At 50.8% G+C, this 115343-nt stretch carries 100 protein-coding genes, 1 tRNA gene and 1 pseudogene (2 of these 102 running past the window's edge); 51 read left to right on the forward strand and 51 right to left on the reverse strand.

Annotated features, from left to right (window positions below; translation table 11 throughout):
* The 3 genes from AC286M_RS18050 to AC286M_RS18060 form a co-directional block, all read left to right on the forward strand.
* A protein-coding gene (locus AC286M_RS18050; RefSeq protein WP_488205710.1) for a chemotaxis protein CheW crosses the window boundary here: on the forward strand, positions 1-2178 show its 3' portion. It extends 1140 nt beyond the left edge of the window; only the last 2178 of its 3318 coding nucleotides appear in the window; the start codon falls outside the window, past its left edge; the stop codon is at positions 2176-2178.
* 101 nt (positions 2179-2279) lie between these two features.
* Positions 2280-3044: an amino acid ABC transporter ATP-binding protein gene (locus AC286M_RS18055; RefSeq protein WP_488205711.1), complete on the forward strand. Its 765-nt coding sequence runs from the start codon at positions 2280-2282 to the stop codon at positions 3042-3044.
* A 361-nt stretch (positions 3045-3405) separates the two neighbouring features.
* The gene (locus tag AC286M_RS18060) at positions 3406-4422 is read left to right on the forward strand and encodes an IS110 family RNA-guided transposase (protein WP_488203685.1); all 1017 of its coding nucleotides are present in this window, start codon (positions 3406-3408) and stop codon (positions 4420-4422) included.
* 37 nt (positions 4423-4459) lie between these two features.
* On the opposite strand, the pseudogene AC286M_RS18065 reads toward AC286M_RS18060, so the two are convergent.
* The 6 genes and pseudogenes from AC286M_RS18065 to AC286M_RS18090 form a co-directional block, all read right to left on the reverse strand.
* Positions 4460-5537, reverse strand: a pseudogene (locus AC286M_RS18065) (ISAs1 family transposase).
* Positions 5538-5669: 132 nt separating this feature from the next.
* Entirely contained in the window at positions 5670-5846 is a 177-nt protein-coding gene (locus tag AC286M_RS18070) for a hypothetical protein (protein ID WP_488205712.1), read from the reverse strand.
* A gap of 24 nt (positions 5847-5870) precedes the next feature.
* A complete protein-coding gene (locus AC286M_RS18075; RefSeq protein WP_488205713.1) occupies positions 5871-7994 on the reverse strand; it encodes a DNA methyltransferase in 2124 nt (707 codons plus the stop codon).
* A gap of 165 nt (positions 7995-8159) precedes the next feature.
* A complete protein-coding gene (locus AC286M_RS18080; RefSeq protein WP_488205714.1) occupies positions 8160-9917 on the reverse strand; it encodes a diflavin flavoprotein in 1758 nt (585 codons plus the stop codon).
* A 276-nt stretch (positions 9918-10193) separates the two neighbouring features.
* Entirely contained in the window at positions 10194-11915 is a 1722-nt protein-coding gene (locus AC286M_RS18085) for a diflavin flavoprotein (RefSeq protein ID WP_488205715.1), read from the reverse strand.
* A gap of 272 nt (positions 11916-12187) precedes the next feature.
* On the reverse strand, positions 12188-13300 hold the full coding sequence (locus tag AC286M_RS18090; RefSeq protein WP_488205716.1) for a mechanosensitive ion channel family protein: 1113 nt from the start codon (positions 13298-13300) through the stop codon (positions 12188-12190).
* 455 nt (positions 13301-13755) lie between these two features.
* Between AC286M_RS18090 and pyrG the strand changes: the two genes are divergently transcribed.
* Positions 13756-15402 carry a CTP synthase gene (pyrG, locus tag AC286M_RS18095; RefSeq protein WP_488205717.1) on the forward strand — a complete coding sequence of 549 codons (1647 nt, stop codon included), beginning with the start codon at positions 13756-13758 and terminating at the stop codon, positions 15400-15402.
* A 305-nt stretch (positions 15403-15707) separates the two neighbouring features.
* Positions 15708-17246, forward strand: a complete 1539-nt coding sequence (locus AC286M_RS18100) for a bifunctional aminoglycoside phosphotransferase/ATP-binding protein (RefSeq protein ID WP_488205718.1) — start codon at positions 15708-15710, stop codon at positions 17244-17246.
* 61 nt (positions 17247-17307) lie between these two features.
* On the opposite strand, the gene AC286M_RS18105 is transcribed toward AC286M_RS18100, so the two are convergent.
* Positions 17308-18006, reverse strand: a complete 699-nt coding sequence (locus AC286M_RS18105; RefSeq protein WP_488205719.1) for a hypothetical protein — start codon at positions 18004-18006, stop codon at positions 17308-17310.
* Positions 18007-18213: 207 nt separating this feature from the next.
* On the opposite strand from AC286M_RS18105, the gene cobT reads away from it, so the two are divergent.
* Positions 18214-19410: a nicotinate mononucleotide-dependent phosphoribosyltransferase CobT gene (gene cobT / locus AC286M_RS18110; RefSeq protein ID WP_488205720.1), complete on the forward strand. Its 1197-nt coding sequence runs from the start codon at positions 18214-18216 to the stop codon at positions 19408-19410.
* Positions 19411-19509: 99 nt separating this feature from the next.
* Here cobT and AC286M_RS18115 read toward each other — a convergent pair whose 3' ends face one another.
* From AC286M_RS18115 to AC286M_RS18125, 3 genes are all read right to left on the reverse strand, one after another.
* Positions 19510-20322 (reverse strand): hypothetical protein, encoded by an 813-nt coding sequence (locus tag AC286M_RS18115; RefSeq protein ID WP_488202996.1) that lies wholly within the window; start codon positions 20320-20322, stop codon positions 19510-19512.
* Positions 20207-20746, reverse strand: a complete 540-nt coding sequence (locus AC286M_RS18120; RefSeq protein WP_488202997.1) for a transposase family protein — start codon at positions 20744-20746, stop codon at positions 20207-20209. The genes AC286M_RS18115 and AC286M_RS18120 overlap by 116 nt, the downstream gene beginning before the upstream one ends.
* 288 nt (positions 20747-21034) lie before the next feature.
* Positions 21035-21805: an MBL fold metallo-hydrolase gene (locus tag AC286M_RS18125; RefSeq protein WP_488205721.1), complete on the reverse strand. Its 771-nt coding sequence runs from the start codon at positions 21803-21805 to the stop codon at positions 21035-21037.
* Positions 21806-22043: 238 nt separating this feature from the next.
* Between AC286M_RS18125 and AC286M_RS18130 the strand changes: the two genes are divergently transcribed.
* Entirely contained in the window at positions 22044-22835 is a 792-nt protein-coding gene (locus tag AC286M_RS18130; protein WP_488205722.1) for a TIGR00297 family protein, read from the forward strand.
* 56 nt (positions 22836-22891) lie between these two features.
* Here AC286M_RS18130 and AC286M_RS18135 read toward each other — a convergent pair whose 3' ends face one another.
* A complete protein-coding gene (locus AC286M_RS18135; RefSeq protein ID WP_488205723.1) occupies positions 22892-23419 on the reverse strand; it encodes a hypothetical protein in 528 nt (175 codons plus the stop codon).
* Positions 23420-23503: 84 nt separating this feature from the next.
* On the opposite strand from AC286M_RS18135, the gene AC286M_RS18140 reads away from it, so the two are divergent.
* From AC286M_RS18140 to AC286M_RS18160, 5 genes are all read left to right on the forward strand, one after another.
* A protein-coding gene (locus tag AC286M_RS18140) for an IS630 family transposase (protein ID WP_488204631.1) occupies positions 23504-24381 on the forward strand; the annotation gives its coding sequence in 2 pieces (ribosomal slippage) (positions 23504-23833 and positions 23836-24381; 876 coding nt in all).
* A 190-nt stretch (positions 24382-24571) separates the two neighbouring features.
* Entirely contained in the window at positions 24572-25447 is an 876-nt protein-coding gene (locus tag AC286M_RS18145; RefSeq protein WP_488205724.1) for an NAD(P)-dependent oxidoreductase, read from the forward strand.
* Positions 25448-25574: 127 nt separating this feature from the next.
* Positions 25575-26489, forward strand: coding sequence for a mechanosensitive ion channel family protein (locus tag AC286M_RS18150; RefSeq protein WP_488205725.1), 915 nt, complete (start codon positions 25575-25577; stop codon positions 26487-26489).
* Positions 26490-26621: 132 nt separating this feature from the next.
* A complete protein-coding gene (locus AC286M_RS18155; RefSeq protein ID WP_488205726.1) occupies positions 26622-27176 on the forward strand; it encodes a type 1 glutamine amidotransferase domain-containing protein in 555 nt (184 codons plus the stop codon).
* 242 nt (positions 27177-27418) lie between these two features.
* Positions 27419-27637, forward strand: coding sequence for a hypothetical protein (locus tag AC286M_RS18160; protein WP_488205727.1), 219 nt, complete (start codon positions 27419-27421; stop codon positions 27635-27637).
* Positions 27638-27769: 132 nt separating this feature from the next.
* Here AC286M_RS18160 and AC286M_RS18165 read toward each other — a convergent pair whose 3' ends face one another.
* Positions 27770-28420, reverse strand: a complete 651-nt coding sequence (locus AC286M_RS18165; protein ID WP_488205728.1) for a hypothetical protein — start codon at positions 28418-28420, stop codon at positions 27770-27772.
* 262 nt (positions 28421-28682) lie between these two features.
* On the reverse strand, positions 28683-29555 hold the full coding sequence (locus AC286M_RS18170; RefSeq protein WP_488205729.1) for a hypothetical protein: 873 nt from the start codon (positions 29553-29555) through the stop codon (positions 28683-28685).
* 967 nt (positions 29556-30522) lie between these two features.
* On the opposite strand from AC286M_RS18170, the gene AC286M_RS18175 reads away from it, so the two are divergent.
* Positions 30523-31380: a hypothetical protein gene (locus AC286M_RS18175; RefSeq protein ID WP_488205730.1), complete on the forward strand. Its 858-nt coding sequence runs from the start codon at positions 30523-30525 to the stop codon at positions 31378-31380.
* 155 nt (positions 31381-31535) lie between these two features.
* Complete coding sequence (locus tag AC286M_RS18180) at positions 31536-32297, forward strand: hypothetical protein (RefSeq protein ID WP_488205731.1); 762 nt, start codon at positions 31536-31538, stop codon at positions 32295-32297.
* A 55-nt stretch (positions 32298-32352) separates the two neighbouring features.
* Here the strand turns inward: AC286M_RS18180 and AC286M_RS18185 are convergent, their stop codons facing one another.
* The 5 genes from AC286M_RS18185 to AC286M_RS18205 all read right to left on the reverse strand — a co-directional run bounded on the left by AC286M_RS18185 (position 32353) and on the right by AC286M_RS18205 (position 37017).
* The gene (locus AC286M_RS18185; RefSeq protein ID WP_488205732.1) at positions 32353-33993 is read right to left on the reverse strand and encodes a CocE/NonD family hydrolase; all 1641 of its coding nucleotides are present in this window, start codon (positions 33991-33993) and stop codon (positions 32353-32355) included.
* Positions 33994-34132: 139 nt separating this feature from the next.
* Positions 34133-34603, reverse strand: coding sequence for a cupin domain-containing protein (locus AC286M_RS18190; RefSeq protein WP_488205733.1), 471 nt, complete (start codon positions 34601-34603; stop codon positions 34133-34135).
* A gap of 216 nt (positions 34604-34819) precedes the next feature.
* On the reverse strand, positions 34820-35587 hold the full coding sequence (locus AC286M_RS18195; RefSeq protein ID WP_488205734.1) for a cysteine hydrolase family protein: 768 nt from the start codon (positions 35585-35587) through the stop codon (positions 34820-34822).
* A 114-nt stretch (positions 35588-35701) separates the two neighbouring features.
* Positions 35702-36548 (reverse strand): IS5 family transposase gene (locus tag AC286M_RS18200; protein WP_488203451.1). Its coding sequence is split into 2 segments (ribosomal slippage): positions 35702-36172 and positions 36174-36548, totalling 846 coding nucleotides; the frame shifts between segments, so codons are not numbered across the junction.
* Between the two features lie 79 nt (positions 36549-36627).
* Positions 36628-37017 (reverse strand): RidA family protein, encoded by a 390-nt coding sequence (locus AC286M_RS18205; protein ID WP_488205735.1) that lies wholly within the window; start codon positions 37015-37017, stop codon positions 36628-36630.
* Positions 37018-37461: 444 nt separating this feature from the next.
* On the opposite strand from AC286M_RS18205, the gene AC286M_RS18210 reads away from it, so the two are divergent.
* Complete coding sequence (locus AC286M_RS18210) at positions 37462-38865, forward strand: amidohydrolase (protein WP_488205736.1); 1404 nt, start codon at positions 37462-37464, stop codon at positions 38863-38865.
* 330 nt (positions 38866-39195) lie between these two features.
* On the opposite strand, the gene pstS is transcribed toward AC286M_RS18210, so the two are convergent.
* On the reverse strand, positions 39196-40335 hold the full coding sequence (gene pstS, locus AC286M_RS18215) for a phosphate ABC transporter substrate-binding protein PstS (protein ID WP_488205737.1): 1140 nt from the start codon (positions 40333-40335) through the stop codon (positions 39196-39198).
* Positions 40336-41222: 887 nt separating this feature from the next.
* Here pstS and pstC point away from each other — a divergent pair.
* From pstC to AC286M_RS18235, 4 genes are all read left to right on the forward strand, one after another.
* Positions 41223-42173, forward strand: coding sequence for a phosphate ABC transporter permease subunit PstC (gene pstC, locus AC286M_RS18220; RefSeq protein WP_488205738.1), 951 nt, complete (start codon positions 41223-41225; stop codon positions 42171-42173).
* A gap of 19 nt (positions 42174-42192) precedes the next feature.
* Positions 42193-43092 (forward strand): phosphate ABC transporter permease PstA, encoded by a 900-nt coding sequence (pstA, locus tag AC286M_RS18225; RefSeq protein ID WP_488205739.1) that lies wholly within the window; start codon positions 42193-42195, stop codon positions 43090-43092.
* 202 nt (positions 43093-43294) lie between these two features.
* Positions 43295-44119 (forward strand): phosphate ABC transporter ATP-binding protein PstB, encoded by an 825-nt coding sequence (pstB, locus tag AC286M_RS18230; RefSeq protein ID WP_488205740.1) that lies wholly within the window; start codon positions 43295-43297, stop codon positions 44117-44119.
* 308 nt (positions 44120-44427) lie between these two features.
* Entirely contained in the window at positions 44428-44688 is a 261-nt protein-coding gene (locus AC286M_RS18235; protein WP_488205741.1) for a hypothetical protein, read from the forward strand.
* 68 nt (positions 44689-44756) lie between these two features.
* Here the strand turns inward: AC286M_RS18235 and AC286M_RS18240 are convergent, their stop codons facing one another.
* Positions 44757-45320, reverse strand: a complete 564-nt coding sequence (locus AC286M_RS18240; RefSeq protein WP_488205742.1) for a DUF2231 domain-containing protein — start codon at positions 45318-45320, stop codon at positions 44757-44759.
* A gap of 127 nt (positions 45321-45447) precedes the next feature.
* Complete coding sequence (gene crtO, locus AC286M_RS18245) at positions 45448-47136, reverse strand: beta-carotene ketolase CrtO (protein WP_488205743.1); 1689 nt, start codon at positions 47134-47136, stop codon at positions 45448-45450.
* 262 nt (positions 47137-47398) lie between these two features.
* Between crtO and AC286M_RS18250 the strand changes: the two genes are divergently transcribed.
* On the forward strand, positions 47399-48616 hold the full coding sequence (locus tag AC286M_RS18250) for an IS256 family transposase (RefSeq protein WP_488202914.1): 1218 nt from the start codon (positions 47399-47401) through the stop codon (positions 48614-48616).
* A 187-nt stretch (positions 48617-48803) separates the two neighbouring features.
* On the opposite strand, the gene trhO is transcribed toward AC286M_RS18250, so the two are convergent.
* Positions 48804-49622 (reverse strand): oxygen-dependent tRNA uridine(34) hydroxylase TrhO, encoded by an 819-nt coding sequence (trhO, locus tag AC286M_RS18255; protein WP_488205744.1) that lies wholly within the window; start codon positions 49620-49622, stop codon positions 48804-48806.
* A gap of 64 nt (positions 49623-49686) precedes the next feature.
* Between trhO and AC286M_RS18260 the strand changes: the two genes are divergently transcribed.
* The 4 genes from AC286M_RS18260 to pyk all read left to right on the forward strand — a co-directional run bounded on the left by AC286M_RS18260 (position 49687) and on the right by pyk (position 53436).
* A complete protein-coding gene (locus AC286M_RS18260; protein WP_488205745.1) occupies positions 49687-50310 on the forward strand; it encodes a class I SAM-dependent methyltransferase in 624 nt (207 codons plus the stop codon).
* An 8-nt stretch (positions 50311-50318) separates the two neighbouring features.
* Positions 50319-50882 (forward strand): hypothetical protein, encoded by a 564-nt coding sequence (locus tag AC286M_RS18265; RefSeq protein WP_488205746.1) that lies wholly within the window; start codon positions 50319-50321, stop codon positions 50880-50882.
* Between the two features lie 14 nt (positions 50883-50896).
* The gene (locus AC286M_RS18270; RefSeq protein WP_488205747.1) at positions 50897-51643 is read left to right on the forward strand and encodes an SDR family oxidoreductase; all 747 of its coding nucleotides are present in this window, start codon (positions 50897-50899) and stop codon (positions 51641-51643) included.
* 356 nt (positions 51644-51999) lie between these two features.
* The gene (gene pyk / locus AC286M_RS18275; protein WP_488205748.1) at positions 52000-53436 is read left to right on the forward strand and encodes a pyruvate kinase; all 1437 of its coding nucleotides are present in this window, start codon (positions 52000-52002) and stop codon (positions 53434-53436) included.
* A 33-nt stretch (positions 53437-53469) separates the two neighbouring features.
* On the opposite strand, the gene AC286M_RS18280 is transcribed toward pyk, so the two are convergent.
* Complete coding sequence (locus tag AC286M_RS18280; RefSeq protein ID WP_488205749.1) at positions 53470-53865, reverse strand: hypothetical protein; 396 nt, start codon at positions 53863-53865, stop codon at positions 53470-53472.
* 182 nt (positions 53866-54047) lie between these two features.
* On the opposite strand from AC286M_RS18280, the gene AC286M_RS18285 reads away from it, so the two are divergent.
* Positions 54048-55592, forward strand: a complete 1545-nt coding sequence (locus tag AC286M_RS18285; RefSeq protein WP_488205750.1) for a mercuric reductase — start codon at positions 54048-54050, stop codon at positions 55590-55592.
* Positions 55580-55723, forward strand: coding sequence for a hypothetical protein (locus AC286M_RS18290; RefSeq protein ID WP_488205751.1), 144 nt, complete (start codon positions 55580-55582; stop codon positions 55721-55723). The genes AC286M_RS18285 and AC286M_RS18290 overlap by 13 nt, the downstream gene beginning before the upstream one ends.
* A 65-nt stretch (positions 55724-55788) precedes the next feature.
* Here AC286M_RS18290 and AC286M_RS18295 read toward each other — a convergent pair whose 3' ends face one another.
* The 13 genes from AC286M_RS18295 to AC286M_RS18355 form a co-directional block, all read right to left on the reverse strand.
* Complete coding sequence (locus AC286M_RS18295; protein ID WP_488205752.1) at positions 55789-56625, reverse strand: ABC transporter permease; 837 nt, start codon at positions 56623-56625, stop codon at positions 55789-55791.
* Position 56626: 1 nt separating this feature from the next.
* A complete protein-coding gene (locus AC286M_RS18300) occupies positions 56627-57400 on the reverse strand; it encodes an ABC transporter ATP-binding protein (protein WP_488205753.1) in 774 nt (257 codons plus the stop codon).
* A gap of 42 nt (positions 57401-57442) precedes the next feature.
* A complete protein-coding gene (locus AC286M_RS18305) occupies positions 57443-58558 on the reverse strand; it encodes an ABC transporter substrate-binding protein (RefSeq protein WP_488205754.1) in 1116 nt (371 codons plus the stop codon).
* A 149-nt stretch (positions 58559-58707) separates the two neighbouring features.
* Positions 58708-59679, reverse strand: a complete 972-nt coding sequence (gene gshB, locus AC286M_RS18310) for a glutathione synthase (protein ID WP_488205755.1) — start codon at positions 59677-59679, stop codon at positions 58708-58710.
* Between the two features lie 95 nt (positions 59680-59774).
* Positions 59775-60794, reverse strand: a complete 1020-nt coding sequence (locus AC286M_RS18315; RefSeq protein WP_488205756.1) for a P-loop NTPase family protein — start codon at positions 60792-60794, stop codon at positions 59775-59777.
* A 29-nt stretch (positions 60795-60823) separates the two neighbouring features.
* Entirely contained in the window at positions 60824-62077 is a 1254-nt protein-coding gene (locus tag AC286M_RS18320; RefSeq protein WP_488205757.1) for a M20 family metallopeptidase, read from the reverse strand.
* Positions 62074-62679: a flavin reductase family protein gene (locus AC286M_RS18325; RefSeq protein ID WP_488205758.1), complete on the reverse strand. Its 606-nt coding sequence runs from the start codon at positions 62677-62679 to the stop codon at positions 62074-62076. Before AC286M_RS18325 ends, AC286M_RS18320 begins: the two co-directional genes overlap by 4 nt.
* Before the next feature lie 391 nt (positions 62680-63070).
* On the reverse strand, positions 63071-63865 hold the full coding sequence (locus AC286M_RS18330) for an RDD family protein (protein WP_488205759.1): 795 nt from the start codon (positions 63863-63865) through the stop codon (positions 63071-63073).
* A gap of 62 nt (positions 63866-63927) precedes the next feature.
* Entirely contained in the window at positions 63928-64905 is a 978-nt protein-coding gene (locus tag AC286M_RS18335; RefSeq protein ID WP_488205760.1) for a hypothetical protein, read from the reverse strand.
* A gap of 117 nt (positions 64906-65022) precedes the next feature.
* Positions 65023-65688 (reverse strand): Uma2 family endonuclease, encoded by a 666-nt coding sequence (locus tag AC286M_RS18340; RefSeq protein ID WP_488205761.1) that lies wholly within the window; start codon positions 65686-65688, stop codon positions 65023-65025.
* A 61-nt stretch (positions 65689-65749) separates the two neighbouring features.
* The gene (locus tag AC286M_RS18345; protein WP_488205762.1) at positions 65750-67084 is read right to left on the reverse strand and encodes a hybrid sensor histidine kinase/response regulator; all 1335 of its coding nucleotides are present in this window, start codon (positions 67082-67084) and stop codon (positions 65750-65752) included.
* Positions 67085-67103: 19 nt separating this feature from the next.
* Complete coding sequence (locus AC286M_RS18350) at positions 67104-68921, reverse strand: two-component system response regulator (RefSeq protein WP_488205763.1); 1818 nt, start codon at positions 68919-68921, stop codon at positions 67104-67106.
* Positions 68922-68927: 6 nt separating this feature from the next.
* Entirely contained in the window at positions 68928-72455 is a 3528-nt protein-coding gene (locus AC286M_RS18355) for an MHYT domain-containing protein (RefSeq protein ID WP_488205764.1), read from the reverse strand.
* A gap of 76 nt (positions 72456-72531) precedes the next feature.
* Between AC286M_RS18355 and AC286M_RS18360 the strand changes: the two genes are divergently transcribed.
* From AC286M_RS18360 to AC286M_RS18380, 5 genes are all read left to right on the forward strand, one after another.
* A protein-coding gene (locus AC286M_RS18360) for an ISKra4 family transposase (protein ID WP_488203071.1) occupies positions 72532-73616 on the forward strand; the annotation gives its coding sequence in 2 pieces (ribosomal slippage) (positions 72532-72718 and positions 72718-73616; 1086 coding nt in all).
* 712 nt (positions 73617-74328) lie between these two features.
* A protein-coding gene (locus AC286M_RS18365; RefSeq protein ID WP_488204631.1) for an IS630 family transposase occupies positions 74329-75206 on the forward strand; the annotation gives its coding sequence in 2 pieces (ribosomal slippage) (positions 74329-74658 and positions 74661-75206; 876 coding nt in all).
* 30 nt (positions 75207-75236) lie between these two features.
* Entirely contained in the window at positions 75237-75542 is a 306-nt protein-coding gene (locus AC286M_RS18370; RefSeq protein ID WP_488205765.1) for a hypothetical protein, read from the forward strand.
* Between the two features lie 425 nt (positions 75543-75967).
* Positions 75968-76052 (forward strand) — tRNA-Ser (locus AC286M_RS18375).
* Between the two features lie 104 nt (positions 76053-76156).
* Entirely contained in the window at positions 76157-76315 is a 159-nt protein-coding gene (locus AC286M_RS18380) for a hypothetical protein (protein ID WP_488205766.1), read from the forward strand.
* Between the two features lie 157 nt (positions 76316-76472).
* On the opposite strand, the gene AC286M_RS18385 is transcribed toward AC286M_RS18380, so the two are convergent.
* Entirely contained in the window at positions 76473-77747 is a 1275-nt protein-coding gene (locus AC286M_RS18385) for an outer membrane protein assembly factor BamB family protein (RefSeq protein ID WP_488205767.1), read from the reverse strand.
* Between the two features lie 180 nt (positions 77748-77927).
* Here AC286M_RS18385 and AC286M_RS18390 point away from each other — a divergent pair, with 180 nt between their 5' ends.
* The gene (locus tag AC286M_RS18390) at positions 77928-78239 is read left to right on the forward strand and encodes a DUF3318 domain-containing protein (protein WP_488208850.1); all 312 of its coding nucleotides are present in this window, start codon (positions 77928-77930) and stop codon (positions 78237-78239) included.
* Positions 78240-78269: 30 nt separating this feature from the next.
* Positions 78270-78890 (forward strand): SMI1/KNR4 family protein, encoded by a 621-nt coding sequence (locus AC286M_RS18395; protein WP_488205768.1) that lies wholly within the window; start codon positions 78270-78272, stop codon positions 78888-78890.
* Positions 78891-79069: 179 nt separating this feature from the next.
* Here the strand turns inward: AC286M_RS18395 and AC286M_RS18400 are convergent, their stop codons facing one another.
* The 4 genes from AC286M_RS18400 to AC286M_RS18415 all read right to left on the reverse strand — a co-directional run bounded on the left by AC286M_RS18400 (position 79070) and on the right by AC286M_RS18415 (position 81123).
* A complete protein-coding gene (locus AC286M_RS18400) occupies positions 79070-79744 on the reverse strand; it encodes an SMI1/KNR4 family protein (protein ID WP_488205769.1) in 675 nt (224 codons plus the stop codon).
* Entirely contained in the window at positions 79744-80097 is a 354-nt protein-coding gene (locus AC286M_RS18405; protein ID WP_488205770.1) for a type II toxin-antitoxin system RelE/ParE family toxin, read from the reverse strand. The genes AC286M_RS18400 and AC286M_RS18405 overlap by 1 nt, the downstream gene beginning before the upstream one ends.
* Complete coding sequence (locus tag AC286M_RS18410) at positions 80090-80353, reverse strand: type II toxin-antitoxin system RelN family antitoxin (RefSeq protein WP_488205771.1); 264 nt, start codon at positions 80351-80353, stop codon at positions 80090-80092. The genes AC286M_RS18405 and AC286M_RS18410 overlap by 8 nt, the downstream gene beginning before the upstream one ends.
* Positions 80354-80448: 95 nt before the next feature.
* Complete coding sequence (locus tag AC286M_RS18415; RefSeq protein ID WP_488205772.1) at positions 80449-81123, reverse strand: Uma2 family endonuclease; 675 nt, start codon at positions 81121-81123, stop codon at positions 80449-80451.
* Between the two features lie 253 nt (positions 81124-81376).
* On the opposite strand from AC286M_RS18415, the gene hemE reads away from it, so the two are divergent.
* The 6 genes from hemE to AC286M_RS18445 all read left to right on the forward strand — a co-directional run bounded on the left by hemE (position 81377) and on the right by AC286M_RS18445 (position 87126).
* Positions 81377-82441: a uroporphyrinogen decarboxylase gene (gene hemE, locus AC286M_RS18420; protein WP_488205773.1), complete on the forward strand. Its 1065-nt coding sequence runs from the start codon at positions 81377-81379 to the stop codon at positions 82439-82441.
* 219 nt (positions 82442-82660) lie between these two features.
* The gene (locus AC286M_RS18425; RefSeq protein WP_488205774.1) at positions 82661-83617 is read left to right on the forward strand and encodes an NAD-dependent epimerase/dehydratase family protein; all 957 of its coding nucleotides are present in this window, start codon (positions 82661-82663) and stop codon (positions 83615-83617) included.
* 64 nt (positions 83618-83681) lie between these two features.
* Positions 83682-84809 (forward strand): NAD(P)/FAD-dependent oxidoreductase, encoded by a 1128-nt coding sequence (locus tag AC286M_RS18430; protein WP_488205775.1) that lies wholly within the window; start codon positions 83682-83684, stop codon positions 84807-84809.
* 328 nt (positions 84810-85137) lie between these two features.
* Positions 85138-85359 carry a hypothetical protein gene (locus AC286M_RS18435; RefSeq protein ID WP_488205776.1) on the forward strand — a complete coding sequence of 74 codons (222 nt, stop codon included), beginning with the start codon at positions 85138-85140 and terminating at the stop codon, positions 85357-85359.
* 95 nt (positions 85360-85454) lie between these two features.
* A complete protein-coding gene (locus AC286M_RS18440) occupies positions 85455-86612 on the forward strand; it encodes a transposase (RefSeq protein WP_488205777.1) in 1158 nt (385 codons plus the stop codon).
* Positions 86596-87126: a hypothetical protein gene (locus AC286M_RS18445; RefSeq protein WP_488205778.1), complete on the forward strand. Its 531-nt coding sequence runs from the start codon at positions 86596-86598 to the stop codon at positions 87124-87126. The genes AC286M_RS18440 and AC286M_RS18445 overlap by 17 nt, the downstream gene beginning before the upstream one ends.
* Before the next feature lie 206 nt (positions 87127-87332).
* Here the strand turns inward: AC286M_RS18445 and codB are convergent, their stop codons facing one another.
* Positions 87333-88628, reverse strand: coding sequence for a cytosine permease (gene codB, locus AC286M_RS18450; protein ID WP_488205779.1), 1296 nt, complete (start codon positions 88626-88628; stop codon positions 87333-87335).
* A gap of 237 nt (positions 88629-88865) precedes the next feature.
* On the opposite strand from codB, the gene AC286M_RS18455 reads away from it, so the two are divergent.
* The gene (locus AC286M_RS18455; protein WP_488205780.1) at positions 88866-89495 is read left to right on the forward strand and encodes a flavin reductase family protein; all 630 of its coding nucleotides are present in this window, start codon (positions 88866-88868) and stop codon (positions 89493-89495) included.
* A gap of 53 nt (positions 89496-89548) precedes the next feature.
* Here AC286M_RS18455 and AC286M_RS18460 read toward each other — a convergent pair whose 3' ends face one another.
* On the reverse strand, positions 89549-90787 hold the full coding sequence (locus AC286M_RS18460) for a PQQ-dependent sugar dehydrogenase (protein WP_488205781.1): 1239 nt from the start codon (positions 90785-90787) through the stop codon (positions 89549-89551).
* 175 nt (positions 90788-90962) lie between these two features.
* Positions 90963-92189 (reverse strand): acetate kinase, encoded by a 1227-nt coding sequence (locus AC286M_RS18465; protein WP_488205782.1) that lies wholly within the window; start codon positions 92187-92189, stop codon positions 90963-90965.
* A gap of 570 nt (positions 92190-92759) precedes the next feature.
* Here AC286M_RS18465 and phnD point away from each other — a divergent pair.
* The 4 genes from phnD (at position 92760) to AC286M_RS18485 (ending at position 98153) form a co-directional block, all read left to right on the forward strand.
* Positions 92760-93650 carry a phosphate/phosphite/phosphonate ABC transporter substrate-binding protein gene (phnD, locus tag AC286M_RS18470; protein ID WP_488205783.1) on the forward strand — a complete coding sequence of 297 codons (891 nt, stop codon included), beginning with the start codon at positions 92760-92762 and terminating at the stop codon, positions 93648-93650.
* A gap of 23 nt (positions 93651-93673) precedes the next feature.
* Positions 93674-95467: a sensor histidine kinase gene (locus AC286M_RS18475; RefSeq protein ID WP_488205784.1), complete on the forward strand. Its 1794-nt coding sequence runs from the start codon at positions 93674-93676 to the stop codon at positions 95465-95467.
* A gap of 154 nt (positions 95468-95621) precedes the next feature.
* Positions 95622-96308, forward strand: coding sequence for a response regulator transcription factor (locus AC286M_RS18480; protein WP_488205785.1), 687 nt, complete (start codon positions 95622-95624; stop codon positions 96306-96308).
* A gap of 423 nt (positions 96309-96731) precedes the next feature.
* Positions 96732-98153 carry a uracil-xanthine permease family protein gene (locus AC286M_RS18485; protein ID WP_488205786.1) on the forward strand — a complete coding sequence of 474 codons (1422 nt, stop codon included), beginning with the start codon at positions 96732-96734 and terminating at the stop codon, positions 98151-98153.
* A 203-nt stretch (positions 98154-98356) separates the two neighbouring features.
* Here the strand turns inward: AC286M_RS18485 and AC286M_RS18490 are convergent, their stop codons facing one another.
* Positions 98357-100120, reverse strand: a complete 1764-nt coding sequence (locus AC286M_RS18490; RefSeq protein ID WP_488205787.1) for a CHASE domain-containing sensor histidine kinase — start codon at positions 100118-100120, stop codon at positions 98357-98359.
* 158 nt (positions 100121-100278) lie between these two features.
* On the opposite strand from AC286M_RS18490, the gene AC286M_RS18495 reads away from it, so the two are divergent.
* Together AC286M_RS18495 and AC286M_RS18500 are read left to right on the forward strand one after the other, a co-directional pair.
* Positions 100279-100509, forward strand: coding sequence for a DUF8624 family small hydrophobic protein (locus AC286M_RS18495; protein WP_488205788.1), 231 nt, complete (start codon positions 100279-100281; stop codon positions 100507-100509).
* Positions 100509-101021 (forward strand): GNAT family N-acetyltransferase, encoded by a 513-nt coding sequence (locus AC286M_RS18500; protein WP_488205789.1) that lies wholly within the window; start codon positions 100509-100511, stop codon positions 101019-101021. Before AC286M_RS18495 ends, AC286M_RS18500 begins: the two co-directional genes overlap by 1 nt.
* Here the strand turns inward: AC286M_RS18500 and AC286M_RS18505 are convergent.
* Positions 100992-101192 (reverse strand): hypothetical protein, encoded by a 201-nt coding sequence (locus AC286M_RS18505; protein WP_488205790.1) that lies wholly within the window; start codon positions 101190-101192, stop codon positions 100992-100994. The two genes, AC286M_RS18500 and AC286M_RS18505, sit on opposite strands and share 30 nt — an antisense overlap.
* A gap of 454 nt (positions 101193-101646) precedes the next feature.
* Between AC286M_RS18505 and AC286M_RS18510 the strand changes: the two genes are divergently transcribed.
* The gene (locus AC286M_RS18510; RefSeq protein WP_488205791.1) at positions 101647-102402 is read left to right on the forward strand and encodes a HEAT repeat domain-containing protein; all 756 of its coding nucleotides are present in this window, start codon (positions 101647-101649) and stop codon (positions 102400-102402) included.
* A gap of 33 nt (positions 102403-102435) precedes the next feature.
* Here AC286M_RS18510 and AC286M_RS18515 read toward each other — a convergent pair whose 3' ends face one another.
* Positions 102436-103668: a BaiN/RdsA family NAD(P)/FAD-dependent oxidoreductase gene (locus AC286M_RS18515; protein WP_488205792.1), complete on the reverse strand. Its 1233-nt coding sequence runs from the start codon at positions 103666-103668 to the stop codon at positions 102436-102438.
* Between the two features lie 436 nt (positions 103669-104104).
* Between AC286M_RS18515 and apcA the strand changes: the two genes are divergently transcribed.
* From apcA to AC286M_RS18530, 3 genes are all read left to right on the forward strand, one after another.
* Entirely contained in the window at positions 104105-104590 is a 486-nt protein-coding gene (gene apcA / locus AC286M_RS18520) for an allophycocyanin subunit alpha (protein WP_488205793.1), read from the forward strand.
* A 63-nt stretch (positions 104591-104653) separates the two neighbouring features.
* Complete coding sequence (gene apcB / locus AC286M_RS18525; RefSeq protein WP_488205794.1) at positions 104654-105139, forward strand: allophycocyanin subunit beta; 486 nt, start codon at positions 104654-104656, stop codon at positions 105137-105139.
* A 320-nt stretch (positions 105140-105459) separates the two neighbouring features.
* Positions 105460-105666 carry a rod-capping linker protein CpcD domain-containing protein gene (locus AC286M_RS18530; protein WP_488205795.1) on the forward strand — a complete coding sequence of 69 codons (207 nt, stop codon included), beginning with the start codon at positions 105460-105462 and terminating at the stop codon, positions 105664-105666.
* Between the two features lie 266 nt (positions 105667-105932).
* Here the strand turns inward: AC286M_RS18530 and AC286M_RS18535 are convergent, their stop codons facing one another.
* The 3 genes from AC286M_RS18535 to AC286M_RS18545 form a co-directional block, all read right to left on the reverse strand.
* Entirely contained in the window at positions 105933-107153 is a 1221-nt protein-coding gene (locus AC286M_RS18535) for a pentapeptide repeat-containing protein (protein WP_488205796.1), read from the reverse strand.
* 109 nt (positions 107154-107262) lie between these two features.
* A complete protein-coding gene (locus tag AC286M_RS18540) occupies positions 107263-108693 on the reverse strand; it encodes a CHAT domain-containing protein (protein WP_488205797.1) in 1431 nt (476 codons plus the stop codon).
* Positions 108693-110132 carry a tetratricopeptide repeat protein gene (locus AC286M_RS18545; RefSeq protein ID WP_488205798.1) on the reverse strand — a complete coding sequence of 480 codons (1440 nt, stop codon included), beginning with the start codon at positions 110130-110132 and terminating at the stop codon, positions 108693-108695. Before AC286M_RS18545 ends, AC286M_RS18540 begins: the two co-directional genes overlap by 1 nt.
* Positions 110133-110537: 405 nt before the next feature.
* Here AC286M_RS18545 and AC286M_RS18550 point away from each other — a divergent pair, with 405 nt between their 5' ends.
* Complete coding sequence (locus tag AC286M_RS18550; RefSeq protein ID WP_488205799.1) at positions 110538-112589, forward strand: hypothetical protein; 2052 nt, start codon at positions 110538-110540, stop codon at positions 112587-112589.
* Positions 112590-113000: 411 nt separating this feature from the next.
* Here the strand turns inward: AC286M_RS18550 and AC286M_RS18555 are convergent, their stop codons facing one another.
* On the reverse strand, positions 113001-115343 hold the 3' portion of the coding sequence (locus AC286M_RS18555) for a CPBP family glutamic-type intramembrane protease (protein ID WP_488205800.1). It continues 156 nt past the right edge of the window; only the last 2343 of its 2499 coding nucleotides appear in the window; its start codon lies beyond the right edge, outside the window; the stop codon is at positions 113001-113003.

Below are 115343 nucleotides of genomic sequence, written 5' to 3' on the forward strand. Positions count from 1 at the left end.
TCAGAAAACTCGCCAGAATCTACATCAGGCGATCTGATGCCCGATGTCCAACCTCTTAGCTCGATTGCAGAAGCCGACTTGTCTAATGAGCGATTCGAGGGAGATGTGCCAACCGAGCGCAACGTGGTTACTCCCGGTAACTTGTTTGAAGAAGATTGGTTGGGTGATTCTGATGCGGCTCCAAGTGCAGCCGTCGATTCGGCCAGTGCTGAAATTGATGATGAGGTGCTGATTGGTGAATTGTTCGCAGACGAGCAGACTAAGAATGAGTCGGCAATGAGTTTAGCACCTGCGATCTCACCTGCTTCTGCTTACGATCTGCCGCATCGGATTGCTGCCCCTATCGATCATGATCATATCGATCATGATCAAATAGATTCAAAACAAGCTGACATAACCGATAACGCTGATGATGATGCCATTTTCTCGGACTTTATTGTGCCTGATCCGCAGGTAGAACCCGCCGCTGCACAGGATGCGGTGGATGACATAGGTGGCGCGGCTGGTGCCAATCATCTGGATGCTGGCGACGATCTGTTTGGCGGAATTGGTTTGGCTGCAGCCACTGACGAGTCCCAATCTGGGGCTGATAACCGTGCAGCACTAAAAGCCAAGCGTAATTCAGCCAGCGCAGAGTTGCCAGATGCCGATAATGAAGCGCTGATGGCGGCGCTCTTTGCGGATGATGCCGCCGAGGCGAAAGACGGCACTGCAGCAGCAGAACCGACCAGCACTATTTTGTCGCCCAGGTCGGCAGCTCGTTCCGCGCCCCGTCCGCAATCGACACCGTTGCCGACGCCCAGCGAGCTGATGGTTACAGATGCTGCCGAGGGCTTAGTGGCTTCGTTTTGGCATTCACCTGAATCCATCACCGATCAGGGCCTAATTCACCTGAATCGCGATCGCGTTGAGGGGCTGAACCAGCAAGTTGTGCAGCTCACGGCCAATCAGTCTTGGCTACAGCATCAGCATCAGACGCTACAGCATACGATTACTGAACTTCAGCTGCGTACCGATTCCGCGACTGACGAAGCGCATCCGACTCCCTCCCAGGCCATGCTGACGGAGGCGACAACTCAGCTACAGCAGATGGAATCAACGCTGAAGCGGCAGCAGCACACGATTTCTAATTTGCGCGATCAGTGGATTGATGCCCAAACTCTGCCGATTTATCAGTTCCTTCAGCGATTTCCAACCTGGCTGAGTCAGTCTGTTTTGACCCAACAGAAGCCTGTCCAGATTAGTATTCAGGCCATTTCGGCTCGTATGGATCGAGCGACATTGGAAACGCTGCAAGATGCGATCGCACAGCTATTGCAGTACAGCATTGAGTACAGCATTGAGCCGCAGGATATTCGCCAGCGACGGGGCAAACCGGAGATTGCCCAGATTGCGCTCCAGGTACAGGTGCAGGGCCAACAAGCCATTTTTGAATTGACTGATGATGGCTGGGGGCTGGATCTAGATGCCATTCGGCAAGATGCAGCGGAGCTGGGCTGGGGGGATGAACAAACTTTGGCTGACTTGAGCCTGAGCGAGCTGATTCAGCAGGGTGCTGGCAAGTTGCGATCGCTGACGACAGCAACCCGCCAGGTTTCCACGCTGTCCCTGGTACAAACTCGGCTCCAGGATCAGCAGGGTAAGCTCTCGGCCACAACGAATCCAGGTCAAGGTTTGACGTTTACAATTCACCTGCCGCTGCCGCTGATCAAGCTGGATGGCTTGCTCTGTCAGGTGAACGAGCAGTTTTTGGCCTTCTCGGCTGCCGCCATCGAAGAAATTGTGGTGCCCACTGCTGAGCAGTTGACCGCATCCGGTCAGCGACTGGTGTGGAACGGTACGCAAATTCCAGTCATTGCGCTGACGGATTATTTAGAAGATATCTGTGACAGCCGCTTAGCTCAGCAGCTTGATTTGCCGCCCGTTTCGCTGCCTGAAACTTGGCATTCGCCCCTACTGATTGTGCAAACGGCTACTCAAGCAGTTGCGATCGCAGTTGATGCGTTTGTCGCGCAAGAAGCACTGGTCATTCAAGCGCTATCACCGGAACCAGCAACCAATTTGCCGGACTATATTCAGGGTTGTGCTGCGTTACGCAATGGTCAGCAGGTGGTGATGCTAGACGCCGTTTTACTGGCAGAACAGCTTAGTCAAACTGCGATCGCGCTACCCATGTAACAACTGTTATATAACTCATGAAACGAAAACAAAAGACAATGATGGGTTTGCGAATTGAGCCCATATGAGTATGATGAACGATATTATTTCCCCATCCGGCCATGCAAGAAGACAGTACTCCGATTATTTACTTCGAAGGCATTGAGAAGCGATTTGGTGCGCTGCAAGTCCTGAACGGCATTACAGGCCACATTAATCAAGGCGAAGTGGTGTCTATCATTGGGCCGTCCGGATGCGGCAAAAGTACGCTGTTGCGCTGCTTCAATCGACTGGAAACGATTAATGGCGGGACGCTGGTGGTAAACGGGGTGGATTTATCCGGGTCTAAGATATCCACGAAGCAACTCCGACAATTGCGGGCGTCTGTGGGCATGGTGTTCCAGCAGTTCAACCTCTTTCCCCACATGAGCGTTTTGGAAAACCTGACTCTTGCACCCCAGAAGGTACTAGGATTATCCGCTAAGGAGAGCCGCGAACGGGCCAGCACGTTTTTAGACAAAGTGGGATTGTCCGCCAAGGCAACGGCTTATCCCGATCAGCTTTCAGGTGGACAAAAACAGCGAGTTGCGATCGCACGTTCGCTCTGCATGAAGCCCCAAATTATTTTGTTCGATGAACCGACCAGCGCTCTCGATCCAGAGCTGGTGGGAGAGGTACTAATGGTGATGAAGCAGCTCGCGGATGAGGGGATGACGATGATTGTCGTCACGCACGAAATGCAGTTTGCGCGGGAAGTTGCCAATCGGGTGATGTTCCTCAATCAAGGTGTTGTGGAGGAAGAAGGCCCAGCACGAGAAACGCTAACTCATCCCAAGAGCGAGCGCTTACAGGCATTTCTCAGCCGCATGGATTTTGCCATTGTTTAAACGTTACGTAGGTATTCAGACATTCCGTAGGGGCGTTAGCGAAGCCATACCCGAAAGGCTATATGGCCATTCGCCCCTACCCCCTATGTGTAAGGGCGGGTTTAGCCATTCAGTGAATAGTCTTAAGCAAAATGTTTGTACAAAACCCGCCCCTTGTATATGAGGGAAGATAAAAGACAAGGAAACCCCAGACGAAGTAGTGACTCTGGACCCGCCCCTGAGCGAATAGCTCGCGAGGTAGATTATAGTAGCCTGCGATGGAGTTTTCCTTGTCTCTTCCCTGCTTATCGACGAATCTGAACCCAGTATCAAGGGGACTGTCAGTAGAACAGCCACCCCGCATTGAACAAGGACAGTATCGTTGGATGGAGGGTTAACGGTTGAGGAACGAGTGATGAATCAGACTGGCTTGCCGATTCTCGGCATTGACGTGAGCAAAGCGAAATTGCATGTGGCCCTGCAAGTGGATGGTCAGCATCGGCCTAAACGCAAAGTGGTGACCAACAATCTAGCGGGCTACCAGCAGTTGAGTGAGTGGTTGGAGCGACAAGGAATTGAGCGGGTGCATGGTTGCCTGGAAGCGACCAACACCTATGGACAGGGAGTGGCGACCTACCTGTATGAGCAAGGCCATCAAGTGAGCATCATCAACCCCCTGTGCGTCAGTGGGTTTGCCCAGAGTGAATTGCAACGCAGCAAAACCGATGGAGCTGATGCCGCTCTGATTGCTCAGTTTGGCTGGCAAAAGCGTCCGGCCCCGTGGACACCACCGCCCGCTGAACTGGAGCAGTTGCAAGCGCTGAGTCGTCGCTTAGAAGACCTGCAGCAGATGATCACTCAGGAACGCAATCGGCTCGATACGGTGCATGAGGCGCTGCGCGAGGAGATTAAGTCTCATCTGCGCTTTCTCCATCAACAGGTCGATGCCCTAAAAAAGTCTATCCAGGAGCATCTTCAGCGCCACCCAGCGCTGGCCGCTGAGGTGAAACGCTTAGAGACCATTGTAGGCATTGGGGCTCTCTCTGCAGCCTGTATTCGAGCTGAAATTGGTTCGCTTGAGCGCTTTCGTTCTGCTCGGCAACTCGCTGCTTTCAGTGGCCTTACTCCTCAAGAGCATCAGTCTGGCACCTCCGTGTGTGGCAAGGTGCGCCTCTCTAAACTGGGCAATGCTCACTTGCGCCATCACCTCTATTTCCCCGCTTTAGTTGCGATTCGTCGCTCCACAGCGATCGCACACTGGCGCTCTGAGCTTCTCGCTCGCGGTAAAACCAAGATGCAAGTCGTCGGCGCGGTCATGCACAAACTGCTTCGCATCTGTTTTGCTGTTCTCAAGTCGGGCCAATCCTTTGACCCAGCTTTGCTGGGCCAACGTTCTTGACTTCAGCTAGACAAAACAGTATCTACCCAGGGCTGATTTATTGAAAAAAGGAAAATAGACGGGGGATATCGTGGGCTAAATGCCGCAGTCCCTTGGTGATGGAGGCAAATCCGGCTTGGCGAAACAGATTGACCGCAATCGTTCGCACAATCGCAAAATTGGTCGGTGCATGACCATCACACAAAGGGGCGTGATCTTCATGAAGCACGACATCCTTTGGCCAATGCAATCGATTCTCAATGTGCCAATGAGAGCGAATGTGCTGAGCAAAGCCTACGGCATCCAACGGGAGTGAACTGATGTAGAACATGGTCTGAGTGTAAGGCTGGTTGTCACGAGTTCCGACTCGTTCGACTCGAACCATGCGCTCGACTCCAACCCAACCGGGGTCTATCCCTGCGACTGATTCCAAAACACTGACGGTACGACTTGTTTGGCGCTCACGCGTTCGTTCAACTTGGCAATCTGAACTGGTGGGTAACGATTGCTCAAACTGGGTTCGCAGATGCTCAAACAGCTTAGGTTGATTCGGCTTGACGGCCATCAGGTAGTCATTGCCACTGGCAATAATCTGCTCAACCGTTTTTTTGAGTGTGCAACGCATCAAAACTGAAGCAAACTCCTTTGAATTGCAAGACATCTAACAAGGTCTGCACGGTGACAATCTCACTTTGCTGTTGGTTTCGCATCGATTGGAGTCCAACCACGACCCCTTGTTGCACACTGAAGGCAGAGACGACACTGACGAAGTCTTGATAACTTTGGTCATAGTCTGTGACGGTTGCCTTGATACTCTTGCCATCGGTGGCCAGTTGTTCTCCGGTTTGGGGCGCAAATGCCGTTGTTGCCCAGTCATTGAAGGCTTGACTCAGGTGTTCAAAGTTGGTTCGCACGATCACCTTGCGGATCGTTGAGTAGGCGGGCAGTCGGGTGTGAGGCAGCTCTAAACAGTCCAGCAACACCGTTTGATGCCGTTCGACGAAATCTTCAATCGCTCGGTAACCCAAGCACCCACTCATCGTTGCCATGATGATCAAAAGCAGCACGACCCACAGGGGATATCGCGGTTGAGTTCGAAAGTCTGGAATTTGCTTGAGATGGCTGATGAGGCTCATGGTTTAGTTGTTGTGCAAGAATGGTTACCTATCTCATTATCTTTTTTCTCTCATCAATAAATCAGCCCTGCCCCTACCCAGCATTTATGCACAAGAATCACCCCTACAATTGATCTATTTTCTATTAAAAATTTAGGGATTCCATTCCAGAATTAATACTTCTTCTTTCAATTGTTCTCCTGTTTTACTGGAAAGCCGAGTTCTAAATAATTCAATATCGCAAACGGTGTAATTCAATTCTTTTGCGATTTCAGCTAAGAGGGTTCCCGTTTGAATCAGCACCTGCAAATATGACGCTTGATCGCCCACCACATACGCTTTTTTTGTTTGAGGCTAGAAATTATACATGCTGATTTCGGAGGAACTCATCTCATGATTCTCTACTAGCTGATAATGCTTCTCCTCTTTAATAGCTACCTCACCATCCATGTTTTCAAATTCGAAGAGAGCAATAAGATTGTCATCCATAAACTGAGCGGCAATCGGACGACAAACCAAAACAGGAAACTTGTCTTCGCACATCTTAAAATCTTGCTCAATTTGGATAATACTCAATTTATCATTGTTGCCCTTTGCTTGAACAGGAATGATATATTGTGCTCCACGCTGATTGGTACCTACATATACTTCGTCCGTTTCGATTTGCCCAATATCTTTGACTGTTGTACGTAAATGATTTTGCAACGAATAACAGGTCACTCCTGTAAAGATATCAATTAGGCGGTTATATCGAAGAATCGCAAGAAGTGCCTGTTCATCATTCAGTGCATATCGACGAATAATTTCTGGAGTAGAGTCCAGGATTTTTATTTTTGACAACAGCGGATTTGGTTCTACTCTGTGAATTTTGCTCTTAACAAACGCATAGCGACCTCTACCAGTTGAGCGAATAATCCACTCTTCATCAGCATCTAGAAGATCCGAGATACTAGCTGGCAGATCAGCTCTATAGCGATAGGAATAAATTATATCTCCTAAGTTTTTAGGCGTCTCTATTTGCAGATCTTGTGCAGCAGATACAAGTTCTTCCCGCTCAAAATTAATTTCCCTATCTCCATCCGAATAGTTATCAAAGAATACTTTTTCAATCAACTGATCGTATCGATTTCCTTTGTTATTGCTCATAGCCATATCAGATTGGATGGAGAAATAATTTACTTTTTTAGATGGATTCCACTCTAAGACTAAGACTTCTTCTCTCAATTGATCGCCTGTTGCAGTCGAAATTCGTGTTCGAAATAAGTCTATGTCGCTAACGGTATATCCTAGTTCTACCGCAATATCTGCTAAAAGTTCTCCCGTTCTAATAAGCACTTGTAAATAGGAGGCTTGATCACCTACTACATAGGCCAATTTTGCTCCGGGCGTTAGGACAGATCGAAGTTCAGCAAAATGGCGTTTCATACCGCCAAAGTAAAGCCTAGTAGCACGATGATAGAGTTTCTCAAATCCTGATTGTTTATTAAGAGCAATTCTTCTGCGCTCTATCTCATTCGCAATCTGAATAACTGTGCTGTCCGGATTCAGAAAATCATCATCTGTGTCAGCAACATATACGTTTCGCGTATTTGATCGTACTAAATTTTGCTTAAACTCTCGTAGTTCCTTTTTGTTGCTGAGAAAGCCTAGTAGAACTGACTCTAAACGAGTTGTTCTTGTATAGTCTTTCTCATTGGGATACGGCGGGGATGTAATGACAGCATCAATAGAACTATGGTCTAAAAATTTAGAAACATCTCTAGAATCACCAAGATAGCAGTTAGCCCTTGGATATGCCTGGTGTTGGACGGCAATTAGATCTTCAGCCATCTGTGCTACCTGAGAGTACCAAGCTTCGAAAACCTTGGCATCCTCTCGTTTTTTCCTCCGAATTCCCACCTCAGGGCCAAACTTTAGGTTGCTAGCTGTATGAACAGCAACATTAGCTAATGCCAAACAAAAAATTTGCCTTGTTTTTTTACTCCGCTCCAATAAAATCAACTCTAATAAAAGTAGGCACTTATGGAGTGGTTTTTCACATATAGAATTTCTTAGAATTACTGAATATTGAGCATTCGTGAGCGTCTTTAATTCAAGAGAATTTTCTTCATTTTGTAAAGCATTATCTCTGATAATAGAGGCACGCTTCATCATATACTCAACATCAATATTCCAAGTTGTTTTAACTTGAGATGCAAAGTGGGACATTGGCGTTGCTTCGATTCCCACAGCAGATATAAGATTTTTTTTGGCCTCAACAATTGTTGTACCCGTTCCACAGAACGGATCGAGAACAGTGGATTGATCCGAAAGCTCAAATTTCTGGATATAGCTGCGTACTAAGTGTGGTGGAAAGGATAGAACAAAACGATACCAATCGTGAAATGCGCGATCAGTGTCTTGTAACTTGTTATTTCTCAAATCTTTTGGATCGAGACTGTCACCATAAAGCTGATTCATTCCAATTTGCAAAACCAAAATTGTTGATTTGCCTATAAAAACGAACTAGAGAGAGAACCAGCTATAGTTCAGATAAACTATAGCTGGTTTCCCATCATACCGAATCAAGCAGGAAAATCAAATTAATCTTTCTACTTAAAAAGGCGTGATGATTTCTATATTAGGAACAGCTTCTAGATCTTCTTAGTAATGCGTGCCCGATTTCCGGTGATGCACAGCGGTTTTAGCATCGGCATCCAGCACCTGACCCGATTCAACCACGGCATACACCACCCAGTGATCGCCGCACTCCATCCGACTGTTGACGCGGCATTCCAGATAAGCCAGCGAATCTTTGAGAATGGGCAAGCCTTGGCTCGATTCGTCAGTTTCTACGTTTTCAAATCGGTCTTCGCCAGGGCTAAACGGCTTGAGGAAGTGCTTCATCAGGGGAATATGCTTGCCTTCCGCCAGAATATTTAGCACAAAGGGCGAACCGGGGAAAAGGAGGGATTCTACGGCTCGATCTTTGGCGACAGCAACGGTAAATCCGGGCGGGCTGAAGGTGGCTTGAGACACCCAGGACGCCAACATCGCACTCGATACATTTTCCTGCTTGGCGGTGACGATGCAGAGCGAACCGACCAGGCGACCGATCGCTTGTTCCAGCGACGTGGCGGGCTGGCGGGGAGCTTTGACCTTCTTGGTTTTCTTCAGCGCTTGGGCAAAGTCCGTACCCGCCTCTTCGCAGAACTTGAGCGTGGCATCGTCGGGCTTAAACTTGACCCGAATCGGCTCAAAGCCAAAGGAAAAACCTGCGTCTTTCAGCTTATCCTCCAGCAAATCAATGGCCTCACCGCTCCAGCCGAAGGAGCCGAAGACGCCTGCCAGCTTATTCGTCGTCGCCGTGGACAAAATCGTACCGAGTGCAGTTTGAATCGGCGTGGGCGCATGGCCGCCCAGGGTTGGTGACCCAATAATAAATCCGGCTGATTTCTCAATTGCCGCTTGAACTTCCTTTGTGTCAGAAACCTCGGCGTTGATCGACTCGACCCCAACTCCAGCTTTGGTGATGCCACGTGCAATCGCATTTGCCAGCGTCGCCGTGTTGCCATAAGCGGAAGCGTAAATCAGCGTCACCATCGTGTCGTAGGTGCTCTGCTGCTTACTCCAGTGATGGTAGTCGTTGGTCAACTCCGTTAGGCCGAAGCGCACCAGCGGCCCGTGCCCCGTCGCATACAGCCGCACTGGCGAAACATCCGCTAGCTTATCGAGCGCGGTCGAAATTTGGCGGGCATTGGGAGCCATCAAGCAGTCGTAGTAGTAGCGCCGATCTTCCATGAAGGTTTCCCAGCCTTCGTCGAAAATCTGGTCACCGCAGACGTGAGCGCCAAACAGCTTATCGGTAAACAGCACCAGCGTTTGCGGGTCAAACGTACACAGGTGATCCGGCCAGCGAGGATTGGGAGTCGGGATGAATTGCAGAACATGGCCCATGCCTAAATCCAGCGTCTCATCTGCACCTTTAATCACCTGAATATTGAGCGGCTGACCGGATTCCTTAAAGGCTTCCCGCAGCGTCAACGCTGCCGGATTGGAGCATACCAGCGTTACCTGCGGCGCAATCTCCAGCAGCGACTTCAGCGTCTCCATCCGGTTGGGATTCACGTGCCCCACAATCACGTAGTCCAGCTTAGTCGGATCAAACCGCTCCTGTAGCGCTTGCAGAAAAATCTCCGTAAACGACCCACCCGGCGGATCAAACAGCGCCATCTTGTCGGCCTGAATCACAAACGAATTTGCCGTCGTTCCCTTCTCCCGCGCATACTCAATCTCAAACCGCAGCCGACTCCAACTGCGCGATCGCATCACAGTTGTTTGAGCCGCGATCGGCAACACCTGCACATCGCGAGGCTTTGAGCGTGAGGAGTGAGGAGTCAGGGGTGAGGAGGTTACAGTCATGGTTTTGGGGATTGGAGGTTTACGTCGGCCAACGATCGTTATAATCGCTCAATTTAGGATTCGATCCTAAACGCTGAGCTAGGGGCGGGTTTAGCAGCCAAATGGTGATTTTGCTCGATACACATAGGCAAAACCCGCCCCTACAGTACTGTAAATGTGCGTAATTAACCTGAAGACGTAGGTTGGGTTGAGGTACGAAACCCAAAACAATCAACGCTGTTGGGTTTCACTGTGTTCAACCCAACCTACAAGATTGGGCATTGCCTCACGTAGCATTTAGTAATAGTTACCCATTTTGCGATGGTGGACTGCGGTGCGAGCTTCTTGGTCGGAAACCTTACCGTCCTTAGCCACGCAGTAGACGATCCAGTGATCGCTGGTTTCCATGCGACTGGCGACTTCGCATTCCAGGTAGGCCAGCGCGTCAGCCAAAATGGGTGAACCGTTTTCAGCCGTATAGGTTTTCACACCTTCAAAACGGTCAGCACCAGGCGCAAATCGCTTCAGGAAGTGCTTCATCAGGCCCAGGTGATTGCCTTCTTCCAAAATATTAAGCACAAATGTGTCACCTACCTGCATCAGCGATTCAATCGCTCGGTCTTTGGCGACAGCCACCGTAAAGCCCAGGGGCTTAAAGCTGGCTTGAGACACCCAGGAGGCCACCATTGCCCCTTTCACCTGCTCCCGTCCGGCGGTGATGATGTAGAGGCCGCTGCTGATTCGACCCAGGGCTTTCTCTAGATCCGCGTCAATGGATTTGACCTTTTTGATTTTGCGATCGCGGGTCATTTCTTGACCGAGGTCAATACCCGCCTCGTCGCAAACTTGATAAATATATTCCGTTGGCACGTCTTTAATCCGAATCGGATCGAATCCCGGTGTCAGATCCAGTTCTCGCAGCTTATTCATGATTGGGTCAACGGGTTCGTCATCGCCACCGTAGGACTCGAATAGGCCGAAGAACTGCTTATCTTTGACCGCAGCTAGAATCGTGCTCAAAGCGGCCTGGGCTGCAGTTGCAGTCGCGGGTGGCATACCGATGACGACACCCTGAACGCGACCGACCAGTTCCTGGACTTCCTGCGGATCGGCGGAGCGCAGGTCTTCCATTTCAACCGCGACGCCCGTTTTGCTGATCCCGCGCGCAATCGCCTGAGAAATGCGATCGCTATAGCCGTAGTCAGACACGTAGAAAACAGCAACCGTCGTTTCCGCCTTGGCTTTGGCCTGGCTCCACTCGCGGTAGCGGCCCACTAGCTCATCGACGTTGTGCTGCAAGATAGGGCCGTGACCAACGGCAATCGTGGTAATCGGCGCATCCAGCTTGTCCATCCGCTTGAGAGCAGACAGCACTGACCGGGCATTGGGAGCCATCAGGCACTCGTAGTAGAACCGGAAATCCGGCGACATCGCTTCTAGGTCAACATCCAGCAGATCGTCGGTGCAGTAGTGCAGACCAAAGGCGTCGCAGGTGTAAAGAATCTGGGTGCCGTGGTCGTAGGTAAAAGCGGTATCCGGCCAGTGCAGATTGGGCGCGATGATGAACTCTAGTTCGTGGCCGTTGCCCAAGTCCAGCTTGTCGCCGCCTTTAACGATTTCTTGCTTGAAGGGCTGATTGACCAGTTCTTCCAGGAATTGAATCGCAACTTTGGAACCGACAACGGTCACATTGGGAGCCAGAGCCAAAACGTCTTTCACCAGACCGCTGTGATCGGGTTCCGTGTGGCTGATCACCAGGTAATCAATTTCGGCGGGATCAATCTGCTCTTGCAGGGTCGCCAGGTAGAGATCCCGAAACTTTTCGTGGGAGGTGTCTACCAGCGCCACCTTCTCGCCGCGAATGATAAACGAGTTGTAGGTGGTGCCGTTCTGTAGCCCAAACTCGATATCAAAGCGATCGCGATCCCAGTCGAGGGAGCGAATCGCGGTGGTGTCGGTGGCAAGCTCGGCCACCTGCATTGTCAGGCGACTCTGTTTCGGCTCGGCAACAGCAACCATAAGGGTTCCTCCTTACTCGTTTATCTCAATCGTTGGAATAGATTGTTAAGAATTTTTACCTATATCTGTCTCTATGATGCCGTAAATCCCGCATTCCTAACAGTCACTATTGGTTTAGATCCCGGTTCGGCTCGATTAGTTTGCTTTATCTCTTTGATTGATCTCAGACCCAATTAAAAAGCAGGTATCCGACGCAATGCGCTCGATACCTGCCTTTAACTTCATTTTGGAGAAAAATAGTTTTGAGGCCAATCGCCTGAGGACAGCGAAAATCAAGAACCGGATTCTTCTAGAAAAGCATAAGGATGGCTGATGTCGTGTCCGTTCGTTTGAGCGACGTCTGTACGTACATAAAGCTGACGAGTGGGATAGGCAAACTCAATCTGATGCTGTTCAAACGCAGCTTTGAGCGCCAGATTAATCTCCTGCTGAGCATCCATATAGATCTTGTAGTCGTTGCTCAGAACGTAATAGGCCATCTCAAAATTGAGGCTAGATTCGGCATATCCGGCAAAGTGAGCCCGTTCAAACACGGCATTTTCCGTTCGCTCGACAATATCTTGAATCATCTGGGGAATTTGCTTGAGCAGTTCTACCGGGGTTTGGTAAATCACGCCAAATTTGGTGATAATTCGGCGACCCTCCATACGCTTGAAGTTGCGAATGCGCGATCCGGTGATGTCGGTATTGGCAAAGACAATTTCTTCGCCGCCCAAGCTGCGAACGCGTGTGGTTTTGATGCCAACGCTTTCCACCGTGCCCATTAGATCACCAACGATGATGAAATCGCCAATTTCAAACGGCTGGTCAAACAAAATCGAAAAATAGCTGAATAAATCCTGTAAGACCCCTTGCGAGGCAAGTGCGATCGCAACTCCACCAATCCCCAAACTGGCCACCACGGCAGAGATATCAAAGCCCAGGTTATCCAGCAAAAAGACAATGCCTATCGCCCAGATCACAACTTTGATGGCGGGAATTAAAGCGCCCATGCTTTTTTGCAGACCCGCATCGGCGTCCTTGGATACTAGATAGATCCGCACGCCGTACTCCATCAGTGCCCCCAGCAGCCGAATCGCGAGTACCGTAGCGGCAATCAGAATGACGATATCAATTGACTTTTCGATGGCGGGTCGCAGTTCCAGGTCACGCAAACTCAGGTGAAACGTGCCCAGATACAGGAGAAACGTGACTGGTTTTTCCAGAATGCGGATCAGGCGGTCATCCAAATCGGTGGTTGTGCGCCGGGCCCAGCGCTTCAGTCGATACACCACACAGGTTCGCACCAACAGAATGATCGTGATACCAATCCCAAATGTGCCTAAGGCAATCAAATAAGTTGCCAGTGAATTACCCAATATTTCTACCTGTAAAAACTCGCTCATCGTGAACTCCTAACATCACGTCCATATCTGGGAATTGAAGTTATGCTTTGCAAAATGCTCTGAGCCAGCATTTCACAAAAACTCGGCTCTCAACCGGACTTTCTATACTCACCATTACTGATGATTATCAAAACTTGCGCCTACTTTTCCCAAAAGGGAGTGGTATCTTGCAGCTAAATTCGGTATGAGTGACCGTAGAACTAACACAATTAGTTCCCATAAGTAGGTTGGCATCAAATAAACGTGTATAAAAACAGCGGAGTACTCTTCTCCCGTTTTACGAGATGCCGCTATTGGTATGTAGCTATGAGCTTGCTCAGTATTGCCGCAGCCAAATTTCCGCTCTAGGAGGTATTGTCAAATCTACTGAATTTTGGATTTAACCACCTCGGCAGAACAATCCCTGTGGCAGAATTAATGGGTTAATTCGGTGAATTTCTATATCTAAGGGTTCTATGGCTAAGTTTGTATTCGTGACGGGTGGCGTCGTTTCGAGTATTGGCAAGGGGATCGTGGCAGCGAGTTTGGGGCGCTTGCTCAAGTCGCGAGACTATTCCGTGTCAATTCTCAAACTCGATCCCTACATCAACGTCGATCCGGGCACGATGAGTCCGTTTCAGCATGGTGAAGTCTTTGTTACCGAAGACGGCGCAGAAACTGACCTGGATTTGGGCCACTACGAGCGTTTTACCGATACCTCCATGTCTCGCCTCAATAGCGTGACGACGGGTTCAATCTACCAGGCCGTGATCAACAAAGAGCGACGCGGCGAGTATCAGGGCGGCACGGTTCAGGTCATTCCCCATATTACGGGTGAGATTAAAGAACGGATTCACCGGGTAGCCAACAACACGAATCCTGACGTAGTCATTACCGAAATTGGCGGCACCGTCGGCGATATTGAATCCCTGCCCTTTTTGGAAGCAATTCGTCAGTTCCGCAAGGATGTGGGGCGGCAAAATGTCCTCTATATGCACGTGACGCTGGTGCCGTGGATTCCCTCGGCGGGTGAGATGAAGACCAAGCCTACCCAGCACTCCGTCAAAGAATTGCGCTCAATTGGTATTCAGCCCGATATTTTGGTCTGCCGCTGCGATCGCCCCTTGCGACCCGGCCTCAAAGATAAGATGTCGGAATTCTGCGATGTGCCCGTGGAAGCGGTGATCACGGCTCAAGATGCGGGCAGTATCTACGAAGTGCCGCTGATGATGGAGCGGGAAGGACTGGCGCAACAGGCGCTGAGCCTCTTGCAGATGGAGCAGCGGGAACCGGATCTCTCCCAGTGGAAGACGCTGGTGGAGCGACTGTATCGTCCGCGCCACACCATCAACGTGGCAATTGTCGGTAAATATGTGCGGTTGACCGATGCCTATCTATCGGTCATGGAGGCCTTGAGACATGCTGCGATCGCACTTGAAACTGAAGTGAATATCCGCTGGGTCAGCTCAGAGGATCTGGAAACGAGCGATGCCGAAACCTATCTCAGCCATCTAGACGGCATCATTGTCCCCGGTGGCTTTGGCACGCGCGGCATCGACGGGAAGGTGAACGCAATTCATTACGCCCGCGAACAAGGGATTCCCTATCTAGGCTTGTGCCTGGGGATGCAGTGCTCCGTTCTGGAATGGGCTCGGCATGTGGCAGGTCTGGAAAATGCCAACAGCGCTGAGTTTGACCCCAACTGTAGCAATCCGGTGATTAACCTGCTGCCCGAACAGCAAGATGTTGTGGACTTGGGTGGCACCATGCGTTTAGGGCTTTATCCCTGTCGGGTCGTGCCCAATACGTTGGCCAGTCGGCTCTATCAACAAGAAGTGGTTTATGAACGCCATCGCCACCGCTATGAGTTCAATAACGCCTATCGCAACCTGTTCATTGAATCGGGCTACACGGTGAGCGGTACATCCCCGGATGGTCGTCTGGTGGAAATTGTTGAATGCCCCGAACACCCCTTCTTCATTGCGGCCCAGTTCCATCCCGAATTCCAGTCGCGGCCCAATAATCCCCACCCGCTCTTCCGGGGTCTGGTCGAAGCGGCTATGCAGCGCAGTCATGCTCAGCAGGCCAGCCAGATTCACGACACGGGCGTAACCGTATCCTAGTAGCCTGTGAAAGTTAGAGATGAGGGGTAGAAGAATTTTGAAAATATTGCGTCGCAATATTTTCAAAATTCTTCTACCCCTCATAACACACTCGCAAAGCGCTAGATGTGGATGGAGCTTTGACTGATGCCAGCGCGATCGCTGCTAATGCGATTGCTTGGTTAAGCTACAAGCTGAGGTCATCGGCTGAGCTGGGTTGGTCGTAACTTTTGCATCAAACAGCGGATCTACACGAGATCTTTCGTTCAGTTTGAGCCTTGACCTGATTGAATAAGGAAGACGTTATTAAGATTCGTAGACCATTCATGACTGAGACGGCTCTCCCTTCTTTAATCCAGCAGATGATGCAGCCTGAGTTTTATCCCCATGCGGTGACCGAAACTGCGATTCGGCTGCTGCAGACCCATGTGTCCTACGTGTTGCTGACCGGGGAGTATGCCTACAAGCTGAAAAAGCCCGTCAACTTTGGCTTTCTCGACTACTCCACCCTGGAAAAGCGGCATCACTTCTGTCAGGAAGAAATTCGGCTCAATCAGCGGGCGGCGGCTGAACTATATCTAGATGTCATACCGATTACACAAGCGGGCGACCAGTATCAACTCAATGGCGATGGTGAACCCGTGGAATATGCGGTCAAGATGGTGCAGTTTCCCCAGGCGGCGCTACTGACTGAGGTGTTTGACCGGGGAGAACTAACTGAGTCGCTGCTGGAGCGGTTGGCAGGTGCGATCGCAGATTTCCATCTCAGCGCGCCAACCAGTGACGAAGTGCGCTCCTATGGTGAAATTCCGGCGATTCGACAGTCGATTGACGAGAACTACGATCAGACGGTGCAGTATATCGGCGGGCCGCAGACGCAGCAGCAGTTTGATGAGACAAAGGCATATACGGATCAGTTCTTTGCTGAGCAGGCCGACCTGTTTCAGCAACGGCGGGAGCAGGGCTGGATTCGTGAGTGCCACGGCGATTTGCATTTGCGGAATATTTGTTTGTGGCAGGACAAGCTGTATTTATTTGACTGCATTGAGTTCAACAAGCCGTTCCGCTTCGTCGATGTCATGTTCGACATTGCCTACATTGTGATGGATCTGCACGCCCGCGATCGCGCCGATCTGAGTACAGTGTTCCTCAATGCTTACGTCGAGCGCACGGGCGACTGGGCAGGATTGCAGGTGCTGCCGCTCTACGTCAGCCGTCAGTCCTACGTGCGGGCTAAAGTGACTTCCTTCTTGCTAGGCGATCCGTCGATTCCAGAAGCGGAAAAAGCTGATATTGAGCAAAACGCGGCTCTCTACTATCGACTGGCGTGGCAGATGGCGCAGCCGACGCAGGGACAACTGTTTGTGATGGCGGGTTTATCCGGTTCCGGCAAAACGACAACGGCCCGACAGCTGGCGAAACTGGCCCAAGCGATTCACATTCGTTCTGATGCGGTTCGCAAGCATCTCGGCGGCATTCCACTGAATCAGCGGGGGGGAGATGATCTGTACACGCCGGAAATGAATGAGAAAACCTACAGTCGGCTGCTGGAGCTGGGGTTAACGCTGGCCTACCAAGGCTACAAGGTGATTCTGGATGCCAAGTATGACCGCGTCGAACGGCGGCAGGAGGTGATCGAACAGGCCGAAGGACACGACATCTCGCTCACGTTTGTCTACTGTGATGCGCCAGCCGAGGTACTGCGCGATCGCATCCAGCAGCGCACAGGCGATATCGCCGATGCCACCGTGGATGTGCTGGCCAAGCAGCACTTTGAACCGTTTACGGATACAGAAAAGACCTACGTAAAAACAGTGCAAACAACCGCAGATGTTAACTCGCAGTTGCGTACTGTCGCTGAATGACACCTGGTAGGGGCGAATGGCCATTCGCCCCTACGTAACAACATCTTCGCTCCTATGTAACTCAACGTCGTGACTGTGGCCCTGCCCAAAGATGGTGCACAATTTCGCCGTGAATGGTGGGCTGGTCGTCCGGCGCAGGAAACGTATCGCCAGATGCGTCAACCGTCCAATACAGCCAGTCCTCGTCGCCCATCATGCCCGTTTTGAACAGAATGCGGGTTGGATTTGCTTGGCTCCAGCCCAGCAGAATGGCGTGGTTATACTCCATACCAGCAGGCGATAGGGTATAGCTGCGCTGCTCGTTGCAGTCCCACACAACGGCATAGTCGGAGGCAATGTCACTGCCGAAAATGGACTCAAATTCTCGCGCCAGTACCCGCTCACTATCCACTGACCAAGAGATCGGAACTACAATTGCGATCGCACCGGGGGGAGTAGCGGCTGCATCTGAAAAAGGCTGACCAAACAGCGGCGATGTAATATTGATGGTTTGCAGATTGCCAGTTTCGAGATTTTCAATGAACAGCATACTGCTGACTCGATGCCGCGTTGTGTTGGCCGCCAGATGAAGCTGAATGCGGCTGTAGGCAGCATAGCGCTGATTGGGAGAACGCAACGACTGGCTGCGGTAGAACCGATTGATTGATTCGGTGTCAGTGAGCTGTTCGGTGGTAAACTCCGTTTGGTTTGCCACCACCCAATTCCACGGAATCGGATGAGGACTGTTTAACGGGTCAATCTGAACGGGATGACGATCCATGAGGGCAGGCTGTAAATGAGGTGAATGACGAGATAATCTATCTCCATGTATAGCAAGATCCCCTACACACGGCAGAATTCCTTAATAGCCTGCAATCTTCAGGCTTTGTCATGAAATTTAGTCATTTCTGATTCTTAATAGTCTGGCAATCCCAGAGCATGATGACTGGAATATCACCATTGGTCTTTAAAGAGGCACAAACAACGCGTGAATGCCATTCGGACGTATACCCAAATTGACCAGGCGCAGCGCTGGCTTAATCGCTACCGGGGCCAACCGCCGCTTTTTGCCTGCGTTCTGGGGTTTACGGCGACAGGTTTGCTGCCCGGAATTTCAGCGGCTGGAGCCACTCCGGCAGATCGGGAATATACCGCGATCGCAGATGCAGAATTTCTAGTCAATGGCTGTACGCCCCAGCCCAAGCGGCCTCTGCCGCCGCTCCAGGCAGGGGCGTCTCCGGTGTATATTTCACGCGCTGTCTTGGCTGCACAGCAGATTCCGATTCAGATATTTAATGCGGGGTTACTTCATCCACCAACTGTTCCCTGCGTCGATTTGGGTGGGCAAGCGGCTGGTTGCGTAACCACGGGAGAAGCGATGCCGCTAGCAACGGTGCAGCATTTGCTAGAGCAAGGAATGGACTGGGGGAAGCGACTGGCGGAAACAGCATCCTATCTGATTTTGGGCGAATGCGTGGTCGGCGGCACAACGACAGCTCTGGCCGTGCTGACTGGACTTGGTATCCCAGCCTGGGACAAGGTCAACAGCAGCCACGTGACGTGTAACCACAACCAGAAGCGGCAGGTCGTGGAAGCCGGATTAAGTCAGTTCAGGATGAGATGTGAAGCGGTAAATGCGATCGCACATTTGCCCCATCACGTTACTGTTCACCCTCCATCCTCCCAATCACTATCAACCACCAACTCGTTCCCCGATCCCCTAGCCCTCGTCGCCGCCATCGGTGATCCCATGCAGGTGGTCGTGGCCGGAATGGTGCTAACTGCCAGCCAAACCAGCGGGATACTGCTTGCCGGAGGTACACAAATGCTAGCGGTGTATGCTCTGGCTCGTGCGATCGCAACTTATCACCACCAACCCTGGCAACCGGAAAACGTGGTAGTTGGGACAACGCGCTGGGTAGCAGAAGACCCGACAGGAGATACGGTGGGACTCGCGCAGCTAGTGGGCGATGTGCCTTTGCTAGCAACGGGTTTGAGCTTTGAATCGTCGTGCCATCCTCAACTGCAAGCCTATGAGCAGGGGTACGTCAAGGAAGGCGTAGGTGCAGGCGGATGTGCGATCGCGGGTTCTCTCTACGGCAACTGGTCGCTGCACCAGCTACAGGCCGAAATTGAAGCCTTGATTGATCAGCAAATTCAGGTTAGTCGTCAGAGGGACAGTTAGGCTTGACCTAAGAAACGCGGATTTAATAAACCGTTCCATCCGTAGGGACACGGCATTGTGTCACCCGACGTAAGGGTATGCCCCTAGTGCGACGTAAGGTTATGCCCCCGATGTCGATTTGCGGCGGCAGGACTTGCGATAGGTCATCTGCAAGGTTCGAAGCGCATGAGCATCTAAGCCAGAGCAGACAAGTCGAGCAATCACCTGTCCAGAGTGATTTTCAATCACCCATGTCAGAGCGCTCGGATCGAGATGCACGGTGACCATCTGTCCAGCATAGGGACGACCGACCGAATAATTGCGGTTGTACACCGAAATCTGCCCCGTCTGACTCACCTTGCGAGACCAGCGATGGCCCGCTAGATGAGCCAATGCCTGCGCGACATGCCACTGCTCGGCTTCCGTGTCAGGCGCATAGGCTCTGCCGCCGTGAGCTAAGGCGGGGTAGTATTGGTCGCGAGGGCGCTGATGAGGACAACTGGGGTAGAGCGTGCGCTGGACTGTTGCCGCTTGGTCTAATCGAGCTTGCAGCGTCTGCAAGTTGGCACAGGTGGCGGGTTCAATCCAGCTTTTGACCACGCCATGAGCCCGTTCAACTTGGCCATTCTGCTGGGGACAGTAGGGTCGATTGTGGATCACCTCAATGCCGAGTCCGCTCAACCAGAGTGTCAGTGGCGAGGGCAGGGCGTGGCAGTTGCCCCATGGCGATCCGTTATCGACCCGCAGCGCTTGAGGTCGTCCCCAGCGGGTAAATACCCGGCGCAGGGCTGATTGCACGTCCGAGGCTGGGACGGCTTCAAAGACGTAGTGGGGGAAAAACTTCGCTTTGTAAGAGCGCTCCACTGTGTTCATCAATGAGTGAAATCCAACTCGCTGGCGTGCCGTCAGCCAACTGCTGATGAGACGTGGCATCCAGTTGCCAAACCTGATGCACCTGCTGGGCTCGCTCTCGGGTCACAGGCGGATGCTGCTCCCGCAGTGGGTTGAGGTGCTGCTGGCGAAACCAACGCTGCAACGTTCGCTCATGCGGCACCCATAACGCCTGATACCGCTGTCTGAGCACCACCCGAATCAAGCCTGCACCCCAGCCTCGATGATGGCGTTTCAACCACAGCGCACTGCGATAGATCAAACGCTCACAGCCAAATCCCCGCCGCAGACGCCCCTCTCCCCTCAACGCGAGTCCGGCTTCGCCCCTGTCGCGGTACCGTCGCCAGATCTGGCGCACACCCCAGTAGGACAGCGAGAGGGATCCGGCAATGGCGGCTAAGGTCTCGCCCTGCTGATGCCGTTCAATGATCTCATGCCGGATGGGCACAGCAATTGCTTTAGCCATGGCTCTCTCCTTCCTCAATATCGGAGAAACTCTTACCTCTGTATTAGCGCTGAATTCGGACAACAGGGGTATAGTTTTGTGGCGCATCAGGGGCATACCCTTACAGCGCGTGACACAATGCCGTGTCCCTACGGATGGAACGGTTTACAGGCTATTTAATCCACAATTCTAACCATCCCTTTGACAGGAATTTATGCGGTTCTGTTCTAGATCTGTGTTGGGTGGTTGTGGAGGGCGCGCTCAGCGCGCCCTCCACAACCACCCATAGGTTTGAAACACTAAAACAATTTACGCCACTGGATGAAGCTGAAGTTCAATGGGTCGTCCGGCCTGCGGCTCAATGATCTGCGCTTCAATTTGTTGCGCGGCCAACTGCTGACGAAATTCCTCTGGGCTACCGATTGTTTTCAACATAGAGTCCAGAATGCCTTCGTACTCCACATCTCCCCCCACAGCAGTTGGCAAAATTACTTGTGGTTTAAGGTGCTTCACAACATCAATTGCGGTTTTATGTCCTTGAATAATCGCTCCGACTAGGGGTAATTCCAGATTCGCCAGCGGATGAATTAAGACATCAACTGGGGCGTAGTCTTGCACATTTTCAGCGTAGAAACCGTGTGGTTCATAATACAGCTTGGTGTCGGTCTGCAAATCGCAAATGATGTAAGCATTTTCCCGCTGCAGACCAATCGGCGCACCTGGTAGCGCTCGAATACTCAGCCGATCATCAAACTGATAGGCTTGTCCATGTTCCATCGTCGTGACATCAGTATAGTTAAGCTGTTGTGCCACCTTGGCCCCGCTGGGAGATGCAATGACGGGAATATTGCGGTCAAGCTGCTTTAGTGTCGGCACATGGGCATGATCCGGTAATCCTTGGGACAGCAAAATTAGGTCAAACTGATCGGGAATACCGGGATTTTGCTGCCGATAGCCCCGGAAAAACCAGGACTGATTGCCAAATACCAAATCGCCAACCAGCCACGGATCGAGCAGGATGCGGGTATGCCCCAGATCAATTAGCCAGCTATTTGCCCCGTAGTATGTCAACTTCATCATTGCGTTTCTCTTCGTCCCGTTGTTCTGCGTTTATTGCTCTGCGTCTAATGGTGAATATAGCAAGCTTCAGTTTGAACTAAACCCAGAAGAGGAATTTTGCCGCCGCAACGCGGCGGCAAAATTCCTCTTCTGGGTTCTTGATTTGCAAGGTGCAAGATGTGAGTATGTGAGTAGCCCTAGTTTGCACAACTCATATAAGCCCTAAACTAGGATGGTACTGTCGATGCGTTTTGGTGCTATGCCCCTGTCACTGAACTTATTCTCTCAGGCTGGACTGCAATCCTCGTGGTGGATTGCGCTGGGATTAAATACGGTTTTAGCTGCGATCGCAGTTTTGGCTCCGAAAAAGCTGCTGACGCCGATGGGGCTGCTCCATGCCTGGTTTTTGGGCGTGGTGATTCTTGGCATTCTCGGCTGGTCGGGCTATGCGGTGGTGATGTTTTATTTTCTGGTTGGGTCAGGCGTGACGCGAGTTGGCTTGGCGCAGAAAGAAGCGGCGGGCATTGCTGAAAAGCGTTCTGGCGCACGGGGGCCAGAAAATGTCTGGGGTTCGGCATTGACGGGGTTGTTCTGTGCAGTGGGAATTGGCTTGATTGCCCTGGCTCAGTGGCCAAATGAACCGTGGACGAGCTGGCTGGCACTGGGCTACGTGGCGAGCTTTAGCACCAAGCTTTCGGATACCTGCGCCAGTGAAATTGGCAAAGCCTACGGTAAGCACACGTTTTTGATCACCACGCTGAAGCCCGTTCCGGCAGGGACAGAGGGGGCTGTGAGTTTAGAGGGGACGCTGGCCGGGGTAATTGGATCGGCTGCGATCTCAACTGTCGGTTGGGCAACTGGACTAATCAGCGGCTGGGGCATCTTGATCTGCGTACTAGCGGCCTTTGTTGGCACAAATGCTGAAAGCGTGATTGGCGCAACGCTACAAGAGCAGTGGGATTGGCTCACCAACGAAATGGTCAATTTTCTAAATACGCTGATTGGGGCTATCGTTGCCGTACTGGTTGCCGCATTAATCTGGAGCGCTTAAACCAACCAATTCTTCAAAGTTCCTCACTCTGCGGGACTATCCCTTATACTTTCTGTTTACCAATATCCCACACCTGTGATTTTCTCCTCCATTACTCCTAGCCGCAAGAAAACATTGTTTTCATAGAGCCATCCATATTCCACTTCTTCCAGTGTTCTCGTTGCGTCTCCAAATGCCTGGGCAAATTCGGCATAACTCGCCTGACGATTCACCAATTGTTGAAATGTATCGTGGTCGGTTTCACTGAAAGCATGATCCGTAGAGGTTTGGATAAAGCCAGATCCAGCAAATTGACCCTCCTCGGTATACGCGATCGCAAAAAAGTTTTCACCTTGTTCCCAGCGGTAAGTCGTTTTGCGAGACATGATTTGATCCGGTGGGCCAATCTGATTAATCACTTCGGTATAAGCCATGCCTGGATAAAAGTTAGACGCGACGGCAGAGGCTTGGCCGGTACGGGGTTCTGCCTGCTTGGGTGAAGGCGAGGTTGCGACCGTCTGTTCAGTGGCAACTGGCAGTGAGCTTTCATCGCCAGACTGCATATCTTGCTGAGGCTGTTGCCGGGTGCAACCTGTGCTGGTCAACCCGAAACCAACCAATATAGCTGTAGCCACTTAGGTTAGGACATAAGCTAGGGTTAAGAGGTAGTATTTTGCGCTTGGAATTGGATGGCTCAACCCTACAGCGAAGATTTTCGGCAAAAAGTGATCGACGCGATTGAGTTAAACGGCCTCAAGAAAAGTGAGGTGAGTGAAGGATTTGGCATCAGCCGCAATACAATAAACCGCTGGTATCGGCAAAAGGCTGAACTAGGGCATCTCAAAGCCAACGTCAGGACAACTGCCAATCCAAGAGCCAAAATCAAAGACTGGGATGCCTTTCGCAGCTTTGTCAAGCAGCATCAAGACAAAACGCAAGCGGAGATGGCCGCCTTGTGGCCCGACCCCATCAGCCAACGAACGATGTCTCGGGCATTGCAAAAGATTGGCTTTACGCGAAAAAAAAGACCTATGGCTACGGCCAACGAGACGAGGGGAAACGGGCTGAGTTTCAAGCTCAACTCGGCGATCCAAAGGCGACTCATTTAGTCTATGTCGATGAATCGGGCATGGATGAGCGCGACGACTACGGCTATGGATATGCCCCTATCGGTGAACGAGTTTACGACCTCAAATCTGGCCAACGCCACGGGCGAGTCAATATGATCGCGGGCTATCGAGGCTCTGAGCTGATTGCTCCGTTTACCATTGAAGGAACTTGTAATCGAGTGGTCTTTGAGACCTGGCTTGAAACTTGCTTAATTCCGACCTTGCAGCCAGGGGACTGGGTGATTGTGGATAATGCCACCTTTCACAAAGGCGGACGGATCGCCGAACTGATTGAGGCCGCCAACTCTCACCTGGTTTATCTTCCCCCTTATTCTCCTGACCTCAATCGCATTGAGAAGTGTTGGGCTTGGTTAAAAAGCCGCATTCGAAAGCGTCTCCCCTCCTCAACCAGTTTACGCCAGGCAATGGAAGCGGTTCTCAAGCAAGCGGCGTCCTAATGAGAATGGCTACGGCTATACTGTGAGACAGCTCAATCCAACTAGAGGAATCTGTCGCCATGAGATCATAGAAATCGCTCCAATTTATGAAACCAGTCTGTTGCCTGTATAGCCTTGCTACAGTCAAACCAGTGAATTTTCCGAATAGCGACCTTTACAATCGTGGCAGTGAAAGTTGGAGACGCAAATTGTGAAAGTTGGAATCCTGGGTACTGGATTGATGGGTCAGCCGATGGCGCTGAGGTTACTTGCTGATGGCTTTGAAGTGGTGGCCTATAACCGTACCCGCGAGAAACTTGATCCGATCGCAGATGCAGGGGGTGAAATTGTTGATTCTCCTGCCGAGGTGATGCAAGCGGCGGACTGTACCCTGCTGATGGTGACGAATGCCGATGCGATCGCAGATCTGATTCTCAGCGACAGCGCTAAACCTGCGATCGCGAATCACACGATTATCCAAATGAGCACCATCGGCCCGCAGCAGAGTCAGGCTATCTGCAAAGATGTGCAGGCCGCAGGCGGAGAGTATTTGGAAGCCCCAGTGCTGGGCAGCATTCCCCAGGTGAAAGAGGGCACCCTGATTGTGATGGTGGGCAGTACGCCGGAGCAGTTTGACCAGTGGCAGCCGATTTTTCAGAGTCTCGGTTCCGAACCGCTGCATGTTGGTACCGTTGGGCAAGCGGCGGCGATGAAACTAGCGATGAATCAGCTCATCGGGTCGCTCACCAGCGCTTTTTCCACCAGCCTTGGCTTTGTTATGCAGCAGGGCATTGAGCCGGAACAGTTTATGAGCATCGTGCGGCAGAGTGCGCTGTATGCGCCCACGTTTGACAAGAAGCTCCAACGAATGTGCGATCGCAACTTTGAAAACCCCAATTTCCCGACCAAGCATTTGCTGAAGGACATGAACCTGTTTGCTGACGAAGCCAGCGCCATCGGCATTAATACCGCTCTGGTCACTGCCGTCAGCCAAATTGTCGATCAGGCAGTGCAGCAGGGGTTGGCCGATGTTGACTACTCGGCTCTGTTTGCAGCGGTTTATCCGGATCCAGCGTCCCAGCCCTAAACCTGGCCTTAAGTTAGATTTCTGAATCATCCTGATGTGATAGCTTACTTCAGGAAAAATTCGAGTGTCATAGCAAACGCTATAGCTGACGCTTGATATCTAAAACTAACGTTAGAGGAGTGAATCGATGCACATTGCCCTGGGTAGCATGATGCACCTGGTAGAGCCTCTTTCTGGTCTGTTGGGATGGAATTCGCTGCCGCTGCACCTCTTCCTGCAAGCCGATGCGAATTCGGCGGTTGACTATGCTGAATGGTTGGGGGAACTCGCAATTCAGCTTGGGCTGAAAATACTAGCTGCGATCGCAGTTTTGATTGTTGGCACCTGGATTGCCAAGTGGCTGCGCCGTTTAACTCGGAGGCTGATGACCAAGCGGGATGTGGATGCCACCGTTGTGGCGTTTATTGGCAATTTGGTCTACTACGGAGCATTGATCGCAGTTGTTATCGTCGCGCTCAGCCAGTTGGGCGTCGAGACAGCATCTTTTGTGGCCGTTTTGGGTGCGGCAGGCTTGGCAATTGGTCTAGCCCTCCAGGGTTCTCTCTCCAATTTTGCCGCTGGCATTTTGATTATTCTGTTCCGTCCGTTTAAAGCGGGTGACTTTATTGAAACCGCTGGCGCAATGGGCATTGTGGAACAAGTTGAGATTTTTACCACCACGCTCAAGACGCCGGATAACTGCAAGGTGATTGTGCCGAATTCCAGCATCTTGAGCAACAACATCAAAAACTTTTCCGGCTACCCGACCCGCCGCGTCGATATGGTCTTTGGCATCGGCTACAGCGATGATGTTGACAAGGCGCGACAGATTATTTGGGATGTGCTGAACGAGGACAGCCGGATTCTCGCTGACCCAGAGCCAACCGTCAGCCTGTTTCAACTGGCGGACAGCAGCGTTAACTTTGCCGTGCGGCCTTGGGTCAACGGTGCTGACTACTGGACAGTGATGTGTGACACAACCGAAACGATTAAGAAGCGCTTTGATGCAGCGGATATTAATATTCCCTTTCCGCAACGTGAGGTGCATGTTTATCAGAAGTAATGAGAAATGGTGCGATCGCACCTCATTCAACTTTTGAAAGACCCGCTCAATCCCTGGTTCTGTCATGAGCTAGACGATATCGCTGTCTGTGACGCATAGGCTGGAAGGGATGTCACAAATAGCAAAACCTTTATGGCAAAGCCTTTAGAAAATAAAAAAATTGCGATTCTCGTCGCCAACGGATTTGAGCAAGTTGAGCTAACAAAGCCTCGTCAGGGACTCGACGACGCAGGTGCGACTACCCATATCGTGTCTCCCGAAGACGGACAGGTGCAGGGCTGGAATCACTACGACAAAGCCGATATGTTCCCGGTTGATGTCAGCCTCGACGACGCTAGCCCAGATGACTACGATGCGCTAGTGCTGCCCGGTGGCACGGTTAATCCTGACCAACTGCGGATTAACCTCAAGGCAGTTCGGTTCGTCAAATCATTCTTTGATTCGGGTAAGCCCGTTGCGGCCATCTGTCACGGCCCTTGGACGCTGGCCGAAGCCGACGTGGTGCGCGATCGCAAGATGACCTCTTGGCCATCACTGGAAACTGACCTGAAAAACGCCGGTGCCAAGTGGGTCAATGAAACCGTTGTGGTGGATCGCGGTCTGATTACCAGCCGTAACCCCGACGATATTCCGGCCTTTATTGAAAAAGCGATCGCAGAATTCTCGAAGCAGCCTGCCGCTGTATAGGGCAAAGCTTCCACTTAACAGTCCAAACATAAACATTTTTGAGGGGCAGCGTGCTGCCCCTCAAAAATGTTTAAACTCATATTGCACCTTGCCAATCAAGCACCTGAAGAGGTTGGTACGAAGGGCTGGTTGAAAAAGTGTAGAAGAGCGGTCTTAGCTGATTTCAAGAGTTTGCCACACTTTGATGAAAACGACGCTGAGGGGATGTATACCAATCTAGTGGCGTTTGTGGAGACTTGTCTGTGTCTGTTGATGTGATTATTCTAATTGCAGCTTTGGTGGTGTCCTTCTTGGTCTTTACCTGGCTGCTGAAGATTGTAAAGACGACGCTTTCGACCGCAGTTGCGATCGCGCTTATTCTATTACTGATTCAAATCGTTTTTGGCATCGGCCCAGTCGATCTCTGGCAACAGGGAACAGCGCTATTGCAGAACCTGTGGGAATCGGTTAGGCCGCAATAGCGCTCCGCTCACAGAACACCCAATCCGCCGCTAGGAAAATGATGTGCCGTAGTAGTCAGCCTAAGCTGACTACTACGGCAATTAAAAGTTGGGTTTGACGACGAGCAGATCTCGTGTCAAGAAAGAGCCAATTTAGCTGACTGGGGTTCGATTGTAGATCTGTCGGCCTGCCTCTAGCTGAGATGAAATTTGGTCGCGGTTGCCAATAAACGTATACTGATCATTGAAACTACTGTCTGGTCGCTCTCCCACAATGTAGTGCCGAATAGCCATATCAGGAGCATTGATGACCACCTGATCAGATACGTACACGTCTGCTTGTGGCGCATTTGGATCCGTTTCTTCTAACTGAGAGACGACCCACAATTCATCATTTACTGCATAAACGCTTTGAATCGTCAGGTTATAGCCGTCTGAGGGCACCTCTACTTCTGGATTGATTGTCCGTTCAATTGTTTCAGCATTCGGCACGCTGACATCAACGTAAGGCACCTCAACCGTTTCTTCTTCCTGAACGACAGTCACTCTAGGAACGGTAACGGTACGTTCTGTGACGCCGACCTCTACATCTGGGCCTTGGATATCGTATTCCGGGAGGCTACCAGGTTCAACGTCTACATTAACATCAGGTAGGCTACCTGTTTCTTCCTGTTCCACTCGACAAGCCGCTAAGGGCAAAACAAGCAGTAATGCCGTGAGCGGAAACAGTTTTTTGAGACTTAGCTTTTGCGATCGCATAATATCGCTCCTTATCTTATCTTCATGTCTATAGTTCTTATCCATCGTGAGTTGCCTATTGCCAGCTTGTTCGCTTAGCTTCTCACTTCGGTGGCTGTGTCAATTCGTATAACTGTGCCAATTTGAATAAGGTAAATATCTGATTGAACGGGAACCAGCCTTCAAGCGCTTGCCCACTTGCACGTGGTCGCTCAAGAGCTAGCATTCTGCCGCTGTCCTACCGTTTCTTATCTGGAGGACATTGAGTTTTAACCACACCCGATATCAAATTCGAAATCGGGTATGGCGCGGCTATTTCCCAAGCAATCTATTGAGCACTTGGGTAAACTTCGTCAGCAACCAGTACGGGCCGATCGGTGTACTCTGCTTCAATCTGCTCCTGCAGATCCAAATCCCAAGTCAAATCGTAGTCCCGCTCGAATTCGGCTGCCACATAAGGCCGTAAAGTACCTGTAACAACCACCTCTTCACCTTCCTCAACAGTTGGCAGAACTGAGGCTCCGATCACGAGAACTTCATCGCCTTCAAACCAACCTTCCTCTTGGAGCCGGAAGGCATTGGTTGAAAACTGTTCTCCGATCTCACCTGAAACTGCGATCGTCTGTCCGTAGTATTGTTCAGGTTGTTCGGTGACTTCTTCTGGGTCGGGCGAAAATGCAATCGATTCTGCAACAAGTGCAGGCCGATCTTCGTACTCGGTATAGAGCTGTGGATCTAAATCGAGACCGTACTCTCGCTCGAAATCAGCAACAACTAGCTGGCGTACTTCACCCGTGACTTGAACGTCTTCGGTAGGTTCATCATCAGTCGGGAGCAAGAATGGAGTTCCGGTGGCATTAAATACGACGACTTCTTCACCACCAAATAGCTGATCGTCTTGGAGCAAGAAGGAACTTTCTCCCAGAGCTGTTTCAGCTTCACCTCGGACTGAAACGGCTTGTCCTAAATAGTCTTCAACGTTGCCAGTTAAATCGCCTAGCGCAACGTTATATTCTTCTGCAATCTCGGCTGGCTCTTCAGCCACGGGCTCTTCTGTCGTAACGTTTGGATCGACTGCGGGGTCTTCAGCCACGGGTTCATTGGTAGGGCCACAAGCGGCTAGAGCGGCTGTGCTAGCCAAAACAAGTGCGATCGCACCGTTCCGGAATCTGCCCAACTGTGAATGTTTAAACTGGGTCATAGCGAATCCTCAAACTTATCTTCATATTTGCAAAGCTGATATAGCGCTAACCCATTAAATCTAGGTTGTTCAGTCTACAAAGTCTGAACACTGAACGTTAAGTCAAAAACGTTAAGTTGAACTTTTTTGAAACTTTGATTGAACACTTGAACATAGTAATGCTGCCGCCCTGCCAAAACAGTTTGTCGTGGCATGAAGCGACTGTCGCTATAAAAGCCTTGAGCTATTTCCAAGTCTATGTGTGAGGCGGCAAACTTCCTTCATCCCATAGTCGGGTAAGAGCTATACCAAATGAGCTATACCTCGCTGTCGTTGATGCAGGATGTCAATGTCTTATTGAGTAGGTCGAACAACTTAGCTACTCAGCCACGTTTACCGTTTCGCAAGCATTTTCGACAGACATTTCCCTATTAAACCGTTGCTCTGCTGATTGGCGTTCTGCCTCCTTGGGTAAGGTTCATTTTCGTTCAAACTCGCTCCCTTGGTGGAGTAAGTAACAGTCGCCACGACATACCGTGAATATAGCTGAATACTAAAAATTACATTTACACAGCCATCGCTAATTCTCATGTTTGCGTAGTGGAAATGTAGTGAAAATCCTGTTGTTGTAAAACGCTTGCATTACAGGCGTTCTTAATGAACAGCTCTAGGTTTTTACTCAACTTATATATAGTCCGATATTGCTTACCCAACACAGCAATTGAATGCGCAATTAAATCGCGCTGAACCTATATAAGGTTTGTCCCATAGTCGCAATGAAATCGCAGAATCGCAAATTAGTGAGGAAAATTTAGCTCATTTATTCTGTGGTGAATTAATCGTGGCTAAATCGTTGATTACATGACCGAATCACATTTGGTCGCGCCATCGATTAAGCGAGATTCAGCCTCTAGATTGCGATATCGCGACTCAAGCATTAATCGATGGCTCAGATGAAAGCAGTGCTCTAGGAGAACAAAGAATTACTATGACTCATCAAAATAAGAAATTGAGGTACTTGCCTCAGCGCAATCGCTCAGTCTTAGGTGCGATCGCACTGGGAGCTGCACTATTCGTTCTCCCCGCTTGTAATACGGTGGGGGAAAATGAGGAAATCAGCGAAGGCCAAACCAACGTCACGACTGAGGATGTTTCTAGCGGACTGGATTCAACAGAAGGTACCGGTCTAGAAAACGTTGATACCCTAATCGGCCAAACAGTTACAGTCAGAAGCGCTGTACAGGAAACCGTAGGTGATTCTAGCTTTTTGCTAGAAGCCGATGGCGGCGAGTCCATTCTCGTGGTTAACGCGACCACAGCCCCCTTTGCTGTACCGACTGAAGAAGTTCCGGTACAGGTAACGGGTGAGGTTGCCGAGTTTGTTCAGGTTGATGTTGAAAACCAGTATGGATTGGATCTAGACGATGCCATCTATGGTGACTACGAAGGTCAGCCTGCCATCATTGCAGATTCTCTGGCTCTAGCACCAACGACCGAACAACTGACGCAAAATCCTGATTTCTTCAGTAATCAGACGATTGCGATCGAAGGTGACGTACGAGGAATTTATTCTCCCAGCACCATCTCCTTATTTGAAGAAGGCTGGGTCGATGACATTGGCCTGCTGGTAGTTGGTGTTGACCGCAGCTTGAAGGCTGAAGGAACCAACGTGCAGGAAGGCGAAACGTTAGTCGTTACTGGACAGGCTCAACCCTTTGATGCGACTGCGCTACAGCAGCAGTACGACCTGGGTTTGACACCCGATCAGATTAACGAATTCACCGAAAGCTACGACCGACCCGTGATTGTAGCAGAGGAAATTTATCCTTCGGCGGTTGACGAATAGGTTCAGCTTGTCGATTGGTTACAGATCTCGCCCTAGCCCACAGCGGCAGCGATCGAATCTGTACACGCCAACATGGCGCAGATTTCATGTGACAACTCACATGAAACATACCTGCAAATACTGCAAACACTAAAGCATTTAGTTAGAGGAAATATATGGCTATTCGAGAACAAGATACCCGCATGACTCCCAACAATCGCTCTTACAAGCGAGCAGTTGGTGTCTTCAAAAACCAAAGCGATGTCGAGCATATTATTCGTCGGTTGAAAGACGATAACTACGATATGAATCGCGTGTCTCTGCTGGCTCGCAACGTCGATAACATCGAAGGAGCCGATGAGGTTCGTGATGAAACTCACGGCAATGAAGCGAAAGAAGGCGCTGGCATTGGTGCCAGCACAGGTACCATCTTAGGTGGTGTAACTGGCTTCCTGATTGGTGTTGGCGTTCTGGCCATCCCTGGTGTTGGTCCAGTATTAGCTGCTGGTGCAGAAATCGGCGCGCTGGGTTCAACTCTAGCTGGAGCTGGAATTGGCGCAGCAACCGGTGGTATTGTTGGTGCTTTGATCGGCTTGGGTATTCCGGAAGAGAAGGCCAAAGTCTACGAAAATCGCATCAAAGCTGGCGACTATCTAATGATGGTTAGCGGTAACGATGACGAAGTGCGTCGCGCTGAGTCAATCATGCGCGATCGCAATGTTGAAGAATTTGAAATCTTCGAAGCGCCTGAGAATACTCGCCCAGAGTCGAATACCTATGTGCGGGAAGAGGTAGAGGTTGACCGTCGCGAAATTTCGGCGAATCAGCGGCCTGTTCGTGAAGGTAACGTAACGAAGACCTACGACCTTGATCATGACAATGATCCTGAGGTAATCGTAGTTGATGAGCGGAACCAAAATCGCAATCCCCGCCGCTAAACTTAGCTACCAATAATTGACGTGAAAGGCCCGCATCGCGGGCCTTTTGCTTTTTTTAGTTGCTTATAGATAACACCACTTTCGATGTTGCTTCACCACCGCTATTGATCGTTAATGTAACAATTTGGGCATCCATTTGCTGTGCCTGTGTCGGATTTTCGCCTGTGCCCGGATTGACCGGATGAGTCGGAAAACAGGATGCGCTGATGCTTAACCGTAAAGCGTGACCCGACGAAATCTGAGCGCAAATGGGCTGGAGCTGAATGCGTCGAGTAGTCGCTTCAGACTGCGGGGCAGAAATATGCAGATATCCCTGAGACAGGTTATACACTCGGCCATCAGGATAGACCTCTGACAGCACAGCACAGAGATCGAAGCTGGGAGCATCGGCAGTGCAGTACAGTTCAACGGTGATATCACCTGCGATCGCAACTGGTTCATCTAACCAATCTGTCGTGTAGGTCAGCACGTCGCTGCGGCAGTCCACGCTGGAGCGGTCAAACATACCAGCGGGGAAGGAGGAGTGTCCACCTACTGCTGGTACGGGTCGCCAGGGATCATGCACGAAAACGTCCGGTTGGCTGATATCACTGGGGTTTGGCTGGAGTTTGCCACTGCGATCGCACATACTCGCCAAGCCGTCGCTCGTTAAATACCAAGTTTGAGCTGTACCGTTCGGCCATGCCTCAAACGAGCGCCATTGATTCGTTCCCATTTCAAACAGTGACACGGGCAGCTCGTTGAGTAGACCTGTATCGACACCTTTGAGGAAATGGTCAAACCAGCGGATTTGTAGCGTATCAACCGTATTGTTCGCATCTGCGCCAAAGTCAACCGCTCCCACTTTGCGCCCCCAGGGAATATGATTCCAAGGCCCAACCCAAAGCTGCTGACGCGACTGGCAGGTGGCCGCCATCTCTTTGTACAAATGAATTGTGCCCCGCAGATAGGCATCAAACCAGCCGCCAATGTGCAGCATCGGTAGGTCAACACCCGTCAAATCCGGGGTGAGCTTGCGCCAGTAATCATCAGCGGAATCGGAATGATTTAGCCAGTCGTGATAGAACGAATTCGGCGCATAGTCTTTTAACACCTGCGGTCGAGCAATTACCGGATCAGTGAGCGGTAAGTTACGTGATGCCTTGAATAGTTGCTCGTAAGCGACGCTATCTCCCTGCAACCGCGCCGTTTCCGCCGCCAGTTGGATCGCCCAGCCCAGACTGGCTTGGAGACAAAAGGCTCCTCCCTCATAAGCCCAATCGTGATAGAGGTCGTAGCCCACCATCCCTGGAGCCAGAGCTTTTAATGCGGCGGGTTTTCGCATCACTGCATAAAGCTGGGTCATTCCCTGATAGGAAAAACCATACATGCCGACCATGCCGTTGCTGCCAGGAAGCGATGCCGCCCAGTTAACCGTATCTTCGCCATCGTCAATCTCATGGGCAAACAGGCGAAACTCGCCCTCCGATGTGCCCCGCCCCCGCACGTCTTGAATCACCACGATATAGCCATGCGCCGCGTACCAAGTGGGATGAGCATAAACAACCGTGGATGCGATCGCACGTCCGTAGGGTTGCCGCATGAGTAAAACGGGAAACTCCCCGGCAGTATCGGGCACGTAAACATCGGCATCAAGGCGTACACCATCCCGCGTTTGCATGGCATGGGTTTGTTTGGGCTTAACGGGGAAGAGCATTGCTAGGGAACGCGTTTAAATAAGGTGAAATCTTTGGGTCGGGACACGGCAATGCCGTGTCCCGACGGATGGAACGGATTGACCCCCTGCCCCGACGCCCACAGCATCTGAATCTGTAGTCCGATTTGGCAAAATAGTATTACGCACCCACGTTGGCAGGAACTTTGGTATCGGAGCGGCGCAGGACGGCCCAGTCTTCGTCGTCCAGTTCAACTGGGGTGCCGTTACGAATCAGTTCGGCAAAGTCCTCATTGGGCACCATGATGCAGAGGGCATAGAGGCGACCTGCGCCCGTGTTTTCTAAAACGTGAATGCCATTGGGCGGCACTAGAACGCTGTCGCCCGCTTGGACTGCAACCGATTTCCCGTCACAGGTGGCGATCCCTTCGCCTTTGAGGATGAAAAACATTTCTACAGCGAGCTGATGCCGATTGGGTGGCGTTTTTCCGCCTGGATCAAAAATTTCTACACAATAGGTCAGCGACATATTGGCAATCGTAGGATCAAAGACAATTGCCAGTCGGTTCGTATCGTTTGAACTAATGCGAAACGCCTGATAATCTCGCGGCGTTTTGAAAATGGGAATGACGCACTGATCGGACTCCATCATGGGATACCTCTCTGCGAATAAGGGTGCAGATTCGAACCTAATATCAAGTCTGATTAGAAAACCCATAATTTATTTTTTGTGAAACGTTGGCGGAGCAAACGTTTCACAAAAAATAAATTGGGTTCTTATATACAGACTTGGTATAACGCCTAATCGCAGCAATACCGCTACTCTTAGGCTTTGGTTTATTGTTGGCCGGGATTAGCCGCTCTGCTATTAAGTATCTTGAAGTGCGTCCAGGATTGCGGTGGAATCGGTTACAAAACCAAAACACTGATTGACGTTGTAAATCGTCGCTTGCCAGCAGTAGTCCGGGGAGGTTGTGGCCGAGCAGTCCCGCAGCAGAATGCAGTCGTAACCCAGAAAATTGGCATCCTGAAGCGTCGCCATCACGCACTGATCGGCATTCACACCGCCAAACAGAATCGTCGTTTTGCCCAGATTCTTCAATATGCTGTCCAGTGGCGTATCCCAAAAGCCACTCATCCGGTACTTATCGACTTTGATATCCGTGGGCGCTTGCTCCAGCTCATCCACCACCGCTGCCGCCCAGCTATCTTTGGTCAGCACCGGAGCCTGATTTTTGGGTAGCGGATCGCCCAAACCGACGCCTGCTCCCGTGGGATTGTAAACGTGACGCAGTCCGGCACTGATATTCAGCAAATCGGGCCGATTGCCCCAGTTAATCCAGATCACAGGCACATCCGCCTGCCGCATCGCAGGCAGAAAGCGTTGAATCGGCTCAATCGGCTTACGAGCAGGCATCACGTCTACGCCGATATGCGCTAGCCAGCCGTCCGGATGGCAAAAGTCGTTCTGCATATCAATAATTGCGATCGCAACTTTGGCCAAGTCCAGCTTCAGGGTTTTCGTATCCGTTGGCACCACAATCGGACGCGGTGGCAGCGGCGGACGGGTCAGATCAGCGGTGTGCTCATCGACATACCAGGCATTGGGAGGTGTCCCAAGGGGTTTAAGTGTCATGGTGATTTGCTGAATTAGAAATAATTTTTGTAGGTTGGGTTGAGCAACGCGAAACCCAACGTTTACAGAGCTTGTTGGGTTTCGTTGTCACTCAGTTCAACCTACAGTAAGAGCCTATCCGAAAACCTCAGATGAGCGAAATGTGATGACCGCACTGGCAAGTTGTAAGAACGCCAGATAGTTTTCGGGCTTCTTCTCCCAGCGGATCAACAGACGGCGAAACCGATTCATCCACGAATGAGTCCGTTCGACCACCCACCGTCTGGCCCGATAGTTGGGAATGTCGTGAATCACTAGGTCACCCTCGTTTTGAGGCGGAATATGCCCTTGATAGCCCCACTGCTTGAGAATCTGGCGCACCGGGTGATAGTCGTAGCCGCGATCCAGACAGAGATGTCTTGATTCCTCGTCCTCCACATCCGGTGGCACCAGCGGTTGAGCCTCTAAAGTTACCTCAACAAGTTTCATGTCATGCCGATTAGCGGGTGCGAGCACAAAGGCCAGTGGGATGCCGTTGCCATCGGTTAAAACCGAGCGCTTGGTGCCCAACTTGCCACGGTCAGTCGGGTTGGGGCCTGTCTTTTTTTCCCCCCAGTGGTGCTTTGACCATCGCACCATCCATCGATTGCCAATGCCAGTCCACTCCTTGAGTGCGGGCATACTCCATCAATCCCGCCTGCCAAAAGCGAGCAAACGTGCCGTTGGTTTGCCACTCTTGAAAGCGGTCATGCACCGTACTGGAGGCCCCTAAACACCGAGGCAACGCATTCCACTGACAGCCGGTGCAAAGGATGTAAAAGATCGCATCTAAGGCTTGGCGATCATCCATGCGAGGGCGGCCTCCCTTAGGCTTGGGTGGCTCCTCTGGAATCAGAGGATGCAGGCGCTCCCACAGCTCATCGGGCACCCGATAACGAGGGTCAATTTCGACGGTTGAACGAGGAGGCGTCACGGTAGACATCTGGGACTGCTCCTATGGCGACACCTTCACCTTAAGCACTCATCTCTCGAACAACATCGGTTTTCGGATAGGTTCTAAGTTAATCGCCGCAATAGACGACCAAATCAATCTCTACATCACCAAAGCCTGCCAGTGCAGTTACACCGATAGCCGTTCGCCCTGGATATTGTCCGGCCTCGAAGTAAGACTGATAAATTTCATTCACCGTCTCAAAGAACCGAAAGTCGGTGACAAACACTCGCGCCATCACCACCTTGGCAAAGCTCGTCTGCTCGTGCTCCAATACCAGCTTCAAATTCTCCATTACCCGACGAGTCTGGTCTTCAATTGGGCCGCGCACGACCTGTCCCGTCTTCGGATCTTCTGCGAGCTGCCCCGTGACAAACAAAAAATCCCCTGCCCGTACCGCATGGGAATAGGGCGCAACCGCTGGTAGAACATCCTGTGGCAAATTGACGTGTCGAAACATAGAACCGCTGTCAAACCTTAAATAGTGTCTTACTGAGAATAAGGGGTATCGCCCAAATGGAGGATAGGCGGCTGAGATTTAGGTATTGAAAATACCAACGTCTACGATTGTCTTGAGTCAATGTATAAGCAACCAGAAGGGTAGTGAATCCTTAAATAAGAAAGACGCTGTATAAGCACGAAAATTCAAGGAAAATAACAATATAGACAGATTCAGCGGCTTAATAGCAATTTTTCCGCCAAATTAGGTTTCCAACGCTTCAAAATCAGGCTTGTGAAAGACGAATGGGCTATATGCATTCCCAAAAAGTTCATGGAATACCCTAAGGACATTAGACTTGATGGCAGACTATAAAGAATTCAAATTCCACTTCTGAGTTTGGGCAAGCTTGAACAGGACAGGTTCAGGTTTGATGCAGGTTCGATATCGTAAGGGAACAGGTTTGTGGACTATACCATTCAGAACGTATTAATTGCCGTTGATGACGGCTACGACACGACAGATATTCAGATCGCCCAGGGTCGTATTGCTGCGATCGCACCCCAACTCCAGCCGCTTGGTACAGTCATTGACGCCACCAACAAGCTTGTATTACCGGGCTTTGTCAACGCCCACACCCACTCATCCGAAATGTGGCAGCGGGGACTGATTGGGCCGCTACCGCTAGAACTCTGGCTGGCAGAACTCTACGATTTTGCGCCGCTTGACCCAGAGCAAATTTATCTCAGCGCCCTGGGTACCGCTGTGGAAACCCTACTGTCGGGTGGCACAACCGTTGTGGATCACTTGGTGCTGATTCCCGGTCAGGAAATCGCCACGATTGAAGCTGCCGTCCGCGCCTATCGCGAAGTCGGCATTCGCGCCTTCGTTGGCCCCCTGATCCAAGATGAAACCCTGACGCGGGGCATTCCCTCGGGTGATACGCCCCAAACCCACGCACCGTTTGAGCAGTCCACTCAAGAGGTGCTGGCCATGATGCAAGATGCGATCGCGCGTTTCCATGCGCCAGAGGATGACATTCACATCATGGTGGCTCCGACGGGTACACAGCTTTGTTCAGATGAGCTGTTTAAGGGCTGCATTGAACTTAGCGATCGCTACGACCTGCGCCGCCATGCCCATCTGCTGGAAACCAAAGCGCAGCAAATGCTGGCCTATGAGAAATATGGCTGTAGCGCTGTTGAATACCTGAAAAACATCGGTTTTTTGGGGCCACGCACATCTCTCGCCCATTGCGTCTGGCTGAATGATAACGATATTGAGATTATGGCGGCCACCCAATCGACGGCAGTTCATAACCCTTTGAGCAATCTACGGTTAGGCAGCGGCATTGCGCCCGTGCTGAAATACCGTCAGGCTGGCGTCAACGTTACCTTCGGCTGCGACGGCACGGCCAGCAGTGACGGTCAAGATCTGCTGGAAGTGATCAAAGTCGGCACCATGATCCACAACACGACTGACTTTGAATACCGTCAGTGGATTAAACCCCGCGAAGCCATTCAAATGGCGTCCCTCGGTGGCGCGAAAGGTTTAGACCAGGCTCACGATCGGGGTTTACTAGAAGTTGGACAACAGGCTGATTTCGTTTTGTACGATTTGACCGATCTATCGCTGCTGCCGCGTACTGATCCGATTGGCCTCCTGGTCATGGGTAGTCCGCGTCAGGTTGTTGATTCGGTCTGGGTTAATGGCCGTCAAGTTGTTGCCAATAAGCACGTGCAAACTATTGATGTGAATCAGCTGAAGCAGGCCATGTTTGAGCAGAGCCAGTGGCAAGTTGAGCGCTCCTCACCTAGTAAAGACAGCGTTGAACCCCAGTACCGTCGGGTCATGCGGCTTTCGTCATAGCTGTGGTTATCTGTGGTTATTAAAGTCGCTATAAAAAAGGGATCAACATCTCCGTGAACAGCAGAGCTATGCCATCTGGACGTTGATCCCCAGCTTCAAGTTTAAGGATTGCTATGAAACGGCACCAGCCATATCAGCAACAACTGATGCCGCTGTTGAGCTGGTTCAATCTTTGACCGTACACCCCTTTGACGGATTCAATTGATCGCCAGCCCAAACCCGAGTTATCCGAAACCTGCTGATAGAAACCAGTTTTTATTTTTCATAGAAGTCTTGCTATGCCTGACTTCTATGAAAAATAATTTGGGTTCTTTCTAGCTAGATTCAGTATTAGTTAACTTTGACTTGCTCTTCAACAGCGCTCTTCACCCGTTCCTCTACATCACCTTGTAAAGGAATATAACCAAGTTGTTGAGCAGCTTCGCCACCGTTGTTTAAAGCCCAATCCACCATCGTTTGAACCGCGTTTGCCTTTTCCTGGGAGTCATACTGAGGATAAAGCAGAATCCAGGTTAGACCAACGATGGGGTAAGCTTGATCGCCTTCTGGATCAGGAATCACTAGCGCAAAATCTTGAGGAACTTCAGCGCCTTCCAGCACTTGAGCGCCTGCGTCAGGTGATGGCTCAACGTAGTTTCCAGCCTGATTTTCTAAAGCGGCAGTCGAGATATCATTTTCGCTGGCATAGGTGTACTCAACGTAGCCAATGGAACCTGCGGTTTGCTGAATTTGAGCCGCAATTCCTTCGTTACCTTTGGCACCCACACCAACTGGCCAGTCAACCGTCTTGGCTGCGCCACCCTGCCAGTTGGGACAAGCGGCCTGAATGTGGTTGGTGAACAAGAAGGTGGTGCCGCTGCCGTCGGAACGATGCACAAAGGTGATTGGCTCGCTTGGTAAATCCGCGTCAGGATTGGCTTCGGCAATAGCTGGAGCATCCCAGGTCGTAACGTCACCCGTGACGATCCCACAGTACGCTTCTCGGGAAAGCTGAAGATCGTCAACACCTTCTAAGTTGTAAGCGAAAACAGCTAGTCCGCCGGTCATTGGCACCTGCACCGGATCAGTACCATACTGATTGACAAACTGCTGTCTCTCTTCTTCCGTTAAGGGCGCATCAGAAGCTCCAAAATCTACCGTTCCAGCCAGATATTGCTCAACGCCTGCACCGCTACCAACGGATTGGTAGTTGATTTGCAGTCCCGGATACTCATTTTGGATTTGCGAAAACCAGGTTTGATACAGCGGTGCGGGGAAGGATGCTCCAGCACCATTTAATGTAAGGTCGAAGTCCTCTTCTGTAGCGCCACTATTTGCTGCAACATCTTCACTGCCATCAGTTGCATCTCCTGTATCAGTTCCAGATGGTTCTGAGTTTGCACAGGCAACCATACCCACGGCAATTAAAGAAACAGTTGCCGCTGTGGTCAGCGTTTTTTTCTGAGGACGAAATTTAGCAAGTAATGACATGGGCTCAATCCGTTTCTACTACGTCTCCTAAAAACAGTATTGAGCTGATGTAAAGAAGAGTTTAATAAAAAAGTCGGCAGAAATATTGCATTAGCAATCGATATCTAAATCAAGATTCTTGAAATTCATATACTGCTCTCTACTTCTTTCGATGGATATTGAGTAGACAGCAAATTCTCGTCGAAACCTGCTGAGGTTGGAAATTAGATGAATTTACTAATCAAATTAATTAATCAATAATTTTATAGCTTAATTTGTTGGTCAAGTGATCCATGAGCTGAATAAATGCAAAATCAGCATTTTTTGTAGCAAAGACATCAAAACAGCTTTGAATGAATGTCCATATACAGTTATGCAAGTCCAAATTCGCTTTGAATAAAGCAGCTTGAAATATCCAACGTGAGTTACAAGATTAAAGCAGGTAATCAATCATTTGCTAAAGCATACGGTAATAATTCTATGTTAATTACCGTCAGCACCTAGAAACTAATTCATCAACGCCATAGCTACTATATCCTGCCAATTTGAATGCGATTTGATTACTAGAACTGCATTTAGCACTGTCATTTATCTGTGAGATTACTTCTACCTATCGATAGATATTGAATGCTTGTTAATTTCTTCTTTACTTAATTCCTTTATTGTCGTTTGTGTTTAGGCAACTTCTTTCGAATCGTTGATTTCGAAATTTTTGAATTTGGAAATTTTTAAGTTTTGATTTTTTGAATTATTAATGCTGAGCCAATGATATTTGGCTGAAATTCTCTGACTACGCGATCGCGCACCCAAGCTTTAAAACCCAGCACATCATCACCAAATTTTCAGGTTGCAGATCGCATCGCACGAGCGCACGAGCACACACAGATGGCAACAACTACGACAAGCAAATGGCAGGACACATACAACGATCACAAACAGCAATTCCTCCTCGCTCCGATCAATCCGTTTGGATCGATCGCGGCTTCATTTTGGCGACGCGTCTATTTGCGATCGCAATTGCAGGCATTCTGGTTTTAATTGGCGTTCAAACAGCAATTGATGCTTGGCCTGCTATTCAGGAATATGGTGTCCGCTTCTTATACACCAGCGATTGGGACCCAGTGAACAGCGAATATGGGGCGCTACCCATGATCTATGGAACGTTGATGAGTTCCTTGATTGCGCTTTTATTTGCAGTGCCCCTGGGAGTCGGTACAGCTATTTTTCTTAGCGAAGATTTTATACCGCCCAAAGTTCGTGCGCCGCTGGTTTTTATGGTGGAATTACTAGCTGCAATTCCAAGCATTGTCTACGGTTTGTGGGGCATTTATGTGCTGATTCCGTTTCTCGATCCAATTGGTGCTTGGCTACACGATAACTTTGGCTGGTTCTTCTTATTTCAAACGCCCTATATTGGCCCTGGATTATTTCCAGCAGGCATCATTTTGGTAATCATGATTTTGCCGATTGTGACGGCAATTTCACGTGATTCCTTGGCCTCTTTGCCGCCGAATTTGCGACAGGCTTCTCTCGGACTAGGGGCAACTCGCTGGACAACCATCTTTCGGGTACTCATTCCAGCCGCTTTCTCTGGAATTGTCGGTGGCACCATGCTGGCACTCGGACGGGCCTTAGGTGAAACGATGGCCGTAACGCTGCTGGTTGGTAATTCCAACAACCTCAATTTTTCTATTCTGGCTCCGGGCAACACCATTGCTTCCCTACTCGCCAATCAGTTTGCAGAAGCTAGTGGACTACAGGTAGCGGCCTTGATGTATGCGGCGCTCGTCCTGTTTTTGATGACGCTGATTGTCAATGTTCTAGCTGAATTGATCATTCGTAAGGTGAAGCCGTACTAGCAACAGGAATCAAACGCTTATGTCATCTAATGTTCAGTCAAATAACCATCGTGCCGCACGGTCAGATGAATACGGCATTTTCAAAACGGGTAAACCGCGAGAAACCTTTGCGGAAGCAGCCTGGACGGTTCTATCAGGACTGTGTCTCGTCATTGCACTCATCCCACTGTTTCTGGTCATTGCCTATGTTTTAGTGCAAGGCATCAGTCGTTTAGACGTAGACGCGTTTACCCAGCTACCGCCACCTCCCTTTGCGGGCGAAGGAGGCTTTGCCAATGCCTTCGTTGGAACGCTGATGGTAGTCGGCATTGGGGCTTTGATCAGCGTCCCTTTAGGTGTGATGGCTGCCATTTATCTAGCAGAGTTCAGCTCAGGTCATCTTGTACGCTGGATTCGCTTTGCAACCAACGTACTCAGCGGCGTACCGTCAATTCTAGCTGGGGTGCTGGTCTACAGTCTGCTGGTTGTCCCCGTGTTTGGCTATTCTGCGATCGCAGGTGGAGCGGCACTAGCAGTACTAATGCTGCCAATCATTGTCCGCACCACCGATGAGTCGCTGCAAATCGTGCCCAAACAGGTACGCTGGGCCTCCGTCGGCATGGGAGCCTCCAAGTTTCAGACCGTCATGCGAGTGGTTTTACCCGCTGCCCTACCTGCGATCGCAACTGGATTGACGCTGGCCGTAGCGCGAGCGGCAGGCGAAACGGCACCGCTGATCTTTACCGCTCTATTCGCTCAGTACTGGACAGAAAGCCTATTTGAACCGATCGCGACGCTTTCTGTTCTCGTTTACAACTTTGCAGCGGTGCCCTACGAAAATCAGCGCGAACTAGCCTGGGCTGCCTCACTGGTCTTGGTAGCACTGGTTCTATTAACCAGCATTTTGTCACGCTGGGCCGCTCGCAGAAGCGTCTACTAATACCAATTTTCTGGAACTCTTAACTACCACATTCTCCCCTGCCCCCCAGCTCCCTTGCCCCCTACCTACTCCCTACTCCCTACTCCCTACTCCCTACTCCCTACTCCCTACTCCCCTGAACAGCCCCAACCCGAAAAACAAAGTCCAGCTCAATCAAACATCAGTCTAAATTTGCCAATCACCTTGTTTTACTAGCAGCACCATGAACTCTACTGAATATCTAGAAAATCCATCCTCACGTCCCAATCAGGTGGAAACCGTATTTCGCACCCAAAACCTCAATATTTACTATGGCGATTTTCTCGCCGTTCGCGATGTGAATATGGAGATTCCAGCTCGCCAAGTCACAGCATTCATTGGCCCTTCTGGCTGTGGCAAGAGTACATTAATCCGCTGCTTCAATCGGCTGAATGACCTGATTCCCAGCTTCCACGCCGATGGCACCGTGTATTATCACGGCCAAAATCTTTATGGCGACAAAGTCGATCCGGTGGCCGTACGTCGCCGGATTGGCATGGTGTTCCAGCAGCCCAACCCGTTTCCCAAATCGATTTACAATAACATCGCCTACGGTTCACGCGTAACAGGCAAAAAGGTTGACATGGATGAACTGGTTGAGAAATCACTTCGACAGGCCGCGCTCTGGGACGAGGTGAAAGACAAGCTAGGTGAAAACGGTCTGTCTCTTTCCGGCGGACAGCAGCAGCGCTTATGCATTGCCAGAGCCATTTCAGTTGAACCCGATGTGGTGCTGATGGATGAACCCTGTTCGTCGCTTGACCCAATTTCGACGCTGAAAATTGAAGATTTAATTGCTGAGCTGAAGCAGGAGTACACGATCATCATTGTGACGCACAACATGCAGCAGGCCACCCGCGTTGCAGATGTGACAGCTTTTTTCAATGCCGAGGCCACAGACGAGGGCAAGCGGAGTGGTTATTTGGTCGAATATGGCCCTACCGAGCAGATTTTCCAGCAGCCGCGTGAGGAATCGACCCGCAACTATGTCAGCGGTCGGTTCGGTTAATCTAATTCCATTCCAATAAAAAGTAGTACGCTCATCACCTGCATAGAAGCGCCCTTTAAGGGCGCTTCTTCTATTTCTTGACCATAGTCATACTGGTGAGGACGTTTTTGTGGCACGGCCTCGCGAGTCACAAAAACGTTACAAGTCTTTTGAGCTAACTGCGACTTTCCTTCGGATAAAATTAAATTTTGGTTAAATCCGATGTAACAAAACCATATGTTTTAGGGCATTATTACTTTACATCTGTCTCAAGGCATAGTTTGGTTGACCCTTGGGAGGATGCGAAGTCGCCTAAGAATGTGCCTCACATGAACAACAACTGGCTTTCAGATTACATCATTTACTCCCAACGAGGAGATCAGAGCTACGCAAGGCGAGCTTGTCGCCCGCTAGAATCTCATATTAAGAAAATGCTGGGTCTGCCAGTTAGCGAAGCCTCGATCCACGCCGAAATTCAATATCTCAAGATTGTTGATGGAGGAGCCACCTGTGAGTGTCCGGCCTGTCAGCTTAGAGCGCCCGGCAGCGCTGGTATTTTTTGGGCTGTCCAGCGAAAAGATGTCGCCTAATCCAAATCAGAACTAAAAGCATGAGGCCGTCGCATTGCGACGGCCTCATGCTTTAGGAATACAAAATCCTATGAAGAGACTTTTGTTTCACTTGGGCCAATCACGCCCACTTTATGCCGAAACGTTAGTTCGCCGCCAAACCAGCCGCCAACCAGCAGCAAGCCCGCCACAATTAGAGACAGCGTTAGTCCACCGGGGAGAATCGATTCTGCGGGATTGTTTAGCCGTAAACCAAAGTTGATTAGCGACAGCACTAGCGCTGCAATATTAGCAGCCATGTGCGCCCAACCTGCTGTACGGTGGCGGACACGAGGAATACGGACAAAGTCCACCATTCCAATCAGACCGGCTAAGATGCCAGCCAATGCGCCTAGACCAATCAGCCACATAGAGGCGCGCACCCAAAACGGATCTTGCGTCAGCCAGTAACCTAAATCCGTGCCTGCTGCGCCACTGAGAAAGGCAACTGGAAAAATTACGATAATGGGATGAATGGGATGACCCAATATATTTACGGAGCTGGTCACGCCAGTACCGCGATATTCGGTCTCTCGACTTTCAATGATGGGCGGCAGATTAGGATATGGAACTCTCGTTCTATCGGGTTCTTGCCGAAACTCAGTATTGGCCATAATTGCCTCCTCAGGCACAGTAACTCAGGTTTATACCAAGTCTGGTTGAAAACCCATGATTTATTTTTTGTGAAACGTTTGCGGAGCAAACGTTTCACAAAAAATAAATTGGGTTCTTATACGCAGACTAGACCGATGACTTCATGATCGACTGTAGCCAGTCGCCGACTTCTTTGACGTTTTGCTTGATGGGTTCTTGGCGCTTTAGAAAGACGCGGGCACAGTTGCGACCGGGCATTCCGGAAATTGCGCCACCGGGATGGGTTCCTGCCCCTGTGAGAAAGAGTCCCTCAATCGGGGTTTTGTAATTAGCGATTTCGGGCAGGGGTCGGAAAAAGACCATTTGATCTAGCGTCATATCAATGTGATAGTGGTTACCCTTGTAGACGCCTAGCCGTTCAGTCAGGTCGGCTGGGCTTTCTACTCGCCGAGCGATGATGGCGTTTTTTACATTGGGCGCATAATCTGCTAGCTTGTCGATCACCCGATCGGCAACTTTGTTTTTCAGCTCATCCGTCCAGCCCGTGCCGTATTTGCCCGTGCCTTCTGCTCCGTGAATTTGATAGGGAGCAAAAAACTCGATCCACAGCGTATGTTGACCATCGGGAGCCATTGACGGATCGAGCATGGTTGGCACAACGACATAGATTGAGGGATCGTCATCCGGAATTTGACCCATTTCCGGCAGGCTGTGGGCCATTTCAATCTGGTGCATCGAATCGGCGATCAGGACTGAACCGATTAGATATTCGTCGCGATGGTTGTAATTTTCAAAGCGGGGTGCTTCGGAGAGGGCGCAGTCAATTTTCACGATGCCATCGTTGTTGTTGACGATCCGCCGTTCAACTCGTTCGCCTAGTTTAGGTGCGATCGCATCTACATCAGCCGGATCGAGCATCTGTAAGAACAGCCGCTGCACGTCGATATTCGAGATCACGCCATGCTTGGCCCGGTACTCTTCACCATTGAGCACCCGAACACCAATGGCTCGACCCTTATCGTCAATCAGCACTTTCTCTACCGTCTGGTCGCAGAGAATGGTGCCGCCTTCTGCTTTGACTAAGCGAACGAGAGCATCCGTTAATGCCCCTGTACCGCCACGAGGGCGGGCCATACCGGGATTGTGTCGCAGCGCCATCATCATGCCGCCGATGGCCAGCGTTTTCTGAGACGGAGTCGCGCCAAGTTCAGACGCGAGCCGAGCTAACGGCGCTTTAAGAAATTCAGAATCAAACCACTCATTGAGTGAATCTTTGGGACTGGTCAGCATCGTACGCACCAAGTCCAATGATTGATCGATCCCGCCCAGTACTGACAACAAATCCTGGATATTGTGCAGGCCATAGTTGCCCGCCATATCCACAATGGACTTGGGCGGCGCATTGAAAATGGGAGTAATCGCCTGAATCAACCGATCCCAAAATTGCATATACTCGCGATATTTTTGAGCATCGCGATCGCTATAGCGAGCAATTTCAGCACAGGTTTTCTCTAGAGAGCGATGACCTAGGAAATACTTGCCATCGGGATGGGGACAAAAGACCACTGGATCGCAGAAGAGATACTCTAGACCGTACTTCTCCAACTCCAGTTCTTTTACCACTGGGCCAAGATGGATAAATTCGTGATCAATAGCGCACAGATTGAACTTAAAGCCAGGGGCTTCTTCGGGTAATGCTTCCTCAGTAGTTGCTGCACCACCTGGAATGGAACGTTTTTCGAGCAGCAAAACTTTATATCCTGCTTTAAGCAGATACGCTGCGCAGACTAGGCCGTTATGACCCGCGCCAATAATGACGACATCGTAAGTTTGCATAGGGAAAATGACTGTCCAATCAATTCCCAGATCGTAAAAAAATTGTCCCTAGCTGCTGCCTATCGCAAGAGAGAGGGTGACGTGCTAGAGGGTAGAGTTTGGGGAGCGGGGAGAAAGGGAGTAGGGGAGAAAGGGAGTAGGGGAGAAAGGGAGCAGGGGATCAGGAGGGGCATAAGCCTCATTTCGCAGGGATTGTAAATTAGATTGTGTCAAAGGTCAGAGATGAGATCTAATGAACTATTGAACCTAAGAGACTCGTACTATGACTTTTCGACCTGAACTCCTGGATGAATTGCTTAAAGGCTATCAGAATCCCGAAGACCTGCTGGGGGATGGAGGGATTCTTAAGCAGCTCACGGCGGCTTTGGTGGAACGCTGCTTGAATGCGGAAATGAAAACCCATCTGGACGAGCAACAGGCGGAGCCTGAAAGCGACGTCAAGCCAACTCGTAACCGCCGCAACGGCCACAGCAAGAAGACCATCAAAGGGGAGTTTGGAGAAGCTCAAATCAATGTTCCCCGTGACCGCAACAGTGAGTTTGAACCCATCATCGTCAAGAAGGGGCAGACCCGCTTCGAGGGCTTTGATGACAAGATCTTGTCCCTCTATGCCAGGGGCATGAGTACCCGTGACATTCAGGCTCAACTGCAAGACCTGTATGGCGTTGAGGTCTCAGCCGGGCTGATCTCGAACGTCACGGATGCGGTTGAAACGGAGCGTAAAATTTGGCAAAATCGCGCGCTCGACCCGGTTTATCCCATCGTCTATTTTGATGCCATCGTGGTCAAAGTCAGACAAGACGGGCGGGTGATCAACAAAGCGATTCACTTGGCGCTTGGGGTTAACTTGTCTGGCACCAAAGAACTCTTGGGGATGTGGATGACCCAGAACGAGTCTGCCAAATTTTGGCTTCAAGTGCTCACAGAGCTGCAAAATAGGGGTCTCAAAGACATCTTCATCGCTTGCTGTGATGGCCTCACTGGCTTTCCCGATGCCATTGAAGCGGTCTTTGCTCAAACCCAGGTGCAGTTGTGCATTGTTCACATGGTACGAAATTCACTCCGCTATGTGTCCTACAAAGACCGTAAGGCGGTTGCAGCAGACCTCAAGCTGATTTACACGGCCAGCACTGAGACTGAAGCAGAGCAGCGCTTAGTTGAGTTTGCCGAGCAGTGGGACCAGCAATATCCAACCATTAGCAGGTCTTGGCTTCATCATTGGCAGCGGATTATTCCCTTCTTTGCTTTTTCACCGGAGATTCGTAAAGCAATCTATACGACCAATGCGATTGAATCGATGAATATGACTCTTAGAAAGGTGATTAAAAACCACCGAGCTTTTCCAACCGATGAATCTGCCCTAAAAGTTATCTACTTGGCAATTCAAAATATTGCCAAAAAGTGGACCATGCCCATTCGCGACTGGAAACCCGCTCTCAACCGCTTCGCGATTGAATTCAGCGATCGCTTTCCAACTTGAGTTTTTACCTTTGACACAATCTATTTGACATACCCATTTCGCAAACCAAATAAAATAGCTAGCAAGAACGTCTCCCGCTCATACTCATTCCCCCCAAACTCAAACGCTAACAATAAAGCTCCCTTTCCCCCTTGCTCCTGATTCTCCCTTGCTCCCCTGCTCCTCACTTCTTACACACCATGACTAGCTAACCACGTGGACAGTAAGGACACTTCACACCAACCTCAAAGTCAGGTGAGGCTTTATCGTGCTCATTCAGGGGATTGCCACAGATTTCGCAGAACTCATAGTCGGGTACTGGAGCCAAGCCGTGGGTAACAGCAATTCGTTCGTCAAAAACGAAACAGTCACCTTCCCACAGGCTTTCTTCCGGTGGCACTTCTTCTAAATAGCGCAGGATGCCGCCTTTCAGGTGGTAGACCTCTTCAAATCCTTGACTAAGTAAATAGGCCGTGGCCTTCTCGCAGCGAATGCCGCCCGTGCAGAACATGGCCACTTTGCGATCGCTATTTGGCTTAAGAGACTGCTGCACATAGTCGGGAAACTGGCGAAACGATTTTGTATTTGGATTTTGCGCTCCTTTGAACGTGCCCATGCGGACTTCAAACTCGTTGCGCGTGTCGATCACCAGCGTATCTGGACTGGTAATTAGCTGGTTCCACTCCTGCGGATCAACGTATTCACCAACCTGGCAGGTTGGATTGATATCCGGCTTACCCAGCGTGACAATCTCAGACTTAAGCTTCACTTTCATCCGGCCAAACGGCTGCTCATCGCTATAAGACTCCTGTGGTGAGAGATCAGCGAGCCGTGAATCCTGTCGCAGCGTATCAAATACAGCGTCAATATCGGCGCGAGTACCCGCAATCGTGCCGTTGATCCCTTCTTCCGCCAGCAGAATTGTGCCGCGAATGTTGCGATCGCAACATAGGGTCTGGATCCGCTGCTGTTGATCGGCAAAATCAGGCAGATGGACAAATTTATAAAACGCCGCAACGACAATCATGGCTCAACGGTGTACTGTTTTACTCAGATTTACCATTCTAAATCAAACCGACTGGTCTACCCCTATGGCAACTATCCTGCGCGATTTAAGCTATCGCTATCAATGGCTCTATGACGGGATTTCTCGCTTGTCGGCTCTCAGCGTTGGTGGAGAAGCCCGATTTCGGCAGTTGGCGTTACGCGAGTTACCGATTGAGGCCGAAACGAAGGTGCTAGACCTCTGCTGCGGCAGTGGACAAACCACTCAGTTTTTGGTGATGCGATCGCAACAGGTTACGGGTCTCGATGCGTCCCCGAAATCGATTCAGCGGGCTCAGCACAATGTGCCCGCAGCGAACTATGTGGAAGGCTGGGCAGAGGATTTGCCCTTTGCTGATCAGGAGTTTGACGTGGTGCATACCAGCGTTGCGCTGCACGAAATGCAGCCAGATCAGCTCCAGCAAATTCTGCGGGAAGTCTATCGAGTGCTGCGTCCGGGCGGATATTTTGCGCTGATTGACCTGCACAAGCCGACCAATCCAATTTTCTGGCCTGGGTTAGCAACATTCATGTGGCTATTTGAAACGGAAACGGCCTGGAAGCTAATTAACAGCAATTTGCCGCAACTTTTAGAACAGGTAGGATTTAAAATTACTCGCTCAGATCTACATGCGGGCGGCAGTTTACAGGTAGTTCAGGCTCAGAAGTAAACCATCTTATGACATCCGGAACGCCAATTTTATTTATGCCTGTTGAACCTGATCCAGGCTTAGCAGATATTCAGGATCCGAATGCAGCCTTATCAGGTTTCGCGTTTGAAGAATTAAAAACTTGGGATGACAACGGTACGCTACGACAGTCGTTTTCCACAAATTGGTATTACCTATACGTCATTCGCTACATTTGCGAACACTATCAGGAAAGCGGCCTCGATTTTTTGCAGTCAGAAGTTGCCTATCTTGAACCGAGAGATATCAAATCAGCACAAGTCTCGTTAGATGTTGTCAAAGCAGAAACTTTGGCAGGATTTAAAAACTTGCCGCAGCACTATCAGGAAACAAGCGATATTGAGTTTCTTCAATGTGCTGGCTCAATCTATCGCGATCGCCGTCAGCTCACCCCTGAGCAGTACATCAAACTGTTTGAAAAAATTTCTCTCAGTCAACGATATGAAGATGATTCGATCAAGGGATTTATCTACTTACTGAAAGCCTTGGCTGATACTTGTTCGCAATGCTTGTTGTCCGGCAAACATCTTCTCTACATCAAACTAAGAGCCTGAAGGTATTATGACGAATGGATAAAGTCCTAATTGTTACAGGCGGAAGTCGCGGCATTGGTGCAGCTACGGCTTATCTAGCGGCTGAGCAAGGATATGCGGTTTGTGTGAACTATCTCCGTAATCAGGAAGCAGCCAATCGTGTTGTTAATTCCATTCAACAGATGGGCGGCAAAGCAATTGCGATCGCGGCTGATGTAGCGGCTGAAACTGATGTAATGCGCCTATTTGAAACCGTAGATAAACAGTTGGGAACGGTCACGGCTCTGGTCAATAATGCGGGCATTTTGGAACAGCAAATTCGGGTTGAAGAGATCGATGCGGCGCGACTAAACCGGATTTTTGCTGCCAATATTACGGGCAGTTTTTTGTGTGCCAGAGAAGCGATTAAACGAATGTCTACCAAACGGGGCGGCAGTGGTGGCGCAATTGTCAATGTTTCATCGGTTGCGTCTCGCTTAGGCTCTCCGGGAGAATATGTGGACTATGCCGCCTCCAAAGGAGCCATTGATACCCTGACGATTGGACTCGCCAAAGAAGTGGCCGATGAAGGGATTCGCGTCAATGCAGTCCGGCCCGGTTTTATTTACACCGATATTCACGCCAGCGGGGGTGAACCGAATCGGGTGGAGCGAGTTAAAGAATTTGTGCCGATGAAGCGCGGCGGTCAGGCCAGCGAAGTCGCCAAGGCAATCCTGTGGTTGCTGTCGGCGGATGCGTCGTATACGACTGGTACGTTTATTGATGTGGCGGGTGGGAAATAGGGGTAGGAGGGTGGGAGAGTAGCAGGGTCGGAGGAGTAGGAAGAATCTCAATATCCCTTAGCACCCAGCACTCGGTACGGATCTCATCTGTAGTGTTAATTCCCAAAACTGGTACTACTGGCGTCGGGCGGGTTTGGTTAAATTGACCATCAGACCTTATCGGAAATTGTTTTGTAGCGCGGCGGAGCCGCGCTACAAAACAATTTCCAACCCCAAAAACTTTATTTCCAATAAAGTCCTATTAAATTAATAACCATTAAGAGAATTGGAGAGTCTTACTTATCGTCGCCCAGCCGACAGTCTGCTTTGTGATGAACTCGCTATAGTAGGCGCGGAAGCATTTATACGTTTCGCTTATGAAGCTCCTGCCTCATCGCACCAAGATTGTTGCCACGATTGGCCCCGCCAGCAGCTCTCCCGAAATTGTTCGTCGCATGTTTAGAGCTGGCATGAGCGTGGCGCGGCTCAACTTTTCGCATGGTAACTATGATGACCACGCCCGGATGGTCGCGCTACTGCGTTCTGTTTCCAAAGAATTAAATGCGGCCATTACCCTGATGCAGGATTTGCAGGGGCCAAAGATTCGCGTTGCCCACCTGCCCAGTCAAACCGTTGAGCTGATTGAAGGGGAAACTCTAACGCTGGTTCCTGTGGACAAATTTGAAGGGGAACCGAATACAGCAGCCATTGATTATCCCTACCTGGCTGAAGAAGCACAGTCCGGTATGCAGGTGCTGATGGATGATGGGCTGCTGGAACTAAAGGTGGATGCAGTCCAGGCCAATCAAGTTATTTGCACCGTGATTCAGGGTGGCTTGCTGAGTAACCGTAAGGGCGTGAATCTGCCCGATTTAGACTTGCGGTTGCCATCGCTGACGGAGAAAGACAAGCAGGATTTAGACTTTGGCCTGTCGCAAGGGGTGGATTTGGTTTCGCTTAGTTTTGTGCGGCGGGGTGAAGACATACGGGCTTTGAAAGCGCTGATGGCGGAGAAGGGGGCAGACGATGTGCCTGTGCTGGCCAAAATTGAAAAACCACAAGCGATCGCAAATTTAGATGCCATTCTGGATGAATGCGATGCGGTGATGGTGGCGCGAGGCGATTTGGGTGTGGAAATGCGGCCAGAAAAAGTGCCGATGCTGCAAAAGCAAATTATTCGTGCCTGCAATAAGCGCAGCATTCCGGTGATTACCGCTACGCAAATGCTGGACAGCATGATTCGCAATCCGCGACCCACAAGGGCTGAAGCCAGCGACGTAGCCAATGCAATTATTGATGGGACGGATGCTGTCATGCTGTCGGGTGAGTCGGCTGTGGGAGCTTACCCGGTGCAAGCTGTGGAAATGCTGGCCCGGATTGCCACCGACGTTGAGAAAGGCCTCAAGTTTGTTAACAATCCCCCAGCGCTAACCGATGAAACCCATGCCCTGAGTGAGGCACTGAATGTCATTGATGATATCCTCGACCTCAGGTGTATTGCGGCATTCACCGCGACGGGCTACACCGCCATTATTGCCGCAGGTGAACGGCCCCGCGCTCCGGTAGTCGCTTTCACGCCGGATGAAAATGTTTATCATCGATTGAATCTAATTTGGGGTGTGAAGCCTATTTTGCTCGACCACGAGGTGACGACCTTCGAAGAATTGGTCAACCAGGCGCAAACCTATTTGTGCGATCGCAACATTGCGGAGGCTGGCGACAAGATCCTGATCATGGGAGGCATTCCCAGCGGTACCCCAATGGGCACTAATTTCATCCGGCTGCACACCATTGCTGACTGTTCCAGTCGCTAAAGTTTTTCCTTGAATTTCAGACGACCTTAGAGCTTAGCCCCTGCCAAATAGGCGCTTAATGGGATTAGAAGCAATCTGCCCCAAACCGCGACGCTGGCTGTGCTGAGCGGCTTGAACGGGATCTGAATCAGTGAGAACTTGGACAGCGCGATCGCGGAGTTTGTCGCTGTAGTCTGGATTCGTGGAGACGAGTGTTGCGCCCTGGCCACCCTGATCCGTTTGGGTATTCGCCAGCGCTGCTTGGTATGCCTGATTTAAGTGCGGCAAACTGGCCGCAATTCCTGGTAGCTCAGCGATTCGGGCTTCTAAGTTTTGACCAATGGCGTGGAGCTGTTGTTGTAACCCTGTTGGCAATGGTTCATCTTGCTGCTCTAGGGCTGTCATAAAAGCCGCGAGAGTTTTTGCTTGTTGCGGGTTTAGGGAAGTCATGATCTCACAAAGTTAAGTTATTTCAATTAGGAAAAACGCCAATTAAAGCAGAAATTTCGTTGCTTTCATACTAAAAAACTTCGCGAGTTTTGATGCCGAGAACCTGCATAAATCTAACTTTGGGAACATGTGAGTCACTACATATAAATTCATCATTTATAACGGCAAGCTAGAGGACAGGCGTGACTCAGGTATTCCCCAACCCCGTTTCCGTTCCCCCAATGGACACCCATAACCAAACGCTGGTGTCCAACCTGCACCCCTCCGACTGGCAAAATCCTGTCCCGGCGGAGCGCTACAACTTAGTGGTCATCGGGGCTGGGACGGCTGGGCTAGTCACGGCTGCTGGTGCTGCCATGTTGGGGGCAAAGACGGCTTTAATTGAACAGCATTTAATGGGTGGGGACTGCACAAACGTAGGCTGTGTCCCTTCGAAGGCTCTAATTCGTTCAGCACGGGCTGTTTATGACGTGCGTGGGGCGGGTCGCTTCGGGGTACAGGTACCGGATGATGTGCAGGTGGACTTTGCACAAGTCATGGAGCGGCTGCGGCGAGTGCGAGCGGACATTAGTAAAAACGATTCTGCTAGCTGCCTGCGAGATCACTATAGAGTAGATGTTTTCTTTGGCCGAGCTGCGTTTTCAGGTGCTGATACGATTACCGTCGGTGATCAGCAGTTACGGTTTAAAAAAGCTGCGATCGCAACAGGGTCGAGTCCAGTCCAACTGCCGATTGAGAGCCTAGAGGAGGCTGGCTACCTAACCAATGAAACCGTTTTTAATTTAACTGAGCGCCCTGCTCGGTTAGCGGTGATTGGTGGTGGCTACATTGGCTGCGAACTCGCCCAAGCGTTTCATCGCCTGGGTTCGCAAGTGACGCTGCTACAGCGGGGGGCGCGCATTCTGGAGAAGTCTGATCCGGATGTTTCAGACCTGATGCAGCGTGTCTTTACTGAGGAGGGCATTCATCTGGTGCTTGAGGCTCAGGTGCAGCGCGTGGAGCGGCGGGGCAACGAGAAAGTTATTGATTACCAACTGGGGGATACTGGCCATACTGTTGTTGTGGATGAGATTTTAGTTGGCGTGGGGCGGCAGCCCAACATTCACGGGCTGAACCTAGAGCAGGCCGGAGTGAAGGCTGACTCGAAGCAGGGTATCTGCATCAATGACTATTTGCAGACCAGTAATCCCCTCATCTACGCGGTTGGTGACTGCTGCATGAGCTGGAAGTTTACCCATGCTGCCGATGCCGCTGCCCGGATTCTGATTCAAAATGCGCTGTTTGCGGTGTTTGGCATCGGTCGCCGCAATCTGAGTAGTTTAACCATGCCGTGGTGTACCTACACTGACCCAGAAGTGGCCCATGTAGGCCTGCCTGCCAGTGAAGTAGCTGAACGGCAAGATGTACGTACCTTTACGCTCCCTTTGACAGAGGTGGATCGAGCCGTGACGGACGGCGAAACCGACGGCTTTGCCAAAATCCACCTGGCCGCTAACCAGGATCGGATTCTGGGGGCAACGGTGGTCGCTCGTCATGCGGGCGAGATGATTAACGAGATTACCCTGGCAATGGAGAAGCGGTTAGGGCTGGGTGCGATCGCAAATGTGATTCACCCTTACCCAACTCAAGCAGAGGTGATTCGGAAGACGGCTGATCAGTACAGCCTCAGTCGATTTACACCGTTGGTTAAAAAAATTACCACTGCTTGGCTGCGATGGCAGCGGTAACTGAAAAATTCGTGGGACACGGTATGCCGTGGTCTCTGTTTAGCGTGATGCTCTGCTTCACCCGCTACCGCAATGGGTCGGTCGATTTGCTGGCCACGCAGGAGGTCAATGTGCTGATTACTGAAGCTTAATTCAGACCAGAAAGGAGGGCTGGTGCCCCCCTTTCTAGCGTTCTTGCGATCGCCCATTTACAGTGCTAGTTCTCGCGTTTAACTGCGCTTTCGTGCCAATTACGCAGCAGCAGATCCGAAATGATTGTCAACACCACAAAGATAATCACGCCCAGCACTGTTGTCATCAGCAGAGCGGCAAACATGCGGGGAATTTGCAGGTTGTAGCTCGACATCAAAATTTCGTAGGCAATCCCCGACTGCTGCCCACCCGTCCCGGCCACAAATTCAGCGACGACGGCACCAATCAGGGCTAAGCCGCCACTAATCCGCAGCGCACCCAAAAAGTAGGGCAGGGCACTGGGTAAGCGCAAATACAGCAGCGTTTGCCAGCGCGACGATTTGTAGAGCTGAAACAGATTCAGCAAATTATGATCGGCACTGTTCAAGCCCAGCGTCGTATTTGAAATAATTGGAAATAGGGCCACAATCCAGGCGCAAATCACCAGTGCGGCAAAGGTGCTGTTCCGCAGCCAGATAATGATCAAAGGTGCGATCGCAACAATGGGGGTGGTCTGTAGCACCACGGCATAGGGAAAAAAGCTGCGCTCAATCCACTTACTTTGGGCAAACAGAATTGCAATCAGCAAACCAGACACGACTGCCGCCAGGAATGCGACTAGCGTAATTTTGATGGTGACGAGCAGGGCCGCAAACAAGTCGCCCCACTCTGCAATCAGCGTTTGCAGCACGAGCAGCGGCCCCGGCAACAAATAGGGCGGCAGACTGAAGATCCGCACTGCCAAATCCCAAATCAGCAGCATAATTACGCCAACGACAAACGGTGCAATCACCTCTGGAGTCAGCAACCGCTTGAGCTTTAGACGTTTGAGGGGGGGGTTGATTGGGTTGTGCAGCGCCATGTCAGTTTGTCACCATATGGGGCATTGATGTACCTTCCGAAAGCCGCGCTGAAATTTCGCGACAGTACTGATTGAACCGTGGCGACATGCGGAAATCGTCACTGCGAGGATAGGGTTCCTCAATCGGCACATCAGCCACTACTCGACCCGGACGTGCCGCCATCACCACCACGCGATTCGACAAATAAACCGCCTCATAAATATTGTGGGTCACGAATACTACTGTCCAGCGCTTTTCATTCCACAGCCGCAGGATTTCGTCATTCAGCTTGCTGCGGGTCATCTCATCCAGAGCGCCAAAGGGTTCATCCATCAGCAAAATTTGCGGCTTGGTCACCAGCGCTCGCGCAATCGAAACCCGCATTTTCATCCCGCCCGATAGCTCACGGGGATAGGCCTGTTCAAACCCCTCCAAATGCACCATATTGAGTGCTTCCTGAATCGCCGCTCGCGACTGCCGCAGCGATCGACCCATCAGCTTAAGCGGCAGGTGGACATTGTCCACCACTGTTGCCCAAGGCATCAACGCCGCTTCCTGGAAGACAAAGGCCAGGTTCTGCACCGATGGATCTTCCTGCCACTCCAACCAGCCCGCAGAATGTTGTCCCAACCCCGCCATGATCCGTAACACCGTACTCTTACCGCAGCCCGACGGCCCGACGAGACTGACAAATTCAGAGGGCTGAATGGCCAAATCGACTCCCTGGAGGGCAACCGTACCGTTGCTGTAGGTCTTGCTGACCTGATGAAGCTGAATTGCAGGTGAGAGAGTCATGGCGGTTAAAGGTAAAAACAACGATCCTGACGACGAAACCGGCTAAGACTGATAAGCCTCCACTCCTTTATTAACAAAATCCAGCGTGTAAGCCTGAGTGTAGTCCACACTAGGATCAAAGACACCCGCCTCGGACATGGTTGCAAAGAAGGACTGCCAGCGAGCATCGGTCATTGCCCCAATGCCATCGGTTTCCGCTTCGCCAGAAATGACGATGCCGTACTCCTTCATTTTTTCTAGGCCGTAAGCCATTTGTTCGTCGGTCATTTCCGGATTGTCCTGTTTAATCAGCTCATTGGCTGGAGCCGGATCTTCTAGATAGCTGTACCAGCCTTTGATCGAGGCATCGACAAATCGCTGCACCAGATCCGGATCATTTTCGACAATTTCTCGCCGGGTTTCAACCGTCGTGGAATAGGGCTCGTAGCCGTTGTCGGCCAGCAGGAAGACTACGGGTTCAAAGCCTCCTTCCTCTTTGATCAGACGGGGTTCTGAACTGAGATATCCCTGTTGTGCCGCTTGTTTATCCGCCAGAAACGGGCCCATGTTGAAGTTGTAGGGGCGCTTCATGTCGTCAGTGAAGCCATACTTGGCTTTGAGGAAGGGCCAGTAGGTGGTATTCGCCGCTGAAGAAATATAAATCGGGCGTCCTTTTAGATCGGCCAGGGTTTGAGCGGTATCGGGATGAGCCACTAAGATCTGCGGGTCTTTTTGAAACATGGCTGCCACAGTCACTTTAGGGATGCCTTCAGCCACAGCCTTGATGGCGTCAGAGGAATAGCCCATGAAGAAATCGACGGCTCCACCCATCAGCAACTGCGTACCGTTGACCTGGGGACCCCCCATCTTGATCGTGACATCGAGGCCATATTCTTCATAAATACCTGTTGCGACGGCCTGGTAAAACCCACCGTGTTCCGCTTGGGCATACCAGTTGGTGCCAAAGGTGATGGCGGTTAATTCGCTGCTGGTGTTGCCAGAATTGGCTGTGGTGGTGTCAGCGTCAGCCGTATCGGCAGCTTGATCTGGATTGGAACTAGCGCAAGCAGCTAAGATGCCTGTGCCAGCGGCTAAAGCACTGTATTGTATAAAGCGCCGCCGCCCTATGCTGCCGTTCATTCTGCTCATGATTTGCCATCTGCGATCGCGCTGACTCATAATCCATTCTCCCTTGTTGTCGTCAATTGCAATAATGTGTAATCCCAAATTGGCTCAAACCGCTACACTCCTGATTCCATCAGCACTTTGTTCCTTTTTGAATCTAAGAGACCTAATCGGGTTGAGGTGTATTTCTCGATACGAGATGCTTAGACGTTTGCCCGTTTTTGAGCCAGCCACTCCATGACTTGCTGACCCAGTCGGACATTATCGAGTCGATCAATTTCGCGCACCCCTGTAGGGCTGGTGACGTTTACTTCTGTTAGGTATCCCCCAATCACGTCCAAACCTACAAAGTACAATCCATCTTTACGCAGTGAATCAGCCAATCGCGCGCAAATTTCGCGATCGCGTTTCGTTACTTCTGCGGCTTCTACTCGTCCGCCCACGGCCATATTGCCACGAAATTCTTTGCCCGTAGGGACGCGATTCACTGCCCCAATTGGTTCACCGTCTAAGACGATAATGCGCTTGTCACCGTCTTTCGCTTCTGGCAAATAATCCTGAATCATGACGGGGATTTTGCCCTGTCCGGTGCTGATCTCAATCAGGGAATTAAAGTTGCGATCGCCCGCTTCCAGAAACAGGATACCTTCACCTGCTTTGCCACCCAGCGGCTTCAGTACTGCTCGTCCCTGCTGTTCTACAAACTCTAAAATTACCCGCTTGTCCCGACTGACGATCGTTTTAGGCATCACATCGCTGAAATGCAGGGCATACATTTTTTCATTTGCCGTGCGCAGTCCGTGCGGTGAATTAATCACCAGCGTCTGGGTTGGGTCAATGGCGTCCAGAATATAAGTTGCGTAGAGATAAGAAATCGTCACGGGCGGATCAATCCGCATGAACACCGCATCCATTTCGTCCAGCGGCATGAGGACATATTCGCCGACGCTAAACCAGTCCGGGTCAGCGATCCAGCGATTGTCGCCTGGTTGAACAGGCTTCAGCTTGACAGGTTGCAATTCGGCAATGGCCTGTCCATTGGCAATACTCAGCAGATGCGCTTCGGTAATCCAAACGTCATACCCCAGGGCTTGTGCAGCTTCCATCAGGGCCACGCTGGTGTCGTGTCCCGGATCAAGTCGCTGGATGGGGTCAATGATAAAGGCAACTTTCACAGGATTGAGTCTCTAGCGATATAAGGTCTATCGCTTTATATCATGCCGCGTTTAGCTGAAGGTTGCCTGAGATGACTCGATTATGGCCGCCATAGTCAGAATACATTGGTCAGCGTCACCTGGAGTTGCGATCGCAGTTTGCTGACTGATTCTTCAGTCGTCAGGCTCAGGGCTGGCACGTGGGCTAACTTTTCGACCAATTCAATGCCAGCGGTCGTGTTGGTCGTAATGCCGCTAATCAGATCCGGCTTGAGGCCAAAACTCTGGCTGACGCCTATCACCGCATAGGGATCGGAGGAACACAAAACGGTAAAGCAAATCTGATTGGCAATCTCGTCGAGCACAACCGCGCCATTGTAGGGTTCAAAGGGAGAAGCACCCGCCTCAGCGACTACCACATCCGGTGCTGCGGTCACAATCATAGATAAAAGCTGTCGCAGCGACTGCCGAAATTCTTCGGGTGGCGTGACGGATGACGGCAATCCCACGTCCACAAAATCAAAAACGGCATCGGCTCCAGCATCCTGCATCGACAAAATATCCCGATAGCGACCTGCTCCAGTGAGTTTAGTGCCAATAACACGGAGCCCCATCTGCTTTAATAAGTGGATAATTACTCGTGCTGCCGTCGTTTTGCCCGCTGACATGGAGGTGCCAATAATCATAATAGTGGGACAGGTATAGGGCCGTGGCTCTACTGACTGAACAAAGTCGGTCATACAAACTTTCTGACCGTTGCGTAGAACGTGACCAACATATCTCAGCTTGGGCGGCGGCGGGATCAGCAGCGATTGAGATGTGATCCGACCAAAGAATCCTGCATTAGTCATGTCTTCCATCTGGCCATCGCCTTGAATGGATTGCCAATCTCCCACGGCTTCTAGGGTGGCTCGGCGTACACCAAATGCCCCGACGATCAAGTCTCCCTGCATCAACCGCGCCATCCGCCCACAGGTTAACTCTGTTACGTCAGTGCGACGCTGAGCATCAAGGACTTTACCCACGACATAATCACCCGTTGCCCACTGCTCTCTAGGTAATGGCTGCATAGCAAACGGTGCGATCGCTAAATTGCTGATCCGCGTGAGGGAGCCAAACACATACCGATTGGCCATAGTCGCCTCCTAAGTCGCCTCCTATCGGGTCAATTGAGTGGGGATTCGACGGATGTGGAAGATAGCGTTGGAGCGAGTAAAAGCTGGGTCAGTAAAGCCGTACGTTCGATCAGCGGGTCAATATAGATAAACTCGTGAGGCGCGTGGGCACCATCGCCAACAGCTCCCATGCCATCTAAGGTAGCAGTGTAGAGACTGGTGGTATTACCATCTGAGCCACCGCCAGCGGTACCTTGTTCCAGCGGGAAGCCCAACTCGGTGGCCATCTGCTGAGCGAGCTGCCAAAGCTGCTGATTGCGGGGAGTCCGCTCTAGAGGGGGACGACCGATCTGGCCTGTGATGATCAGTTCGGTGCCTGGTGTCGTCGGTTCCAAGTTGAGAATTGCCTGCTCCACGCGCTCAATGTCAGACTGATGCAGCACGCGTACATCAACTTCGGCTCGGCTAGAAGGGGCGATTACATTGGAGCGCAAACCACCATCAATGGTGCCAACATTGACTGTGATACCAGCGGTTGGATCATTGAGTTCAAATAGCTTTTGAATGACAAACGAGAGTTCTAAAATAGCGCTTACGCCCTTGTCTGGATCTAGGCCAGCATGAGCGGCACGACCCCGCACTTCGACGGTAAAGTTGCCAATGCCTTTGCGAGCGGTTTTGAGCTGTCCACTGTGGCCCAGTGATGGTTCTAACACAAACGTGCGATCGCAGATTTGAGCTAATCGTTTCACGTGCCGCGTAGACTCAAAGCTGCCAATTTCTTCATCAGAGTTAATCAACACTAAGGGTAGAACGGTGGGCTGCAATTCCAATGCCTGCAGTGCTTCTAGAGCAAATATCATCATCACAATACCCGCCTTCATGTCATACACACCCGGACCATAGAGCTTGCCTTGCTGTCGCCGTAGCGGCATAGTCGTCGTTAGCGTTTCTAGTGGCCAAACCGTATCGCAGTGGCCTAGCAGTAGCTGTCGGGGTAGATTGACACGTTGGTTAGCAGGTTGATGAGCGGATTGATGAGCGGATTGATGAGCAGACTGAGTTGGCAAAACCGCCAAGAGATGTCCCCCCGTGCGCTGTCCTGCCAATCGTCGTGTCCGCAATCCTCGCCGTTCAAATGCAGTCTGCAACGCTCTGAGTAGCGGGTGTTGAGCGACTGGAACGGTTGAAGGAGATTCGATGCCAACTAGCTGCTGCACCGTTTCGATCATTTCCTCACGGTGCTGGTAAAAGTAGTCTAAAAGCATCTGCCCTGTTTGAGTGGGACTTTGAGCAGCAGTCATGGGTGAAAACCAACATGAAATGGAAAGGAATAACTCGTATCAATTTGGGCGTAGCGTCCGGGTGCCACATAAACGAGCAGGGGCGATCGCAACAGCACGTCCTGATCGTCCTCATCACTGCCGCGCAGAGCGGCTTCATCGACCTGAGCAGCGATAATCTCTCCGGTAATCAGGCTGTTTTGACCAAAGTCATCGACAATTTTGAAAAGCCGACACTCTAAACACAATGCGGCATCTGTGAGTAGTCGCCCATCGATCACCGTAGCGGGCTGAGTGGGCAAGTTTGCCAACGCTGGTTTCTGATCGGCTGCATCTCTTGGAGTAGCAGCCAAACTGGCCGACAAAATTTGGTTGGGATGCAAAAAACTAACGGTGAATTCCTGCGATCGCACAATATTTTGATACGTATGATGGCGAGGCGTGCAAACAAATCCTAGATAATTGTTGTCACCCAGTGGCATCACGCGATGCTTGGGAGCCAAGTCGTATTCACCGTTGGCTTCTCGTGTTCCAACAACTACCAATGGGGCAATCGTAAAAAAGCGATCCCAAATAGGCCGCCGCAGATCCAGTGACACTAGCTGATGATGGGTTGCAGTCATCGCCACGCCTCCTCCCGCTGTAGAGATTCAGGTTGACATCTAGAAGGCTATGCGCTCACATTCTGTACCTTTTGTGACGACCTGTAATCTCTTCTAGTGCTTTGTCAAGTGTGTTTTGAGAGGTAGAAGAATTTTGAAAATATTGCTTAGCAATATTTTCAAAATTCTTCTACCCCTCATCTTTAACTTTGACAGACTAGTAGTTTCAGGTCTGTAAGGGACAAATGAGGGACAAAACATGAGTTTTATACCTCTATAGTAAAAAGCTCTGACCCCGAAAAGCGGCAGAGGGCACAAGTTGTAATAAACCGCAGTAGTGGTATACATGTCAGATGGGTGTGGTGTTAGGCCGCGCCAACACCACACCCATCATCCCTTTCTGACTTGAACCCTATCGCTGTTCCGTTTGCTGCTGATAGCCTAAATAAATTGCTTCTAGAAAAACATCGGGAGACATATCGGCAGGCAATGTTTCAAGCTGAATGATTTGCTTGGCTTGGCGAGCGAGCTGGAGGCTAATCTGCGACTTTGCATTTTTATTGAGCTGAGTCCGTCGTGTCAGATAGGCCCGAATGATCAAGAAATCATCAGGCGTTAACTGAGATAAATCCGCCAGTTCCAAAAGCTGACGAGCAATTTGATCCGCCGCAGGCGAAGTCTGTAGCCCCTTTGTACTGGCTGTTTGCTCATTCTGCACTACCAGTGTGCCCGCCAGCCAATCTCCCAATCGCTTTTCCCGCTTGGTCAACACAATCAAAAAGAAGCCCAGAAACAAAATGTCATCGACTGGACGCAACAGCGATCGCAATGTGGCCTGAAACAGTCCCGGCGGACGACCATTTTCTTGAATCACCCGAATTTTGGCAAACCGCTTCCCCGGACTTTGCCCCTGCCAGGTCACCTCGAAAAAGACAAAGTAGCAGACAAAAACGGCAAATAAAACCAGCAGTAGAATTGCCGCCAACCACAGTTCAATTGCCTCGGTTCCACCCCCCAGCAGCGTCGCCAAATCAGTTAGCTGCTCTGCAATCAGTGAGGCTAGAAGAACCAGAATTGCGATCGCGGCTCCCAGCACCGTGTAATCAATCAGCAGCGCCAGCGCTCGGTTGCCGATTCCGGCCAGCGTAAACTCTAGTTCAACGCTTTCGGGAGTACGAATTTTGATGTGGTTAAAAAAGCGATCCATGCGAGCAACCTCTTACGGGCGTAGAGCAGTTTCCAGCGCTGATTGTCCTGTATACCGTTCACTTAAGCTGTCGGTTGAGTTTCTCTTAAGCTCAAGTCAAACCCTTCATGGCGACTGCGGAGGTCATAATATAGTACTGCCTTCACCGTCTGCCACAGTGGCATCACCACCAGATTGACTACCAGGAATAGCAATGCCCCTAAACCCAGCACCAGCAGCAACTCTCGATACATGGGGGGTGTCGCCACTCCTGGCTCGAATCCGGCCATTTGATTACTAATAATCGTCAACAGGATGGTCGGTAGGGTCAGCGCTAAGCCGTAAAACGGCAGCGAAATCACCGCTAGGATGCCAATCACCAGCATGACGTGGACAAAGGAGCGAAAGGAAAGCTGTCCACTCCGAATAACTGACTGTCCCGGATTCGTACTGGATTCGACTGCGATCGGAACTTCGGGAATAAAGAAGCAGGCATACCCCACTAAGTAGGCCAGTAGCGGCATGAACTGACCAACAATCAACACAAAAATACCGATCCAAGGAATGGCAATGGCAACGAACGAGATGGCGGTTATGACAGGGGTAAGGACAATTGCCACCGCTGTTTGAATGGCTGACAGAACGAAGAACGTCAGAATGTGAACCACAAAAATGCTCCACAGCTTCGGCTTGAGCCGCTGACGGGCGTACTGAACACTTTCAGCCTGCTGCGTCAGTTCCATAAAGGCCAAGCGCGAAATCAACGATAGATTGAACATCGCTCGCGCCCAGCATAAAATGCCAAACACGACTGAACTCAAGGCAATCAGCGAGTAAATCCCGATAAAGGTAGCTGGGTTCGCACCATTATTCGTAATATTGGTCTGAATGAAAATTGCGATCGCAGTTGGCACTCCCAGTAGTAGCAGCGGCAGTATATACCAAAGCGTCGATATCAGCGCAATTTTGCTATAGACCTTAAGCTGAGAGCGATAGAGCTTCAACCCCACACTGACCACGTTTCCCGAATTTAGTGCCAGTGGACGCAGTGCTTGAGCCATTTTAGATGCGCTTTAAGTGCGTTAGGTGAAAGATATGGCTATCTTAGGCGAGCCGTTTGCACTGGGCTGGGAAACTTACAAATCCTTTGGAATTGGTGAACGGAATTGAGTCGGTGATTAACGCTGATTTACAAAAGCCTGATGTTCAGCCGTCGCTAGTCCCTGTTGGAGGGCCACCAGGACAGCCGCTAAATCACCCGCCAAGATGCGATCGCAGGCTAACCATAGTCCCGGAAATTGACGACTGCGATATACGCCATCGGCATCCAGCGCCAGCGTTTGATAGGTGCCATCTGCCAAATAAAACCAGTCAATCTGCTGACTATAGGTGCGCCAGACAATGTACTCCTGCACGCCATTACGACGGTAGACATGCAGCTTATCATGCAGGTCATACGACGCACTACTGGCCGCAATCTCCACAATCAGCTCCGGTGCGCCTTCGATATAGTCATCTTCACTAATCGCGGACTGTCCTCCCTGCTCAATGCGCAGTACCGCATCCGGCTGTGGTTCGTTATCGGCATCTAAGCGAACGGTAGGAGTATCGTAAGCTCCTATTCCCGGTGTTGCAGCACTGTAAACTCCCAACCAAGCCATTACATCAGCATGGGGTTTGCCATGAGCGAGAGCACGTAGAGGGGATGCCACGTAGACGACTCCTTCAATCAGTTCCGCTTTTTTTAGGTTGGGCATGGCCGCATAGCGGCGCTCAAATTCGGCGCGGGTCAGGCGATCGCCGCTTTCGAGCGGGGGGAGTTTGACGAGTGGCTCGGTCGTCATGGCAGGTAAAAATGAGCGGATCAACGAGCAGTAGCTTGGCTTTAACCGTATTCTAGCAGCGCTATTTTCCGGCACATTTTTCAGTCGGAATCTGTAACGTAAACGTGCTGCCTGTGCCTGGGGTGGATGTAAGGGTTAGGTGTCCGCCATGCTGATTCACAATGATTTGATAGCTCATTGATAGGCCCAGGCCGTTGCCTTTGCCAATTGCCTTCGTGGTGAAAAATGGATCGTAGATGCGAGCCTGAATGTCTTCGGCAATGCCAATGCCGTTGTCTTGAATTGCGATCGCAACCCAGCCTGGATTGGGAACGGATGTTGTAATCACAATCTCCGGCGTTAGGCTTGCGGCAGACTCCGTTTCTGTGGCTTCCCTGGTAGACGCTGGCAGCTTGACCCAGTGGGCGTCAATGGCATCAATGGCGTTATCCAGCAGATGTAGAAGCGCTTGGCTGATCAGGCCCGCGTCGCAGGTGACGGTAGGCAGATTGCTGTCGTAGTCACAGCGAACATGAATGCTGGGTCGAGGCTCTTGATCTCGCAGGCGCGATCGCAGTAGCACCAACAGACTATCCAGCGTCGCGTGCAGTTGAATCGTCTTAAGCGCAGATTCTCCCTGGAGAGAGAAGACCTGTAGGGCTTGCACAATATCGCGAATTCGGCTGGTGCCAGCTTTTATCGACTGCACCGCATTGGCAAAATCAGCCGTGATGAAATCCAGTTCTAAATCTGCGATCGCAGCCTCAATTTCAGTTCCGGGTTGGGGATAGCGCTGACGATACAGACTGAGAACATGCGCCAGATCAGAAAAATATTGCTGGGCTGGCTTTAGATTGCCGACAATAAAGCTGAGTGGATTATTAAATTCATGAGAAATGCCTGCAATTAGCTGACTTAAACCCAGCATCTTTTGCTTTTGCACCAGTTCAACTTGGGTTTTTTGGAGTTGAGTTAATGCAAACTCCAGTTCTTGATTTTTGGCTTTGAGTTCTAGTTTTAGTCGGCTCAACAAAAGCTGCCTTCGAATACGAGCAATCACTTCTTCATAGTGAAAGGGTTTGGTAATGTAATCGGCCCCACCCGTATCAAAGGCTTTGACTTTATCCGCTGTCATGTCCGAAGCGCTGAGAAAAACCACAGGAATTTCATGCGTTTCAGAACTTTGCTTTAATCGCCGACACACTTCATAGCCATTCATTTCTGGCATATTGATGTCCAGCAGGACTAAATCCGGCTTATTGGCCTGCACCGCCATTAATGCCATTGAGCCGCTGATGGCTTTGCGAACGGAGAATCCCGCTTGAGACAGCATATCCGACAGCAGTTTAACGTTATTAATCGTGTCATCCACAATCAAAATGTCATGGGTTGAAGCAGAAGATATAGGCAGATTCATAACATTACTAATGGGGTGATTAATTCGTGTTTTTAATCGTTGCGTTTTTAATCAATTCTTCAGTTATAACGTCAGCCGCACAGGGTTTAGAAAAGAAATAGCCTTGGCCCAGTTCACAGTCCAAGTCTTTCAGTAGATGAAGCTGATCTTGAGTTTCAATGCCCTCAGCTACCGCAGTCATTTGCAGCGTCCGGACAAGACCGAGAATTGCTGTCACTAGTTGAAAACTGCGATTACCGAGCTGAGTATTTTGGATGAACGAGCGATCAATTTTGAGTGTCTTGACGGGGAACTGGTGTAGATAGCTGAAAGATGAGTAGCCAATGCCGAAATCATCGATACACAGGTGAAAGCCCTGTTGCGCCAGTTCCATAATCACTTCAGTGGCTAAAGCATTATCGAGCAGAGCCGTTTCGGTAATTTCTAACCGCACCTGTTGCGGCGCTAGCTGATAGCTGCTTAGAGTCTGTTGCAAACATTGAGGTAGGTCAACCTGCGTCAACTGTCCCACCGACAAATTAAAGCTGATGTAGAAATCATCGGCAATCAGATGTTGCCGTTGCCAGACTGCTAACTGCCGACAAGCGGTCTGGAGGAGCGCCTTACCGATAGGGATAATTAGCCCTGCTTCCTCAGCCACCGACAAAAACGTATGAGGCAACAACAGACCTCGTTCAGGGTGCTGCCAGCGAATCAGCACCTCCAAACCTGCGATCGCACCCGTTTCTAAGTGAACAATTGGCTGGTAGAACGGCACAAACTCGTTCTCTTCAACCGCACGATGCAAATCGGTTTCTACCTGGAACAGCTCTAGGCTGGCCCGCTGCATGACCGGATTGAAGACGCTGTAGCGACCCTTGCCGCTGGCTTTGGCGCTGTACATAGCAATATCGGCATCGCGCAAGATATGCTCTGGCTTTTGATGCTGAATCGGACTGCTTAGGACAATGCCCACGCTGGCCCCCACGAAGACTTCTCCATGCGCCAGAGAAATGCCGGGTTTCATCACGTCAATCACCTGCTGCGCGGCGTCAATGGCGCTTTGCTGATCGGCAACGGCATTGAGCACAATCACAAACTCGTCCCCACCAAAGCGAGCCAGCATATCCCCTGCTTGGAGGCAGGTGCTAAGCCGCCGTGCCACTTGAATCAGCACCTCATCGCCCACCAAATGACCAAAGGAGTCATTGATCAGCTTGAAGCGATCGCAGTCAAAAAACAGCACCGCAAACTGATAGTCCGGATCGGTCTGCACCGTTTTTAGCGATCGCGTGAGACAGTCCATCAGCGAGGCACGATTCGGTAAACCCGTGAGCTGATCATGATAGGCAATCTCCCGCAGTCGCCGATTGGCTTGCTCTAGCTCATAGGTTCGCTCACGCACCTGTTCCTCTAGCTGCAAATTGACGACTTGCATCATCGACCAAGCCTGCTTAATCAGCAGTTGATTGCGGGTGCGAATCAGCACCTCGGCAGCCTGAAATGGCTTAGTAATGTAATCCGTCCCGCCGACTTCAAAGGCTTTAGCTTTGTTTAACGGCTCATTCAGCGCACTCAAAAAGATCACGGGCACGCTAGCGGTGACTGGATCGGTCTTGAGCTGGCGACAGAGTTCATAGCCGTCCAGATCTGGCATACAGATATCGAGCAAAATCAAATCGGGCAGTTCTGCCTCAATGGTGCGCATGGCCATCGCGCCATTAATCGCCTTCCGGACGTTGTAGCCCTGACCGTCCAGAATTTGGGTGAGGAGCAGCACATTTTCCAGCGTGTCATCCACAATCAAAACGTCTGCTGGGTAGGGGGCTGCTAGATAGGCACCTAGTTCATTGGTCATAATTCATCACATGCCCCTGTTTGCGATTGGGAGAGCGACCGGATCAGCACCCTCACTGCTGGCCTGGTCATTACATTCTAGGAGCGCCAGAATCTGATCAAACTGAAATACACTGATCAACTGATGAAGGCGTTGGGCTAAGGCAGACTGCGACGACGGAATCTCTGCTAGCAAAGCCAGGGCCTCAACGTCGTCACACTGAGCAGCGGCATTGTGTAATGCTGTCCGCCACTCCGGCGACATGACGGTTAAGTGGGCTGGATCAAACGGCTCTGGGGCAGCAGGCTGATCAGTCGATTCAGACTCGGTTTGATAGCGATACTGCAAGTTTAAGTACTGCCCCATCTTGCCGAACAGGTCGGTACTCTTAAACGGTTTGTACAGCACGTCGTTGCAGCCTGCGGCTAGAATGGCGGGCTTGCTTTCTTCAAACGCGGTGGCGGTCAGGGCAATGATGATGGTTGGCGATAAACTGCGATCGCATTCTGCGACTCGGATGCGGCGGGTCGCTTCGTACCCATCTATTTCCGGCATCCGCATATCCATCCAGATCAAGTGGGGCTGCCAGGTTTCCCAAATCTCAATGGCTTCCTGCCCATTGACGGCCTCGCGCACTTCCATGTTGAGCGGAGCCAGCAGGTTGGTCATCAAGAGCCGATTGACCGGATTATCTTCGGCCACCAAAATGCGGCGAGGCGGCTGGTTGTTGATCACACCCACAATACGCTGGCTGGTTGGGCTGGACGGCAGTGCTGGCTCTAAGGACTCGACTGACTCAACCGGGATGGTGAACGTAAACTGGGTACCCTGACCGAGCGCACTGTCCACCTCCAGTTCTCCTCCCATCAGCCGCACATACTGCCGACTGAGCGGTACGCCCAAACCTGTTCCCTGACCAGACTTGATGCCGGACTGGGTTTGCTGAAATGGCTGAAACAGGGCGTCAATTTCATCGGGGGCCATGCCGACACCAGTGTCGGTGACGGTGAACTGAAGTGCGATCGCAGATCGGGCGGCAGCAGTGGAGTGAGTGGGTAGATAGGTGGATGGGTTAGTGCTATCTGAAACGGGCGTAACGTGGAGCTGAATGCTGCCAGAGTCGGTGAATTTGAGGCTGTTGCCCAGCAAATTGAGCAGCACTTGCCTCAGCTTGCCTTGGTCAGCATAGATATAGGTCGGTAGATCCGGTGCTTGGACAATGTGCAGCGACAGCCCTTTGTGCTGTGCTTTCAGTGCCAGTAGATCCTGGAGTTCTCCTAAGAGATTCGGTAACTCAAACGCTTCCGGTTGGAGTCGCAGTTGCCCCGCCTCAATCTTGGACATTTCCAGCACATTGTTAATCAGGCCCAGCAGATGTTCACCGCTGCTGTTGATAATATCCACATAGCGCTGATGGCGGCTGGGTAATTGGACATCGCCCTGCATGAGCTGAGTAAAGCCCAAAATGGCGTTGAGGGGCGTGCGCAGTTCATGACTCATGCTGGCCAAAAACTCACTTTTAGCGCGATTGGCGCTATCTGCGGCTTCCTTGGCCTCTTGTAGTTCACGCGCCTGCTGCTGCGTTTGCTGAAAGAGTTCAGCCTGCTGAATGGCGACGCCTAGTTGAGCGCCAATCCGCGCCACCATCTGGTTCTCGGTTGCTTGCCAACAGCGGGGCTGATCGTTTTGATAGCAGGCCAACAGGCCCCACAAATGACGGTTGGAATAAATTGGCACAATGATATAAGCGCGAGCCTGCAAAGTTTCCAGCAGCTCAATGTAGCAGGGATTGAAGCTGCACTTGTGAATATCATCGACGGCGAGATAATCCATTCCCTGGGCATAGATGCCGCCCTGACTCTGCTGAAGATAGGTATCTCGAATGACCTGGGAATTGACCGATAGTGACTGAACGGTGCAGCGGTCTTCTTGCAGCACGTTTGCCTGCCAGGGAGAGGCGGCATCTGCTTCGGCTAGCAGCGATCGCCAGCCCGACTTGACGGCTTCGGCCACCACATAGCCGCTCCAGTCCGAGTTGAACTGATAGACGATGACGCGATCGCACTGGATGGCCTGTCGCAACTCTTGGGTCGTGGCGCGGAAGATGGTATCCAAATTCAAGCTTTGCCGCATCCGCTGAATGACTAGCGCTGTGGTGCGTTCTTGCTGAGCAGCCTGCATCAGTTGGGCATTGGCGCGGCTCAGTTCCACGTTGGCTCGGTCGGCTGCTTCCTTGGCCTGCTGTAGCTCCTCAGCCTGCTGTCTCAGGCGAGTGCGCGACTCTCGCAGCCGATTTTCAGCTTGCTTGAGCGTCGTAATTTCACTAAAGGTGCAGATCATCTGCGTGGCTGACGAACCTGGTAGGCTGAGCGGTACCACATTCACCAGCAGCGAGATCGAAGTTTGCAAATTCGGCTTGACTTGAACCCTGCCCTGAACCACCTGATTCTGGATTGCTTGCTTGGCCGCAACTTGAGTCAAAATAGGCCGCAGCGCCTGTAACAGCGGCTGGTCGGCTGCTTCCTGGACAGGTAAATCTGCGGATGAAGTTGAATGGAATCGGTCGCGCTCAGTCTGGTTATTATCAGGTTTTGGATGATTAGGTTTTGGATCAGACACCATCACTTCATGCCAGAGCAGATGCAGTTCATCTTCCGTAGAGAGATTCAGCAAGTTCAAAAGCGCCTGATTCGAAAGCCCCACTTGATTATTTTCACCAATGACCAGCACGCCCACCTGAATACCCTGCAAAATTCCCTTCAGGTAGGTTTGACTGCGCTGTAGCAAATCGGCATAAACAATTTGGGCAGATAGCCGACGCTCAAAAAACGCGGTAATTAGCGTCAGCCCCAGGACAATCAGGGTACCAATTACAACCGCGATCGCAATCATTGCGGAATTTTCCGGCGGCTGCAAGGCCGATTCCAGCATCATATGGTGAGTTGGCATGAACCGCACTGCCGCCATGCCTGTGTAGTGCATGGTTGGAATCGCCAAGCCTAGGACAACCGCAGCCAGCAGCTTTTTCCAAATTTGGTGCGGCGTGGTTTCTTCCCGCAGTTGAAAGACCAGGAACAGCCCGACAAACGAAACTGCGATCGCAATCCCAACCGAGGCCGCCACCAGCCGCAGGTCATACTGCATGGCCGCTTCGGTATGCATCGCCATCATGCCCAGATAGTGCATCGACGCAATGCCAATCCCCATAAGGACGCTGCCGCTAACTAAGCGCCATCCGCCCAGCGTTGAGCGACTGACGATAAACAGGGCCAGACCAGAGGCCAAGATGGCGGGCAAAACTGAGAGCAGGACGGTGAGAACGTCGTAATGCACGGCCAGCGGTAGGCGAAACGCCAGCATGCCGACAAAATGCATCGACCAGATGCCCGATCCCATTGCGATCGCACCGCTGACTAACCAGCCTAGTTGAGCGCGCCCCTGCGTTGCCGTCACGCGTCCAGCTAAATCCAACGTGGCGTAGGACGCCAAAACTGCGATCGCTACCGAAAGCATTACGAGCTGTAAGCTATAACCTGTTTCCAACAAATTGGTCATAAAAACCACAGGGGAGCACGTCATCCGCTGAGGAGATGAAAATATAATGGAGTGAGTGCCCTTATCGGATCCTGACATGACTCCAGACCAGCGCGACCAAATGCAGCATCACGTCAACGCTTTAGCACAGATCCTCTATGACGACGCCAAGGAACAGGGGATGAGGATGACGAGCTTAGGCGAAATCGAGCAAACGGTCCGTGAGCAAGTGCACCGTCATGTGTCACCCAACTTAGGTCTTTTTTTATCGACACAAGCGTCGGCAAAGATGAAGGAGAAACCCGAAAGCTAACCAGCATCCTTGGCATATTGCAGGTTGGCCGACAGCAGGCCAAGCGGCTTGGAGTCAAGCCCAGAGTCCAGTTCAGCCCCCTGGTCGAGCTGTGTTGTCTGCAGATGGGAGCAACGGTGTCCTTCGTGCAGGCGAGTCGGGATGTTGAACTGCTCACCGGGGTCACCGTGAGCGCCAAGAGTGTCGAGCGCATCGTAGGGCGCAATCCGATTGAGTCATCGGCTCCAGAGGAGACAGTCAAGGAGATGGCTCTCGATGGCGGGATGGTTCGCCTAGTGACTCCGAGCGGAGAGCCCAGCGAGTGGAAGCAGTACAAGGCGGTGCGGCTGGACGGTGACGGTGTGGGTATGGCCTGGTTTGACGACAATGATGCGCTGTTGGCCTGGCTCAGGAGCCTTTGCTGGGCCAGTGTTGTGTTCTGCTTAGGAGACGGACACAGCGGCATTTGGTCGCTCTACCAACAGATGGAGAGGCTCACTCGCCAGGAGGTCTTGGACTGGTATCACCTGATGGAGAACCTGTATAAAGTGGGCGGTTCCCTTCAACGGCTCAACCAGGCCAGACACCTTCTGTGGCACGGTCAGGTCGATGAGGCCAGTGCCCTGTTTGCGGGGCTCAACTCTCAGCAGTCTCAACGATTTGGGAGGTATCTGGAGCGACATCGCGCTCGGATTGTCAACTACAGGTACTACCAGCAAGAGGGGATGCCGATTGGCTCAGGCCCGGTCGAATCACTCATCAAGCAGATTGATGCCAGAGTGCAGGTCGCAGGTGCGCAGTGGAACCCTCAGAATGTTCCTCAAATTCTGGCGCTCCGCTGCGCTTACCTGAACAACCAGCTCAACCTTTATTCTCTCGCCAGCGGATGACGTGCTCCCAACCACAGTGAATATGTATATGTATTTTTGTTAATTACTTGAATCGTTGCTGAACTCCGTTTTGGTTCATGTACGGCTTCATTTCATATCCAGTGAAGACCTATTAGGAGCAGATATATCTAGTTAGGAGAAATTGCTTAATGTTGATTAATAGGGATATTTATCCAGGAAGTTGAACAGAACATAACAATCTTGTTAAACGCTTTTGCTCAAACTATCATGCAAAGCTTGAGCAGGATTTTCTAAATTTTGTTTGAAATACAAGAAATTGAGTGAATGATGAACTGATAAGACCTTGACTGCTATAAACTAAGCAGCAATTGATCAGAACAACCCATGATCTTGAGTTCACGTCGCTAGATCCAAAATCACGCAGCTTTCGAAAGCTTAAGCGATTCTTGACAATCCAGGAATAGTTTATAAATTTTCAATGAATTAAGATTCGTTAGATCTACGCATATTAACTTGATCTTTAATTCATATTTTTCGATCCACGCTTTTAGGCTATAAAAACAAGAATAAGAAAGTTATAAGAAGTATCTATGAATTGACTTGCCATGATTTATTCCAAAGTTATTTAGAAATTAACTATTGGACAACGGGATATCACATTATGCCGTCCTTGATGACTAACTATAGCTGTAGCCACTTAGGTTAGGACATAAGCTAGGGTTAAGAGGTAGTATTTTGCGCTTGGAATTGGATGGCTCAACCCTACAGCGAAGATTTTCGGCAAAAAGTGATCGACGCGATTGAGTTAAACGGCCTCAAGAAAAGTGAGGTGAGTGAAGGATTTGGCATCAGCCGCAATACAATAAACCGCTGGTATCGGCAAAAGGCTGAACTAGGGCATCTCAAAGCCAACGTCAGGACAACTGCCAATCCAAGAGCCAAAATCAAAGACTGGGATGCCTTTCGCAGCTTTGTCAAGCAGCATCAAGACAAAACGCAAGCGGAGATGGCCGCCTTGTGGCCCGACCCCATCAGCCAACGAACGATGTCTCGGGCATTGCAAAAGATTGGCTTTACGCGAAAAAAAAGACCTATGGCTACGGCCAACGAGACGAGGGGAAACGGGCTGAGTTTCAAGCTCAACTCGGCGATCCAAAGGCGACTCATTTAGTCTATGTCGATGAATCGGGCATGGATGAGCGCGACGACTACGGCTATGGATATGCCCCTATCGGTGAACGAGTTTACGACCTCAAATCTGGCCAACGCCACGGGCGAGTCAATATGATCGCGGGCTATCGAGGCTCTGAGCTGATTGCTCCGTTTACCATTGAAGGAACTTGTAATCGAGTGGTCTTTGAGACCTGGCTTGAAACTTGCTTAATTCCGACCTTGCAGCCAGGGGACTGGGTGATTGTGGATAATGCCACCTTTCACAAAGGCGGACGGATCGCCGAACTGATTGAGGCCGCCAACTCTCACCTGGTTTATCTTCCCCCTTATTCTCCTGACCTCAATCGCATTGAGAAGTGTTGGGCTTGGTTAAAAAGCCGCATTCGAAAGCGTCTCCCCTCCTCAACCAGTTTACGCCAGGCAATGGAAGCGGTTCTCAAGCAAGCGGCGTCCTAATGAGAATGGCTACGGCTATAAAGATAGATTGTGTCTATTCAAAATAAAACTTGGGCTTCTGAGCTAACGGGCATTGGCAGTCAACAGGTCACGGTTGAGCAGTGGTATGCTGCGATCGCAGGTTACTTGACCAAGGGATTTCAGCTTTCTATCAACATCGGTCAGTGGTGGCGCAGCCAGAGCACTGCGATCGCAACCAGCTCATCCTCCCCCGTGTGGCCAGATCAGCCAGCTGCCTGGGTGGATCAGCTGGTGGAGACGGGCATCCTGACCGATTGGGAAGTCCATGACGAGCCGGAACATCTGAAAACAATCCGTGATCTCATTTGGTTTTAGCCCCAGCGCATCAGTCAACTGCTGGGCCTCTATCAGGAAGTACTCCAGTTTGAAATCGACATTGGCGATCCGGTTGCCAGTTGCGACTCGCTCGTTCAGACTGAACTGCTGCTGTAGGACTCCTCGAAAAGCGGGCGGGATACCTGCGGGTCAAGAACCTAATTTATCAACGGGTATTTGACTAGGTTTGGATTCGCGAACAGCTGAACAGCATTCGTCCCTATGCTCTGGCGCTCAATGCCTGGGTTGCGTCCAACTATACCGACAGTTCTCAGCTCCTGCGCGGCCAGCCGCTGCAATCGGCCCTGACCTGGTCGCATCACCAGCGGCTCAGCGACCTCGACTATCGCTTTTTTTAATAGTCATTCATCATAGGCTGTGCAGAGTTCCCCTTTATGGACTATACTAAGTAGCCGCAACCCTTTGGAGAGGTGGCAGAGTGGTCGAATGCGCTCGACTTGAAATCGAGTGTACCGAAAGGTACCGTGGGTTCGAATCCCACCCTCTCCGTTTTAATGTCGTGGTGCATCACACGTAAAGGATGTACCCTCATGACCGCAACCGTATCGTGGGATTGAAAAAAGCTGGCCTGGCAGTGGCTCTTGGCCTGTATTGTGGCGGGACTTCTACAAATTTGGTTCGATGGTATGGCTGGCTGGTTCCTACGGATTACGGGACTTGGTAGCGCAATGAGCGGCAGTATTGCCATTGCATTCGTATTAGCGGCGTTTCGGCTGTTGAGCGGGGCAATCGGTGGCGCGGTGCAAAATTAGGTATTGAAAAACAGTGGTTGCCTCATCTGCGCTCCTGGGTGATGGCTACCAGTATCGGAAGTGCGATCGCATTTCTCACCATCAACATCTGGAGCTTACGACAGCAGGCTTAATACTTAAAAGTAGGGTAGACATCATGCAACAATACAGGTTTTTCCTATCGCTGGTGAAGGCTGTACTGCTGCACGACACTTTCTACGTCAGGTTGTAGACCATTGCTTTTTACCAATAGGTGATCATTGGTCAGTACAAACTGATAAATGTGGCTCTGGCTGAGGGTGGGCGTGCGCCAGAGTAGATGGCCGTCAGTGGCATCAAAAGCGCCAATCCAGCTATTGTTTTCGGCGGTTCCATAAAAGCCCGGTACGGGTATAGTGTGGCCAAAACTCATATCGTCGGCATAGATCACGTCATTGGCGAAGAGCACGGTAGTGGCTTCTGTATCATATTCCCGAGGCAGCACGAGCTGTCGTTTTAAGGTGCCCGTTTGCCGATCAAGCAGCAGCAACCGATTGGGCTGATCAGCATCAAACCAGAGGCTCCAAATCAGCACCTCTTGATCGCTGACGGCTCTGGCGTGGCCGCCCAGCATCGGGTATGTCCAGCGCTCAGCTCCAGTTTTCAAATCCAGCGCTTTGACCCAACCGGGGTTTGCTGCATCTGCTCCATACACCGACGGATATACCGCGTCACCCAGCACGGCAATATGCTCGATTTCGCTGGAGGTTTGCCATGTCCACAGAACAGCTCCGGTGGCGGCATCCAAGCCCACAATCTGGTAGCCCCGCTGATCGGTTTGCGGATTCACTAAGATGGGCAAAATTACGATGCCGTCTTGGACAAAGGGAGAAATCGAATCACGGCTGGAGAAGGTCGTGACTAAGCTATCGGGCGGAGTGGTGAACGTCCAGCGGACGGTGTCTGCGGTTTGGGCTGAAATTTCGTAGCGATCGGTTTCAGTGCCCTGCTGAATCCGCTTGTTCAGGATGAATGCTTCTTGATAAGCCCCGATAATGCCTTCAAAATCGGGGTTGTCAATTGGCCAGATGGCATTAGTTTGTCCGGTCTTGGTGTCAAGCGTGACGACATGTTTGGGCGCATCTACGAGCGGCATTAGGCCATAATCATTGGCATAAATCGTGTCGCCTGCAACGGCAAAAATCTGCCCCACAGCCTGATCGCTTTGCCACTGAAGTTCTCCCGTAGCCGGATCGAGAGCCTGTAAACTGAGCGGATCACCGTTCCTATCTTGGCGCGGAATCAGCAGATGATCAGGAGTTGTGACTAAGGCACTCGCTTGCATCGGGACAGACCAGTTCGGTTGCTGAACTAAGCCAGCATTGAGCGCATGTGCGATCGCATGATAGCCGACGACTAAACTAATCCCAGCGAAAAGATAGGCGAACCAAGACCGTGATAACCGTTGCAACACAGACCGTACCCCCAGGGTGCTGAAATGAGGCGATGAGAAAGAAGCGTGGTTTTGGTAATCGGCAAACTGCGATAGATTGCGATCGCGGTTTGCTGTGACACCCTAAAGGCCATACTATAACCGTTGACCTTTCACTAAAAATAGCTGGTCTAATCGGCAAACGCACTATTTGAATATCTTATTAATTTTTCAGCAGTCAAGGATCGCTACTGCGCATCAACTTTATGTAGTGCGATCGCATCTACTCAAATTTGGCGCAGCACCCGCAGTCCCAAAGCCGAAATTGAAGCCGACGAAGCGAGAATTCGAGTGGCTCTCCGGCGCGGCTACACGGAACCAACGGCAGCTCAAGCGCTACTCACAGGAATTGAAGCCGTTGCCAGTCTAGAACGGCGTCCGCTCAGCTTTGCCGAGCTTCTGCGCTGCCAAAATTTGAAGCGTTTGGCAGGTTTATCAACGGTTGAAGTACCGGAAATAGCACGAGATTTGTAGTGCGATCGCGCTGAAAAAGAGGACTAATCAATGAATATGACAGAGTGGGAAGCATTTTTGAGACAAGAGAGCCAGAATGCCATTTCTGCTTATTTAGAAGAGAAAAATAGTGATGACCCTGATTTATGTTTATGGGAATACGTGGAATTAGAACAAGAAATCATTGATTCTGGCTGGTTAGGTTCAGAAGGTGCTTCTGAAGAAGCAATCAGAGCCACAGAAGAACGTTTAGGAACAAGTTTACCTCCTTCATATAAAAATTTTCTAAAGGTAACAAATGGATGGGGTACTATAAATCCTGAATTGATTCAGTTTTATTCAATTCAAGAAATTTGTTGGTTTAGAGAACAGCATCAAGATTGGATTGATATATGGATAGACGCTAGATCAATTCTCGATCGAGTACCTGATTCAGAGTATTTCATATATGGAGAAGATCAAGAACCAACCCAGATTCGAGAAGAATATTTACAAACAATGCTTCAAATTAGCAAAGTATATGATGGAGACGTTGTCCTATTAAATCCTCAAGTTCTTGTCGATGGTGAATGGGAAGCTTGGATTTTCAGTAATAGTACTCCTGGCGCGCACAGATACACAAGTTTTTCTAACATGCTTAAGGAGAAAGGTTTATCAGATTCATGGTTATAATTTTGCCTTTGCATGGTTGGAGAGAAGTGCGATCGCGCTTTGGTTTCTTGTAATGCGATCGCAGATCCTATGAAATAGGTTGCTGATAAACAAATGCGTCCTATGCGAAAAGTGCGATCGCTCTGTTTAAAATCGCCGTTGAAATTGAAAGGTAGCACCAGCGCAGTAAGAAAACAGTATCAAATCTGATTTAGAAAACTTTTAGTCTTTGCGCTCAAAACACCTATCTCCTTGAACATTGACTCAAAAGAAATCCATCGTCTGATCTCGCCCTCGAATATAGCCCAAGCTTCCCATTCATCATCGTGAATAACATTTGGATTTAGCAAAATGACTTCACTATCTTGATCGTCGCTAATTTGTAGGCACGTTTGAAGATGCTGAGCACGGATTGCATGCTGATGCGCTCCATACGAAAAGTACTTTTCATCATCTAGCTCGGTTAGATACGGAGCCTCTTTCTCATCTTGTATAAATCCATTAATCCAATCTTGATTGTGCTCATGAAACCAGCATAATTCATCAACTGAGTAAAGTCGTGCCATACGGCTTAATCTGCTATCCCAACCATTTGCTACTTTTAAGAAATTCCGATAAGAAGGAGGAAAGCTGATTTCTAAGCGATTTTCAGCAGACCGAAGTTCTACTTCAGAGGCTCCTGAATTACCGAACCACTGCGACTTTATAACTTCTTGAGGTATCTCAACAAATTCCCATAAACCAGCGCCTTCATCTCTGTCTTTACAATAAAACGTAAGCAATTCTTGGCTTGTATTTTTGAGAAAGTCTTTCCAGTTATCCATTGGTGCGATCGCAGATCCTGTAGAGGCGTTATTGACAAGCGAAGATACCATTAAACATCATATTGACTCTCCGAAATTATTTGCTTAATTGCTTCTGCTGAAATGTCAGATTGCTCAGATTTGCTGTAGATAGTTAGCAAAATAACTTTGCCTGCTGCTTTGAGATAATAGATCAATCGGTATCCGCCGCTTTTTCCTTTTTGAACATCACTATTTTTAATACGGAGTTTGAAAACATCGTAGCCAATATCCTGAATGAGATCGCCTACAAATTCCCCTTGCTGCAATTGCTCAATAATAGGTTGTACATCTGCTTGAATCGACCGATACTTTTTGCTCAGCTTTTTGATATTGCGCTTGAAGGTTGGTGCAGCTTCAACTTGAATCGGCCAGGTTTCACTCATCCTCAAGCCCATCCCACAGTTCCGAAATAGGGATGGTTTGTCCGGTTATCGCCTCATGCCATGCTTGCCGGAGGTCTGACAGAATTTCTTCATCCGGTGTATCTAAATCTGAGGTAGAAGAAGTATTTTCCGTAGAAGCAGAATCTTGAACCAAAACAATCACTTCAACACGGCTGTTTTGGGCCAAATTTAGAGGCTGATCGAGCTGCAACTGCCCGTCTTCGTTAATAAATCCTGTGACTTTAACGGCTTCCATAGGCTTATTTCTCCTTATCCTTACCAATGTAACCGTTCTCTTTTAATCAATGCGCTATGGCATAGTTTGTGGATCATTTGGACAAATTATGGAGGCTATGCCGGTGATCTCGCCCATTGCCGCAAAGCCAACTCTGCTTCCACCTCATCTTGACGCGCCGTAGCCAAAAACTCGTAAAGCTTCACCTTTGGCACTTGGGGAAACGTTGGGCTAACCTCAACTTCTTGATATGCGCCATTTCGCAACACATAAATGCGCCAAACCTCGCCGTTGTACCGCCAAAATTCTGGAACGAGCATGGCCGCATAGAGCGCCAACTTATCGATGTCCGTGTGGGTAATATCGACTTCAACAATTAAATCCGGCGGCGGGTCTTGATCCAAGTCAACATCTCGACCCGCCACCAGCGATTGATTCTGGATATAGTAAGCATTGTCCGGTTCAGCCGAGCGCTCCAACGCCTCCCTGTCTAACGTGGTGGAACCCATCGTTTTAACTTTCAGGCCAAGTTCCACCACCAAGATCCGAATGAAGATCTCAATCAGTCGAACCGAGAATTCGTGAATTTCCAAAGGCTTGGTAACTTCTAACTTCCCTTTCAGGTATGTGAAACGAATGTTACGATTCTCCAGCGGAGAAGCACCACGATCGAGGCAAAGAGTTTCTCGGAGGGTTTGGTAGCGTTGCCAGGTCAGCGAGTGAAATAACAGGCGCTTTTCACCGACAGGTTGAGCAACGGGCTGAGATACGAGTGGGGCGACATTAACCATGACGAACCTCGGAAGCAAGAGAGCTAGCGAATTCTGATCTTAATTATTGAATGAGATCGCAATACACAAGAGTTTTGCGCCCAATATTCCGACATACAACGCGATACTTCTTCAATAAACTTAAGCTTTGTAACAATTCATAACGCCTTGTTTTTAATCTTTTGCCCCCGAATCAAAACCGCGATCGCACAGTGATAAGCTAGCCAATGCGCTTAAAAAATGCGATTTATTTAAGAAGATTGGTGGCGTTTGCATGACTGGATCAACTGACACTCCTTACTTGTTACGGGCTGCCCGTGGTGAAAAAGTAGACCGACCGCCAGTGTGGATGATGCGTCAGGCGGGACGCTACATGAAGGTTTATCGCGACTTGCGCGAAAAGTACCCCTCCTTCCGGGAGCGGTCTGAAAATACCGATTTAGCCGTTGAAATTTCGTTGCAACCGTGGCGGGCATTTCGTCCCGACGGAGTGATTCTGTTCTCCGACATTCTGACGCCGCTGCCAGGCATGGGCATTCCCTTTGACATTATTGAAAGCAAAGGGCCAATGATCGAGCCTGCCATTCGGACTCAAGAGCAAATTGACCAGGTGCGTCCGCTCGATCCAGAAGAGTCGGTTCCGTTTGTGGGCGAAGCGCTGCGTACCCTGCGCCAGGAAGTCGGCAACGAAGCAACCGTTCTAGGCTTCGTCGGTTCTCCTTGGACATTGGCCGCTTATGCGATCGAAGGCAAAAGCTCCAAGAACTACAGCGTGATTAAAGGCATGGCCTTCTCTGAGCCTGCCATGCTGCATCAGCTCTTGAGCAAGATTGCTGACTCGATTGCTACCTACGTGCGCTATCAGATTGACAATGGCGCTCAGGTGGTTCAGCTCTTCGATTCTTGGGCCGGACAACTGAGTCCCCAAGACTTCGAGACCTTTGCCCTGCCCTACCAACAGCAGATTGTCCGTCAGGTGAAGCAAACTCACCCGGATACTCCGCTGATTCTCTACATCAGCGGCAGTGCTGGCATCCTGGAGCGCATGGGCCAGTCTGGTGTGGACATCATCAGCGTTGACTGGACAGTTGATATGGCCGATGCCTGTCAGCGGCTCGATCCCTCGCTGGGTGTTCAGGGCAATGTTGACCCCGGTCTGCTGTTTGGTTCCAAAGAGATCATCCGCGATCGCATCTTGGATACCGTTCGCAAAGCCCGAGGCCGCAAGCACATTCTCAATTTGGGCCACGGCATTCTGCCCGGTACTCCCGAAGAAAACGCGCAGTACTTCTTTGAGACAGGCAAGCAGGTTGATGAGCTACTGGCCGCAACGGTTTAATTCTCAAATGAGTTAGCGAATCGATAACGATATGGAAAGAGGGCTGGCGACGCCAGCCCTCTTTCCATATCGTTGCGATCGCACTGCTCTTTGTTTGAATGTCAGGTGGATTTCTGCCAACTGACTGATAAATGTGGGAACCTGGAAATTGAGAAGTTGAGTCTTTCTGTGTGAGACTGGAAACTTCTCAATTCTTTTTGCGTGATTGTGCAATTCATAATGGCGAAACAGCGAATTTTTCTCACCGGAGCCAGTGGGTGCATCGGCCACTATATTTCAGAAGCTTTGATTCAAGATACGGATCACGAGCTGTTTCTGATGGTGCGCGATCGCAACAAGCTGAAAATTGATGTGGATGCGCGTCCCGGCGTAACGGTGATTGAAGCCGATATGCGCGAGATTGAGATCCTGGGCGATCTGCTCAAAACCATAGACACCGCCATTTTGACCGCTGCGGCTTGGGGCGGCGCACAGGACACCTATGACATTAACGTCAGTAAGACGCTGACGCTGCTCAATTTGCTCGATCCCAACCAGTGCCAGCAGGTGATTTACTTTTCCACCGAGAGTATTCTTGACCAAAACAATCAGCCGCTCAAAGAAGCGAAAGAGTTAGGAACTGACTACATTCGCACTAAAGCGCTTTGCCACCAGCAAATGGCTCGCCTTGCGATCGCACCTAAAGTCACCACTCTCTTCCCCACGCTGGTCTTTGGTGGCGATGAGCAAAAGCCAATGTCGCATCTGTCAGCGGGACTGCCCGATGTCGTCAAGTGGATTGGATTAGCTCGTTTCCTCAAGGCTGACGGCAGTTTTCACATTGTTCATGCCCGCGATATTGCGTCGGTGGTTCGGCATCTGGTGGATCATCCCCCTGCCCCAGATGAATCGCGCGAACTGGTACTGGGGACAGCACCAATTACGGTTAATCAGGCAGTGGAGGAGATCTGCGCCTATCTCAACAAGCGAATTTATCTGCGAGTTCCGCTGTCCATGTGGCTAGCCGACGTGATTATTCGCGTCTTCAAGATTCAAATGGCCTCCTGGGATCGGTTCTGCCTGGAGTATCGCCACTTTACCCACCGCGATCCGGTCAGTCCCGCTACGTTTAATGGTATTCCCTACTGCTCATCGGTGACGGATTTGCTGAAGGTGAGCGGCATTCCGCCCAGTTAAATCTGCAATACAGTGAGAGAGATGGACAGATACTGTCCACCTCTCTCACGTTTTTGGGTTTTGTATGAATCGAGTGACTATTGTTGGCTGCGGTGTGGTTGGGGCTGCGATCGCATATGAACTGAGCCAGAATCCTAGCTTAGAAATTACCGTTCTAGACCGACAGCCACCCGCCCAAGCCTCAACGGGAGCGGCGCTCGGCATCCTCATGGGCATCATCAGTCAGAAGGTGAAAGGGCGCAACTGGCGACTGCGGCAGGCTAGCATCCAGCGCTACGCCACGCTGATTCCTGAACTGGAAGAAGAGACCGGAGAGACGATTCAATTCAATCGCCACGGCATTTTGAACCTCTGTTTTGATGCGGACGAACTGGAAAAATGGGATCGTCTGCTGGATATCCGTCATCAGCAGGGCTGGCGAATTGAGCGCTGGCCGCTGGAGCGACTTCGAGATTGCACACCGCAGCTCAATCTCGATCAGGTCGTAGCCGGGATCTACTCACCCCAAGATGGCCAGGTAAATCCCACTGAGCTAACGCATGCGCTGATCAAAGCCAGTCAGCAGCGCGGCGTTCAGTTCCGCTTTGATGCCGAGGTAACGGGATTCGAACGAGCAGAAGCAACGGTTAAAGCAGTACAGGTTACTGAAAGTGATGGGAAATCAAGTGCGATCGCAACCGACTGGGTGATCCTCGCTAGCGGACTGGGTACGACATTACTCACACAGGCGATGGATGCTGCAATTCCCGTTATTCCTGTTTTAGGTCAAGCCATGACGCTACAGATGCCCGAAATGTTGGGAACTTCAGCCTTTCAGCCCGTCGTCAACGGCAACGACATTCATATTGCTCCAATTGGTCAGAATCAATACTGGGTAGGCGCAACCGTCGAATTTCCCTCTCCGGAAGTGATGGAGCAGGAATTAGAACTTTTACCCGTAGCTGAGCGGCTTGAAGAGGTGAAGCAAGGTGCGATCGCAATGTGTCCCGCCCTCGCCAATGCCACCGTTCTCAACACTTGGTCAGGACTGCGCCCTCGCCCTCAAGGCCATCCGGCCCCGGTAATTGAGTGGCTACCGGGTTCAGATAATGTACTCGTTGCCACAGCTCACTATCGCAATGGTGTCCTGCTAGCACCTGCCACAGCTCAGGATGTTTATGCCCAGATTCATCAACGACTGAAGCAGAAGTAAGACGGAAGTCAAATTTGGATTTAGTCGATTTTGGTTGAGCTTATCAAGTTTTTTACTCTGATTTTATACCTTGTAAGTTGAGAACCCAAAAGGCCAATTTTGCTGCCGTATGGCGGCAAAATTGGTTTGTCAAGTTTTATGTAGATACGAATTAATCTATGCCAAGCGGATTATAGCGAATTCAGTCTAGAGGGCTACCTACCGATTAAAGCCAAACTTTTTAATTGATTTAGTGTGCATTAAAAAGCTGCAAATCCATCACTGGACTTGTTGAAAAGCGCTTATAAAACCCAGTTGTAATTATTCTGTTTAGGAGGTAGCTCTCATAATGAAATCAGATAACAAATCACATCCAACTGATCGTCCTGATCGTCGTCCAACTGATCCCTATCGCGATCGCAACCCCAATCGTCGATATGAAGGCGAAGCATATGGCGAGCGGGGTAACGTAACCGATTCGCCCAACTACCACGACAATCTCAGCCACACTGACCCCAGCTATCGTGATGCCTACAAACGAGAATCCCTTAGTGGTGCAGAAAACTCTTGAAAGTGTGCTGTGTCGGGATTCTCATCATAAGACAAGGAGACGGGAAGAGGTGTTCCATGAGACGCTAAAAAGTTCCCCAACTCATAGCGACTCTTATGGAAGCACCTCTTCTCTATCGTCAACTGATGTCCCAACTGCGTCAATGGGTCAAGCCCAAAGACCAACGTCATTTGCAAGGCGTGGCCGAAACGGTCGCCGCGATTCTTTTGTCTAGCAGTGCCTGTCTCGGGAAATGGCTGGCCTACCTGAGTCATCGAGGCTGCCAAGCCCGAGCCCATATGGAACGGCTCAGTTACTTGCTGCACAACGAGCACATCAGTGCAGAACGATTCTATGCTCCACTGCTGCGTCATGCGCTGCAAGCCTTTCAAGACAGTGCGCTCACGCTCACGTTGGATACGAGTCTGCTGTGGAATCGATTCTGTCTGATTGAGGTCTGTCTGGTCTGGGGTGGACGCTCGTTGACACTGGCCCAAACGGTTGTAGAACATGGCAGTGCGACCGTCAGCTTTGAGACCTACTATCCGGTATTAGTGGCCGCCAAAGCCGTTCTGCCGCCGGGGTGTTCGGTCACCTTATTAGCCGACCGGGGCTTTGAACATGGAGAGTTGCTGCGATGCTTGGAGGACTGGCAGTGGGATTGGTTCATCCGAGCCAAGAGCGATTTGACGGTCACGTTAGCGACAGGGCACTCCTGTTGTGTCCAACAGTTACTGCCTCCACCGCAACAGGCTCATCTCTTTCATCAGGTGACAGTCTTGGAGACTGTTCACTGTCATCTGGCCACTGCACAGCAATCGATAGCTGCCGACCCATGGGCCGTTCTCTCGAGTCAACCCCCGTCTCTACAGACCTTTGCTCGCTATGGACAGCGCTTTGGCGGCATTGAGCCACACTTTAAGGATTACAAATCCGGCGGATTTGATGTCCTTGACTCGGGTTTGCGAGAGGCCCAAGCGCTCACCCGTCTCGTCATGCTGCTCGACATCGCCAGTTTGATTGCTCTGATGGTGGGCTGGATGCTGGTAAAAGCTGGGCAGCGCTCGAAACTGGACTGGCATAGTCAACGGGGACTGAGTTTTCTGCAACTGGGTCTTCGAGACCTGGCTCGACGCTGCTATCAACGGGTTGCTATTCCCATTCTCAATGCACTTCCTCGGCACAGTCCACCCACCGCTTGTGCCTCGCGGGGCAAGCAGGCCGCTCTCGACTGCCGCTTCGAGTTCTCTAAAGTGGTTGTATTCTCATCTTGAGACTCAAAACAGTTCATCAAAAGTTTTCTGCACCACTAAGCGAGAATCCTTACACAACAAGCATCTAGCACGAGAAAACGCAGCTCTGCGTGATCGCCATGCTGTTGAGCGCGATCGCATCGTTAGCCGTCATCAAGCTGACACCGGACGGAACTTCCTGCTCGGCGTTCTCATTATTGGTATTGCCGCTTTAGGATTTGGTATTTTCTATTACGCTGGTCGCAGCGAGACGGAAGAGCAACCGGCTCTGCAGACTCCGATTGAAGTGCCAGAGCAGCCTGAAGCGGAAACTCCAGACATTAATATTGAGCTGCCCGATAATCCGCCCGATGTGCAGCTTCCTGAAATCAGCGTTCCAGATGTTGACGTGCAGGTTCCAGACGCAACTGGCGGAGCAGAAAACCCCGCACCCGCACCCACTGAGAATTCAGGCGCAGATGCTGGTACCGCTCCAGCCGGAACGGCTCCAGTAGGAGATGAAGCGCTACCTGCTAATGGTGAAACTCAGCAGTAAAGCTGAACACAACTCAACCGTCATAGTAGTTTTACTCGCATCTTGCATCAAACCCCGAAAAGTATTTTGCCGCCACATCGCAGCAGCAAAATACTCTTCGGGGTTCTTGGTTTACAACGTGTGAGATATGAGTCTACACAAATGCTAAACAGTGAGGCTACTCACATCTGATCCTAAAAATCACCTCTTTCAGGTTTGGGATACCCTTACATCAGTGAAGACGAACGGTGAATTCGTTGTGGAATCACGCGTCCCAGAACGGCATAGAGCACTGCGGCAATAATGATGCCGTTGAGTGGGGCAATTCCAAATTCAGCCTGAGAGGAAACATAGGCCGCAACAGCAGCCACAACATAGGAAATGACTCCAGCCCAATTGAATGCAGGTAACGGCATATCCAACGATGGAAACTCACCTCGGTGACGTAGCCAAAAATCAGCCATAATCACGCCACCCACCGGAGGAATCACCGTCCCCAACAAAATTAGATAGGGAATCATGTTGTTATAGATGCCACCTAGAGCCAGCGCTAACGCAAAAGTTGCTCCACCCAGCACCATCGCATGACGTTTGTTCGTCCGGAAAAAGTTACTGCCTGCGATCGAAAAGGCATAAATTGTATTGTCCTGTGTCGTCCAAACGTTCAGAATCAGCAGAATCAAACCGCCGAGCAAAATGCCCTGTTGCTCCATTGCTCGAATCAGATCTTCAGAACCATAGACCAAGGTGCAAAAAGCACCTGTGAATACCAACAAACCGTTAATCCCCAAAAAGGCAATTAGCGTGCTGCCGACTGCATTTTTGGTCGTATCCGCAAAACGGCTCCAGTTAGTGGCTTGGGTACCACCTGAAATAAAGGTGCCAATTACAACAGCGACACCTGCAACAAAACTGATTGGTTCAGAAGGTTGCAGTGCAAACAGATCACCCGCATCGCGAAATCCTAGCACTAGGCTTAATCCAATCAGAATTAACATGGCAGGTACAGCTAAACGGCTTAGCCAGTCCATTGCCTTGTAGCCAATGTAAGCCGTTACACAAAAAGCGTAGGTAAAGAAAACGATTCCAACCCACTCTAGGGCCTCGGGTAATCCCAACAGCTCTAATAGAGCACTGGCGATAAACGCGTTGGTCACAGCGTACCAACCAATTTGGGTAAAACCTAGAATGAAATCGACCCAGCGAGATCCAACATTGCCAAAGCTAAAACGAGCCATCAATACAGTGCTGAGACCGCTTTTGGCTGCAATGTAACTTAAGACTGCACAGTAGGTGCCGAGGACGAGATTACCAATTAAAACGGCTCCAATAATTTGCGGAAAGGTGAGACCTGCACCCACAATTCCCCCACCAATTAAGGTGGTGGAAACTAGGGTGAAACCCATCAGCAGTGGCGCAAGCGACCAAATTGGTTTGCGAGCCATCATTGGGACAGCCGTGAGGGGATAGTCCTCAGACGCTTGAGTTGAAATTTGAGGCGGTGGATTCTGAACAGAAGTCATAGCAACGGCGCTCCTCCGGGATGTAGCGATCCAGTTGGCGTCATTGTCAGATGTTGAGAAAACTAAAAATGTATTTCCCGATACTGATTTCCTATTGGATGCGCGTAATTTTTTTGCGCTTGACTGAAATTTTGACCTCTCCGAATAGACTGGGCCAACGGTGATTTCAAATAAGGCTGAAAACCAGCTATTAGTCTCCGTTATCCTATAGTTTATTGCTTTACAGTCTGCTCAATTATGGAATTAAATCCAGAAGACCTCGAACCCTCTGCTCGATATAAACTGCTCATTGGTAGTGTCGTACCTCGCCCCATTGCATTTGTCTCCAGTCAGTCGCCTGACGGAGTGACAAATTTGGCTCCTTTTTCCTACTTCAATGCAGTAGGACATAAGCCGTTGGCATTGATGTTTAGTATTAGCAAAAAGCCTGATCAATCAGAAAAAGATACCTTGCGCAATGTCCGTCCAGTTACAGAAGGCGGCATTGGTGAATATGTGATCAATCTGGCAGTAGAACCTTACATTCAGCAGGTAGCAGAAGCTTCAGAACCGTTACCCTACGGTGTATCTGAATTCGACTATGTTGATCTGACGTCAGCGCCGAGTAGACTGGTTCGCCCTCCACGAGTGGCCGAGTCACCCGTAGCGTTTGAGTGCCGCACTCTACAGATTGTGCCTGTTGGTGAGTTCAATGTCGTGATTGGGCAAGTTATTCACCTGTTTATTCGAGATGACTTGGTGGACGACCGCTATCGAGTGGATACACAGAAGCTAATGGCCGTCGGTCGGATGGCTGGTTATGACTATTGCTTGACTCATGAGCAGTTTACGATTCCGAATGGGTTGCCGCAGCGGGAGAAGGAGTGATGGAAGATTGTAGAGGTTAGAGGGGGAGTAAGAGTTGAGGGAGAGAACTAAGATTAGCGAGTGATGCGGAGGATTTTATCGCCACCAGCCGGACAGCCGCCTCGACCATCGCAGTTGCTGGTTGTCACATAGAGGTCGCCATCTGGCCCCATGATCACCTCGCGCAGTCGGCCATACTCGTCTTGTAGGTACACCTCATGCTGCTCTAGCTCACCCGTGGGACTGAGGGATACGCGGTGGAGATGTTGCGATCGCAATGTACCGACGATGAAATCACCCTGCCATTCTGGGATGGCATTGCCTGTGTAAATTGCTGCCCCTCCGGGTGGTGTTGCATTGGCCCAGGTCAGAACGGGACGCCGCAAGTTGGCCTGAGTATCGCAGCGGTAGATTGTTGGCCAGCCCAGGTTATCTCCGGCTTTGGCAACGTTAATTTCGTCATGTGCCCGTCGCCCCAAGTCTCCACTGGGCCCGTGATCACTCACCCACATGATCGACTCGTTAGACCAGTCAAACCCTTGCGTGTTACGAATACCAAGAATATAGACCGGATTATTGGGAAATGGATTATCGGCAGGTACCTGTCCATCCGGCGTCACTCGTAAGATCTTGCCCGCTAAGCTGTCGGGATTCTGGGCAAGGTCAGGATTGCGAGCATCGCCTGTACCGATGTAGAGCATGCCATCGGGGCCAAACCGCAAACGGCCCCCGTTGTGATAGGTGGCAACGGGAATATCGGACACGATGATTTGATCGGCGGTGGCTGATTGGTTGTTTTCAGCCAGCTGCCAGCGCTCGACACGGTTGGTCAATGCGCCACCTTCGTCGGTGGTGTAGTAGAGATAGAAAAAGCGATTTTCTGCAAAATTGGGATGGAGAGCAATGCCAAGTAAACCACCCTCGCCCTGTTCCGTTGCCGGAATTGTGACGACGGGAGAGGCTTGAAGCTGCCCATTCTGTACCAGTCGTACCTGTCCAGCTCGCTCAGTGACCAACATGTCGCCGTTAGGCAAAAAGGCGATGCCCCAAGGCACTTCTAACCCGTTGACGACTTCTTCAACTTGAATATTGACGCTGCCCTGAGGGCCATAACCTGACTCGATAAGCGTGCAGCTACTGGTCAGGTTGACATCTGAGGCTGGTGCTTGCGCTACGGATGTGGGCTGCTCCGGTTCTGATACGTCTGATTCAACCGAGGATGAAGTGGAGGATTCCGCCGTACTGTCGGTCATACTTTGGGATTCATCGGATGTGCCACTACAAGCGACTAGACCGAGAAAACAGCTGATCAAGAGGGCAAGTCGGAAACGGCATACAAACTGAAAAAGCATAGTCAGAGTTTGGTTTAGGACAGGCCAACGCTACGGGTTTAGCATAATTTGGCTGAGTTTGCCTTCTGTCGGGGGTGGATAGATGGGTGGGGAGTAGGAGGGTAGGAGGGTAGATGGAGTGAGTAGTAAATAGTAGTCAGGGGTGGTTGGGGTGGAGGACTTGCCAGGTGTCGCGGGCGATGGCCCAGTCTTCTTGAGTGTGAATGACAAAAACGCGGACTTTGGAACTGGATGTGGCAATGTCGGCATCTTTGGGATGGTTTTCGTTTTTCTGAGGATCAAGCTGGATGCCGAGAAACTCCATACCGTCACAGACGGACTGACGCACTGGGGCAGAGTGTTCACCGATGCCTGCGGTAAATACCAGTCCGTCTAGTCCATTGAGGCTCATCAGCATCGAGCCAATGCAGGAGCGGAGCCGATGAATAAACACATCGTAGGCAAGTTTGGCCTGCTGGTTTCCATCTGCGATCGCAGTTTGAATTTGCCGCATATCACCGGATACACCGGACAAACCCTTTAGGCCCGACTGCTTGTTTAGCAAGCGATCTAGATCATTGGCAGTATCGTTTTTCTGGCGCATCAGATGGATCAAAATACCCGGATCAACGGAGCCGGAACGGGTACCCATCATCAGACCATCCAGCGGCGTAAAGCCCATCGTCGTGTCAATGCTGCGACCATCGCGAATGGCGGACAGAGAGCAGCCGTTGCCCAGGTGACAGACAATTAGCTTCAGCTCAGCGAGTGGTTTATCGAGTAGCTGAGCCGCTCGCTGTGCGCAGTATTGATGGCTAGTGCCGTGAAAACCGTAGCGACGAATCCCCTGCTTGACCCACTCATAGGGGCCTGGATAAACCGAAGCGGCTTCTGGCATTTGACGATGAAAGGCGGTGTCAAACACCGCTACTTGAGGAATGTTTGTCCCTAAAATCTGTTCTGCAATTTCGATGCCGTCCAGATTAACTGGATTATGCAGCGGCGCAAAGGCCGATAGATCCGAGATTGTGGCTTTGACATCCGGTGTAATCAGCGTGCTGCTGGCGTACTGTTCGCCACCGTGGACGACGCGATGACCGACGGCATCAATCTGCTGTGGGCTTTCGATCACTTGAGTATCGCCCGCCCAGAGGCTTTCTAACATGCGTTGCGTATCGGCAAAGCGAGAATCTGACTGGAGCTGTTGCTGGCAGGTGGCACCGTGATGGGTTGTGACCTCCAGATCAACCTTGCCTTCCTGATGCGTCCAGTCCAGTTGGGCTTCCCAAAGTGGGGCAGGCGGAGTATCCGGCAGGGTATCGCCAATATCGTACAAGCCGCTTTTCTGGCTGCTCGATCCAGCATTCAGCACTAGGATTTTCATAATGCTCTCCCTTGTCTACAGCAATTCCCAGCGATCTATGAGAAATGAGGAATGTGATCCCCGCTTCTGACAGCTCTGTATCAACTTAGTGCGATCGCAATTAGCTCTGTTATAGCGCTTTGTTTGCTCAGAGAATCGCTGCTTGTATTCTGTAAAACTCAGACCAAAGTCGGAATTGGACATCGGTAAACTTTCGGCGCTTCGTTTTTAAGAAGACATGAATTGCCCCCAACGGTGGTACGTTTATCGGCGGCGTGGGAAGCATAAAGACAATTCAACCCAATTTATTGTTTTCAGATTCCTGTTTCCAGGTTACGCATCTTGGGAAATATATATATTGAGAGAAAAAATATCGCTTTGTCATGGTTAAAATTCTCTCTCTGAATTTTAATCTCTGTGGGTCTAATTCCCCGTGGCTTGCCACGTTAGTGGTAGCGCGGGAGTGCGTCCCGAAGGGCAAATTCCGTAATGCCCCGTCCGCTTGCGGCGGGGATAGGAATTTGAGCGCCCCGCGAGATTTACTGCGCGATTTAAGTTCATCTATAACGATCTAGGACTTTAGAGGCAGCGATGTTAAAACGACGTACTTTTCTGGGCTATAGCTTGTTGTTTTTAGGTGGTTGTACTTTTGCCAGAACGGCCACTCCTGAGTCTGCTGTTGAGACCAACCGTTTGGAGAAGCTGCGGTTTGCAGTGACCGATTTGAGTGGAGCGGACAAATTAGAGCAGGATTTCGGCGCATTTCGGCAGGCATTGGCGGAGGCGCTGAAAATGCCCGTCGAATTTTATCCGGTGGATAATTATCTAGCGGCGGCTCCGGCTCTACTGGCAAATGAACTTGATTTTGCGATGGCTGGCCCGTCGGAGTATTTGCTGCTGCGGGCGCGCTCCAATGCGGTTCCCATCGTCGGAGTCACTCGTTCCAACTACTACTCCATGATTATGACTCGCGTGGACGGCGGCATTAACTCGCTGGCGGATCTGAAGGGTAAGAAGATTGCGATGCGGACGGAGGGTTCGACCGCTGGCCATATCGTACCGATGAAGCTGCTGCTGGATGCTGGCCTTTCGCCCCAGGGTGACTACGAAGTGCTGATGCTCAATCGCGATGGCTGTGAAGCGCTGCGCACCGGCCAGGTAGATGCATGGGCCGATTCCCACGATCGCTATGTCGAGTATGTGAAGGAACCGGGACTGGAAGGTAGTGAAATCAAGGTGCTTGCCAAGAGCGATGATCTGCCGCCGGATGTGTTTGTGGTGAATCCAAGTTTAGGAACAGGCTTCATTGAAAGTTTGCGATCGCAAATTTTGGCGAATCAAGATGTGCTGATGAAGGCGCTCAGCGCGTCTGAAGCGAATCAAAAGTACACAGAATCCCAGATGATTTCGGTTGAAGATAATACCTATCAAAGTTTGCGAGATAGCTACTATGCCATTGGTCAATCGTCCGCCATTGAGTAGTCGGTGTAGAGGCATTTTGATTGATGTTGTATCGTCCGGCACCGCTGCTTAAACCCCTGTTTCAGATTCTCACTCGGCTGAGTTCAAAATTTGGCATTGATCGGAGCATTTCCAAGAAAATTAGCTATGGCTATGCATTAGCTCTGGGTACCGCTGTCATGGGTACGAGTTGTGGCCTACTGGGCAGCTATTTGTATGCCCAACCAGCGCTCATTCAAACCCGGCAGATGGAGCAACAAACGCAGTTGCTGAGTGAGTTTAACAATCGTCTCTTAAGTATCCAAACCTCTCCTCTGCGCCTACTTGCGATCGCAGGGGACAGCCGGATTTGGATGCAGTATGAAATTAATCAGTTCAATGCGGATCTGCGCCAGCTCAATGAATTGTTGAATGACATTGACCAATCTGCGATCGCATCGTCTCACCGAAATACTCAGATGGTTGAGCTAACCCATAACTATCGCGCTACTCTGCTGTCCTATGAAGAATTCTCGCATGATTTATGGGCCAGTTTGGACGGTGTGGACAACAAGCAAGCAGCGACAGAAACTCTAGCTACAGCATTGGGTAGTGCAAACGCCAGTGAGCTATCGACTCGATTTGAGCAACTGTCTGAAGATCTCACTCGGCTTCAGCAAATCGTTGATCAAGACTATGCTCAAGCTGCCGTTCAGCTACAGGAAGTAGAGCAGTTTAGCCTGCTGTTTATTGCACTCAGCATGGCGGTTTCCATTGGTTTAGCGATCATGCTTACATTCCTTACCAGTCGTGCGATCGCACGTCCAATTGAACAGCTCACCACAGTGGCCCGTAAAGTTACGGAAGACAATGACTTTCAGCTCCAGGCACCCATCCAAACACGAGACGAAGTTTCTCTGCTGGCTCAAGCCCTTAATCAACTCGTCAGTTGGGCAGGGCAATACACTCGCGAGTTAGAAACCGCTCATCAAACGCTGGAACAGCGGGCCGATGATTTACAGGAAACGCTCAATGAGTTGAAGCAAACTCAGCTCCACCTGATCCAGAGTGAAAAAATGTCGGGTTTGGGTCAAATGGTGGCGGGCATCGCCCATGAAATCAATAATCCGGTTAATTTCATTCACGGCAACCTGAAGCATGCTCTTTTCTATACCGAAGAGATTATGCGGCTAATTGATCTGTATCAAAGCCGCTATCCTGATCCCGATCCAGAGATTCAAGCGGTGATTGAGGATATCGATCTGCCGTTTCTGCAAACCGATTTTCCCAAAATTATTCGCTCCATGGAGGACGGGACAACCCGCATTTGTGAAATCGTTAAGTCGCTCCGCACCTTTTCTCGTCTAGATGAAGCCGCGATCAAAGAGGTTGATATTCACGATGGCATTGAAAGTACGCTGATTATTTTGAATAATCGCCTCAAAGCAACCGCCGATTCTCCGGCTGTCCAAGTGACTCGTGACTATGGAACGCTGCCCCTGATTGAATGCTATGCCGGACAGCTGAATCAGGTGTTTATGAATATCCTCGGCAATGCAATTGACGCACTAGAAACAGCACCGCCACCATCCAATCCTACAATTACCATTACAACGGCAGTCCTAGATCAGCATTGGGTCGAGATTCGAATTGCAGATAATGGCCCTGGTATTCCAGAGCGGGTGCAAAACCGCTTATTTGATCCATTCTTTACGACTAAACCTGTGGGTAAAGGTACAGGCTTGGGCCTTTCAATCAGTTATCAAATTATTACCGAAGCTCACAAAGGTTTCTTGACCTGCGAATCTGCTCCTGGTGAGGGAACCTGCTTCGTAATTAAGCTACCTTTCAGGGTGTAGCCGCCACTTGCATATCCAGAACCGCTATAAAATCAGCAATCGCAGACTTGCGACAGGACCTGCTTGCCTTTGGTCAGCAAGCCTACATTTCTAATGATCAGAGTGTGTCAGGATACAGTGTGCTGAACTTTGGTCGATCAAGCAGGATAGAACAATGCAAATCTTGCTGGTAGAAGACGATATCCGACTCTCTGAATCCCTAGCTGAAGCACTGGTCGCCCAGCGATATGCAGTTGATGTGGTGCGAGACGGAGAATCAGCTTGGGATCGGATTTGCAGCTTCACCTACGATCTGATTTTGCTGGATGTCACCCTGCCCAAGCTGGATGGGATTAAGCTCTGCCAACGATTGCGCGATCGCGGATATCTCCTGCCTGTGCTCATGCTGACAGCTCGTGACACCAGCCTCGATAAAGTAATTGGGCTAGATTCTGGGGCCGATGCTTACATGGTCAAACCATTCAATTTGCAGGAGTTGCTGGCCCAGATTCGGGCATTACTGCGGCGGGGACAGACTGGCACGCCACCCGTTTTAAGCTGGGGCGAGTTATTGCTCGATCCCAGTAGCTATGAAGTGATGTATGGGCGTTCACCGATTCGACTAACTCCCAAGGAGTTTGCCTTGATGGAAACCTTGTTGCGTCACGGGAAGCGGGTTTTGAGCCGAGCCGCCATTATTGAAGAGGTCTGGACATGGCAGGATATTCCCGAAGAAGACACGATGAAAACCTATATTAAAAACCTGCGTGCCAAACTGAAAGCGGCAGGTGCGCCTAAAGATTTTATTGAAACGATTCACGGAGTAGGCTATCGCCTCAAACCCTTGGAACATAACCAGTAGTCTTAAAACGTTTATACAAACTCAAAAGCGATGATCTGACCGCCGCAACGCAACGATTCGATCACCTCTTGTATGAATTTTGTAAATCCGAAACAATAGTGATAGCCATGTTGGTTAAAACGTTTTTGTGGTGCGGCTTTGCCGCGTCACAAAAAAGCCCGTGTTCTAACAAAGGTGACTACAGCTATCAGTAGATAGTGATATTTAAATAATTAATTTGGGGGGACTATAAGCAAGTGTGATTAGGGGATGACATTCTCCCCGATTTCTCCACAATATTACCCCAAAAAGCTCTACCTAATCTTTATACCTTAGACCTCAATATCCCAAAGCAATCAGATTTTACATCAATAATTTTGTAGCGATTGATGCAATCTTAGCGCATATCTGATTTTTGGGGAATTGAATTAGAGGTAAACTCCAATGACTGATCACGATCCGTTGAGATTAGCCACGGCTGCTGGCACCGCTCAGGCGCTTGAAGAACTGCCCGAATCGCCGGAATCACAGGCCACTGACATGATTTATGGCTTGTACGCTAAGCCACCGCTGCGGGAAACCCTTGCTGCTGCTTTACAACACGTTTTGGCCGCTTTTGTAAACATTATTGCCCCCGCTATTGTAGTTGGTAGCAGCATTGGTTTAGAAGCCTCCGATACCAGCTTTCTAATCAGTATGTCGCTGTTTATTTCCGGCATTGCTACTTTTATTCAAGTGCATCGAATTGGCCCAGTCGGTTCAGGATTATTGAGTATTCAGGGCACCAGTTTTGCCTTTGTTGGCACGATTGTGACTGTCGGTACGGCGGCTGTGGCGGGAGGACGTTCTCCCACCCAAACTCTGGCCTATTTGCTGACAATTTGTATGCTGGGTGCGTTTGTCGAAATTATTCTTAGCCAGTTTATTGAACCTCTAAAAAAGGTGATGACACCGCTAGTGAGTGGAATTGTCGTCGTCATGATTGGTCTAAGTCTGATTCGGGTTGCTATTACCGCAATGGGCGGAGGCTCAGCTGCGATCGCAAATGGTACATTTGCGACACCTCAAAATTTGATTGTGTCCCTGTTGGTGTTGACCGTGATTGTCGTGCTTAACTGCACCCGCAGCTCCTTTCTCCGGATGTCCGCGATTCTGATTGGGTTGATTGTCGGCTATCTCGTCGCCCTGCCCCTGGGCATGCTGGATTTCAGTGGTCTCAGCCAGCTTCCCTATGTGACGGTGCCGATTCCCTTTCGTTACGGGTTTGATTTTGGCATCGCAGGCTTTATTCCCCTGGCGTTTCTGTATGTGATCACGACGATCGAATCAATTGGTGATTTGGCCGCTACTTCCATGCTGGTGGGCGAACCGATTGAAGGTAAAACCTATCTGCGGCGGGTGAAAGGCGGCATTCTTGCTGATGGCGTCAACTCGTTAATTGCAGCCTGCTTCAACACTTTTCCCAACACAACGTTTAGCCAAAACAACGGTGTGATTCAGCTAACAGGCGTTGGCAGCCGCTATGTCGGTTACTTTATCGCCGGGATGTTGTTCATACTGGGACTGTTTCCCATTATTGGTGGTCTGTTCCAAGCTATGCCTCAACCTGTTTTGGGCGGTGCAACGCTGCTGATGTTTAGCTCAGTGGTGACGGCTGGCATCAAGATTCTACACGGTGTCAATTTGAGTCGGCGCAACACGCTAATTCTAATCGTGTCGCTCGGTTTAGGCATGGGCGTGTCGTTTGTGCCCGAGATTCTAGAAAATACGCCTTATTTGATTAAAAGTGTCTTCTCGTCTGGAATCGCAACGGGAGGCATGGCTGCTCTGGTGCTGAACATTGTTATTCCGGGCAGCCGAGAATAGGTAGATTGATATGTTGGCAATCCTGTAAGGGCGAATGGCCATATAGCCCTCCGGGCATGGCTACGCCAACTCTCCTACATCGCGTGTATTTGTGGACTTTATACAAAGTCCGGTTGAAAACCCACTGTTTATTTTCTGCAAAATGCTTGCACCGCGAGCATTTTGCAGAAAATAAACTGGGTTCATACTATACGGACTTGATATTATTCTAGGGGCAGATTGACCGTGACCGTAGTGCCCTTTTCTTCAGTACTATCAATGTGCCAATTGCCGCTATGCAGAGCGACGCAAGCGTCAACGATGGCCAGTCCTAGGCCCGTACCAGCAATGTCACCCACATTACTGGCTCGTTGAAAGGCCGCTTGAATATGGGGCAAATCAGCAGCCGGAATACCAATACCGCGATCGCAGATTGTTAACATCGCAACTTGACCATCACTACTGAGATTGACCTGAATCGATGTGTCATCCGGCGAATATTTAGCGGCATTGGAGAGCAAATTGCCCAAGAGCGATCGCACCAACTTTTTATCCCAAAACGCTTTAATTGGCTGATTGGGGTGGCTAAATACAATGGGCTGCTTAATTCCGGCTTGAACATGATCAAGCACCTGCTGACAATAGACAGAGATGTCCAACAGCTCTGGGTTGAACTCTAATTTGCCCGCCTCAGCCCGCGTCAGCGTCAGCAAATCAGTAATCTGCTGGCTCATCTGCTGGGCCGTTAGATGAATGCGCTGAATATTGGTTCGCGTCTGAGTGTCAGAAAGCTGATCAGGCTGACCATCGTTAACCTGGAGCAATTCGGCTGAGAGCAAAATTGTGCTGAGGGGTGTACGCAGTTCATGGGAAGCCATTGAGAAAAACCGCTGCTTCAGGTCGTTTAGAGCCTGAGTTCGCAGCAGTTCATTCTGCAAGTTCTGCAAAAATAGGGCCAAACCCCCCGTCAGCAGCAATCCGGTCAGTAGTGTAATCCACGTGCCGTAGCTAGCGGTGAGCGGATAATTGGCAGCCGGAGCAAATTGAACCAGCCACTGCCGCTGTCCAATCTCCAGTGTGCGGGTGCAGGCGATTGGCCTTCGACAGAAAAACTGCGATCGCACATTCTTTCCACTCGTATCCTCCTCTACAGCCATAACCGCTTGCCGCTCGGCATCGTAGCGGCCCAGAAACTGCTGATCAGCCGTAGCGTTTTGGTCAGAAAGAACAAAGTCAATTTCAACGCTCAAGTCCTGTAGCGCTTCTTCCACCACATCTGAGACGCGGAACACACCGAGTAAGACTCCATCGAACTGCGCCTGCCGGGTGGCCTGATCTGCTGGAATATCGGCAGTTTGATACAGCGGCAGAACGACAAGAAAGCCGTATTGATTCCGCTGTTCTTGTACCAGGCGAATCCGGCCTGTGGCCTGAACGCTGCCGCTATCTCTGGCGGGTTCAATGGCCGCAACACGAGCAGAACTGGAGTTGAGATCAAACCCCAGCGCGGCTTCGTTTCCGTCCAGCGGCGCAACGTAGGTGACGGGAATATAGGCAGGGCGCTCACCCGCAGGCACGAGACGATCATCGTCGGTGAGTTCAGTAATTTGAAATTTTGGAAAGCCCTCGGTTTGAATTGTTTGCTCAAACGCACTGCGTTCGGACTGCGGTACTAACGGTGCCCATTCCAAAGCCTGAATGCCGGGATAGGTATTCAGCGATCTCAGCACAAACTGCTCAAAGTCCTGGCGCTCTACCTGCCCCTGACTTACACCGTAGTGATCACCCAAAAACACCAGCACGTCGGTATAGCGATTGAGGCTGCGCTGGAGGGCAATGGCCAAATTCTCAATTTGCTGCTGAAAGCGGTTTTGCTGCTGCGACAGTTCCCAACGATGGACAAATAAAGTCGCGATCGCAGATAGGCTCACCCCGACTCCAATCGTGATGCCTAAGATCCATGCGTGACGATGAGACGATTGAGCCATGCCCGAAGATTGCCAGAACCGTGGATGAGGAAGTACGGTTCTTTAGCTCTATCGCATGAAGCCGCGTTTACCTGTATTCTAGGCATCAAAATGCGTCAAAATCAGTGCATCAACTCAGGCCAGACGCGATAAAATGAGAAAAGAGCTTTACAAAACTTATGCAGATTTTTCGCGCCTACATCGCCCCATTTTTTATCATCCTCGTCTTTTTTATCGCCATGATTGCTGTCAGCGCCAGAATTTTTCTGCCGAGTGACATGATGGCTCCGGCCCCAATAGAAGAAATGGATCAGACAATGCCGTCTGATCCAACTGCCCAAGTAACAACTGAGATACCGGATATTTATGTGCTGGTTAAGGGACTGCCGCAGGATCTAGGCACAGCTTGATGAGCGTACCGTTTCCGGTTTCGGGATATCAGATGCGAACCGGATCGGGTTTGGATCGGGCACTGCTGGTTAAGTTTATGCAGCGCACCTATCGTGAGCTAAATCCAGACGCTGATATCAGCCACTTGGCGCAAACGGTTGATCAGCATTTCAGCTCTGAAACACCACTGTGGTGGGTTCAACCCGCTGAGCTGGGTTCCTCGGATGTCTCACTCGGTTTACCCCATACTCGCTCGAAATTCGCGCCTGTTGCCTGTCTATGGATGGGGCAAGCCGTTAATCAAATCACTGGGTATCGGCAGGCTTACACGTTTTTACTCTATGTTGCGCCAAATGCGCGGCGGCAAGGAATTGGAACGGCGCTGATGCATCAGGGTGAACAGTGGGCTAAGCAACAGGGTTTTAATGAGCTGGGGCTACAAGTCTTTCAAACCAACCAAACAGCGCTGCAGCTCTATCGCCGTTTGGGATATCAGCCAAGCTCAATTTGGATGACGAAACTGTTGCAATAATCCGTTGAGGCGCATGGCAATTCGCTGCCGCTGAGAAGTGGGCACATTCGAAAAATCAATTCCACTCCGAGCAAAAATGCGGCGTGCATCCAGATCTAAATCTGCGATCGCGCCTCGCTCAGAACCATGCTCCATATGAGGCTGTGCTGTATGGTATTTTGCGTAAAGCATAAGCCGTCTCCAATAAAAAAAGAGGATTTTTATGCTCTCTGTCATCTAGTATTGATATTTGCACTACAATCGAGTTCTGCGTAACGTATCGCTCAGTTTCGCAAAGAAACAGATCATTGCTTTAAATATCGTGATAATTGCTGCGACGATCAATCCAATCTCCGTAACGTGCTTAATCTGCTGATGCGTTGAGATACGTAGGGTTTCATTCATTGCAGAACGAATTACAGAATGTATTTACACAGAATGTATTTACGCTTGACTCAATCAGCATTGCAATATTCAGGTCAATTTTAAGCACTCAAATTTGGCAATCAAACCGGGAGTATTTTTTGCCGTCACAATTGGGCAGCAAAAGATATGTTCGGGATCTGATGGAGGTCTGAGTTGATCAGGCACAAGATTTAAGTCAGAAGACTTTTAGGGAAACGAATTCGTGCTGTAAAGTGACAGTATGTATGACGACGACGATCTAATTGCATTAGAAACCGCCGATTATGAAAGTCCGCTTGATCGGCTAGAACCGCTAGATGCGGAGGCAGATGTTCCGAAACCAACGCCGGAGCAGATGTTGCCGTTGCTGAAGTCTGAGGAGACGCAGCAGCGAATGTTGGCTGCTCGGGCTTTTTGCGAATTACAGGATGCTCGGGCCATTCCTGAACTGGTTCGGTTGCTCCAAGATGGCTGTCCGCTGGTGCGGGTCAGTGCTGCCTATGCGCTGGGCCGTAATCCCAGTCCAGACGCGGTGGATTCGATTATTACGCAGCTTAATCGGGACTGGAACGGCTACGTGCGTAAGGGTTTGGTGTGGGCACTAGGTAACTGTCGCGATCTGCGATCGCTCGCTCCGCTGATCGATGCACTCAAAACCGATATTTCTGCTGTGCGCCTGTGGGCCGCCAGTGCGCTGGCTCAGATGGCCGAGGTTGGCTTTGATGCCATTTTGGCTGCCATGCCGCCGCTGATTGAGGCTCTACGACAAGATCCCATTCCGGCAGTACGGAGTAACTGTGCCTGGTCAATTGGTCAACTCTGTCGCGAATTACCGTCGAACGTAGTCTATGCCACGGCAGTGGACGCGCTGATTGAATCCTTTGCTGAAGATGAGGACCTGGGCGTCAAGGAAGATGCTCGGGCGGCGATGCTGAAATTGGGCGATCCGCGCGGCTTACAGGTGATTGAAGAAATCGAACTAGATGGGCTGATTTAGGTGCATTGCTGCGCGGATGCACCTTATAGCTTTTTAGGGACATCCCATTGATTGCCCCGAAATCCAGCCCGTTGTCCAAGCCGACTGAAAATTAAATCCACCCGTCACGCCGTCGATATCCAAGACTTCGCCTGCGAAATATAGTCCTGGGCAGAGACGGCTCTGCATAGTTTTAAAATCAACTTCCTTCAGACTCACGCCACCGCAAGTGACAAATTCGTCTTTGAACACACCCTTGCCCTGAATTTGGAACTGTCCCTGACTAAGTTCTTGCACAAGGCGATTAATCGCTTTTTTGGACTGCTCCGCCCAATTTTGCTGCGGATCGATCTCGGCGCGGCTGAGAATATAGCGCCAGAACCGACGCGGCAGATCAACCGGGCAGTGATTTGCGATCGCACGTTTCGCCATTTGGACTTTTGCCTCCATCAGCACCTGCCGCAGTTGCTCTGGATTCTGCTCGGGCAACCAGTTCACACTGAGCTGAGCTTGGTAACGCTGATCATGCAGTACCCGTGCACCCCAGGCCGAGAGTTTTAAGATAGCAGGCCCACTCAGTCCCCAATGGGTGATTAGAACCGCTCCTGACTGCTGTAGCGGCTTCTGCTTAGACTTTTGGCTGGGGATGCTCAGTTTGACCTCAACGGGTTCAATCGCGATGCCAGCCAGTTCTCGCAACTTCGGATCGGCAATGTTGAACGTGAACAGCGACGGCACGGGCGGCTGAATTGTATGTCCCAGCGATTGAGCGAACTGGTAGCCGCGGGGATTGCTGCCCGTCGCAATCAGGATGCGATCGCACGTCACCACCTGCCCCGACCGCAGCCGGAGCAAAAAATCGTCACCGTTTCGCTCAATCGCCGCCACTGCAGCCTGCGTTCGTAACTTCACCCCAGCCTGCATCGCCGCTTGCGTCAGGCAATTGGCAATCGTGGCCGAATCATCCGTCACTGGAAACATGCGCCCATCCGCTTCCACCTTGAGTCGCACCCCCCGCCGCTCAAACCACTGCACCGTGTCTCGTGGCTGAAAGCGCGTCAGTGCCCCCCGCAGAGCCTTTCCACCCCTGGGATAGTTCTGTACCAGCGCCGCCGGCTCAAAACAAGCGTGGGTCACGTTGCAGCGCCCTCCACCCGAAATTAGCACTTTCACCAATGGCCGCTGCCCAGCTTCAAACAGCGTAACGGTTGCCTCAGGATACATTTCGGCACATGCGATCGCACCAAAAAATCCCGCCGCACCACCCCCAATTATGCCAACCCGCATCGTTCTCACTCCTAACACTACATCCCAATCGCTGGCTCCCTCACCATTCCATTCCCCCTCTGCTTTTCTGTCCTCCTACTCCCTCGACTCTCTCGACAACCAACCCTCTACAGACCTCTACAGCCCCCTTGTTCCCTTACTCCCTCACCTACCCTCCCACCCCTCACTGTCCCCCATTTCTGAGGAAAATTATTACGATATATTGCAGGATGCCTAAGATTGTGAACTTCATCCCTGAAAATGTTTCCGGAAGGTAGCTGAGCCTGGACTCCTAAATCAAGGATTCCAGAAACTACAAAGCCTGCTAAAAGTACCCGAGTTTAACCAGGCAGACACCATCACTACAAGAATTTGTTTCGGTGGTGTTTTATCGTCTGGCCGCGAACACCAGTTCTAAATACTTCTGGTTATATTTTCTTACTGGAGGAATCCATCAATGAGTATTGTCACGAAGTCTATCGTGAATGCCGACGCTGAGGCTCGCTATCTCAGCCCCGGTGAGCTAGATCGCATCAAGGGTTTTGTTACCTCTGGCGAGCGTCGTCTACGCATCGCTCAAGTTCTGACCGATTCCCGCGAGCGCATCGTTAAGCAAGCTGGTGATCAACTGTTCCAAAAGCGTCCTGACGTTGTATCTCCTGGTGGAAACGCATATGGCGAAGAAATGACCGCCACCTGCCTCCGCGACATGGATTACTACCTACGTCTGATCACCTATGGAATCGTCTCCGGTGATGTAACCCCGATCGAAGAAATCGGTTTGGTTGGTGTGAAGGAAATGTACAACTCCTTGGGCACCCCAATTCCTGCTGTTGCAGAAGCTGTTCGTGCGATGAAGAACGTTGCTGCTTCCATGCTGTCTGGTGAAGACGCATCTGAAGCTGGTTCTTACTTCGACTACGTAATCGGTGCGATGCAGTAAACGTTGTTGCCCATTAACAACACGAAATTCTGCTGAAACTAAGTCATTTAAGGAAGCGATACAATGCAAGACGCTATTACTTCTGTAATCAACTCTTCTGACGTTCAAGGTAAGTACCTTGACGGCTCCGCAATGGAGAAGCTAAAGGCTTACTTCGCTAGCGGTGAACTGCGCGTTCGTGCAGCTACCACCATCAGCGCTAACGCAGCTGGCATCGTTAAGGAAGCAGTTGCTAAGTCCTTGTTGTACTCTGATATCACCCGTCCCGGTGGTAACATGTACACCACCCGTCGCTATGCTGCTTGCATCCGCGACCTCGACTACTACCTGCGCTATTCCACCTACGCAATGTTGGCTGGCGATCCTTCTATCCTCGATGAGCGCGTACTCAACGGCCTGAAGGAAACCTACAACTCCCTAGGTGTACCTGTTTCTGCTACCGTTCAGGCTATCCAAGCAATGAAGGAAGTAACCGCTAGCTTGGTTGGTGCTGATGCTGGTAAGGAAATGGGTGTTTACTTCGACTACATCTGCTCTGGCTTGAGCTAGTTGAGTCACAGCAGTTAACTGACTTGCCGCACTCACAAGTTAGTTAGATATGAAAGGGCTAAGCTGGCCGGAGTGAGTGTTAGAGTGCTGTTTAGCTTGTCCTCCAGGGCTGATGAGTTACAGTAGTCTGGCATTTTCATCGGTGCTTAGCCCTTCGTCTATCTACAGAAAATTCTTAAAGAGTGATTTTCGCTGGCTATCGTCTTCTCACTTCATGGTTGAGACTTAACGTGATTGAGAATTGAATCGGTTCAATTTGGTGATAAGCGGCGGCTTTTGATATCTAAACTTTTTTGCCTTGCATTAGGAGATCTTTCGCTATGCGCATGTTCAAGGTTACAGCTTGCGTCCCAAGCCAAACTCGCATCCGAACCCAGCGTGAGTTGCAGAACACCTATTTCACCAAGCTTGTTCCTTATGGCAACTGGTTTAAGGAGCAACAGCGCATCCAGAAAATGGGTGGCAAGATCGTGAAGGTTGAGTTGGCTACCGGCAAGCCTGGAATGAATGCTGGTGTTGGCAGCTAAATTCCTAACAATGATGCCTTTGATCAGATTGGATACGCATGTGTAGAGGAGAGGTTAGAGATAACCTCTCTTTTTTTGCGGGTTTATACCGTTTCTACGAGGTCGCGCTACTCATACCAATTCCGCTTGTAAAAACCAGTGATTATAGTAATTCCAGTTAAGAGTGAGAGAACGAAAGAGCAGAGTGCCTCATCCTGAGGCACTCTGCTCTTTCGTTCTTATCTAGAACCGCTATAACGTTCACAAAAAATGATTTTGGACTCTTTCTAGTTGAATTCAGGATTGGTAAGGTTGGCAGATTGCGATCGCATCGGTTGGCAGCTCACGGGTGTAGTCTCTTCGGTCATGCCTTGCGTTCTAAACTGTTCGCAGGTAATAGAGTTGTAGAGCGCATATTGCCAGTCTTGAGCTTGTTGAATCTGATCAAATGCCAGATTTCGAGTTTGGCGCAAGTCGGCGCAATGCTCCTGATGTTGTTCGACTGTCATGGTTCGCGGATCGCTACCTGCTGGAAATTCGCACAGCTTAGCATTTTGGAAATTCGCGCCGTTTAAATTGGATAGCTGCGATTTGAAATCTGCCTTATCACTGGCGTCAACTAAAAACTGGGCACCCGGCAGCATTGCTCGCGATAGATTAGAACCCTCTAAATCAGCCGCCTGGAACTGCACCTGATTCAACTGAGCATCTTGAAAATTGCTTTCTCGCAGGTCAACAGCTGTAAAGACAGTGCCGTGAAGCTTAGCCGCCTGGAAATTAGCACCTTGCAGATCGGCTTCACGAAACGTAGCTTCGAATAATGTAGACCCTGTGAGGTTGATGCCTCTGAGATCAACCTGCTCCCGCTCAGAACAGTCACGCTCAGGGCGGACACCAAATACGTGACCAATTTGCTCAAGGCCACTGCTGACGGAATTATCTGACGGTGGAACAAACTTGATTTCCGGTAAATAGCGGTTCTTGAGTTCCAGGCCGGACAGCGACTCGCACTGCTGAGTGAGTGTTTCAATGGCAAAGGTTAGGCCCGCACTGGTTTCGTTGCCATTGGAAATAACCGAGTGGATTAACTCCCAGGCATCTTGGCGACTGGTGCGACGATTTTCGCGGCCATCGAGAAAAATTTGCCGAATTTGCAGATAGGTGAAAAATGCAGTGAACACAACGGCGAGGATACCAAATCCAGCTTTGAAAAATTTCACCTGCTGATCGAGATGCTTGGCAAATTTTTCCGATCGCTCAACGGCATCCACTAGCTGCTGCTGTAAAAATTGAGCTTGGACTTCGGGCCAGTGCTGCCAATAGTATTGATCAGCGTTTGCGGGTGTGGCCGATGGATTGGCTGGGTCTTGGTTGGGATTGGCTGCGGGCGGGATGGTGCTGTCAGGAGAGGGAAACTGCGATCGCGCATTTCCATCAGGGGGTGAAACAGGTGGCTGATCTGAATAGCGGGGTGGAATCGGTTGAGTATGGGGGGGCTGCGTACTCATGATTGGTTTCTAACAGATTACATGGGGCTTGAAGAAACCTACAGAGCTGATCATGAGCATTTCGAAAATTTACGAGCCTAAAACTAATTGTTAATCAGCAATGCCAGATTTAGAGCCAGTTGCCGAGCAATACGAACGGGGCCCAGAAAAATGGATGGGCATATTCGTCGTCCTGTAACAGACTCAGTTGAGCCTGTTGTAGGACTTCCGCTTTGGTCAAATTGGCATCGCCGAGCCGTCGATAAACTTCGCCCATCAGCTTTGAGGTGCCAGCATCGTTGACCTGCCAAAGCGTTGCCAGGGTACTGCGCGCACCAGAACGCACCGCTACCCCTGCTAATCCTAGGGCGGCGCGGTCGTCGCCCGCAGCCGTTTCACAAGCGCTGAGAATCAAAAGTTCGATGGCTTCATTCTGATTCAGTTCGGTTGTTTGTAATAGACTGCTTAACTCGTTGGCATTGATTCGGTCGTCCCAGGTGAGGATAAACGTTTCTTCTAAATCAGAACTAAATTGACCATGTGTCGCTAGATGCACCACCGGAAAGTTGAGCGAAATCACCTCATCCTCAAGCTGTTCTTTTTGAAATGCATCATTGAGCAAAATCTCGCTGGGAACTTCGGATTCAATCGTTTCAACCTCCTGAGCAACGGCAGGTAGAGCGCTGAAACCCTGACGCGATTCGGTTAAGCCACCCACGATGGCCTGGATGCGGCGCTCGGCCAGCGGCTTGGGATCAAATAGCTGTAGACCAGGGGTGAGGGCAATGGCGTACTTTTCAATTAGGTGCTGCTCAGCCACTTCGTCGTACAGCACCGACATCGGCACATTCCGCAGTGCGCCATCTAGAACAAAGACCAGGGTTTCAGTTTCAGTCGCGGCTAGCCGATCCGCTAAGGGTTCAATCAGCCAGCTATAGACCTGTTTGGCCAGGGGCAGATAGTCAACTTCTCGAATGCTAGCGCTAATGCCAATCGTTTCATCATCAATAATTTCATTCAGGCCAATGATTCCCAGACCTCGGTCGCCCCGACTAATCCGGCGTGCGATCGCAGCTTGTGGGTTATACGCTACTGTTGTATCCTCGTCATCGGTCTCATCATCGGTTTCATCACCCGCTTCATCGCTACTCTCATCACTACTCTCAGATTCATCAACTGGATCAGCAGAATCTGTTGCATCTGTTGATGGAGTGGCAGCAGCGATACTTTGAGATGGAGACACGTAGCCGATGGCAACTGCGGTGCGCAAATCATCCAGCGTTTGCTGCACCTCGGTCTGAGAAACCTGCACTGTATGATGCGACAGAGGTTGATCTGGCAAACTTAGCACCACTTCTAATCGATCCGGCAGAATAATCGGATAAATCACAGCGGCTTGTGTATCAATTTGATCGATCTGAACGGCGCTGGTGACAACACAGTCGGCGCGGAAGAAGTTGACCAGCTCGGCGACCTGGAGCGATTCGATCACATTGCGGGCCTGGAGTAAGTTCTCCTGGGGTAGTTCTGCTTGATCGTCGTCTTTCAGCAGCAGGCCCACTAGTTCACGATAGATCGGCTCAACACCTTCCCGAAATGAGAAAATGAGAAGCGCACCTCTGGGTTGACTGCGACTAAGTCGCTGCGCAGATCTTGTAGCGTTTGAATGGCCTGAGAATAGGCTTGAATTGCCCGTTCAGTATTGCTTTGGGCATTGAGAATTTGGCCTAACTGCCACTGCCACTGGTAGACAATTGAGCTAGCGTTAATCGCCTGAGCCAGATTGTAGGCTTGTTCCGTCAGCTCGGCAGCTTCCGCCAGCTGACCCGTGAGCTGATAGAGCTGTCCCAAGTAGCCCAATCCGTAGGACTCGGCGCGAGCATCTTCGATGGTTTTCGCCTGATCGATTGCGGTGGATAGAATAGTTGCGATCGCATCTGATGATACTAAAGGCTGTCCATCCTGCAGAGCCTTTAGCAGACTCTGAGCAAAATTGATCTGGAGATAAATATGGGTGCGACTTGGGGCTAGAGCGGGCAATTCAGCCTGTATCGGCGCGATGAGTGCTTGAGCCTCAGGCCAGTGGCGCTGATCAACCTGTAAGCCAAACTGGTTAATCAAGGCTTGCAGTCGCAGCGTGGGGGTGGGCGCAGTGTCGGCAGCCTGCTGATAGTAGTTAATCGCCGCATCTGGAGAGCCAGTTGAGTCGGCAATATTGCCCAAGCTCAGCAAAGACGCACTAATATCAGCCGGAGCATTAATTCCTTGAGCCACTTGCAGGCTTTGCTGCAGCGACGTTTGCGCATCTGCCAAACTGCCCACCAGCCGCTGCAAGTTGCCCAGCTGGCGCAGGCCGCTGACTTTTAGTGATGAATTGGGCTGGTTTTGCAAGCTGTCCTGAATAGTTGCGGTGAGCGCCAGCGCATTGCGATATAGCCCCTGCACTTGCAGAATTTGCGCCTGATTCAATTGACTGCGAATCACCCCTGCTTCATCGCCAATCGTTTGATAGTGCTCAGCGGCCTGCTCCAGCGTATCTAAGGCGACTTCTGGCTGACCCTGCGCCATCTGCAGTTGTGCCTGCGCACTGAGCGCTTGAGCCTGTACCCGCTGACTGTAGTCCTTGGCTGGCGATGAGGTTAACAGTTCTAAACTTGTTGCGATCGCATCACGAGCGGCAGGATAGTCTCCTAACTTTAGATAGGCTAAACCCAAATTACTCAACGTCATTGCCTGATTGATGGTGTCGCCCTGGGCTGCATAATCAGCGGCGGCCTGTTGCCAGAGTTCTGCTGCCTGGCTGTACTGTTCAGCTACATAACGATCTCGCCCAGCTTGAACCTGCTGCTCCAGCGTATTTTGCGCTTGTATCACGGAGTTGGATGCCGCTGGATTAGGCAAACGGTTTGACAGGCTGGCAACTGTGGGCGGGCTAACGATGCACAGGCCAGCCGTAACCAACAGTAGAACGACAAATCGCAGAAAACGCTTGGGGGACATGGCAGTAATTGGATTGGCGAAAGGTGAGGTGAGGCAAGTCTCTAGTCATTCAGGAAATCTGAGATGAGGGGCGTAAAAGGTGCGATCGCATATCGAATCACATATCGAATTGCATATTGAATCGCACAGTAACCGCAGTGTTAACCACATTTTAGAGGTGTTGATGCCTAACGTTGATTTAGATTTTCCTAAATTAATTTGCTTAAATCAGCCCGTTTTTGCTGATCTCGCGTTGATTGAGATGAAGATGTCAACAAATCGAAAAATGTAAAGTCTCTCAATGATCGCAATCTCAGATTCGCGTATACCATTAAGGCGGCGGAACGTTCACGGGATCGGTGATTCGCGAGACGTGCAAGCGTGTTGTATTACCGCAAATTAAGACGGTGGAAGAGGAGTAGAGCGATGACAGAAGCCCGATCTGATCAACCGAATAATCCAGAGCTTTCTCAACCATCTCATTCATCTGGAGAAATGCAGATGGAGCAGCCCTCGGCCTTGAAGTCGGCAGTAGAAAGCGTGCTGGACTTGACTCAATCGGCACTGCCACCCCGCAAAACGCTGGGCTGGTTTTTGTCAGCCGCGATGATTTGTGGCGCAGCGGGTGCGGTCACGATTGGCGCAGTCGTATGGCTCGTTTCGCTGCCACCTGCCGCTGACTGTCAGAAGATTACCTCTTTATCCTCAGATCGCGAACGCTTGCAGTGTGCCCAGATGGCGGCGCAGTCCGGTGACTTGAATGAGCTGATTGCGGGTCTGGAACTGGTTGAAAACTGGACAACTGAGCATCCCCTTTATCAAGAATCGCGCACCTGGCTGGGGGACTGGTCGGAATCAATTCTGGATGTGGCGCAGGATCGGATGAATCAGGGCGATTTTGAAGGTGCGATCGCACTAGCGGAGCGCATTCCTGATTCCAGTCCGGCCTATAATGATGCCGAGGCTACAATCGCTGAGTGGCAAGGCATTAAGAATCAGGGGCAGGCTATTTATGACCAGGCTCAAGCAGCCATTAAGCAAAAGAATTGGGAAGCTGCCAATACCTTCATCGCTCAACTATCTGAACTGGATCACCGCTTCTGGAACAGTCAGCAAACGACAGCATTATCTAGCCAGGTACTGGTGGAGCAGCAAGCCCATCGGCAGTTTATGCAGGCATTAAAGGCCGCAGAAGACTACAGCCCTCAAGGCATGAGCCAGGCCATGACGATCTTCAGCAGCATTGATCCCAGCACCTATACTTGGCAGGAAGGCCAGTCCACGTTTGACCAGTGGAGCGAAACGCTGCTGAAAGTGGGTTTACAGCGCTGGTATGACGAAAAGTTTGACAGTGCGATCGCACTCAGTAAGCGGGTCGCGCTGAATCAAAAGTTTGCGAAGGAAGCGCAAAATCTCCAGTGGCTGAGTGAATCGCGTCGAGAAGCAGGCCGCAGTCTCTCGACTTGGGCCGCCAAGCCCGATGATAGCTGGCAGTTAATTAAAGCGATCGCCATTGCCAGCCAAATTAAATCCGACAGCCAGTTTTTCCCGCAGGCCCAGAGCAGTTTGCAGAGCTGGATTGTGCAGCTTCAGGATCTCTCCCAGCTCCAGATTGCCCAAGCGGTCGCCACGGTTGGCACTCCAGCAGCTTATGAAACTGCAATGGCTCATGCTCAGCTGATTCCGCCCGAACATCAGCGACGGCAGCAGGCGCAAACCTTAGCGGCTTACTGGAGTGACGAAATTGAGCGCCAGGAAGATCGGCATCACTTAGTGACAGCTCGGCGACTGGCGAAAGCCTACACGCCCAAAGCCCTGCAATCTGCGATCGCAGAAGCAAGTCAGATTGATCTGGGTCGGGCGTTACGGATTGAAGCTCAAACGCTGATCGCCGAATGGCGGGTGCAGATTCAGACGATCGAAGATCAGCCAATTCTGACCAAGGCTACAGCGCTAGCGCGGAAGAATCAGTGGTCACAGGCAATTACCGTTGCTAGCCAGATTCAACCGGATCGGGCGCTTTATGAAAAAGCTCAGTCAGCCATTGAAGATTGGGAATATCAAATTTATCTGACCGAGGAGCGAGAACGGCAGCGAGCTGCCGAAGCCGCCGCAGAAGCCGCAAGAGTTAATGAAGCAGATAATTTCTCAGTAGCTGAGCCAGAGGTGGCCAGTCCTGAATCCGCCGAGTCTGCGCCAGCTTCGAATCGCAATCGAGAATCGCGATCATCACGCAACTCGAACTCACGTAACTCCAACTCAATTGGCACCACATCTGAACCGGCTTGGTCTGACTCCTTTACCGACGAGAACGGAGCGGAAAACATACCGCTGAAGCCAGGCGACCAGGTGCAGATTGAACAGCCGCGTTCCAATCCTGTACCAGAAGTACGTCCGACAATGGCACCGTCACCTGCAGCCCCTTCCGTGGCTGTGCCAACGGAACCTGCCCCCCGAAGCAGCCACCGCCGCCTGTAATTCAGGGACGGCCGAGCGAGTCACAGCCTGCGCCTGTATATGCTCCGCCTGTTAGCACGGAGTCATCAGCTCAGCCGGAACCTGCACCCCCTGCGCAGCCTACTGAGGAACTACAGCGCCTCTCGCGGCGTATTGTGCAGCCCCCAGAAAGTTTCCCCGTTGTGGCATCCGGGCCGCTGTACGTGCAGGGTTAATATTTTTTGTGAAACGCTTGCGGAGCAAGCGTTTCACAAAAATATAGTGATTCCAGTTAAAAGAGAGAGGAGAGTGCCTCATCATGAGGCACTCTCCTCTCTCTTTCTTATCTAGAACCGCTATAAATCATGGGTTTTCAACCAGACTTGATATAAGGCGGCAACGGTTATATAGAGGGCGAATGGCCATTCGCCCTCTACAAGAATCTGGATTTTTTTATTCTTTACGCATCTTCTGATAGCCCCCTAGCCAGAGGATCCAAATGACCACGACGAGCCAATGTGCGATCGCAATTAGCCATAGCGATCCGGTTTGCAGGTAAATAACGGTACAGACCAGGCCGAGTAAACCGCTCAGCACCAAGAAGATGGGCTGAAAGAACGTAGGGTTGCCCGCTGGATAGAACGTCAGTGCGTTTAGCGGATGATACACCACAAAAATCACCAGACTAATCACTGACCAGATTAACCAGGTTTGTGGCAAAACGCCTTCCGTGGGATGCGGCAGCAGTAGTACCCGCATGACCAACTCTTCCAGGAGCGCAGGCATCAGGAACAGCAGCAGCATGAGTTTAAGCTGCTGGGGAATCGAAAGTCCCAGTTCGGCGGGTGGACAGTAGCGTAGAAATCCCTGCCTAAGTCCCTGCGGGAGGGCAATACAGGCATAGAGGAGGAGAACTGCGATCGCAAATCCCCAGTCGGTCAGGGTCGGCCACTTGAGGCTCTCAATGATGCGGGAGAACGCGGTGGGAATGATAAAGAACTGACCGAATAGCTCTGTGGGTGCAAGCGGCATGATGCTAGCATCCCAGCCACCGACCTGATTGGTGCGGAGAAACCACAGTTCGGCCTGATAGTTCAGCATAATCATGGCAACTTGGTCATGAGCCACGCGCGGAATCACCGTGCGCCAGCTCAGAAGTTCCGTGATTAGATTGGTATCGGTTTCAAACTGAGCATTGGTATCGATTCCGGCTAGGATTTCGGCGTTTTGCTGCCAGTCGGGCCGGACAATCGCCAGCGGCACTAGCTCGCGGGCCAGGGTTTGCCCCAGGGCCAAAAGCTGCTGAAATCGCTGGGTTTGCGGATCGTCGGGATGCTCTGCTAACCACTGCTGAATTGCGGGCGTATTCTGGAGCCGTTGCTCAATTTGCTTAATTGTTTTGTAAACTGCCTGACTGGAATCCTGGATGCAGGACTGAGCTGGGGTAACAATTGCCGCTCCCGTGCCGTCGCCCGTGCGATAGCGAGCCATCATAATTGCCAACTGCCGCTGAAGTTCAGCAAAGGGTGACAGGGTAATCTCGCCAAACTGATAGTCTTTGGTCAAGGCAGGCAGTTTAATCAGCACATCGGAAATGGGACGCGTCCCCAGCCAACCGCGCTGTAGGCTTCCCGTGTATTCCGCCCAGCTCAGCCGACCTGCAATAATCCCATTGGGATTGTGGGAATACACCTGGTCATAGACCACCTCTAGCCGTGGCTCCTGGGTAAATGGATCGCGGCGCACCTCGGCTACGCCATAGGCAAAATGGCCGGACACCGTGCCAAACACAGGCGGCGTTTCCGCGTTTTGCCCACCGATGCCGCCAAACAGGTGCATGACCAATGCGCGATCGCCGATTTGCCAGTCTATACTCTGCTCGGTACTCGCATCAACATCGAGCAAGACCGACTGAATCGTGCCTTTGCGCTCCGGCGTGTCGCGCCAGTTACCAAAATTGATGTAATTGAGCGCCGCTTCCGGTTCTGTGATGGTGCTTTGCGGCTGGAGCTGGAACAGACGACGCGGTGCGATCGCACGTACCGTAAAGACGCCCTGCTGATCCGCTGCACCGTAGATGTACCAGCCTGCTTCACCTGCCGGAGATTCGGCTAGCTGGCGCGGCGTGGATTGAAAGATACCGTCTGGAGTCGGTAAAACTTGGGGAATCCGAACGATTTCTTCTCGACCATCGAACGCGCTAGAAGCGGGATTATAGTGGCGTACCCGCATGTAGTCGCTGGGGCAGGGCTGACGACCGGGGCAGCGTTCAGGCCGAGGATAATTGTTCGCTGAGCCAATGACCTGCACTAGACCATAGAACCGTTCCGGCACCTGCGTAGGCATTGCGCCAATTTGAAGCGTGACAGGCGCGTTCTCAGCAGGCCCAACCGTGACTGCGGCCAGCGACACAATCACATCGTCAATCGAGCGGGCACCCGCTAGCGATTGCAGTGGGCCAACCTGCGCCCAGCCGTTGAGCCGCGTGGGATGAACGCTACCCTTGAGCTGATTTTCAATGGTATCTTCAGTGAACTGAATGCCGCGCGTGACGGTACTGACATAATCCTGAATTGCTGGGTCGGAACTCCATTCCAGCCGTACCCGCTGCCCAATCCAATCCGCATCCGGAGCCTGATAAACCTCCAGCCACACCCAGTCCCTCAGCGCTTCCGGCTGCTGCACCTCAGCCTCACTGGGCAAGATCAGCCGTCCTACCCAGTCCCCCACTGGCCGATAGAGCGACCGATCCACCGCTTGCTGAGTAGGATAATGCTCTGGCTGATTAAACGGCGA

It is taken from the genome of Thainema salinarum CENA647, from assembly GCF_057732415.1.

What these genes read in the sequence shown, in the direction of transcription:
- AC286M_RS18055 (WP_488205711.1), top strand. Translation starts at nt 2,280, where the DNA reads ATGCAAGAAGACAGTACTCCGATTATTTACTTCGAAGGCATTGAGAAG.
- AC286M_RS18080 (WP_488205714.1), bottom strand. Translation starts at nt 9,917, where the DNA reads ATGACTGTAACCTCCTCACCCCTGACTCCTCACTCCTCACGCTCAAAG.
- AC286M_RS18085 (WP_488205715.1), bottom strand. Translation starts at nt 11,915, where the DNA reads ATGGTTGCTGTTGCCGAGCCGAAACAGAGTCGCCTGACAATGCAGGTG.
- AC286M_RS18090 (WP_488205716.1), bottom strand. Translation starts at nt 13,300, where the DNA reads ATGAGCGAGTTTTTACAGGTAGAAATATTGGGTAATTCACTGGCAACT.
- pyrG (WP_488205717.1), top strand. Translation starts at nt 13,756, where the DNA reads ATGGCTAAGTTTGTATTCGTGACGGGTGGCGTCGTTTCGAGTATTGGC.
- AC286M_RS18100 (WP_488205718.1), top strand. Translation starts at nt 15,708, where the DNA reads ATGACTGAGACGGCTCTCCCTTCTTTAATCCAGCAGATGATGCAGCCT.
- AC286M_RS18105 (WP_488205719.1), bottom strand. Translation starts at nt 18,006, where the DNA reads ATGGATCGTCATCCCGTTCAGATTGACCCGTTAAACAGTCCTCATCCG.
- AC286M_RS18115 (WP_488202996.1), bottom strand. Translation starts at nt 20,322, where the DNA reads ATGCCACGTCTCATCAGCAGTTGGCTGACGGCACGCCAGCGAGTTGGA.
- AC286M_RS18120 (WP_488202997.1), bottom strand. Translation starts at nt 20,746, where the DNA reads ATGGCTAAAGCAATTGCTGTGCCCATCCGGCATGAGATCATTGAACGG.
- AC286M_RS18125 (WP_488205721.1), bottom strand. Translation starts at nt 21,805, where the DNA reads ATGATGAAGTTGACATACTACGGGGCAAATAGCTGGCTAATTGATCTG.
- AC286M_RS18130 (WP_488205722.1), top strand. Translation starts at nt 22,044, where the DNA reads ATGCCCCTGTCACTGAACTTATTCTCTCAGGCTGGACTGCAATCCTCG.
- AC286M_RS18150 (WP_488205725.1), top strand. Translation starts at nt 25,575, where the DNA reads ATGCACATTGCCCTGGGTAGCATGATGCACCTGGTAGAGCCTCTTTCT.
- AC286M_RS18155 (WP_488205726.1), top strand. Translation starts at nt 26,622, where the DNA reads ATGGCAAAGCCTTTAGAAAATAAAAAAATTGCGATTCTCGTCGCCAAC.
- AC286M_RS18165 (WP_488205728.1), bottom strand. Translation starts at nt 28,420, where the DNA reads ATGGATAAGAACTATAGACATGAAGATAAGATAAGGAGCGATATTATG.
- AC286M_RS18170 (WP_488205729.1), bottom strand. Translation starts at nt 29,555, where the DNA reads ATGACCCAGTTTAAACATTCACAGTTGGGCAGATTCCGGAACGGTGCG.
- AC286M_RS18175 (WP_488205730.1), top strand. Translation starts at nt 30,523, where the DNA reads ATGACTCATCAAAATAAGAAATTGAGGTACTTGCCTCAGCGCAATCGC.
- AC286M_RS18180 (WP_488205731.1), top strand. Translation starts at nt 31,536, where the DNA reads ATGGCTATTCGAGAACAAGATACCCGCATGACTCCCAACAATCGCTCT.
- AC286M_RS18185 (WP_488205732.1), bottom strand. Translation starts at nt 33,993, where the DNA reads ATGCTCTTCCCCGTTAAGCCCAAACAAACCCATGCCATGCAAACGCGG.
- AC286M_RS18190 (WP_488205733.1), bottom strand. Translation starts at nt 34,603, where the DNA reads ATGATGGAGTCCGATCAGTGCGTCATTCCCATTTTCAAAACGCCGCGA.
- AC286M_RS18195 (WP_488205734.1), bottom strand. Translation starts at nt 35,587, where the DNA reads ATGACACTTAAACCCCTTGGGACACCTCCCAATGCCTGGTATGTCGAT.
- AC286M_RS18205 (WP_488205735.1), bottom strand. Translation starts at nt 37,017, where the DNA reads ATGTTTCGACACGTCAATTTGCCACAGGATGTTCTACCAGCGGTTGCG.
- pstS (WP_488205737.1), bottom strand. Translation starts at nt 40,335, where the DNA reads ATGTCATTACTTGCTAAATTTCGTCCTCAGAAAAAAACGCTGACCACA.
- pstC (WP_488205738.1), top strand. Translation starts at nt 41,223, where the DNA reads ATGGCAGGACACATACAACGATCACAAACAGCAATTCCTCCTCGCTCC.
- pstA (WP_488205739.1), top strand. Translation starts at nt 42,193, where the DNA reads ATGTCATCTAATGTTCAGTCAAATAACCATCGTGCCGCACGGTCAGAT.
- pstB (WP_488205740.1), top strand. Translation starts at nt 43,295, where the DNA reads ATGAACTCTACTGAATATCTAGAAAATCCATCCTCACGTCCCAATCAG.
- AC286M_RS18235 (WP_488205741.1), top strand. Translation starts at nt 44,428, where the DNA reads ATGAACAACAACTGGCTTTCAGATTACATCATTTACTCCCAACGAGGA.
- AC286M_RS18240 (WP_488205742.1), bottom strand. Translation starts at nt 45,320, where the DNA reads ATGGCCAATACTGAGTTTCGGCAAGAACCCGATAGAACGAGAGTTCCA.
- crtO (WP_488205743.1), bottom strand. Translation starts at nt 47,136, where the DNA reads ATGCAAACTTACGATGTCGTCATTATTGGCGCGGGTCATAACGGCCTA.
- AC286M_RS18250 (WP_488202914.1), top strand. Translation starts at nt 47,399, where the DNA reads ATGACTTTTCGACCTGAACTCCTGGATGAATTGCTTAAAGGCTATCAG.
- trhO (WP_488205744.1), bottom strand. Translation starts at nt 49,622, where the DNA reads ATGATTGTCGTTGCGGCGTTTTATAAATTTGTCCATCTGCCTGATTTT.
- AC286M_RS18260 (WP_488205745.1), top strand. Translation starts at nt 49,687, where the DNA reads ATGGCAACTATCCTGCGCGATTTAAGCTATCGCTATCAATGGCTCTAT.
- AC286M_RS18265 (WP_488205746.1), top strand. Translation starts at nt 50,319, where the DNA reads ATGACATCCGGAACGCCAATTTTATTTATGCCTGTTGAACCTGATCCA.
- AC286M_RS18270 (WP_488205747.1), top strand. Translation starts at nt 50,897, where the DNA reads ATGGATAAAGTCCTAATTGTTACAGGCGGAAGTCGCGGCATTGGTGCA.
- pyk (WP_488205748.1), top strand. Translation starts at nt 52,000, where the DNA reads ATGAAGCTCCTGCCTCATCGCACCAAGATTGTTGCCACGATTGGCCCC.
- AC286M_RS18280 (WP_488205749.1), bottom strand. Translation starts at nt 53,865, where the DNA reads ATGACTTCCCTAAACCCGCAACAAGCAAAAACTCTCGCGGCTTTTATG.
- AC286M_RS18290 (WP_488205751.1), top strand. Translation starts at nt 55,580, where the DNA reads ATGGCAGCGGTAACTGAAAAATTCGTGGGACACGGTATGCCGTGGTCT.
- AC286M_RS18295 (WP_488205752.1), bottom strand. Translation starts at nt 56,625, where the DNA reads ATGGCGCTGCACAACCCAATCAACCCCCCCCTCAAACGTCTAAAGCTC.
- AC286M_RS18300 (WP_488205753.1), bottom strand. Translation starts at nt 57,400, where the DNA reads ATGACTCTCTCACCTGCAATTCAGCTTCATCAGGTCAGCAAGACCTAC.
- AC286M_RS18305 (WP_488205754.1), bottom strand. Translation starts at nt 58,558, where the DNA reads ATGAGTCAGCGCGATCGCAGATGGCAAATCATGAGCAGAATGAACGGC.
- AC286M_RS18315 (WP_488205756.1), bottom strand. Translation starts at nt 60,794, where the DNA reads ATGGCCAATCGGTATGTGTTTGGCTCCCTCACGCGGATCAGCAATTTA.
- AC286M_RS18320 (WP_488205757.1), bottom strand. Translation starts at nt 62,077, where the DNA reads ATGACTGCTGCTCAAAGTCCCACTCAAACAGGGCAGATGCTTTTAGAC.
- AC286M_RS18325 (WP_488205758.1), bottom strand. Translation starts at nt 62,679, where the DNA reads ATGACTGCAACCCATCATCAGCTAGTGTCACTGGATCTGCGGCGGCCT.
- AC286M_RS18330 (WP_488205759.1), bottom strand. Translation starts at nt 63,865, where the DNA reads ATGGATCGCTTTTTTAACCACATCAAAATTCGTACTCCCGAAAGCGTT.
- AC286M_RS18335 (WP_488205760.1), bottom strand. Translation starts at nt 64,905, where the DNA reads ATGGCTCAAGCACTGCGTCCACTGGCACTAAATTCGGGAAACGTGGTC.
- AC286M_RS18340 (WP_488205761.1), bottom strand. Translation starts at nt 65,688, where the DNA reads ATGACGACCGAGCCACTCGTCAAACTCCCCCCGCTCGAAAGCGGCGAT.
- AC286M_RS18345 (WP_488205762.1), bottom strand. Translation starts at nt 67,084, where the DNA reads ATGAATCTGCCTATATCTTCTGCTTCAACCCATGACATTTTGATTGTG.
- AC286M_RS18350 (WP_488205763.1), bottom strand. Translation starts at nt 68,921, where the DNA reads ATGACCAATGAACTAGGTGCCTATCTAGCAGCCCCCTACCCAGCAGAC.
- AC286M_RS18355 (WP_488205764.1), bottom strand. Translation starts at nt 72,455, where the DNA reads ATGACCAATTTGTTGGAAACAGGTTATAGCTTACAGCTCGTAATGCTT.
- AC286M_RS18395 (WP_488205768.1), top strand. Translation starts at nt 78,270, where the DNA reads ATGAATATGACAGAGTGGGAAGCATTTTTGAGACAAGAGAGCCAGAAT.
- AC286M_RS18400 (WP_488205769.1), bottom strand. Translation starts at nt 79,744, where the DNA reads ATGGTATCTTCGCTTGTCAATAACGCCTCTACAGGATCTGCGATCGCA.
- AC286M_RS18405 (WP_488205770.1), bottom strand. Translation starts at nt 80,097, where the DNA reads ATGAGTGAAACCTGGCCGATTCAAGTTGAAGCTGCACCAACCTTCAAG.
- AC286M_RS18410 (WP_488205771.1), bottom strand. Translation starts at nt 80,353, where the DNA reads ATGGAAGCCGTTAAAGTCACAGGATTTATTAACGAAGACGGGCAGTTG.
- AC286M_RS18415 (WP_488205772.1), bottom strand. Translation starts at nt 81,123, where the DNA reads ATGGTTAATGTCGCCCCACTCGTATCTCAGCCCGTTGCTCAACCTGTC.
- hemE (WP_488205773.1), top strand. Translation starts at nt 81,377, where the DNA reads ATGACTGGATCAACTGACACTCCTTACTTGTTACGGGCTGCCCGTGGT.
- AC286M_RS18425 (WP_488205774.1), top strand. Translation starts at nt 82,661, where the DNA reads ATGGCGAAACAGCGAATTTTTCTCACCGGAGCCAGTGGGTGCATCGGC.
- AC286M_RS18430 (WP_488205775.1), top strand. Translation starts at nt 83,682, where the DNA reads ATGAATCGAGTGACTATTGTTGGCTGCGGTGTGGTTGGGGCTGCGATC.
- AC286M_RS18435 (WP_488205776.1), top strand. Translation starts at nt 85,138, where the DNA reads ATGAAATCAGATAACAAATCACATCCAACTGATCGTCCTGATCGTCGT.
- AC286M_RS18440 (WP_488205777.1), top strand. Translation starts at nt 85,455, where the DNA reads ATGGAAGCACCTCTTCTCTATCGTCAACTGATGTCCCAACTGCGTCAA.
- codB (WP_488205779.1), bottom strand. Translation starts at nt 88,628, where the DNA reads ATGACTTCTGTTCAGAATCCACCGCCTCAAATTTCAACTCAAGCGTCT.
- AC286M_RS18455 (WP_488205780.1), top strand. Translation starts at nt 88,866, where the DNA reads ATGGAATTAAATCCAGAAGACCTCGAACCCTCTGCTCGATATAAACTG.
- AC286M_RS18465 (WP_488205782.1), bottom strand. Translation starts at nt 92,189, where the DNA reads ATGAAAATCCTAGTGCTGAATGCTGGATCGAGCAGCCAGAAAAGCGGC.
- phnD (WP_488205783.1), top strand. Translation starts at nt 92,760, where the DNA reads ATGTTAAAACGACGTACTTTTCTGGGCTATAGCTTGTTGTTTTTAGGT.
- AC286M_RS18475 (WP_488205784.1), top strand. Translation starts at nt 93,674, where the DNA reads ATGTTGTATCGTCCGGCACCGCTGCTTAAACCCCTGTTTCAGATTCTC.
- AC286M_RS18480 (WP_488205785.1), top strand. Translation starts at nt 95,622, where the DNA reads ATGCAAATCTTGCTGGTAGAAGACGATATCCGACTCTCTGAATCCCTA.
- AC286M_RS18485 (WP_488205786.1), top strand. Translation starts at nt 96,732, where the DNA reads ATGACTGATCACGATCCGTTGAGATTAGCCACGGCTGCTGGCACCGCT.
- AC286M_RS18490 (WP_488205787.1), bottom strand. Translation starts at nt 100,120, where the DNA reads ATGGCTCAATCGTCTCATCGTCACGCATGGATCTTAGGCATCACGATT.
- AC286M_RS18495 (WP_488205788.1), top strand. Translation starts at nt 100,279, where the DNA reads ATGCAGATTTTTCGCGCCTACATCGCCCCATTTTTTATCATCCTCGTC.
- AC286M_RS18500 (WP_488205789.1), top strand. Translation starts at nt 100,509, where the DNA reads ATGAGCGTACCGTTTCCGGTTTCGGGATATCAGATGCGAACCGGATCG.
- AC286M_RS18505 (WP_488205790.1), bottom strand. Translation starts at nt 101,192, where the DNA reads ATGCTTTACGCAAAATACCATACAGCACAGCCTCATATGGAGCATGGT.
- AC286M_RS18510 (WP_488205791.1), top strand. Translation starts at nt 101,647, where the DNA reads ATGTATGACGACGACGATCTAATTGCATTAGAAACCGCCGATTATGAA.
- AC286M_RS18515 (WP_488205792.1), bottom strand. Translation starts at nt 103,668, where the DNA reads ATGCGGGTTGGCATAATTGGGGGTGGTGCGGCGGGATTTTTTGGTGCG.
- apcA (WP_488205793.1), top strand. Translation starts at nt 104,105, where the DNA reads ATGAGTATTGTCACGAAGTCTATCGTGAATGCCGACGCTGAGGCTCGC.
- apcB (WP_488205794.1), top strand. Translation starts at nt 104,654, where the DNA reads ATGCAAGACGCTATTACTTCTGTAATCAACTCTTCTGACGTTCAAGGT.
- AC286M_RS18530 (WP_488205795.1), top strand. Translation starts at nt 105,460, where the DNA reads ATGCGCATGTTCAAGGTTACAGCTTGCGTCCCAAGCCAAACTCGCATC.
- AC286M_RS18535 (WP_488205796.1), bottom strand. Translation starts at nt 107,153, where the DNA reads ATGAGTACGCAGCCCCCCCATACTCAACCGATTCCACCCCGCTATTCA.
- AC286M_RS18545 (WP_488205798.1), bottom strand. Translation starts at nt 110,132, where the DNA reads ATGTCCCCCAAGCGTTTTCTGCGATTTGTCGTTCTACTGTTGGTTACG.
- AC286M_RS18550 (WP_488205799.1), top strand. Translation starts at nt 110,538, where the DNA reads ATGACAGAAGCCCGATCTGATCAACCGAATAATCCAGAGCTTTCTCAA.